Here is a 115,343-nt window from a genome sequence, read left to right as displayed (position 1 = left end):
GCCGGAAGTCGGCCAGCATCGGCTCCATCAACGGCGAGTGGAAAGCGTGCGAGACCGTCAGCCGCTTGGTCTTACGACCCTGCTCAGCGAACCCGGCCGCGATCTCGTTGACCGTGTCGTCGTCGCCCGACATCACCACGGACGAGGGCCCATTGACGGCGGCGATCGACACCCGGTCCGTACGTCCCTCAAGCGCGGACGCCACCTCGGCCTCGGTCGCCTGTACGGCCACCATCGCGCCACCGGCAGGCAGCGCCTGCATCAACCGGCCTCGCGCCGTCACCAGAACACACGCGTCCGCAAGTGACCACACACCGGCCACATAAGCGGCGGCCAGCTCACCAATGGAGTGACCCGCCAGATAGTCCGGCGCCAATCCCCAAGAGTCCACCAGCCGGAACAACGCCACCTCAAGCGCGAACAACCCCGCCTGAGCGAACACCGTCCGGTCGATCAACTCCGCGTCGCCGAACACCACCTCACGCAGCGGCCTGTCCAACTCAGCGTCGAACCGCGCACACACCTCGTCAAAGGCGCCAGCGAACACCGGGAACGTCTCATAGAGCTCACGCCCCATCCCGGCCCGCTGCGCGCCCTGCCCCGTGAACAGGAACCCGGTGCGGCCCTCGCCCGTGCCCACCGAGCCCTGGAAGAGGCCCGGCGCGCTGCCGTCCCCGATCAGCGAGGCCAGCCCGGCCAGAAGTTCGTCCCGGTCCGCGCCGACCACCGCGGCCCGGTGCTCCAGGGCCGCCCGGGACGTCGCCAGGGACATCCCCACATCGACCGGCTTCAGTTCCGGCGCGTCCAGCACATGGGCGCGCAGCCGCTGGGCCTGGGCCCGGAGGGCCGGGCCGGTCTTTCCGGAGAGAATCCACGGCACGACCGGCGACACCACCGTCACCGGCTGCGGCTCATCGGCGGGTTCGTCCTGCGGCGCCTGCTCAAGCACCGTGTGCGCGTTGGTGCCGCTGATGCCGAACGAGGACACCGCGGCCCGGCGCGGACGGCCGCTCTCCGGCCACTCCCGCGTCTCGGTCAGCAGCTCCACCGCACCCGCGGACCAGTCGACCTGGGAGGACGGCTCATCCACGTGCAAGGTGCGCGGCAGTACGCCGTGCCGCATCGCCATCACCATCTTGATCACGCCGGCCACACCCGCTGCCGCCTGCGCGTGCCCGATGTTGGACTTCACCGAGCCCAGCCACAGCGGCTGCTCGGCGTCCCGCTCCTGGCCGTAGGTGGCCAGCAGCGCCTGTGCCTCGATCGGGTCACCCAGCTTCGTGCCGGTGCCGTGCGCCTCCACCGCGTCGACGTCCGCCATGGACAGCCGCGCGTTCGCCAGCGCCTGCCGGATCACCCGCTGCTGCGACGGGCCGTTCGGCGCCGTCAGACCATTGGACGCGCCGTCCTGGTTGACCGCCGAGCCGCGTACCACCGCCAGCACCCGGTGACCGTTGCGCTGGGCGTCGGACAGGCGCTCCACCAGCAGTACGCCGACGCCCTCGCCCCAGCCGGTGCCGTCGGCCGCGTCGGCGAACGACTTGCACCGGCCGTCCGTGGCGAGGCCGCGCTGCCGGGAGAACTGTACGAAGGTGGCCGCGCTCGGCATCACCGTGACGCCGCCCGCCAGCGCGAGCGTGCATTCGCCCGAGCGCAGGGCCTGCACCGCCAGGTGCAGCGCCACCAGCGAGGACGAGCAGGCGGTGTCCACCGTGACAGCCTGGCCTTCGAGCCCGAAGGTGTAGGCCACCCGGCCGGACACCACACTGGACGAGGTGCCGGTCATGGCGTAGCCCTCGACGCTTTCGGCGGCGGAGTCGAAGCCGGAACCGTAACCCTGATACCCCGATCCGGCGAACACTCCGGTCGGGCTGCCCTTCAGGACGGCCGGGTTGATGCCGGCGTTCTCGATGGCCTCCCAGGAAGCCTCAAGCAGCAGCCGCTGGTGCGGGTCCATCGCCAGCGCCTCACGCGGCGAGATGCCGAACATCGCGGGGTCGAAGTTCCCCGCGTCGTAGAGGAAGCCACCCTCGCGGACATAGGCGGTGCCGGGGCGGTCGGGGTCCGGGTCGTACAGCTTCTCCAGGTCCCAGCCGCGGTCGGCGGGGAATTCCCCGATGCCGTCCGTGCCGGTGGCCACCAGCCGCCACAGGTCCTCGGGTGAGCTCACCCCGCCCGGGTAGCGGCAGGCCATGCCCACGATGGCGATCGGTTCTTCGGACTGTGCGGCGACGACCGGCGTGGGGGCGACGGGCGGCGCGTCGGCGCCCCGCAGTTCCCTCCCCAGGTGCTCGGCCAGGACGGCCGCGGTGGGGAAGTCGTAGACGAGGGTCGAGGGAAGACGCAGGCCTGTGACGGCGTTCATCCGGTTGCGGAGTTCGACCGCGGTCAGCGAGTCGAAGCCGAGTTCCTTGAACGAGCGCTCGGCGGCCACCTCGTCCAGCGACGTGTAGCCCAGCACGCCCACCACCTCGGCGCGTACCAGTTCGGACAGCGCCCGGCCGCGTTCGGCCTCCGGCATCCCGCGCAGGCGGCGTGCCAGTGCCGATTCGTCGGTGGGCTCGCTGTGCTTGTCCGCCTCTTCGGCGTCCAGCGCCTGCCGGACGTCCGGCAGGTCGCCGATGAGCGGACGCGGGCGCGCGACGGCGAAGCCCGGCAGGAACTGCTCCCACACCACGTCGGCGACGGCCAGCACGGAGTCGTCGTGGTCCATGGCCTGTTGCAGTGCCGCGATGGCGAGTCGAGGCTGCAGGGGCAGCAGTCCACCCCGGCGCAGTTGTGCCTCGCCTGCCTCGTCGGCCGCCGCCATGCCCACCTCTCCCCACGGTCCCCAGGCGAGGGCGGTCGCGGCCTGGCCGCGGTCGCGGCGCCGTTGGGCGAGGGCGTCCAGATAGGCGTTGGCCGCGGCGTAGGCGGCCTGGCCGCCACTGCCCCAGATGCCGGAGATGGAGGAGAACAGGACGAACGCGTCCAGCGGCAGGTCGCCCAGCAGTTCGTCCAGGTTCCGGGCGCCGGCGACCTTGCCGGTCACCACGTTCGCGAATTCCTCGCCGCTCATGTCGGCGAGGGGCACGAACTGGCCGATACCGGCGGCGTGGACGACCGCCCGCACCGGCTGATCGGCCGGCAGCTCGTCCAGGAGGCGCGCCAGCGCGTCCCGGTCCGCGACATCGCAGGCCGCCACCGTCACCTCGGCGCCGAGCCCGGTCAGTTCGTCCCGCAGCTCCGCGGCGCCTTCGGCGGCGATGCCACGGCGGCTGGTGAGCACGAGGTGTCCGACGCCGTTACGGGCCAGCCAGCGGGCGACCTCGGCGCCCAGCGCACCGGTGCCGCCGGTCACCAGTACGGTGCCACGCGGGCACCACGGGGTCTCGGCCGCTTCCGGCCGGGGTGCGTGGCCGAGGCGCCGGACGAACACGCCTGAGGCGCGTACCGCCAGCTGGTCCTCGTCACCGATCCCGGCCAGCGCACCGGCCAGCCGCCGGATCGCGGGCTCGTCCACCGTCTCGGGAACGTCGACGAGACCGCCCCAACGGTCGGCGTGCTCCAGCCCGACCACGCGGCCGAGGCCCCAGATCTGTGCCTGCGTCTCACTCGTCAGCCGGTCGGACCGGCCCACCGACACCGCGCCGCGGGTCAGGCACCACAGCGGCGCCATGACCTCCGCGTCACCCAGGGCACGTACCAGTTCCGCTGTGGACCACAGGCCCGCGGAGACCCCGGGGTGGTGCGGGTGGGCGGTCTCGTCCCATGCGAGGAACGACAGCACTCCGGTGAGGGGCCCGTCGACCTCCGACAGTCGCTGCGCGAGGCCGGCGCGATCGGCCCCGGCGGCGCTCACGGTGAGCACCACGGTCTGTGCCCCGCGCGCGTCCACGGCGGGAACGCAACGCTCGACCCACTCATGGTCCCCATGCCCCTCGGGCACCACGACGAGCCAGGTCCCCGACAGCGCGGGCGCGGGAGTCTCCGGCACCGGCTTCCAGGTGATCCGGTAGCGCCACGAGTCGACAACCGACTGGGTACGGTGCCGCTTGCGCCATGCGGACAGCACCGGCAGCACCACACTCAGCGAATCCTGCTCGGCCTCGCCGACCTGCAGGGTCCCGGCGACGGCCGCCACATCGGCACGCTCCACGGCGTCCCAGAAGGCTGTGTCCACCGGGTCCACCGCGTTCGCACGGTCACCGGCTCCGGTCGCCGTGGTCGCCGTCCAGTACCGCTGCCGCTGGAAGGCGTACGTCGGCAACTCCACCGGCCCGGCGCCTCGGCCCGCGAAGACCTGTGCCCAGTCGACCGGGACTCCCCGGACGTGGGCACGGGAGACCGCTGTGGTCAGGGTCTGCGCCTCGGGGCGGTCGGCCCGCAGCACGGGCACGAATTCCGTCCCGGAGTCGGCCACGCTGTCCTGCCCCATCGCGGACAGCACCCCGTCGGGGCCCAACTCCACGAAGGTGGCCACACCCTGGTCGGTGAGCGTACGGATGCCGTCCGCGAACCGGACCGCCTCCCGGACATGCCGCACCCAGTACTCCGGGGCACACAGGTCCTCAGAAGTGGCCAGCTCACCGGTCACATTCGATACGACGGGGATGCGCGGCGCGCTGTACGACAGCCCCTCGGCCACCCGCCGGAACTCCGCCAGCATCGGCTCCATACGCGGCGAGTGGAAAGCGTGCGACACCGTCAGCCGCTTGGTCTTACGACCCTCGGCCCGGAAACCCTCCGCGATCTCGGTGACCGCGTCCTCATCGCCCGAAAGCACCACGGAAGACGGGCCGTTGACGGCGGCGATCGACACCCGGTCCGTACGCCCCTCAAGCGCCGAGGCCACGTCGGCCTCGGTCGCCTGCACCGCGACCATCGCACCACCGGCGGGCAGCGCCTGCATCAACCGGCCACGCGCCGCCACCAGCACACACGCGTCGGCCAACGACCACACACCCGCCACGTACGCCGCCGACAACTCACCGATGGAATGACCCGCCAGATAATCCGGCACCACACCCCACGACTCGACCAGCCGGAACAACGCCACCTCAAGCGCGAACAACCCCGCCTGGGCGTAGACGGTGCGGTCGATCAGACCGCGACCGTCCTCGGACCACATCACCTCACGCAACGGCACGTCCAGCTCGGCGTCGAACCGCGCGCACACCGCGTCGAACGCCTCCGCGAACACCGGGAACGCCTCGTACAGTTCACGGCCCATCCCGGCCCGCTGCGCACCCTGCCCCGTGAAGAGGAACCCGACCCGGCCGCCGTCGAGCACCGAACCCCGCACCAGCCCCGGCGCGTCCCGGTCCTCCGCCAGCGCGGCCAGTCCGGCGACGAACTCGTCCCGGCTGGTCGCGACCAGAGCGGCCCGGTGCGCCAACGCCGCCCGGGTGGTGGCCAGCGCGTGGCCCACGTCGAGGAGTCCGTCCTCGGTGTGGGTTTCCAGCCGCTCCTTCAGGCGCAGCGCCTGGGCCCGCAGTGCGGCCTTCGTCCTGCCTGCCAGCACCCAGGGCACCACCGGCGACGTCACCACGGGCGCGGTCGGCGCGGTGGTGCTCTCCGTGTCCGGTGCCTGCTCGATGATGGTGTGCGCGTTGGTGCCGCTGATGCCGAACGAGGACACCGCGGCCCGGCGCGGGCGGCCCGGGTCCGACCACTCCCGCTCCTCGGTCAGCAGCTCCACCGCGCCCGCCGACCAGTCGACCTGGGTCGAGGGGGCGTCCACGTGGAGGGTCCGCGGCAGTACGCCATGCCGCATCGCCATCACCATCTTGATCACACCGGCCACACCCGCTGCCGACTGCGTGTGCCCGATGTTGGACTTCACCGAGCCCAGCCACAACGGCCGCTCGGCGTCTCGTCCCTGACCGTAGGTGGCCAGCAGCGCCTGCGCCTCGATCGGGTCACCCAGCCTGGTGCCGGTGCCGTGCGCCTCCACCACGTCGACGTCCGCCGTGGACAGTCCACCGCTGGCGAGCGCCTGCCGGATCACCCGCTGCTGGGCGGGGCCGTTCGGTGCGGTGAGCCCGTTGGAGGCACCGTCCTGGTTGACCGCCGAGCCGCGCACCACCGCGAGCACCCGGTGGCCGTCGCGGCGGGCGTCGGACAGCCGCTCCACCAGGAGGACGCCGACGCCCTCGCCCCAGCCGGTGCCGTCCGCCGCGTCGGCGAACGACTTGCACCGGCCGTCGGCCGCGAGACCGCGCTGCCGGGAGAACTCCACGAAACTGTCCGCGGTGGGCATGACCGCGACACCGCCGACGAGCGCCAGCGAGCACTCCCCCGACCGCAGCGCCTGCGCGGCCAGATGCAGAGCCACCAAGGACGAGGAGCATGCCGTGTCCACCGTCACCGCGGGGCCTTCGAGCCCGAGGGCGTAGGCGATGCGGCCGGAGGCGACGCTGGTCGAGATGCCGGTGAGCGAGTGCTCGGTCCCGTCGTCACCGTGGCCGCCGATGCCGTATCCCTGGTAGCTGGCGCCGACGAACACGCCGCCCTGGCTGCCCTTGAGCGAGGTCGGGTCGATGCCCGCCCGCTCCACGGCCTCCCAGGAGGTCTCCAGGAGCAGCCGCTGCTGCGGGTCGGTCGCCGCTGCCTCGCGCGGCGAGATGCCGAACATTCCGGGGTCGAAGTCCCCGGCGTCGTAGAGGAAGCCGCCTTCGCGGGCGTAGGACGTCCCGGGGTGGTCGGGGTCGGGGTGGTAGACCGCGTCGATGTCCCAGCCGCGGTCGGTGGGGAAGTCGCCGATGCCGTCGCCGCCGGTGGCCACCAGGCGCCACAGGTCCTCGGGCGAGCCGACGCCGCCCGGGTAGCGGCAGGCCATGCCGACGATCGCGACCGGCTCGTCGGTGTGGGCGGCGGTCGCGGGGAGCGGGGCGTGCGCCTGGTTCTCGCCGCCCAGCAGTTCGTCACGGATGTGCTCGGCCAGGGCGGCGGGCGTCGGGTGGTCGAAGACGAGGGTGGCGGGGAGGCGCAGCCCGGTGCGGGTGCCCAGCCGGTTGCGCAGTTCCACGGCGGTCAGCGAGTCGAAGCCGAGGTCCCGGAAGGCGCGTCCGGACTCCACGGTGTCCGAGGCGGCATGGCCCAGGATTCCGGCGGTCTCGGTGCGTACCAGGTCCAGCAGGAGGCGGAGCCGCTCGGCCTCGGGAAGCGCGGTCAGGTGGCGCAGCAAGGTCGGGGCGCCGTCGTCCGGGGCGACATCCGTGACCAGGGCGCTGCGGACCTCCGGCAGATCGCCGAGCAGCGGGCTCTGGCGTACGGCGGTGAAGCCGGTGAGGAAGCGGTCCCAGCGCACATCGGCGACGGCCACGGCCGGGTCGTCGTTCTCGACGGCCTGGCGCAGCGCGGCGATGCCGAGTTCGGGGGCGAGCGCGAGTAGGCCGCGGCGGCGCAGATGGTCCTCGGCCCCGCCTTCCGCCATGCCGCCGCCGCTCCACGGGCCCCAGGCCACCGAGGTGGCGGGGAGGCCGCGGTCGCGGCGCTGTTCGGCGAGGGCGTCCAGGTAGGCGTTGGCCGCGGCGTAGGCGCCTTGGCCGCCGCTGCCCCAGACGGCGGAGATGGAGGAGTACAGGACGAAGGCGTCGAGGGGCGTGTCGCCGAGCAGTTCGTCGAGGTTGCGGGCGCCGGCCACCTTGGCGCGCAGTACGTCGGCGAGTTCGGTCAGGTCGGTGTCGGCGATCGGGGTGAACTGGCCGGCGCCCGCGGCGTGCACCACCGCGCTGAGGGGTGCCTGGGCGGGCACGGCGGCGAGCACGTTCGCCAGCGCGTCCCGGTCGGCGACGTCACAGGCCGCCACGGTCACGTCCGCGCCGAGCGCCGCGAGTTCCTCCCGCAGTTCCTCCGCACCCGGTGCCGCGAGTCCCCTGCGGCTGGTCAGGATGAGGTGTTCGGCGCCGTTACGGGCGAGCCAGCGGGCGAACTCGGCGCCCAGCGCGCCGGTACCGCCGGTCACCAGTACGGTGCCGCGCGGGCGCCAGGGGGTGACCACCGATTCGGCGCGGGGGGCGCGGGCGAGCCGCCGGACGAACACGCCGGAGGCGCGCACCGCCACCTGGTCCTCGTTGCCTTCCCCGGCCAGGACCCGCAGCACCCGGGTCAGCGACCGCTCGTCCAGCGCTTCGGGCAGATCGAGCAGTCCGCCCCAGCGGTCGGGGTGTTCCAGGGCCACGACGCGGCCCAGGCCCCAGGTCTGGGCCTGTGCCGGGGCGGCCGGGTGGTCGGAGCGGCCGACCGAGACCGCGCCGCGGGTGAGGCACCACAGCGGCGCCGCCACCTCGGCTTCCCCGAGGGCCCGTATCAGCTCCAGCGTGGCGGCCAGGCCGAAGGTGACCTCGGGGTGCTCCGGGTGGGGGGATACGTCCAGGGCCAGGAAGGACAGCACACCGGCGGGTGCCGGGGATTCGGCGATCGCCGCGCGCAGTCGTGGCAGCAGCGACGCGGCGGTGCGGGTGGCCGTGTCGATCTCGACCAGTGTGGGCTCGGCGCCGGAGGCGCGCAGTCCGTCGAGCAGCGCCGTGGCCGCGTCGGAGTGGCCTTCCGGCACCAGCGCGATCCAGTTGCCCGTGAGCGCCACCGGGTCGGTGGAGTGCGCCACGGGCTTCCAGGTGATCCGGTAGCGCCAGGAGTCCACCACGGACTGCGTACGGTGCCGCTGCCGCCAGGAGGACAGCACCGGCAGCACCGTGCTCAGCGAGGACCGCTCTTCCTCGCCCACCTCCAGGGTGTCGGCGAACGCCGCCACGTCGGCGCGCTCCACGGCGTCCCAGAACGCGGCGTCCGCGGGGTCGGCCGAGCGGGCCTCCGCGGTGGCTTCCGGCCAGTACCTCTCGCGCTGGAAGGCGTAGGTCGGAAGATCGGTGGGTACTGCTCCGCGCCCGGCGAAGAAGCGCGCCCAGTCGACGCGTGCGCCCTGGATGTGGGCGTGCGCGACGGCGGTGGTCAGGGTCTGTGCTTCGGGGCGCCCGGCGCGCAGCACGGGCACCGACAGGGCGCCGGGCTCGGCCGCATTGTCGTGCACCAGGGCCGACAGCACGCCGTCAGGGCCCAGCTCGATCAGGGTCCGCACGCCGTGCTCGTTCAATGTGCGCACGCCGTCGGCGAACCGGACCGCCGCACGCACATGCCGCACCCAGTACTCCGGGTCGCAGATGTCCTGTGCGGTGGCGAGCGCACCGGTCACGTTCGACACGACCGGGATACGCGGCGCCTCGTACGACAGGCTCTCGGCGACCTCGCGGAACTGGGCCAGCATCGGCTCCATCCGGGGGGAGTGGAACGCGTGCGAGACCGACAGCCGCTTCGTCTTACGGCCCTGCTCGGCGAATGTGGCCGCGATCTCGGCGACGGCGTCCGCGTCCCCTGAGATCACCACCGACGCCGGGCCGTTGACCGCGGCGACCGACACCCGGTCCCGGTATCCCTCCAGCGCCCGGTCCATCTCGTCCTCGGCCGCCCGCACCGCCACCATCGCCCCGCCGGACGGCAGTGCCTGCATCAGCCGGCCGCGCGCGGCGACCAGCGCGCACGCGTCCGTGAGCGACCACACACCCGCCACGTACGCGGCCGACAGCTCACCGATCGAGTGGCCGAGCAGCAGTCGCGGGCGAACGCCCCAGGACTCCAGGAGCCGGAAGAGCGCGACCTCAAGCGCGAACAGCCCCGCCTGCGCGAACACCGTTCGGTCCAGCGACTCCCCGCCGCCGAACACCACCTCGCGCAGCGAACGGTCCAGCACACCCTCGAACCCGGCACACACCGCGTCGAACGCCTCGGCGAACACCGGGAAGGTCTCGTGGAGTTCCCGGCCCATCCCGCCGCGCTGCGAGCCCTGGCCGGTGAACAGGAACCCGGTCCCGCTCTCCTCGGCGGCCACGCCCTGGGTGAGTCCCGGCGCGCTCCGGCCCTCGGCCAGCGCCTCCAGTCCGGCGAGGAGTTCATCCCGCGTACCGGCGACCACGGCGGCCCGGTGCTCCAGGGCCGCTCGCGACGTCGCCAGGGACAGCCCCACATCGGCGGGCCTCAGGTCCGGCGCGTCCAGCACATGGGCGCGCAGCCGCCGTGCCTGAGCGCGCAGCGCGTCCGCCGTCCTGCCGGACAGCGCCCACGGCACCACGGGCGACTCCACCGTCACCGGCTCGGCCTCGGGGGTGGGCCCGTCGAGCGGTGCCTGCTCCAGCACGGCGTGCGCGTTGGTGCCGCTGATGCCGAAGGAGGACACCGCGGCCCGGCGCGGACGGCCCGACTCCGGCCACTGCCGCGCCTCGGCCAGCAGCTCCACCGCGCCCGAGGACCAGTCCACCTGCGTCGTGGGCTCGTCGACGTGCAGGGTGCGCGGCAGTACGCCGTGCCGCATCGCCATCACCATCTTGATCACACCGGCCACGCCCGCGGCGCCTTGGGTGTGCCCGATGTTCGACTTCACCGAGCCCAGCCACAGCCCGCGGTCGGCGTCGCGGCCCTGCCCGTAGGTGGCGAGCAGCGCCTGCGCCTCGATGGGGTCGCCCAGCTTCGTGCCGGTGCCGTGCGCCTCCACCGCGTCGATGTCGGCCGTGGACAGCCGCGCGTTCGCCAGCGCCTGCCGGATGACCCGCTGCTGGGCGGGCCCGTTCGGCGCGGTCAGGCCGTTGGACGCGCCGTCCTGGTTGACCGCCGAGCCGCGCACCAGCGCCAGCACCTGGTGGCCGTTGCGCTGGGCGTCGGAAAGCCGTTCGAGCAGCAGGACGCCGGCGCCCTCGGCCATGCCCATGCCGTCCGCGGACGCGGCGAACGCCTTCGACCGGCCGTCCTGCGCGACACCGCGCTGCCGGGAGAACTCGACCAGCGCGCCGGGGGTCGCCATGACCGTCACGCCACCGGCCAGCGCGAGCGAGCACTCGCCCTTCCGCAGCGCGTGCGCGGCCAGGTGGAGTGCCACCAGCGACGAGGAACACGCCGTGTCCACCGTCACCGCCGGGCCTTCGAGGCCGAGTGTGTAGGCCACCCGGCCGGAGAGCACACTGCCCGAGGTGCCGGTGCCCACATAGCCTTCGGCTTCTCCGGGTGCCGTGCCGAAAAGGGCCGCGTAGTCCTGGCTGCTTATTCCGGCGAATACGGCGGTCTGGCTGCCCTTGAGCGAGACCGGGTCGATTCCCGCCCTTTCGAAGACCTCCCAGGAGGTTTCCAGCAGCAGCCGCTGGTGCGGGTCCATGGCCAGCGCCTCGCGCGGGCTGATTCCGAAGAATCCGGCGTCGAATTCCCCCGCGTCGTGCAGGAATCCGCCGGTGCGGACATAGGACTTCCCCGAGGCGTCGGGGTCCGGGTCGTACAGCCCGTCCAGGTCCCAGCCGCGGTCGGCGGGAAGGCCGGTGATCGCGTCGGAACCGGATTCCACGAGCTGCCACAACTCCTCGGGGGAGCTGACGCCCCCGGGGTAGCGGCAGCTCATCGCCACGATCGCGATCGGCTCCTGCTCCTTGTCGGTGACCTCGCGCAGCCGGTCGTGGGCCTCGCCGAGTTCGGCGGTCATGCGCTTGAGGTACGCGCGAAGCTTGTCTTCATTCGCCATGGGAGCAGCATCCATTCACGCTTGCGGGGAAAATGCGGGTCACGTTGTCGGGAGAGAAGGCACCTGACACGTGGTCAGCCTTTTCCGAATTTCTTGTCGATGTAGTCGAATATCTCGTCGTCCGTCGCCGCGTCGAGCTCGGGCGGGGCGGCTTCGCCCAGTGCCTCGGCACGTGCGTCGCTCCACGTCGTCAGCAGCGTTCGCAGCCGTTCCGTGATGCTGTCCAGGGCGGCGTCGTCCATGGCTGTCCCGGCGAGTGTCTCCGGGGTCACCGCGGAGAGCGCGGATTCGAGTTTGGCGATGTCGTCCAGGAGCGGGGTGGCCGGTTCCGACGGTGCGGGGGCCATTTCGGCGAGCAGGTGACGGGCCAGCGCGACCGGGGTGGGGAAGTCGAAGACCAAGGTGGCCGACAGCCGCTGTCCGGTGGCCGCGTTCAGGCGGTTCCGCAGGTCGACCGCGGTGAGCGAGTCGAAGCCGGATTCCTTGAACGTCTGCCCGCGCCCGACCGCCTCGGGCCCGGCATAGCCGAGCACGGTGGCGACATGGGCCCGTACGACGTCAAGGACCAGGCGTTCCCGTTCCTCCTGGGGCAGCCCTTCGAGGCGTTCCCGCAGGGTGCCGGAGGTGCCCGGTGCCTGTTCGTCGGGCCGCTGCCGGGCGGCGCCCGTGACCAGGTCCCTCAGGACGACGGGCACCGGCACCCCCGCGGTCCTGGCCCGGGTGCGCAGGGCGCCCAGTTCCAGCCGTGCGGGTACCAGCACTGCCTCGGTCCGCTGGAAGGCGGCGTCGAAGAGGGCGAGCCCGAGGGACGGCGGCATGGGGCTCACTCCGCCGCGCGCCATGCGGCTGCGGTCCACGTCCCCGAGCCGGTCGCCCATTCCCTCGCTCTCCGACCACAGGCCCCAGGCCAGCGACATCGCGGGCAGCCCGTGCGCCCGGCGGTGCCGGGCGAAGGCGTCCAGGAAGGCGTTGGCCGCGGCGTAGTTGCCGACTCCCGGGCTGCCGAAGAGCCCGGAGAAGGAGGAGTAGAGCACGAACGCCGCGAGGTTCATGGGCTCGGTCAGCTCGTGCAGGTTGAGCACCGCGTCGACCTTGGGGCGCAGCACCCGGTCGAACCCTTCCGGTGTGAGCGACCCGATGACGCCGTCCTCGGTGGCTCCCGCCGTGTGGATCACGGCGGTGAGCGGGTGGGCGGTGGGAATCCCGGCCAGCAGGCCCCTCAGCGCGTCCCGGTCGGCCACATCACAGGCTGCCACGGTCACCCGGGCACCGAGCGCGCCGAGTTCCTCGCGGAGTTCGGGCAGGCCGGCACCGGCCGGACCGCGTCGGCTCGCCAGTACCAGATGCCGTATCCCGTGGTCGGTCACCAGGTGGCGCGCCAGCAGTCTGGCGAGGCCCCCGGTGGCGCCGGTGATCAGTACGGTGCCGTGCGGGTCGAGCGGTACGGGCGCCGCTGACTCGGTGGGCGCGCCGGGCTCCGCGGAGCCCGCCCGGGTCAGGCGTGGCACCCGGGCCCGCCCCGCGCGCAGGGCGAGTTGCACCTCGTCGGCGGCCGGATCGAGGGCTGAGCCGATGGCACGCGGCAGTTCCCGGTAGGAGTCCTGGTGGCCGTCGAGATCCACCAGCACGAACCGGTCGGGGTTCTCCGACTGCGCCGAGCGCACCAGGCCCCACACCGGGGCGCTCGCCAGGTCAGGCACATCCTCCGCCGGGTGGGTGGACACCGCCCCGTGGGTGAGCACCACCAGGCGGGACGCCGCGAAGCGCTCGTCGGCCAGCCAGTCCTGGAGCAGTTCGAGTGCCTGCCGCGCGGTGGTACGGGCCGCCTCGGCGGTGTCCACGGAGGCGGGCCGGGGCAGGTACGGCGCGATGACGACCGGTGGTACCGGCGTGCCGCGTTCGCTGGCCGCGACCAGGGCGGCGAGGTCGGGGTACGACTCGATACCGGCTCCGGCCGGGCCGAGGGCGCCGGTCAGCTCCGGTTCCACCGCGCCGAGCAGTGCCCAGCCGGCGGTGGCCGCCGCGGGTTCCGCGACCGGCGGCAGCGCCTTCCAGTCGAGCCGGAACATCGACTCGCCGGTTCCGGCGGCCGGAAGCTGCGCGAGGGAGACCGGCCGCGAGACCACCGCGTCGACCTCGGCCACCGGGGACCCGGTGGCGTCGGCCACGGTCACGGACAGGGCGTCCGGGCCCGCGGGGCCGAGCGTGACGCGCAGCGAGGTGGCCGCCGTCGGCGCGTACACCCGGATGCCGCGCCAGGAGAACGGACGGGTCGCCTGGTTCTCGCCTTCCGGGCCGCCCATCAGCGCGTCGGCGGCGGCTGCCTGCAACGCCCCGTCGAGCAGCGCGGGGTGCAGGGTGAAACCGTCGGCCGGCATGGCGTCGGGCAGCCGCACCTCGGCGTAGATCTCGGTGCCGTCCACCGCGTCGGGGGTGGCCGCCGTCGTGGTCCGCCGCCATACGGCACGCAGCCCCTGGAAGGCGGGCCCGTACACCACACCGGCCTCGGCCAGCCGCTCATGGAAGCCGTCGAGCGTCACCGGCTCGGCCCCTGCGGGCGGCCAGGCGGTCGTCGTGCCCTCAGGTCGCGCCGCGGCGGCCACGGTCAGGGAGCCGCTGGCGTGCCGGTTCCAGGGTGCGTCGGGCTCACCGGCGTCGGGCCGGGAGTGCAGGCTCAGTGCGCGGTGCCCGGACTCGTCCGGCCCGGTCACCGTGAGCCGCAGGACCACCGCGCCGTGCTCCGGCACCACCAGCGGTGCCTCCAGGGTGAGTTCCTCCACCTGCTCGCAGCCGACCTGCTGTCCGGCGCGCAGCGCCAGCTCCACGAACGCCGCTCCGGGCAGCAGCGCCGATCCCATCACCACATGGTCCGCCAGCCAGGGGTGCGTGGTGAGCGACAGCCGCCCGGTGAGGACGAGGCCGTCGGAATCGGGGAGTTCGAGCGCGGCGCCCAGCAGCGGGTGGCCGGTGGCGCCGAGTCCGAGACCGGCCGCGCCGCCCACCGGAGCGGTGGCGGCCTGCGGCCAGTACCGCTGGCGCTGGAACGGGTAGGTCGGCAGCTCGACACGCCGGGCACGCCAACCGGCGAACACCGCGCTCCAGTCCGGCGCCGCTCCCCGCACCTGGGCCTCGGCCAGTGACAGCAGGAAGCGGCCGATACCGCCCTGGTCACGCCGCAGCGAACCCACCGCCCCGGCATCGCTGCCGAGCTCATCGAAGGCTTCCTGGAGTCCGACCGTCAGCACGGGATGCGGGCTGGCCTCGACGAAGAGACGGAAGCCCTGCTCCACGAGCAGCCGGGTCGCCCGGTCGAGGCGGACCGGCTGGCGGAGGTTGGTGTACCAGTACTCGGCGTCGAGCTGTTCGGTGTCCAGCCAGTCGCCCGTCACCGTCGACATGAACGGTATGTCCCCGGAGCGCGGGGTGATCGGCCGCAACTCGCTGAGCAGTTCCGCGCGGATGGTTTCCACCTGGGCGGAGTGGGAGGCGTAGTCCACCGGAATCCTGCGGCTGCGGATGTCCTCGGCCGCGCACTCGGCCATCAGCTCGTCCAGGTCCTCGGGCTCGCCGGAGACCACCACGGAGCCGGGGCCGTTCACGGCGGCGACAGAGAGCCGCCCGCCGAACCGCTCCAGGCGTCCGGTCAGCTCGTCCACCGGAAGCGCCACGGACACCATGCCGCCGCGGCCTGACAGCGCGGCCAGCGCCTTGCTGCGCAGGGTGACCACGCGTGCCGCGTCCTCCAGCGACAGGGCTCCCGCCACGCAGGCGGCGGCTATCTCGCCCTGCGAATGTCCCACCACCGCCGAGGGACGCACACCGTACGAACGCCACAACTCGGCGAGCGAGACCATGACGGCGAACAGCAGCGGCTGGACGACGTCCACCCGCTCCAGCGGCGGCGCGCCGTCCGCGCCGCGCAGCACCTCGTCCGGTGACCAGTCGACGTGAGGCTCGATGGCGCGGGAGCACTCGGCGAACCGCTTCGCGAACACCTCGGACGTGTCGATCAGTTCGATCGCCATGCCGGTCCACTGCGAGCCCTGGCCGGGGAACACGAAGACGGTCCGGCCGTCGGATTCGGCGGTGCCCTCGACCACGCTGGGACCGCTGTGGCCCTGGGCCAGCGCGGACAGGGCGCGGCGGAAGCCGTCCCGGTCGGCGGCGAGCAGCACGGCCCGGTGCGCGAGCGCGGAGCGGGAGGTGGCCAGTGTGTATCCGATGTCGGCGGGTTCGGCCTCCGGGTGGGCGTCCAGGTAGGCGCCCAGCCGGGTGGCCTGCTCGCGCAGCGCGTCGCCGGTCTTCGCCGACACCGGCCACGGCACCACCGCACCGGCGGGCGGGCCCGCGGGCCCGGGTGGGTGCACGGCCTCGGGTTCGGTGGCCGCCGGGGCCTGTTCCACGATCACATGGGCGTTGGTGCCGCTCATTCCGAAGCTGGACACCCCGGCCCGGCGCGGTCGGCCGGTGTCCGGCCAGGCCGTCTCCTCGGTCAGCAGCCGTACCGTGCCGGAGGACCAGTCGACGTGTGGCGTGGGTTCGTCCACGTGCAGCGTCCAGGGCAGCGTGCCGTGGCGCAGCGCCTGCACCATCTTGATGACACCGGCGACGCCCGCGGCGGCCTGGGTGTGACCGATGTTCGACTTGACCGAGCCGATCCACAACGGCCGCTCGGGGTCGCGGCCTCGCCCGTAGGTGGCCAGCAGCGCCTGCGCCTCGATGGGGTCGCCCAGCGTGGTGCCGGTGCCGTGCGCCTCCACCGCGTCCACGTCGGTGGCGGTCAGCCGGGCGTTCGCCAGTGCCTGCCGGATCACCCGCTGCTGGGCGGGTCCGTTCGGCGCGGTCAGGCCGTTGGACGCGCCGTCCTGGTTGACGGCGCTGCCGCGCAGCACCGCGAGCACGGGGTGCCCGTTGCGCCGGGCGTCGGACAGCCGCTCCAGCACCAGCATGCCCACACCCTCTCCCCATCCGGTGCCGTCCGCCGCCGCGGCGAACGGCTTGCAGCGCCCGTCCGCGGCCAGGCCGCGTTGCCGGGAGAACTCCGTGAAGGCCCCGGGGGTGGACATCACCGTGACGCCGCCCGCCAGGGCGAGCGAGCACTCGCCCGCCCGCAGCGCCTGGGCCGCCAGGTGCACGGACACCAGGGAGGAGGAGCACGCGGTGTCGACGGTGACCGTGGGGCCCTCAAGGCCGAAGGTGTACGCGAGGCGTCCGGACACCACGCTGGCCGCGTTGCCGGTGGCCAGATAGCCCTGGACGTCGTCCGAGGAGTTCAGCAACAGGGCGCTGTAGTCCTGGCCGTTGGAGCCGATGTAGACGCCGGTCCGGCTGCCCTGGAGTGCGTCCGGGTCGATTCCGGCCCGTTCGAACGCCTCCCAGGAGGTCTCCAGCAGCAGCCGCTGCTGGGGGTCCATGGCCAGTGCTTCGCGGGGGCTGATCCCGAAGAACGCGGCGTCGAAGTGGCCCGCGTCGTCGAGGAATCCGCCCTCGCGCACATAGCTGGTCCCCGGCTGCTCGGGGTCGGGGTCGTACAGCTTCTCCAGATCCCAGCCGCGGTCCGTGGGGAACTCCCCCATCGCGTCGGCTCCGTCGCACACCTGCCGCCACAGCTGCTCGGGGGAGCTGACACCGCCGGGGAACCGGCAGCTCATCGCCACGATCGCGAGCGGCTCCCCGTACGCCACCACGGCGGACGGCTCGCCCTCGGGCACACGGATCGCGGCAGCGTCGAGCAGTTCCGCGGCCAGCTGCCGGGCCAGCGCGCGGGGGTTGGGGTAGTCGAAGATCAGGGTCGCCGGGAGGGGCAGGCCGGTGGCGGCGGTCAGCGCGTTGCGCAGCTCCAGCGCGGTCAGCGAGTCGAAGCCCAGCTCACGGAAGGCAGTCCGGGCCGGCACCGCCTCCGGGGCTCCCCGCCCGAGTACGGTCGCCACCTGCTCAAGCACCAGGTCCTGGACCAGGCGCAGCCGCTCGTCGGCGGGCAGCCCGGTCAGGCGCCGTACCAGCTCGGCCGCGCCGCCGTTCCCGGCACCGCCGACCGCTCCGGCCTGTGGCTGTCCGAGGCTTCGCAGCTCGGGGAGGCCGGCCAGCAGCATCCGCTGCCGGGCGCTCGCGGAGTGGGCGGCGAACCGTACCCAGTCCACGTCGGCGACGACCACATGGGCAGCGTCCTGCTGCCAGGACCGCTCCAGCGCGATGAGCGCCGCTTCCGGGTCCATGGCGGACACGCCGCCGCGCGCCAAGCGCCGCGTGGTCTCCTCGGCGTCCGCCATTCCGGCGGACCCCCACGCGCCCCAGGCGATGGAGACGGCCGGCAGGCCATCGGCCCGCCGCTGCTCCGCCAGGGCGTCCAGATACGCGTTGGCCGCCGCGTAGTTGGCCTGACCGGCGCTGCCGATCACCCCGGCGATCGAGGAGAACAGCACGAACGCCGACAGGTCCAGGCCCCGGGTCTGCTCGTGCAGTTGCCACGCTCCGTCGGCCTTGGCGCGCAGCACGGCCGCGAACCGGTCGGGCGTCAGCCCGTCAAGCACCCCGTCGTCCAGCACACCCGCCGCGTGCACCACGGCGGTCAGCGGCCGCTCGGCCGGAATCGCCGCCAGCACCGCCGACAGCGCCTCCGGGTCGGCCACATCGCACGCCGCCACCGTGACCTCGGCACCGAGCCCGGACAGCTCGTCCCTGAGCCCGGCCGCGCCGTCGGCCGCCAGGCCACGGCGGCTGGTCAGCACCAGGTGCTCCGCCCCGTGGTGGGCGAGCCACCGCGCGACCTGGGCACCCAGCGCGCCGGTGCCGCCGGTCACCAGCACCGAGCCGGACAGCCGCAGCGGCGTCTTCGGCCGCGCCGACCGGGGTTCCCGGGTCAGGCGCCGTACGAGCACGCCCGACGGCCGCACCGCCAGTTCGCTCTCCTCGCCCACGCCCGCGAGCACACCCACCAGGCGCGCCGTGGCCCGCTCGTCCACGGTGTCCGGGAGGTCGACAAGACCGCCCCAGCGGTCCGGGTGCTCCAGGGCCACGACACGGCCGAGGCCCCAGATCTGGGCCTGCCACGGGGCGGTGGGCCGGTCCGACCGGCCCGCCGACACCGCGCCGCGCGTCACGCACCACAGCGGTGCCGCGACACCGGCGTCGCCCAGTGCCTGCACCAGCTCGACCGACCTCGGTGCCCCCTGCCGGGGGTCGGCGGCGAGCAGCGACAGCACACCGGCGACCGGTCCGTCGATCCCGGCGAGCAGTTCGGCCAGCCCGGCCCGACCGCCCTGTCCCGCGTCGACCGGCACCACCTGGGCGCCGTGCGCGGCGAGCGCGTCCACCGACGCGGTCACCCACTCCGGCGCGGCCTGGCCCTCCGGGACCACCACGAGCCACCGGCCGGACAGCGCCGGGACGGCGAGTTCCGCCGACGGCTGCCAACTGACCCGGTAGCGCCAGGAGTCCACGACGGACCGCGTACGGTGCCGCTGCCGCCAGGAGGTCAGGGCGGGCAGCACGGCGCTCAGCGAGGGCCGCTGCTCCTCGCCGACCTCCAGGGCACCGGCCACCGCCGCCTCGTCGGCGCGCTCGACGGCGTCCCAGAACGCGGCGTCCTCGGGGTCCACGGCGGGCGCCTGGCCGGAGTCCACCGGGGCCTGCGGCCAGTACCGCTGGTGCTGGAAGGCGTAGGTGGGCAGCTCCACCAATGACGCGCCCCGGTCCGCGAAGAACCGCGCCCAGTCCACCGGCACACCACGGGTGTGCGCGCCGGACAGCGCGGTGATCAGCGTCCGCGCCTCCGGGCGGCCGTCCCGCAGGACCGGTACGCACAGCACCTCGGCGCCCTCGACCGGCGTGTCCTGGCCGGACGCCTGCTGGGCCAGCGTCTCCTGGGCCATGGCGGACAGCACCCCGTCCGGACCCAGCTCGATCAGCGTGGTCACACCCTGCTCGGTCAGCGCCCGCACCCCGTCGGCGAACCGGACGGTCTGCCGCACCTGGCGCACCCAGTACTCGGGCGAGCACAGGTCCTCCGGCGTGCCCGGCTGCCCCGTGACGTTCGACATCAGTGCGATCCGTGGCGGGTGGAACGCCAACCCGGCGGCCACCTCACGGAATTCGGCCAGCATCGGCTCCATGCGCGGTGAGTGGAAGGCGTGCGAGACCGTCAGCCGCTTGGTCTTGCGGCCCCGCTGCTCGAAGCCCGCCGCGATGTCGGCGACCGCGTCCTCGTCGCCGGAGATCACCACCGAGGAAAGGCCGTTGACCGCGGCGAGCGACACCCGGTCGGTACGTCCCTCAAGCGCCGTCTCCGCCTCGGCCTCGGTCGCCTGTACGGCCACCATCGCGCCACCGGCGGGCAGCGCCTGCATCAACCGGCCGCGCGCCGCCACGAGCGCGCAGGCGTCATCCAGCGACAGCACGCCCGCCACATGGGCCGCCGACAGCTCGCCGATCGAATGACCGGCCAGCCAGTCCGGAGTCACCCCCCAGGACTCGACCAGCCGGAACAGCGCCACCTCCAGCGCGAACAGCGCCGCCTGCGTGTACACCGTCTGATCGAGTGCGGCCGCGTCCTCCGACACGACCTCCCGCAGCGAGCGGTCCAGCCGCCCCTCGAAACGCTCGTACACCTCGTCGGCAGCCCGCGCGAACACCGGGAACGCCGCGTACAGTTCCCGGCCCATGCCGACCCGCTGCGCGCCCTGCCCGGTGAACAGGAAGCCCACCCGGCCCCGGCCCGCGGCCACGCCCCGTACCAGCCCCGCCGCTCCCCGCCCGGCGGCCAGCGCGGCCAGCCCGGCGAGCAGTTCCTCGCGGTCTGCGGCGACGATCGCCGCCCGGTGCTCAAGCGCCGACCGGGACACCGCCAGGGACAGGCCGACGTCGGCCGGATCGGTCTCCGGCACCGCTCGCAGATGCGCGTGCAGCCGCTGTGCCTGCGCGCCGAGCGCCGCCTCGGTCCTGCCCGAGAGCAGCCATGGCAGCACCGTGCTGTCCGTGCTGGAGCCAGCCGGTGCGGCGGCCACCAGCTCCGGGGCCTGTTCCAGGATCGTATGGGCGTTGGTGCCGCTGATACCGAAGGAGGACACCGCCGCCCGGCGCGGCCGGTCAAGATCCGGCCACTGCCGCGCCTCGGCCAGCAACTCCACCGCGCCCGCGGACCAGTCCACCCGCGAAGAGGGCGCGTCGGCGTGGAGCGTGCGGGGCAGCACGCCGTGCCGCATCGCCATCACCATCTTGATCACACCGGCCATACCGGCGGCCGCCTGCGCGTGGCCGATGTTGGACTTCACCGACCCCAGCCACAACGGCCGGCCGGCGTCCCGCCCCTGGCCGTACGTGGCCAGCAGCGCCTGCGCCTCGATCGGGTCGCCCAGTGTCGTACCGGTGCCGTGCGCCTCCACCACGTCGACGTCCGCCGTGGACAGCCCGGCACCGTCAAGCGCCTGCCGGATCACCCGCTGCTGCGACGGGCCGTTCGGCGCCGTCAGACCGTTGGACGCGCCGTCCTGGTTGATGGCGCTGCCGCGCACCAGCGCCAGCACGCGGTGGCCGTTGCGCCGGGCGTCCGACAGCCGCTCAAGGAGCAGCAGGCCCACGCCTTCCCCGAGCGCGGTGCCGTCGGCCGCCTCCGCGAACGCCCTGACCCGTCCGTCCGGGGCCAGGCCACGCTGCCGGGAGAACTCCACGAAGGTGCCGGGCGTGGCCATCACCGTCGCGCCACCGGCCAGGGCCAGCTCGCATTCGCCCTGCCGCAGCGACTGGGCGGCCAGGTGCAGGGCCACCAGCGATGACGAGCACGCCGTGTCCACGGTCACCGCCGGGCCTTCGAGCCCGAAGGTGTAGGCCACCCGGCCGGAGGCCACGCTGGACGAGTTGCCGGTGCCCAGATAGCCCTCGTCGCCGTCGATGACGGAGGCGAGGCGGGTGTCGTAGCCCTGGTACATCACTCCGGCGAACACGCCGGTCCGGCTGCCCTTGAGCGAGGCGGCGTCGATACCCGCCCGCTCGAACACCTCCCACGAACTCTCCAGCAGCAGCCGCTGCTGCGGGTCCATGATGCCCGCCTCGCGCGGCGAGATGCCGAACAGGCCCGGATCGAAGTGACCGGCGTCGTAGAGGAAGCCCCCTTCCGCGGCGTACGAAGTGCCCGGCTTGTCGGGGTCGGCGTCGTGCAGCACCCGCTCCAGGTCCCAGCCGCGGTCGGCGGGAAACGCGCCGATGCCCTCTCCGCCGGTCGCGACCAGCTCCCACAGGTCCTCTGGGGACCGCACGCCTCCGGGGAAGCGGCAGGCCATGCCCACGATGGCGATCGGCTCTTCGGTACGCGCGGCGGTGACCGGTGCCGTGGCCGCCGCCTCCACACCGTGTATTCCGGCGCTCAGATATCTGGCCAGCTCCCCGGGGGTGGGGTAGTCGAAGGCCAGGGTGGGCGGCAGCCGCAGGCCGGTGGCGGCGCTCAGGCGGTTGCGGAGTTCCACCGCCGTCAGCGAGTCGAACCCGAGATCCTTGAACGCCTGGTCCGCCGCGATCGTCCGCGGTGACGCGTGGCCGAGGACCGCCGCGACGTGGGCGCGGACCAGGTCCTCCACCGCGCGCTCACGCTCGGGCGCGGCGAGTCCGGCCAGCCGCCGGGCCGCTTCGGGCCGCGCGGCGTCGCCGCGCGCGGTCCCTGCCACCGAGGGCCGGACCGGGCGGCGGAGCAGACCGCGCAGCAGGTGCGGCTGCCTCTCCTCGTCCGCCGCGGTCCGCGACAGGGCGGGGCCGAGGTCCACGGGGACCAGGACGGTCTCGTCCGTCCCTCCAGCCACGTCGAACAGTGCCATGCCCTCCGCGGCGGACAGGGCGGCCATTCCCGAGCGGCGCAGCCGCGCCAGTCCTGCCTCGGCCAGGCCGTCCACCATTCCGCCCGCCTCGGCCCACAGGCCCCAGGCCAGCGACTGGGCGGGCAGTCCGGCCGCCGTGCGGTACTGGGCCAGTGCGTCGAGGTACGCGTTCGCCGCCGCGTAGCCTCCCTGACCGGCGCTGCCCATGACGCCCGCGGCCGAGGAGAACAGCACGAACGCCGACAGGTCCGCTCCCGCCGTCAGCTCGTGCAGGTTCCACGCCCCGTCCGCCTTGGGGCGCAGGACCCGGTCCACCCGCTCCGGGGTGAGCGAGCCGACCACACCGTCGTCCAGGACGCCCGCGGCGTGCACGACGGCCGTCAGCGGGTGCTCCTCGGGGATGTCCGCCAGCACCCGCGCCAGAGCGTCCCGGTCCGCCACGTCCACCGCGGCCACCCGCACCGACGCGCCCGCCGCCGTCAGCTCGGCCAGCAACTCCGCCGCGCCTGGCGCGGTCTCGCCCCTGCGGCTGGTCAGCAGCAGCCGCCGCGCTCCGCGCTCGGCGACCAAGTGCCGCGCCAGCACCTTGCCCAGCGCGCCGGTGCCGCCGGTGACGAGTACGGTGCCACCGGCCCCGAACGGCTCGGCTGACCGTGCGTCAGGCTCCAGCGGCGCGGGCGCCGCGAACCGGGTCAGCCTGGGCACGAGGAGCGCTCCCCCGCGCGCCGCGAGCTGCGGCTCACCGCTGCCGACCGCCGCGGATACCACGGCGGCGGATGGTGCGTGCTCGTCCAGGTCCAGCAGCACGAACCGGTCCGGGTTCTCCGACTGCGCCGAACGCACAAGGCCCCACACCGCCGCGGCCGCGGGGTCCGGCACCCCGTCACCGGCCGCCGCGGACACCGCGCCCCGCGTCACGATCACCAGCCGGGAGGCCGCTGTCAACTCCTCCGCCAGCCACGACCGCAGCAGGGCCAGTGCTTCGGCCACGGCCCGGTGCACGGCCCCGGCGCCCGGCCCTGAGCCCGCCACCGGCGCCAGCACCACGTCGGGCACCGGCTGTCCGGACGCGGCGAGTCCGGTCAGCTCCGCCAGGCTCGGGTACGCCGCGACCGGGACGGCTCCCCCACCCAGCCCGGCCGCGAGACCGAAGCGGTCACCCACCACCGCGTACGACACGGCCGCCTCCGGCGCGGCCTCCTCCGGCGCGGAGGACGGCGCCGTCCAGGCCACGTTGAACAGCGAAGGGTGCGTGGTCCCGCGCGCCGCGCCCAGCTGCCCCGGGGTCAACGGGCGCAGGGTCAGCGACTCCACCGCTGCCACCGGGGCGCCGGAGACATCGGCCACCGCCAGGGACACCGCGTCCTCACCCACCCGGGCCAGCCGCACCCGCAGCGCCGAAGCACCCTCGGCGTACAGGCTCACGCCCGACCACGAGAACGGCAGCCGGGGCCCGGTGGCCTCCTCCGGGTCCCGCACCAGCTCCCCGGCGCCGATCGCGTGCAGCGCCGCGTCCAGCAGCGCGGGGTGGACGCCGTACCGCTGCGCGTCGGCCTCGGCGCCCTGCGGCAGCTCCACCTCGGCGGCCAGCTCGTCGCCGCACCGCCACACGGCGCGCAGCCCCTGGAACAGCGGGCCGTATTCCAGACCGGCGCCCGCCAGTCGCTCGTACAGGTCCTCGATCGCCACCGGCACCGCGCCCGCCGGGGGCCAGGCCGCCGAGTCGGGCTGGACCGGCCGGCCACCCTCGGTCAGAGCGCCCTCCGCGTTCAGCGTCCAGGGCTCGTCGGACGTGGCGCCCGCCGGGCGGGAATGCACGCTCAGTCTGCGGTGTCCGGACGCGTCGGGCGCGCCGACCAGCAACTGGATGTCGACGGGGCCGGATGCGGACAGCACCAGCGGGGCGTACAGCGTCAGCTCCGCCACCCGCCCGCATCCGACATGGTCACCCGCGTTGACGGCCAGCTCCACGAACGCCGCCCCCGGCAGCAGCACGGTGCCCATGACCGCGTGGTCGGCCAGCCAGGGATGGGTGTCGAGGGACAACCGCCCGGTGAGCAGGAAGCCGTTGCCGTCGGCGAGGGTCACCGCGGCGCCCAGCAGCGGGTGTTCGGCCCGTCGCAGGCCGAGACCGGCCGTGTCGCCCTGCGGCGTGCCGGAGCCCTCCAGCCAGTAGTGCTCGTGCTGGAAGGCGTACGTCGGCAGCTGCACCCGACGGGCGCCGCGACCGGCGAACACGGCCTGCCAGTCGACGCGGACACCCTGGGTGTGGGCCTCGGCGACCGAGGTGAGGAAGCGCTCGATGCCGCCTTCGTCACGGCGCAGGGTGCCAAGCGCGGTGGCCGCGCCGTCGATGCCGGACAGGACTTCCTGCATGCCCATGGTCAGTACGGGGTGCGGGCTGACCTCGATGAAGACGGGGCGGGCCCCCTGGGACAGGGCGCGTACGGCGTGTTCGAAGCGGACTGTCTGGCGCAGGTTGCGGTACCAGTACGCGGCGTCGAGCCCGGTGGTGTCGATGGCCTCGCCGGTCACCGTCGAGCAGAATGTCACCTCGGCGGTCCGGGGTGCGATCGGCGCGAGCGCGTCCAGCAGCCGTCCCTCGATGGCCTCCACATGGGTGGAGTGGGAGGCGTAGTCCACCGGGACGCGGCGCGCCCGGATCTCCCGCTCCTCGCAGTCGGCCAGCAGCTCGTCCAGGGCCCGTGGGTCGCCGGAGACGACGACGGAGACGGGACCGTTGATCGCCGCGACGGCGAGCCGGTCGTCCCACCGGGCGAGGCGCTGTTCCAGCTCGGCGACCGGCAGTGCCACCGAGACCATGCCGCCCCGGCCGGACAGCTCGGTCAGGGCCTGGCTGCGCAGGGTGACGACGCGGGCCGCGTCGTCCAGGCTGAGCGCCCCCGCGACAGCGGCGGCGGCTATCTCGCCCTGGGAGTGCCCGAGCACGGCGGTCGGCCGGACCCCGCAGGACTCCCAGAGCGCGGCCAGCGACACCATGACCGCGAACAGCACCGGCTGGACCACGTCCACCCGGTCCAGGGTCGGCGCACCGGGTGTGCCGCGTACGACATCGAGCAACGACCAGTCGGTGAAGGGCCCCAGGGCCGCCGCGCAGTCCCGCATGCGGGCCGCGAACACCTCGGAGGTGTCCAGCAGATCCACCGCCATGCCGGCCCACTGGGAGCCCTGCCCGGGGAAGACGAACACAATCTCCTCGGTGGGCCCGGCCGCCGCGCCGCGTAGCACCCCGGCCAGGGCCCCGCCGTCGGCGAGGCTGTCCAGGCCGTGGAGCAGCTCGTCCCGGTCGGTGCCGACGACCGCCGCACGGTGCTGGAACAGCGAACGGGTGGTGGCGAGCGAGTAGCCCACGTCGGCCGGGCTCAGCTCGGGGTGGGCGCGCAGATGCGCCGCCAGCCGGGCGGCCTGGTCCTTCAGGGCGGGTTCGGTGCGGCCGGACAGGGTCCAGGGCAGCGGGGTGGCGCCGGTGCCCGGCGCGCTGTCCCCACCGGTCTCCTGTCCTTCCGGTGCGGGCTGTTCGAGGATCACATGGGCGTTGGTGCCGCTGATCCCGAACGAGGACACTCCGGCGCGGCGCGGTTCGCCGGTCTCCGGCCAGGGGGTGTTCTCGGTGAGCAGTTCCACGGCGCCCGCGGTCCAGTCCACCTCGGGGGTCGGCTGGTCGACGTGCAGGGTCCGCGGCAGCACGCCGTGCCGCATCGCCAGCACCATCTTGATGACACCGGCGACTCCGGCCGCGGCCTGGGTGTGACCGAGGTTGGACTTCACCGAGCCCAGCCGCAGCGGCCGGCCGTCGGTGCGGTGCCGCCCGTAGGTGGCCAGCAGGGCCTGGGCCTCGATCGGGTCGCCGAGGCTGGTGCCGGTGCCGTGTGCCTCCACCACCTCGACCTGCTCCGGCGTCAGGTTGCCCGCGACGAGGGCCTGCTGGATGACCCGCTGCTGGGCGGGGCCGTTGGGGGCGGTGAGACGGCTGCTGGCGCCGTCCTGGTTCACCGCGGAACCGCGCACTACGGCGAGCACCGGGTGGCCGTTGCGCCGGGCGTCGGAAAGCCGCTCCACCAGGAGCATGCCGACGCCCTCGGACCAGCCGGTGCCGTCCGCGGCGGCGGCGAACGGCTTGCACCGCCCGTCCGGGGCCAGCCCGCGCTGCCGGGAGAACTCCAGGAACGTGCTCGGCGAGGACATCACGGTGACGCCACCGGCCAGGGCGAGCGAGCACTCGCCCTGCCGCAGCGCCTGCGCGGCCAGGTGCAGGGTCACCAGGGACGACGAGCAGGCGGTGTCCACCGTCACGGCCGGTCCTTCGAGACCGAGCGTGTACGCCACCCGGCCGGAGGCGATGCTGCCCGCGCTGCCCTGGCTGAGGTATCCCTCGAACTCCTCGGGGATGTCATGCAGACGTGCCAGATAGTCGTGGTACATCACGCCCGCGAACACGCCGGTCCGGCTGCCGCGCACCGACCGCGGGTCGATCCCGGCGTGCTCGAACGCCTCCCAGGAGCTTTCCAGCAGCAACCGCTGCTGCGGGTCCATCGCCACCGCCTCGCGCGGCGAGATCCCGAAGAAGGCGGCGTCGAAGCGGGCGGCGCCCTGGAGGAACCCGCCCTCCCGTACGTAGGAGGTGCCGGGCTTGTCGGGATCGGGGTCGAACAGCCCGTCCAGGTCCCAGCCACGGTCGGTGGGGAACTCCGCGATGGCGTCCTGCCCCTCGGCTACCAGCCGCCACAGGTCGTCCGGGGAGCTGACGCCCCCGGGGAACCGGCAGCTCATCCCCACGATCGCGATGAGCTCCTGCTCGGTGGACTCGGCCTCACGCAGCCGCTGACGCGTCTGGTGCAGGTCGGCGATGACCCGCTTGAGGTAGTCCCGAAGCTTCTGCTCATTCTCCACTTGACGTGCGCTCCTCATGGCGTGCGGAAGGTGTGGGGGTTCGTTCACCTGGCGACTCATGAGAGGCCGAGGTCTTTGTCGACCAGATCGAACAGTTCGTCGTCGGTCGCCGATTCAAGCCGGTCGGTGACGCTGACGCTGTCGCCAGGACCGTGGTCGCCGTGGTCGCCGTACGCGCCGCCCTGTCCGGAGCCGAGCTGGGCCAGCAGGGCCTCCAGGCGCCTCGCGACCCGCGTCCGCTCGACCTGGTCGTCGGCGAGCCCCGCGAGCCCGGCTTCGAGCCGGTCCAGTTCGTCGTTGACCGACGGGGCTTCGGCCGGGGCGGGCGCCAGCTCCGACCGCAGATACCGGGCGAGTCCGACCGGCGCCGGGTAGTCGAAGAGCAGCGTGGCGGGCAGCCGGAGACCGGTGAGCGAGGCGAGCCGGGTACGCAGCTCCACCGCCGTGAGCGAGTCGAAACCGGACTCCATGAATCCGCGCTCGGGGTCGATCACCTCGGGGGTGAGGTGGCCGAGCACCGCCGCGGCCTCCTTGCGCACCGTGTGCAGCACCGTGCGTTCCTGCTCGCTCTCCGACTGCCCGGCCAGCTGCCGGGCCAGGCTGTCCGGTGTGGACGGGCCGCCCTGCGCCGTCGGCCGGACGGCGGCGGGCACCAGGCCCCGGAGCACCGCCGGTACGGCGGCACCCCGGGCGGCCTGGGCGCGCAGCCCCGCCAGGTCCAGGCGTACCGGAACCGGCACGGGCTCGTCCCCGGCGTGCGCGAGGTCGAACAGGGCCAGGCCCTCCGCCGGGGTCAGCGGGGACATGCCCAGCCGCCGGATGCGGGCCAGATCGGCCTCGTCCAGGGTTCCGGCCATGCCCTCGTCGCCCTGGTCCCACAGTCCCCAGGCCAGCGAGGTGGCGGGCAGCCCCTGCCCGCGCCGGTGCCGGGCCAGGGCGTCCAGGAAGGAGTTCGCGGCGGCGTACCCGGCCTGCCCCGCGCCGCCGAAGACCCCGGCGACGGAGGAGAACAGCACGAACGCCGAGAGACCGAGGTGCCGGGTGAGTTCGTGCAGGTTCCAGGCGGCGTCCACCTTGGGACGCAGGACCCGCGCCAGCCGGTCCTGGGTGAAGGCGGACAGCACTCCGTCGTCCAGCACTCCCGCGGTGTGCACCACGGCGGTCAGCGGGTGCCCGGCGGGCACGGTGGCGAGCAGCTCGCTCAGCGCCGCCCGGTCCGCGCCGTCGCACGCGGCGATACGTACCCGGGCACCCAGCGCGGCCAGTTCGGCTTCCAGCTCCGCGGCGCCTTCGGCCGCCGGGCCGCGACGGCTGACCAGCAGCAGCTGCCGTACGCCGTGCTCGGTCACCAACCGGCGGGCGAGCGCCCGGCCCAGCGCCCCGGTGCCGCCGGTGATCAGTACGGTGCCCTCGGGGCCCCAGCCGGACAGGCCACCGGCGGGGGCCTGTCCGCCTGCCGTGCTCGCCGGGTCCGTACGCGTGCCCGTGCCCGCCATGCGCTCCAAGCGCGGCAGGTACGCGGTTCCGGCGCGCAGCGCCAGCTGCGGTTCACCGGAGTCGGCCCCGGCCGCCAACCGGCGCCAGGACGCGGCCTGTTCGTCCATATCGAGCAGTACGAACCGGTCCGGGTGCTCCGACTGGGCGGACCGGATCAGGCCCCAGACCGCCGCCTGCGCCAGGTCCGGCGACGGCTCGCCCGGGGCTCCGGTGGTCACCGCGTTCCGGGTCGTCAGCACCAGCCGGGCACCCGGCAGGCGGTCGTCGGCCAGCCACTGCTGGGCGAGGGCCAGGACGGCGCCGGTGGCCGAGGCGACAGCGCCGGGCGTGGCCGCGCCGGAGTCGGCCGACGCGGCGGGAACGCCGACGAACACCAGCTCCGGCTCGGCCGTGCCCGCGGCGATGGCGGTCCCCAAGGATTCCAGGTCCGGGTACGCCGAGGCGTGGACTCCGCTCGTCCGCAGTCCGTCGGCCAGCCCCAGGGTGTCGGGGCCGACGACGGCACAGCTCTCCGGGCGCGGGGTGGCCGCCCCGGCGAGGGGCACCGTCGCCCAGCCGAGCCGGAACAGCGAGTCCCGGTGGCTGCCCCGAGCGGCCCCGAGCTGTTCCTCGGTCACCGGACGCATCATCAGAGCGTCCACCGTGGCCACCGGACGGCCCGTCTGGTCGGCGATGTCCAGCGCCACCACATCGGTCACGGAAGGCGACAGCCTGACCCGCAGCGCGGTGGCTCCGGCGGTGTGCAGCCGTACTCCGGACCAGGAGTACGGCAGCCGCCCCGTCGGCGCGTCAGCGGTGCTGTCCGCCCGCAGCCCGAGGGCGTGCAGAGCGGCGTCCAGCAGCGCCGGGTGCAGCGTGAACAGGCCCGCGTCGGCCAGGGTGTCCCCCGTGGTCGCGACCTCGGCGAACAGCTGGTCGCCGAGCCGCCAGGCGGCCCGCAGCCCCTGGAACTCCGGTCCGTACGCGAATCCGGCCTGGGCGGCCCGGTCGTAGAACGTGTCGACCGGCAGCGGCGTCGCCCCCTCCGGGGGCCACACGGACAGTTCGGCGGGCGCGGTCGGCACCCCGCCGGAGGTCAGCACACCCGTCGCATGCCGGGTCCACGCCTGGTCGTCCGCCGCGCGGTCGGGGCGGGAGTGCACGCTGACGTCGCGCCGCCCGTCCTCGTCCGGCCCGCTCACCAGCAGCTGGAACCGTACGCCGCCCTGTTCCGGCAGGAACAACGGGGCCTCGACGGTGAGTTCGGCCACCTGGTCGCATCCGCAGCGGTCCGCGGCCCGGACGGCCAGCTCGACGAAGGCCGTACCCGGCAGCAGGACCGAGCCCATGACGGCGTGGTCGGCGAGCCACGGGTGCGTGTCCAGCGACAGCCGCCCGGTGAGCAGCAGCCCACCGGTGTCCGGCAGCTGCACCGCGGCACCGAGCAGCGGATGGTCCGCCGTTCCGAGCCCGGCGAACTCCACGTCGCCCCCGGAACGTCCACCGCCCAGCCAGTACCGCTCGCGCTGGAAGGCGTACGTGGGCAAGTCCACCGGACGCGCGCCCCGGCCCGCGAAGAACCGCGCCCAGTCCACCGGCACACCCCGCACATGGGCGGCCGAGACGGCCGTGGTGAGGGACTGCACCTCGGCGCGGTCGCCCCGCAGTACGGGCACGAGTACGGCCGAGGAGTCTTCGGGCAGGCACTCCTGCCCCATGGCGGACAGCACCCCGTCCGGGCCCAGCTCGACGAACGTGGTCACGCCCTGATCGGCGAGCGTACGCACCCCGTCGGCGAACCTGACCGCCTCCCGGACATGCCGCACCCAGTACTCCGGCGAACACAAGTCCCCGGCGGTGGCGAGCTCACCGGTCACATTCGACACGACGGGGATACGCGGCGCGTCGTACGACAGCTCTTCGGCCACCTTCCGGAAGTCCGCCAGCATCGGCTCCATGCGCGGCGAATGGAACGCGTGCGAGACCGTCAGCCGCTTGGTCTTACGACCGTTGGTCCGGAACCTCTCCGCGATCTCGCCGACCGCGTCCTCATCGCCCGAAAGCACGACGGACGACGGCCCGTTGGCGGCGGCGATCGACACCCGGTCCGTACGGTCGGCGAGCACCGTGGACACGTCGGCCTCGGTCGCCTGAATGGCCACCATCGCACCACCGGCGGGCAGCGCCTGCATCAACCGGCCCCGCGCCGCCACCAGCACACACGCGTCGGCCAACGACCACACACCCGCCACATGCGCGGCGGCCAGCTCACCAATGGAATGACCCGCCAGATAATCCGGCACCACACCCCACGACTCCACCAGCCGGAACAACGCCACCTCAAGCGCGAACAACCCGGACTGCGCGTACACCGTTTGGTCGATCAGCTCCGCATCACCGAAGACCACCTCACGCAGCGGCCTGTCCAACTCGGCGACGAACCCCGCACACACCGCGTCAAACGCCTCGGCGAAGACCGGGAACGCCTCGTACAGCTCACGTCCCATCCCGGCCCGCTGCGCGCCCTGCCCCGTGAACAGGAACCCGACCCGGCCACCGTCGGAGACCGAACCTCGCACCAGCCCCGGTGCGTGGTCTCCACCGGCCAGCGCGGCCAGGTTGTCCAGGAATCCGCTCCGGTCGGCCGCGACCACGGCGGCGCGGTGGTCCAGCGTCGCGCGCGAGGTGGCCAGTGACAGACCGACGTCGGCCAACGCCTCCTCAGGGCGGGCCTGAAGGTGCCCGATCAGGCGCTGCGCCTGCTCACGCAGCGCGGCCTCAGTCCTGCCGGACAGCACCCACGGCACCACCGACGACCGCACACCGACCGGCTCATCCACGGCAACCGAGGAAGCCCCCTCGGGCGCCTGCTCCACGATCGTGTGCGCGTTGGTGCCACTGATACCGAACGAGGACACCGCAGCCCGGCGCGGACGGCCGGTCTCCGGCCACTCCCGCTCCTCGGTCAGCAGCTCCACCGCACCCGCCGACCAGTCCACCTGCGGCGACGGCTCGTCCACATGCAGGGTTCGCGGCAGCACACCATGGCGCATCGCCATGACCATCTTGATCACGCCGGCGACACCGGCGGCGGCCTGGGTGTGGCCGATGTTCGACTTGATCGAGCCCAGCCACAGCGGCCGGTCGCCGTCCCGCTCCTGGCCGTACGTGGCCAGCAGCGCCTGCGCCTCGATCGGATCGCCCAGCTTCGTGCCGGTGCCGTGTGCCTCGGCGACGTCCACATCGGCCGGTGTCAGACGCGCGCTGCTCAGCGCCTGCTGGATCACTCGCTGCTGCGAGGGGCCGTTGGGCGCGCTGAGTCCATTGCTCGCGCCGTCCTGGTTGACCGCCGAGCCACGGATCACCGCCAGCACCCGGTGCCCGTTGCGCTGCGCGTCGGACAGCCGTTCCAGCAGCAGCATCCCGGCGCCCTCGGCCAGCCCGGTGCCGTCGGCGGCGGCCGCGAACGCCTTGACCCGTCCGTCGGCTGCGAGGCCACGCTGTCGCGAGAACTCCACGAAGGTGTTCGGCGTGGACATCACGGAGACGCCGCCCGCGAGAGCCAGTGAGCATTCGCCCTGCCGGAGGGCCTGCGCGGCGAGATGCATGGCCACCAGGGACGAGGAACAGGCCGTGTCCACGGTCACGGCAGGGCCTTCAAGACCGAAGGTGTAGGCGACCCGGCCGGAGGCGATGCTGTTGGAGGAGCCCGACCCCAGATAGCCGTCGACGCCCTCGGGGACGACCCCCACCTGGGAGGCGTAGTCCTGGTACATGAGTCCGGCGAAGACCCCGGTGCGGCTGCCCTTCAGCGAGTCGGGATCGATGCCCGCACGCTCGAACGCCTCCCAGGAGGTTTCCAGCAGCAACCGCTGCTGCGGGTCCATCGCCAGCGCCTCGCGGGGTACGACACCGAAGGACCCGGGGTCGAACTGCGCCGCGTCGTAGAGGAATCCACCGTCCCGCGCGTAGGACGTACCGGTGCTGTCCGGATCGGGGTTGTACAGCCTTTCCAGTTCCCAGCCACGGTCGGTCGGGAATCCGCCGATGCCGTCGCCGCCGCTGACGACCAGTCGCCAGAGGTCCTCGGGAGAGGCCACCCCGCCGGGGTAACGGCAGGCCATGCCGACAATGGCCACCAGCTCATCGGCCGCGAGGACCGCGCTCGCCCCGGCGTCCACCGCGCCCTCGGCGCCGTCGCCCAACAGCTCGGCCAATACGTGGTCGGCCAGCGCGACCGGGTTCGGGTAGTCGAAGATCACGGTGGCGGGCAGTCGCAGATCCGTCACCGCGGTGAGGCGGTTACGGAGTTCCACCGCGGTCAGCGAGTCGAAGCCCAGCTCGGTGAAGGCTCGCCCGGCGTCGATCCGGTCCCCGGAAGCGTGGCCCAGAACGGTCGCGACCTCACGGCGGACCAGTTCCAGCAGCGTACGGGTCCGGTCGGCCTCCGGCAGCGCGAGCAGCCGCCCCTTCAGGGAAAGCGCGCCACCGGCCGTCCCGGCGCCCAGCCGCCGCCTTGCGGGAGCGCGGACCAGGCCGCGCAGGAGAGCCGGGACCGCACCGGCCGAAGCCACCGACAGCGAGGCGGTGTCGAGACGCATCGGCACCAGTACAGGCTCATCGACCGCCCCCGCGCTGTCGAACAGCGCCATGCCCTCGCTGGCGGACAGCGCCGCCATCCCGGCACGACGCAACCGGTCCAGGTCGCCGTCGCCCAGCGCGCCCGTCATGCCACCGGTCTGCTCCCACAGGCCCCACGCCAACGACTGGGCCTGAAGTCCGGCCGCGCGTCGCCGCGCCGCCAGCGCGTCCAGGAAGGCGTTGGCCGCCGCGTAGTTCCCCTGTCCGGCGCCGCCCAGGACACCCGCCACCGAAGAGAACAGCACGAACGCCGACAGATCCAGCTCCCGCGTCAGCACGTGCAGGTTCCACGCGCCATCCGCCTTCGGCCGCAGCACGCCCGAGACCCGCTCCGGCGTCAGCGCCCCGAGCACACCGTCGTCCAGCACACCGGCCGTGTGCACCACGCCCCGCAGCGGGTGCGCCGCCGGGATGCCGTCCAGCGCCTTCGCCAGCGAGTCGCGGTCGGCGACATCACACGCGGCCACGGTGACGCGCGCGCCCAGCGCGGTCAGCTCGTCCCGCAACTCCACCGCGCCAGGCGCCTCAAGTCCCCGGCGGCTGGTCAGCAGCAGGTGCCGCACCCCGTGTCCGGTCACCAGATGGCGGGCCACCACCGCGCCGAGCGCGCCCGTACCGCCGGTGACGAGCACCGTGCCGTGGGCGTCCCATGCGGCGGCAGCGGACACCGGTGCGGTCGCCCGTACCAGCCGTGGCACCCGTACGGCACCCGCCCGTACCGCCGCCTGCGGCTCGCCGGACGCCAGCACCGACAGCAGCGCGAGCCCCGCACCCTGGTCCGCATCGAGGTCGATCAGGACGAACCGGTCCGGATTCTCCGACTGCGCCGAACGCACCAGACCCCACACGGCGGCCGACGCCGGATCGGGTACGTCCTCGCCCGGGCCCGCCGCCACGGCGCCACGTGTGACGAGCACCAGCCGCGACTGCGCGAACCGCTCATCGGCCAGCCAGGACTGGACCAGCTCCAGCGCCCACCGGGTGGACGCGTGCACACCCGCGAGCATCCCGTCGTCGCCAGCGTCCTCGGGCAGCGGTCCGGAGCGGCCGGGCGTACCCGCCAGCACCACATCCGGCACCGGCCCGCTCGCGGCCACCAGTTCGGCCAGATCCCGGTAGACCGGCACCGCGACCTCAGCGCCGCCGAGCAGTCGCGCCAGGTCCGGGGTGCCGTCGCCCAGTACCGCCCACGATTCCACGGCCTCGCCCGCCGGAGCGGCCGGCGGCGCCGTCCACTCCAGCCGGAACAGCGACCCGTGGTGACCGGCGCGTGCCGTGTCGAACTGCTCGCCGCTCACCGGCCGTACCGTCAACGCGTCGATGGTGGCGACGGGTACACCCGTCGTGTCGGTGAGCGTCAGCGACAGCGCGTCGGTGCCGGTACGAGCCAGCCGCACCCGCAGCGCGGCGGCGCCCGCCGCGTGCAGACTCACCCCGGACCAGGAGAACGGCAACCGCGCCTGGCCGGTGTCCTCGACCAGCGACCCCAGTCCGACCGCGTGCAGCGCCGCGTCCAGCAGCGCCGGGTGCAGGCCGAACCGGCCTGCCTCATCGGCCATGTCCTCCGGCAGGGCGACCTCGGCGAATACCTCCGAGCCGCGCCGCCAGGCGGCCCGCAGCCCCTGGAAGACCGGTCCGTAGACCAGGCCCCGGTCCGCCAGGCCCTCGTAGAGGCCCTCGACCGGCACCGGTTCGGCATCCACGGGCGGCCAGGGCAGCGTGTCACTCCCCGCCGCCACGCTGCCGGGAGCCAGCAGGCCATCGGCGTGCCGCGTCCACGCCTGGCCGTCGGTGGTGTCAGCCGGGCGGGAGTACACGGTCAGTGACCGCCGGCCCGCCTCATCGGCGTCGCCGACGGCCAATTGGAGCTGGACAGCCCCCTGTTCCGGCAGGAGCAGCGGAGTCCCCAACGTCAGCTCCGCGACCTGACCGCAGCCGACCTGGTCCCCCGCCCAGATGGCCAGGTCCACCAGGGCCGTACCGGGCAGCGGGACCGTACCCATGACGGTGTGATCGGCGAGCCACCGGTGCGTCTGTACCGACAGCCTGCCCGTGAACAACACCCCCCCGGTGTCCGGCAGTTCCACGGTGGCGCCCAGCAACGGGTGGTCGGCCACCGCCAGGCCCACGGACCGGGTGCCGTCCCCGTGCGCACCGGCGTCGAGCCAGTACCGCTCGTGCTGGAAGGCGTACGTCGGCAACTCCACCGGCCGCGCGCCCCGGCCCGCGAAGAACCGGGCCCAGTCCACCGGCACGCCCCGCACATGGGCGGCCGAGACGGCGGTGGTGAGCGTCAGCACCTCGGAGCGGTCGGCACGCAGTACGGGCACGAACACCGCCCCGGAATCGGCCACGCTGTCCTGCCCCATCGTGGACAGCACACCGTCAGGGCCCAACTCCACGAAAGTGGCCACACCCTGATCGGCCAGCGTACGGACGCCATCCGCGAACCGCACCGCCTCCCGGACGTGCCGCACCCAGTACTCCGGGGCGCACACGTCCTCAGCGGTGGCCAGTCCACCGGTCACATTCGACACCAGCGCGATACGCGGCGCGCTGTACGAAAGCCCCTCGGCGACCTGCCGGAACTCCGCCAGCATCGGCTCCATACGCGGCGAATGGAACGCGTGCGAGACCGTCAGCCGCTTGGTCTTACGACCCTCAGCCCGGAAACCCTCCGCGATCCCGGCAACCGCGTCCTCGTGGCCGGAAATCACCACCGAAGAGGGGCCGTTGACGGCGGCGATCGACACCTGTCCGGTGTGTCCGTCCAGCGCCTCGGCCACCTCGGCCTCGGTCGCCTGCACCGCGACCATCGCACCACCCTCGGGCAGCGCCTGCATCAACCGGCCACGCGCCGCCACCAGCACACACGCGTCGGCCAACGTCCACACACCCGCCACATGCGCGGCAGCCAGCTCACCAATGGAATGACCCGCCAGATAATCCGGCACCACACCCCACGACTCCACCAGCCGGAACAACGCCACCTCAAGCGCGAACAGCCCGGACTGCGCGTACACCGTCTGGTCGATCAGCTCCGCGTCACCGAACACCACCTCACGCAGCGGCCTGTCCAACTCGGCGTCGAACCCCGCACACACCGCGTCAAACGCCTCGGCGAAGACCGGGAACGCCTCGTACAGCTCACGCCCCATCCCCGCCCGCTGCGCACCCTGCCCCGTGAACAGGAACCCGACCCGCCCGTCGCCTGTGGCGGTGCCCTGGACGAGGTCCGGCGTGCTTCCGCCCTCGGCGAGTGCCGCCAAGCCCGCGACGAAGGCGGGCCGGTCGGCGGCGATCAGTGCGGCGCGGCGCTCCAGCGCCACCCGTGAGGTGGCCAGCGAGAGGCCGATGTCGCCGAGTCCGGACTGCGGGTGACGCTCCAGGTGGGCGATCAGGCGCGCCGCCTGGGCCCGTAGCGCCGCCTCGGTGGAACCGGACAGCACCCACGGCACCACCGGGGTGATCACGGCCTGCGCCAACTCGACCGGGAGGACGTCCGGTGTCGTGTTCGGTGTCCTGTCCGGTGCCTGCTCCAGGACAGTGTGGACGTTGGTGCCGCTGATGCCGAAGGAGGAGACAGCGGCCCGGCGCGGACGGCCGGTCTCCGGCCAGTCCCTGGCCTCGGTCAGCAGCTCCACCGCGCCCACCGACCAGTCCACCTGCTGCGACGGCCCGTCCACGTGGAGGGTCGGGGGCAGCGTGCCCTGCCGCATGGCCATCACCATCTTGATGATCCCGGCGACACCGGCGGCGGCCTGGGTGTGGCCGATGTTCGACTTGATCGAGCCGAGCCACAGCGGCCGGTCGCCGTCCCGCTCCTGGCCGTAGGTGGCCAGCAGGGCCTGCGCCTCGATCGGGTCGCCCAGCTTGGTGCCGGTGCCGTGCGCCTCCACGGTGTCCACGTCGGACGCGGAGAGTCCGGCGGCGGCCAGGGCCTGCCGGATGACCCGCTGCTGCGAGGGACCGTTCGGCGCGGTCAGGCCGTTGGACGCGCCGTCCTGGTTGACGGCGCTGCCGCGTACGACCGCCAGCACCTGGTGGCCGTTGCGCTCAGCGTCGGAAAGGCGCTCCACCAGGAGCATGCCGACGCCCTCGGACCAGCCGGTGCCGTCCGCCGCCGAGGCGAAGGACTTGCAGCGCCCGTCCGGCGCCAGCCCGCGCTGCCGGGAGAACTCCACGAAGGTGCCCGGGGTGAACATCACCGTCACACCGCCGGCCAGCGCCAGCGAGCACTCTCCCGAACGCAGCGCCTGCACCGCCATGTGCAGCGCCACCAGGGACGACGAGCATGCGGTGTCCACCGTGACCGCCGGGCCCTCAAGACCGAAGGTGTAGGCGACCCGGCCGGAGACCACGCTGCTGGACGTGCCGGTGCCGATGAAGCCCTCGACCTCGTCCGGTACGGTCCTCAGCCGCGCGCCGTAGTCGTGGTACATGACTCCGGCGAAGACGCCGGTGGGGCTGCCCTTCAGCGAACCGGCGTCGATACCGGCCCGCTCGAAGACCTCCCAGGAGGTTTCCAGCAGCAGCCGCTGCTGGGGGTCCATCGCCAGCGCCTCACGCGGCGAGATGCCGAAGAGTTCGGCGTCGAAGTGGTGCGCGTCGTACAGGAACCCGCCCTCGCGTGCGTAGGAGGTGCCGATGCGGTCGGGGTCCGGGTCGTACAGGTTCTCCAGGTCCCAGCCACGGTCGGCCGGGAACTCCCCGATGCCGTCGGCACCGGTGGCGACCAGCCGCCACAGGTCCTCGGGGGAGGTGACGCCGCCGGGGTAACGGCAGGCCATGCCCACGATGGCGATCGGCTCTTCTGTGGCGTGGTGCCGTGAAGGGGCACCCACGGCCGCCACCGAGGCGGTCATGCCCGGTTGGCTGCCGAGGAGTTCGGCGCCGATGAAGTCCGCGAGCGTGGTGGGCGTGGGGTAGTCGAACGCCAGGGTGGCGGGCAGCCGAAGACCGGTGGACGCGTTGAGCCGGTTGCGGAGTTCGATCGCGGTCAGCGAGTCGAAGCCGAGCTCCTTGAACGCCTTTCCTGACGGCACGGCGTCGAGGCCCGCGAAGCCCAGGGCGGCGGCGGCCTCGGTACGCACCAGGTCAAGCAGCATCCGGTCCCGGTCGGCTGCGGGCAGTCCGGCCAGGCGGTGGGCGAGGGTTCCGGCGGCCGGTTCCGTACCGGTGGCGTCCACCGCGCGCCGGGCCGGGCCGGGGACCAGGCCGCGCAGCAGCGGGGACGGCGCGCCGGTCCGGCGGATGGCCGCCAGGTCCAGTCGCACCGGCACGACGGCGGCGTCGGCCCCCACACACGCCGCGTCGAAGAAAGCCAGCCCCTCGGCCGCGGCCAGCCCGAGCATTCCGGCGCGGCTCATCCGGGCGAGGTCGCTCTCGCCGAGGCCGCCGGTCATGCCCTCGTCGCCTTCCCACAGCCCCCAGGCCATCGAGGTCGCGGCGAGTCCCCGCGCTCGGCGGTGCCCGGCCAGGGCGTCCAGGAAGGCGTTGGCAGCGGCGTAGTTGCCCTGGCCGGAGCTGCCCACGACGCCCGAGACGGAAGAGAACAGCACGAACGCCGACAGGTCCAGGTGCCGGGTCAGCTCATGCAGGTTGAGCGCGCCATGCACCTTGGGCCGGAACACCCGGTCCAGCCGCTCCGGGGTCAGCGCGTCGACCAGGCCGTCGTCAAGCACCCCCGCGGCGTGTACGACAGCGGTCAGCGGGTGCTCGTCGGGGATGCGTGCCAGCAGTCCGGCCAGCGCTTCGCGGTCCGCCACGTCGCAGGCCGCCAGGGTCACCGTGGCGCCCAGTGCCGTCAGTTCGGACTCCAGCTCGGCCGCGCCCGCGGCCTGGGTCCCACTCCTGCTGGTGAGCACCAGCTGCCGGGCGCCGTGCTCGGTGACCAGATGCCGGGCCAGCAGACCGCCCAGCGCTCCGGTGGCGCCGGTGATCAATACCGTGCCGGACGGGTTCAGGGCGAGGCCGGTCGCGGCTTCGGTCCGTGGCACCCTGGCCAGTCGGGGCAGCAGCAGATCGCCTCCGCATACGGCGAGTTGGGGCTCGCCGGAGCGCAGGGCGGCGGCCACCAGGTATGCGGGGGCCGGGCTTGTCCCCGGGGCGACGTCCAGCAGCACGAAGCGGCCGGGGTTCTCCGACTGCGCCGAACGCACAAGGCCCCACACCGCCGCCGAGGCGGGGTCAGGGACGTCCGTCTCGGTGGCCGCGACCGCGCCAGCGGTCACCAGCACCAGCCGCGCCGCCGCGAACCGGCTGTCGGCCAGCCACGCCTGCGTCAGTTCCAGAGCGGCGCACGCGGTGCCGTACGCGGTGTCGTAAGCAGTGTCGTACGCGCCGTCGGCATCGAGGACAGCGTCGGCGTCGGCGTCGGGGACGGTGCCGGGAGTCAGCCGGTGGACGACGACCTCGGGGGACGGCCGTCCGGCGTCAACCGCCGCAGCGAGCGCGGCCAGGTCGGGGTACCGCTCCACGCCGTCGCCCGTCACGCCGGGTCCGGCGTCCTCGGCGGCCAGCTCGGCCCAGTCCTCGCCGCCGCCCGGCGGCGGCTCGTCCGCCACCGACAGCACGTTCCACTCCACCCGGAACAGCGCTCCCCCAGCTACCTCCCCCACGCCGGAGCGAGCCTGCGCCAGTTGCTCAGCGGTGACCGGTCGCAGCACCAGGTGGTCCACGGTCAGCACCGGTCGGCCCAGGGTGTCGGCGATGTCCAGCGCGATGGAGTCGGTGCCCGCCGAGGACAAGCGGACCCGCAGGGCCGGTGCCCCGGCGGCGTGCAGGGAGACACCACGCCACTCGAACGGCAGCTGGACCCGGCCCGGCTCCTTGACGAAGTCGGCCAGTCCGAGCGCGTGCAGGGCGGCGTCAAGTAGTGCTGGATGCACACCGAAGCGCGCGGCATCGCCGGCCGCCTGCTCAGGCAGCGCGACCTCGGCGAACACCTCCGCGTCGCGCCGCCAGGCCGCCCTCAGCCCCTGGAACACCGGTCCGTACGCGAGGCCCATGTCCGCCAGGCGCTCGTAGAAACCCGCCAACCCGACCGGCTCGGCGCCGACCGGCGGCCACGCCTGGCCGACGGCCCCGGCGACCTCGACGGGGCCGTCGGCCCGCGCGGCGGCGGACAGGACGCCGCTGGCGTGCCTGGTCCAGGGACGGTCGTCCGGCGACGAGGCGGAGGGGCGGGAGTGCAGCGTCACCGACCTGCGGCCGGACTCGTCGGCGGCGCCCACCTCAAGCTGGAGTTCCACCGTGCCCTGCTCCGGCACGATCAGCGGGGCTTCGAGGGTGAGTTCGTCCAGCCGGTCGCAGCCCACCTGGTCACCAGCCTGGATGGCCAGCTCCACGAACGCGGTGCCGGGCAGCAGTACCGGCCCCAGCACCGCGTGGTCGGCAAGCCACGGCTCGACGTCGACGGCCAACCGGCCCAGGAGCAGCAGCCGATCCTCACTGGCCAGGCTGACGGCGGCCCCCAGCAGCGGATGGTCCAGCAGGGCCACGCCCCCGGGCAGCTCGCCCTGCCCCTGCCGGGTGGGTGTCCGCAGCCAGTACCGCTCGTGCTGGAAGGCGTACGTCGGCAACTCCACCGGGCGTGCACCCCGGCCCGCGAAGAACCGGGCCCAGTCCACCGGCACACCCCGCACATGGGCGACCGAGACGGCCGTGGTGAGCGTCAGCGCCTCGGAGCGCTCAGCGCGCAGCGCGGGCACCAGTACGGCAGAGGAGTCCTCGGGCAGACACTCCTGCCCCATGGCGGACAGCACACCGTCAGGACCCAGCTCCACGAACGTGGCCACACCCTGGTCGGCCAGGGCACGCACCCCGTCGGCGAACCGGACCGCTTCCCGGACATGCCGCACCCAGTACTCCGGCGCGCACACGTCCTCGACCGTGGCGAGTCCACCGGTCACGTTCGACACCAGCGCGATACGCGGCGCGCTGTACGAGAGACCCTCGGCAACCCGCCGGAACTCCGCCAGCATCGGCTCCATCAACGGCGAGTGGAACGCGTGCGAGACCGTCAGCCGCTTGGTCTTACGACCGTTGGTCCGGAACCTCTCCGCGATCTCGCCGACCGCGTCCTCATCGCCCGAAATCACGACGGACGACGGCCCGTTGACGGCGGCGATCGACACCCGGTCCGTACGACCCTCAAGCGCCGTGGACACGTCGGCCTCGGTCGCCTGAATGGCCACCATCGCACCACCGGCGGGCAGCGCCTGCATCAACCGGCCACGCGCCGCCACCAGCACACACGCGTCGGCCAACGACCACACACCCGCCACATGCGCGGCGGCCAGCTCACCAATGGAATGACCCGCCAGATAATCCGGCACCACACCCCACGACTCCACCAGCCGGAACAACGCCACCTCAAGCGCGAACAACCCCGCCTGGGCGTAGACAGTGCGGTCGATCAAGCCGCGACCGTCCTCGGACCACACCACCTCACGCAACGGCCTGTCCAACTCAGCGTCGAACCCCGCACACACCGCGTCAAACGCCTCGGCGAACACCGGGAACGCCTCGTACAGCTCACGTCCCATCCCCGCCCGCTGCGCACCCTGCCCCGTGAACAGGAAGCCGACCAGGCTCTCCCCGGTGGTCACGCCTCGCCGCAGGGCGGGCGCGTCGCGGTCCTCGGCCAGTGCCGCCAAGCCCGCCAGCAGTGCTTCCCGGTCCGTGCCGACGAGTGCGGCACGGTGCTCCAGCGTCGCGCGCGAGGTGGCCAGTGACAGACCGACGTCGGCCAACGCCTCCTCAGGGCGGGCGTCCAGGTGCTCGATCAGACGCTGCGCCTGGGCCCGCAACGCGGACTCGGTCCTGCCGGACAGCACCCACGGCACCACCGAGGACCGCACACTGACCGGCTCCCCCACCGGCTCATCCACGACAGCCGGGGGAGCCCCCTCGGGCGCCTGCTCCACGATCGTGTGCGCGTTGGTGCCACTGATACCGAACGAGGACACCGCAGCCCGGCGCGGACGGCCGGTCTCCGGCCACTCCCGCTCCTCGGTCAGCAGCTCCACCGCACCCGCCGACCAGTCCACCTGCGGCGACGGCTCGTCCACATGCAGGGTTCGCGGCAGCACACCATGGCGCATCGCCATGACCATCTTGATCACACCGGCCACACCCGCTGCCGCCTGCGAATGGCCGATGTTCGACTTCACCGAGCCCAGCCACAACGGCCGGTCGCCGTCCCGCCCCTGGCCGTACGTGGCCAGCAGCGCCTGCGCCTCGATCGGATCGCCCAGCCTGGTGCCGGTGCCGTGTGCCTCCACCGCGTCCACGTCGGCGGCGGTCAGCCGTGCGTTCGCCAGAGCCTGACGGATGACCCGCTGCTGGGAGGGGCCGTTGGGCGCGGTCAGGCCGTTGGACGCGCCGTCCTGGTTGACCGCCGAGCCACGGATCACGGCCAGCACCCGGTGCCCGTTGCGCTGGGCGTCGGACAGCCGTTCCAGCAGCAGCATGCCGACACCCTCGGCCATGCCCATGCCGTCGGCGGTGGCCGCGAACGCCTTGCAGCGGCCGTCCATGGCCAGGCCGCGCTGGCGGCTGAACTCGACCAGCGGTCCTGGCGTCGCCATGACGGCGACACCACCGGCCAGGGCGAGGGTGCATTCGCCGGACCGCAGCGCCTGGGCGGCGAGGTGCAGGGTCACCAGCGAGGAGGAGCACGCGGTGTCGACCGTCACGGCCGGGCCTTCGAGGCCGAGCGCGTAGGCCACACGTCCGGACAGCACGCTCGTCGCGCTGCCGGTCAGCAGGTGTCCCTCGACGCCCTCCGAGGGCTCGTGGAGCCTCGGGCCGTAGTACTGGTGGCTGGCTCCGGCGAAGACTCCGGTGTGGCTGCCCGCCAGCGAGGACGGGTCGATCCCGGCCCGCTCCAGCGCTTCCCACGAGGTCTCCAGCACCAGTCGCTGCTGGGGGTCCATCGCCAGCGCCTCGCGCGGCGAGATGCCGAAGAGCCCGGGGTCGAAGTCCCCGGCGTCCCGCAGGAAGCCGCCTTCCCTGACGTAGGTGGTGCCCGGGGTCTCGGGGTCGGGGTCGTACAGCCCCTCGATGTCCCAGCCCCGGTCGGTGGGCAGCCCGGAGATCCCGTCGCCGCCTGAGGTCACCAGCTGCCAGAGCTGTTCGGGCGAGCTCACGCCGCCGGGGTAGCGGCAGGCCATGCCGACGATGGCGATCGGCTCTCCTGCCGCCGCCGTCAGCTCGCGGTTCTGCTGCCGTAGACGCTCGGTCTCCTTGAGGGACGCTCGCAGCGCCTCAACGACCTTGTCGGTGGATGCAGTCATGTTCCTTGCCTCACACTTCGAGCGTCATCAAGAGTCGGGGTTGTCGAGCGCCAGATGGATAAGACTGTCGAGGTCCATCAGGTCGATCGCACCGGCCGCGTCTTCCGCCGCCGGTCGCGGTGCTTCACCGGGGTCGTCGTCGGCCAGCTTCAGCAGGGCGTCCAGCAGTCCCGCCTCCTGGAGCCGGGCGAGCGGGATGGAGGTGAGCGCCCGCCGGGTCTCCGCCTCGTCGTCCGCCGGGACTGGGGTACCGGGTTCGGCTTCGGCTTCGGTGCCGAGGATCTGTTCGCGCAGGAACTCCGCGAGCACGGCCGGGGTCGGGTAGTCGAAGACGGCGGTGGCCGGGAGCCTGAGTCCGGTGGCCTCGTTCAGCCGGTTACGGAGTTCCACGGCGGTCAGCGAGTCGAAGCCGACGTCCTTGAACGGCCGGTTGGTCTCCACCGATTCCGCGTCGCCACGTCCCAGTACGGTCGCCACCTGGCCGCGTACGAGCTCCACCAGGGCGCGCTTGCGCTCGGACGCGGTGAGCCCGGTCAGGCGCCGCCGCCACCGCGCGGTGCTGTCCTCGTCGGTGTCCCGCGTCGCGGGGGCTGCGAGGAGTTCACGTACCTCGGGCACCCCGCTGAGCAGCGGGCTGGGGCGGGCGGCGGTGAAGGCGGCGGCGAACCGTGCCCAGTCCACGTTCGCCACGACCGGGTAGGTCTCGTCCCGGTCCAGGAGCTGCTGCAACGCCTCGATCGCCAGCTTGGGCGGCAGCAGCGGCAGTCCACGCCGGTCCAGGGAGTCCCCGGCGACGTGGTCGGCGACCATGCCGCGCTCGGCCCACGGGCCCCAGGCCACCGAGGTGGCCGCCAGCCCGCGTGCCCGGCGCTGCTGAGCCAGTCCGTCCAGGTACGCGTTGGCCGCCGAGTACGCCGCGTGCTCCCCGCTGCCCCAGACACCGGCGATGGACGAGAACAGGACGAACGCGTCGAGCGGGTGGTCGTGGAGCAGTTCGTCGAGGTGGGCCGCGCCACGGACCTTGGCCCCGACGACCTCGGCCAGCTCGGCGTGGCCGAGCTCGTCCAGGGTGGACAGCCGGTTCACCCCGGCGGTGTGGAACACGGCGGTCAGCGGGTGGTCCCGCTGGATCCGTGCCAGCAGTTCGGCCAGCGCCGAGCGGTCGCTGACGTCGCAGGCCGCCAGCGTGACCTGGGCGCCGAGTCCGGTCAGCTCGGTTTCGAGCGCGGTGGCGTCGGGGGCGGCGCGGCCTGCCCGGCTGACCAGGACCACGTGTTCGGCGCCGGTGCGCGCCAGCCAGCGGGCGACCTGCGTGCCGAGGGCGCCGGTGCCGCCGGTGATGAGCACCGTGCCGCTGGGCTGCCAGGTCCGGCCGGTGAGGGGGGCGGTGTCGGAGGAGTCGGGTACCAGGCGGCAGGCGAGGACTCCGGAGGCGCGGATCGCCAGCTGGTCCTCGTCCCCCGGGTTGGCCAGCGTGCCGCGCAGCCGGGTGCGTACCCGCTCGTCGATCAGCTCGGGCAGGTCCACAAGCCCGCCCCAGCGCTTGGGGTGTTCGAGGCCCATGACCCGTCCCATGCCCCAGGTCAGTGCCTGGAGGGGGCTGTTCACCCGGTCGGTCCGGTCCGCGTGGACGGCGCCTCGGGTGGCGCACCACAGCGTGGCACCTGCGTCCAGGTCGCCGAGCGCCTGGATCAGGGACAGGTTGAGTATCTGACCGAGCGGCAGTGCCGGGTGCTCCGGGTGCGCGGACTCGTCCAGGGCGAGCAGGGACAGCACCCCGTCGACCACGCCGCACGTCGCCAGTACGCCGCGCAGCCGCTCGGCGAGCACCGCGCGGTCGCTGTCGTCCACGGTCACCGGCACCCGGACCGTCTGGGGCGCGAGGTCGGCCAGTGCGTCCGCGGTCGGCTGTGCCGCCGGGCCCGGCGGGACCAGCAGCAGCCAGGTGCCGGAGGGGGTGTGGGGAACAGGCTCGGGCAGGGCGTCCCAGTCCACCCGGTATCGCCAGCCGTCGACGGTGGTGAGCTCGTGGCTCTGCCGCCGCCAGGACGACAGTGCGGGCAGCACCGCGCCCAGCGCGGAACGGTCGTCGGCTTCCCCGATGCGCAGCGCGGCGGCCAGCGCCGCGAGGTCTTCTCGTTCGACGGCCTCCCAGAAGCGCGCCTCCATCGGGTCCGTGGTGCGTGCCGCCGGGGCGGTGGCGGGTGTCGGCCAGAAGCGTTCCCGCTGGAAGGCGTAGGTCGGCAGTTCCACCCGGGTGGGGCGCGGGTCGCCGAACACGGTCGGCCAGTCGACGGCGGTGCCGCGTACGTACGCCTCGCTGAGCGAGGTGAGGAAGCGCTCCAGTCCGCCCTGGTCGCGTCGGAGGGAGCCCACCACGGCGCCGTCGAGCACGGGCTCCTCGCCCTCGTCGAACGTCTCCTGGATGCCCACGGCCAGTACGGGGTGCGGGCTGATCTCGATGAAGACCCGGTGTCCGGAGTCGAGCAGGGCGCGGGTGGTGGGCGCGAACTGGACGGTCTGCCGGAGGTTGGTGTACCAGTACGTCGCGTCCAGGGCCGTGGTGTCGATGCGCTCGCCGGTCACGGTGGAGTGGAACGGGAGCTGGGAGGCGACGGGCGCGATCGGGGCCAGCAGCTCCAGCAGTTCCTCGCGGATGGATTCCACCTGCGGGGAGTGGGAGGCGTAGTCCACCGGTATCCGGCGGGCCCGGATGCCGACGGCGGTCAGCTCGGCGTGCAGCCCGTCCAGCGCCTCGGGGGCACCGGCGAGGGTCAGCGATCCTGGCCCGTTGAGCGCGGCGACGGCGAGCCGGTCGCCCCACGGCGCCAGCCATGGGCCGAGTTCCGCCTCGGGCAGCGCCACGGACATCATGCCGCCCCGCCCGGCCAGTGCGACCAGGGCCTGGCTGCGCAGCGCCACCACACGGGCGGCGTCCGGCAGGGTCAGTGCTCCGGCCACATGGGCGGCGGCGATCTCCCCCTGGGAGTGTCCGACGACGACATCGGGGTGCACACCGCAGGAGCGCCACAGCGCGGCGAGCGAGACCATGACCGCGAACAGCACCGGCTGGACCACATCGACCCGGTCCAGCGAGGGGGCGCCCTCCGCTTCGCCGAGCACGTCAAGCAGTGACCAGTCGACGAACGGGGCCAGGGCTTCTTCGCAGTCTCGCAGCCGGTCCCTGAAGATGTCGGAGGCCGCCATGAGTTCGCGGGCCATTCCGGCCCACTGGGCGCCTTGGCCGGGGAAGACGAAGACGACCTTGCCGCCGGGTCCCGCGGTGCCCTGGACGAGGCCGGGGGCGCTGTCGCCCTCGGCGAGCGTCTGAAGGCCGTTCAGGAAGTCGTCCCGGTGCCGCGCCACCACCGCCGCCCGGTGCTCCAGCGCGGTCCTGGCGGTGACCAGGGCGTGCGCCACATCCGGGATGGCCGGAGCGGGCTCGGTGCGCATCCGCGCCAGCAGGCGCGCGGCCTGGTCGCGCAGGGCGGCCTCGTTCGTGGCGGAGAGCAGCCAGGCGGTCGGCCGGTCCTCCTGCGCCAGGTCCGGTGCCGGAGCCGGGTGCGGCTCGGCGGCCGTACGGGACGTGTCCGTGGCCTGCTCGACGATCACGTGGGCGTTGGTGCCGCTGACGCCGAAGGACGAGACACCGGCCCGGCGTGGCCGCTGGGTCTCCGGCCACGGCACGGTCTCGGTGAGCAACGACACCGCACCGGCGGACCAGTCGACATGGGGTGACGGCTCGTCCACGTGCAGGGTCCGCGGCAGTTCGCCATGGCGCATGGCCATCACCATCTTGATCAGGCCCGCCATCCCGGCGGCGGCCTGGGTGTGGCCGATGTTGGACTTGACCGAACCGAGCCACAGCGGCCGGTCCTCGGGCCTGTCCTGCCCGTAGGTGGCCAGCAGGGCCTGCGCCTCGATCGGGTCGCCGAGGCTGGTGCCGGTGCCGTGCGCCTCCACCGCGTCGACGTCGGCGGCGGAGAGCCGGGCGTTGGCCAGCGCCTGCCGGATGACCCGTTGCTGGGAGGGGCCGTTGGGCGCGGTCAGACCGTTGGACGCGCCGTCCTGGTTGATGGCACTGCCGCGCAGCACCGCCAGCACCTGGTGGCCGTTGCGTTCGGCGTCGGAGAGCCGTTCGACCAGCAGCATGCCGATGCCTTCGCCCCAGCCGGTGCCGTCGGCGTCCGCGGCGAACGCCCTGCACCGCCCGTCGGGTGACAGCCCACGCTGGCGGCTGAACTCGATGAAGAGCCCGGGAGTGGACAGTACGGTCACGCCACCGGCCAGTGCCATGGAGCACTCGCCCTGGCGCAGGGCCTGGGCCGCCAGGTGCAGGGCCACCAGCGAGGAGGAACACGCGGTGTCGACGGTGACGGCGGGACCCTCGAATCCGAAGGTGTAGGCGACACGGCCGGAGAGCACGCTGCCCGCGCTCCCGATGCCGATGTAGCCCTCGACGGCGTCCTCGGAGGCGCCGGACAGGGCCCCGTAATCCTGGTTGCTGATACCGGCGAAGACGCCGGTCTGGCTGCCCTTGAGCCCGGCCGGATCGATACCCGCCCGCTCGAAGACCTCCCAGGAGGTCTCCAGCAGCAGCCGCTGCTGGGGGTCCATCGCCAGCGCCTCACGCGGGCTGATGCCGAAGAACTCGGCGTCGAAGTGCGCCACGTCGTAGAGGAAACCGCCGTCGCGGACGTACGAGGTGCCCCGGTGGTCGGGGTCGGGGTGATACAGCCGCTCCAGGTCCCAGCCACGGTCGGTGGGGAAGCCGGAGATCGCGTCGCCGCCCGTGGTGACCAGCTGCCACAGCTCTTCCGGGGAGGCCACACCGCCCGGGAACCGGCACGCCATGCCCACGATGGCGATCGGCTCCGCCTCGGTGGCCGCCAGCTGCGGGGCGAGCTCGGCCGCCGCCGCCGATCCCGCCGGCTCCGCCAGCAGGAACCGGGCCAGGGCGGCCGGGGTCGGGTAGTCGAACACCAGGGTCGCGGGGAGCGCGAGACCGGTACCGGCGATGAGCCGGTTGCGCAGTTGTACGGCGGTCAGCGAGTCGAACCCGATGTCCTTGAACGCCTTACCGGCCGGGATCGCCGCCGCCGAGGTGTGTCCGAGGACCCGGGCGACCTGTTCACGGACCAACTCCAGGAGAGCGGGTTCCCGTTCGTCTTCGGGCAGCGCCGCGATACGCAACCGCCACTGATCGGACGTGCCGGTTCCCGGGTCCTTCCCGGCGGTGTGCTGCCGTGCCTCGGGAAGGCTCGCGAGCAGGGCGCTCGGGCGCTCGGCGGTGAACATCCCGGCGAACCGGGTCCAGTCGATATCGGCGACGACGGTCAGCGCCGCACCGCTCTCCACGGCCTGGCGCAACGCGTCGATGGCCGGTTCCTTGCCCATCGCCGACAGGCCGACGCGCCGCAGGCGGTCGCCGGTGGAGTCCTCCGCGGCGGCCATACCGGCATCGGCCCAAGCGCCCCAGGCGATCGAGGTCGCGGGCAGGCCGTCGGCCCTCCGCTGCTCGGCAAGCGCGTCCAGATACGCGTTCGCCGCCGCGTAGTTGGCCTGCCCGGCGTTGCCGACCGTCCCGGCGATCGAAGAGAACAGCACGAACGCCGACAGCTCCGCGCCCGCGGTCAACTCGTGCAGATTCCGCGCCGCGTCCGCCTTGGAGCGCAACACCTCGGCGAACCGCTCCGCCGACATCCCGTCCAGCACACCGTCGTCCAGCACACCGGCCGCATGGATCACCGCGGTCAGCGGCTGATCGGCGGGTACCGTGGCCAGCAGGCGGGCCAGCGCCTCCCGATCGGCCGCGTCACAGGCGGCGATCGTCACCTCGGCGCCGAGCCCGGCCAGTTCGTCCCTCAGCCGGTCGGCGCCCTCGGCCGCCGGGCCCCGACGGCTCGTCAGCAGCAGATGACCGGCACCCTGTCGCGCCAGCCACCGCGCGACCTCGCCGCCCAGCACGCCCGTACCACCGGTCACCAGCACCGTGCCCCGTGGCTGCCACTGCGCCGCCCCGGCCGCCCCGTGGGGTGCGCGGGTCAGCCGCCGTACGAACATGCCGGAGCTCCGCACCGCCAGCTGGTCCTCGTCCGCGAGGCCCGCCAGCGCGGCCACCAGCCGGGTCACGGCCCGCTCGTCCGGGGTTTCGGGCAGGTCGACCAGACCGCCCCACCGGTCGGGGTGTTCCAGCGCCGCCACGCGCCCCAGGCCCCAGACCTGAGCCTGCACCGGGTGCGCCGGACGATCGGACCGGGCCGCCGAGACCGCGCCGGTCGTCAGGCACCACAGCGGCGCCATCACTCCGGCGTCGCCCAGCGCCTGCACCAGCGCCACCGTCCCCGCCAGGCCGAGCGGCACGGACGGCATCCGGGGGTGCGGCTCCTCGGCCAGTGCCAGCAGCGACACCACGCCGCTCACCGGGCCGTCCGCCTCGGCGACCAGCGCGGCGACGCGCTCGGCGAGCACCGTACGTTCACTCTCGGCAGCACCGATCACGATCGGCAGGACGCGGGCGCCGTGGGCGGTGAGTGCCGGAACGCACCCGGCCGACCACACGTGGTCCTCCCGGCCCTCCGGAAGTACTACCACCCAGGTGCCGGTCAGCGCCGGGCCAGGGACATCCGCCACCGTCTGCCAGGTGATCCGGTAGCGCCAGGAATCCGCCACGGACCGGGCGCGGTGCCGCTTGCGCCACGAGGACAGCACCGGCAGCGCCGCGGTCAACGACGCCTGCTCGGCCTCCCCCGCGTCCAACGCCTCGGCCACCGCCCCCACATCGGCACGCTCCACCGCGTCCCAGAACGCCGCGTCCGCCGCGTTCAGGGCGTCCACGGGCGCGACCCGCCGGGCCGCGTCCGGCCAGTACCGCTCACGCTGGAAGGCATACGTCGGCAGCTCCACCGGGCGCGCGCCCCGGTCGGCGAAGAACCGCCGCCAGTCCACGGCCGCGCCCCGCACCTGGGCCTCGGCCACGGCCGAGATCAGCGTGAACGCCTCGGCGTGGTCGGTCCGCAGCACCGGGAGGAACCCGGTGCCGTCGGCGGGCGTCGTGATCTCCTGGCCCATGGCGGAGAGCACCCCGTCAGGGCCCAGCTCCACGAACGTGGTCACGCCCTGGTCGGTGAGCGTACGGATGCCGTCGGCGAACCGGACCGCCTCCCGGACATGCCGCACCCAGTACTCCGGGGCGCACAGCTCCTCGGAAGTGGCGAGCCCACCGGTCACATTCGATACGACGGGGATGCGCGGCGCGCCGTACGACAGCCCCTCGGCCACCCGCCGGAACTCCGCCAGCATCGGCTCCATACGCGGCGAGTGGAAAGCGTGCGACACCGTCAGCCGCTTGGTCTTACGACCCTCGGCCCGGAAACCCTCCGCGATCTCGGTGACCGCGTCCTCATCGCCCGAAAGCACCACGGAAGACGGGCCGTTGACGGCGGCGATCGACACCCGGTCCGTACGCCCCTCAAGCGCCGAGGCCACGTCGGCCTCGGTCGCCTGCACCGCCACCATCGCACCACCGGCGGGCAGCGCCTGCATCAACCGGCCCCGCGCCGCCACCAGCACACACGCGTCGGCCAACGACCACACACCCGCCACGTACGCCGCCGACAACTCACCGATGGAATGACCCGCCAGATAATCCGGCACCACACCCCACGACTCCACCAGCCGGAACAACGCCACCTCAAGCGCGAACAACCCCGCCTGGGCGTAGACGGTGCGGTCGATCAGACCCCGACCGTCCTCGGACCACACCACCTCACGCAACGGCACACCCAGCTCGGCGTCGAACCGCGCGCACACCTCATCGAACGCCTCGGCGAACACCGGGAACGCCTCGTACAGCTCACGGCCCATCCCCGACCGCTGCGCACCCTGCCCCGTGAACAGGAACCCGACCCGGCCCTCGCCCGTGCCCACCAAGCCCTGGAAGAGGCCCGCCGCCTCGCGGCCCTCGGCCAACGCCGCGAGTGCGGCGAGGAACGCGTCCCGGTCGGCGGCGACCACGGCGGCGCGGTGGTCCAGCGCCGCGCGAGTGGTGGCCAATGAGAGAGCGACACCGACCGGTTCCCCGGCGTCCACGGCCCGCGTGTGGGCGAGCAGTCGCCTCGCCTGGTCCCGTAGTCCCGGCGCGGTCCGTGCCGACAGCAGCCAGGGCACCACCGGGGAGGTCACCGAGTCCTGGACGGGGGCGGGCTGGACGCCGGGCGGTGCCTGCTCGATGACGACATGGGCGTTGGTGCCGCCGATGCCGAAGGAGGACACGGCTGCCCGGCGCGGCCGGTCGAGCTCCGGCCACGGCCGCGCTTCGGTCAGCAGCTCCACCGCTCCCGCCGACCAGTCCACTTGGGCCGAGGGAGCGTCCACGTGCAGGGTCCGTGGCAGCACACCATGCCGCATCGCCAGCACCATCTTGATCACACCAGCCACACCGGCGGCGGCCTGCGTGTGACCGATGTTCGACTTCACCGAACCCAGCCACAACGGCCGGTAGCCGTCCCGCCCCTGACCGTACGTGGCCAGCAGCGCCTGCGCCTCGATCGGGTCGCCCAGCTTCGTACCCGTGCCGTGCGCCTCCACCACGTCGACATCCGCCGTGGACAGCCCGGCACCGTCAAGCGCCTGCCGGATCACCCGCTGCTGCGACGGGCCGTTCGGCGCCGTCAGACCATTGGACGCACCGTCCTGGTTGACCGCCGAGCCGCGGAGCACCGCGAGCACGTGGTGGCCGTTTCGCTGGGCGTCCGACAGCCGCTCGACCAGCAGCAGTCCGACGCCCTCGGACCAGCCGGTGCCGTCCGCGTCGGCGGCGAAGGACTTGCAGCGCCCGTCGGGCGACAGTCCGCGCTGCCGGGAGAACTCCACGAAGGTGCTTGGCGTTGCCATGACGGTGACACCACCGGCCAGTGCCAGCTCGCATTCGCCCTGCCGGAGCGCCTGGGCGGCGAGGTGCAGGGCCACCAGCGAGGAGGAGCAGGCGGTGTCGACGGTGACGGCCGGGCCCTCCAGGCCGAAGGCGTAGGCGACGCGGCCGGAGACCACGCTGCCCGCGGTGCCGGTGATCGAGTAGCCCTCGGCGTCGTCGGACAGTCCTGCCGAGTGGGCCGCGTAGTCGTGGTACATCAGTCCGGCGAACACGCCGGTCCGGCTGCCCTTGACCGACGCCGGGTCGATCCCCGCCCGCTCGAAGACCTCCCAGGAGGTTTCCAGCAGCAGTCGCTGCTGGGGGTCCATCGCCAGTGCCTCACGCGGCGAGATGCCGAACAGGGCGGCGTCGAAGTGACCTGCGTCGTAGAGGAATCCACCGGTGCGGGCGTAGGAGGTGCCTGCGTGTTCGGGGTCCGGGTGGTACAGGTTGTCCAGGTCCCAGCCACGGTCGGCGGGGAACTCGCCGATGCCCTCCAGTTCCGCGGCGACCAGTCGCCACAGGTCCTCGGGGGAGTTGACGCCCCCCGGGTAGCGGCAGGCCATGCCGACGATGGCGATCGGCTCTCCCTCGTCGCGACCTCGTACGGCCGCCGTCGGCCGCGCGTCAGGTGCGGCGGACGGCACCTGGCCGAGGTGCAGTTCGCCGTGCAGATGGCGGGCGACCGCGCGCGGTGTGGGGTGGTCGAAGGCCAGGGTCGGCGGCAGTCGCAGGCCGACCGTGGTGCCCAGCTGGTTACGCAGTTCGATCGCGGTCAGCGAGTCGTAGCCGAGGTCCTTGAAGTTCTGGTCGGCTCCCACGGCCTCGGCCGAGTGGTGGCCGAGGACGGCCGCCACCTGGTCGCGTACCAGGGTGAGAAGGGCCTTGTGCTGTTCGGCCTCGGGCAGTGCGGCGAGCCGTCCGGCGAAAGACGGTGCGCCGTCGGTGGCAGGCACGGTGCGGGGTGCGGTGGCGGTCCTGACGAGGCGCCGAAGCAGGTGCGGTACGGGCCGGGTCGCCGCCTGGGCCCGCAGTCCGGGGAGGTCCAGCCGGGCCGGGACCAGCAGCGCTTGGTCCCGGCGGATGGCGGCGTCGAGGAGTTCCAGCCCCTGGCCGGTGGGGAGGGGCAGGACGCCCGAGCGTGCCATCCGGGTCAGGTCGGTGTCGGCCAGGTCACCGGTCAGCCCGGAGCCCTGCTCCCACAGTCCCCAGGCCAGCGCCGTCGCGGGGAGACCCTGGGCGCGGCGGGTGTGGGCGAGAGCGTCGGTGAAGGTGTTCGCGGCGGCGTAGTTGGCCTGCCCCGCGCCGCCGAGGACGCCGTTGACGGAGGAGAACAGCACGAAGGCGGCGAGGTCCGCGTGCTGGGTGAGCTGGTGGAGGTTCCAGGCACCATCTGTCTTGGGGCGCATCACCTGGTCGACGCGGTCCGGGCTGAGCGCCTCGATGACTCCGTCGTCGGTCAGACCCGCGGCGTGGATCACGGCGGTCAGCGGGTGTGCGGCCGGTATCCCGGCGAGCAGTCCGGCCAGCGCGTCCCGGTCCGCCACGTCGCAGGCGGCCACGGTGACCTCGGCGCCCAGCGTGCGCAGTTCGTCGCGGAGACCGGCCATGCCGGGGGCGTCGAGCCCACGGCGGCCGGTGAGTACCAGGTGCCGGGCGCCGTGCTCGGTGACCAGGTGACGGGCGACCAGCCCGCCCAGAGTGCCGGTGGCTCCGGTCACCAGCACCGTGCCCGCCGGGTCGATCGGCGTGGTGGTGTCGGCCTGGGCGGCCGGGGCCGCGATCAGCCGGGGGGTGGTCATGGCGCCGCCGCGCAGGGCGAGTTGGGGCTCGCCGGAGGCCACCGCCGCGGGGAGCGCGGCCGCCGAGCGGCCGTCCTCGTCAAGGTCGACGAGGACGAAGCGGCCGGGGTGCTCGGTCTGCGCGGAGCGGATCAGCCCCCACAGGGGCGCGTGCACCAGGTCGGTGACGGGCTCCTCGGCGCGGGTGCCGATCGCGCCTGCGGTGGCGACCACGAGGACGGTCCGCGCCAGCCGCGCGTCGGACAGCAGGTCCTGGACCAGCGTCAGCAGTTCGGAGGTGGCGGCCCGTGCTTCGGCGGCGGGTCCGTCGCCGGTGCCCGGGTACGCGGCGGCGCCCGGCCGCTCGTCGGTGCCCGCGTGGAAGGTCAGCAGTACGTCGGGGGCCTCGGCGCCCGCGTCGAGGGCCTGCCGCAGGGCGGCGATGCCGGGGTGGTGCGCCACGGTCGTCCCGGCCTCGGACAGCGCGCCGCTCAGGCCCTCCGTGGCGGTGCCGAGGACGGCCCAGGTCACCGGAGGCTGCCCCAGGGCCGTGGTGGGCGGCGGTGCCCACTCCACCTGGTACAGCGAGCGGGGGGCGGCGGAGCGCAGCTGTTCCGCGGAGACCGGGCGCATCACCAGCGAGTCGATGGCGGCAACCGGTCGGCCCGTCAGGTCGGTGGCGGTGATCGCCAGCCCGGCGCTGCCGGTGCTCTCGGTGTTGTCGGTGCTCTCGGTGCGGTCGCTGGGAGCTATCCGTATCCGCAGGGTGTCGGCGCCGGTGGCGTGGAGGGTGACGCCGCTCCAGGCGAACGGCAGCCGCAGGGTGCCGCTGTCCTCCCCCACGCCGTCCAGCAGTCCGGCGTGCAGGGCGGCGTCCAGCAGCGCCGGGTGGATGCCGAAGCGGTCGGCCTCGTCCCGCTGTGCCCCTTCCAGGGCGACCTCGGCGAACACCTCGGTGCGGCGGGTGGTTCCGGTGCCGATGTCCCGGCGCCATGCGGTACGCAGGCCGCGGAACTCGGGTCCGTAGGCGTACCCCAGGTCGGCGAGCGCGGCGTAGAAGCCGTCCAGCGGGACGGGGGTGGCGTCCTGCGGCGGCCAGGGAGCGGGCAGATCCGGGACAGCACCGGCGCCCGCACCGGTGGTCAGCAGGCCCGTGGCGTGCCGGGTCCAGGGCGCGTCGGCGTCCTGCTCCTCGCGGCGCGAGTGCACGCTGACCGGTCGGTGGCCGGTCTCGTCGGGTGCGCCCACCGCGAGCCGGAGCCGTACACCGCCGTGCTCGGGGAGTGCCAGCGGGGCCTCGATGGTCAGCTCGGCGACGCGGTCGCAGCCCGCTTCGGTCGCGGCGCGCAGCGCCATGTCGACGAAGGCCGTTCCCGGTACCAGGATCTGGCCGAGCACCCCATGGTCGGCGAGCCAGGGGTGGGTGTCCAGGGACAGCCTGCCGGTGAACAGCAGCCCCCCGGAGTCGGGGAGTTCGGCGGCCGCCATCAGCAGCGGGTGATCGAGGACCAGCAGACCCGCCGCGGTGACGTCCCGGTCCGCCGCGCCGGGCAGCAGCCAGTAGCGCTCGCGCTGGAAGGGGTAGCCGGGCAGCGGGATATGGCGGACGTCGTGTCCGGTGAACGCCTCCGCCCAGTGCGTCGGTACCCCGGCGACGTGGGCCTCGGCCAGCGAGGTCAGCAGCCGGGCGATGCCGCCGTCATCGCGGCGGAGAGTGCCGATGACCAGCGCGTCGTCGGCCTCGGCGGCGGCCAGGGTCTCCTGGAGCCCGACGCTGAGGACCGGATGGGGGCTGGTCTCGATGAAGACCCGGTGGCCGTCGGCGAGCAGACGGCGGGTGGCGCGTTCGAACTCCACCGGCTGGCGCAGGTTGCGGTACCAGTACTCCGCGTCCAGTGCGGCGGTGTCGATCGGTTCGCCGGTCACCGTGGAGTAGAACGGCACCTCGCAGCCGCGGGGGGCGACCGGCGCCAGATCGGCCAGCAACCGGTCGCGGATCGCTTCGACACCGGTGGTGTGCGACGCGTAGTCGACCGGCACCCGGCGCGCCCTCGGCCCCTGCTCGGCGCAGGCGGCGAGGAGTTCGTCGAGCGCTGCCGGGTCACCGGCGACCACGGTGGAGGACGCCCCGTTGACGGCCGCGATCGTCAGCCGCCCGGACCAGGGGGCGATCAGCTCGTGTGCCTGTGCGGCGGGCAGTGCGACCGAGACCATGCCGCCGGTTCCGGCGAGCTCCAGCAGTGCCTGGCTGCGCAGCGCCGCGATCCTGGCGGCGTCGGGGAGGGACAGGGCCCCGGCCACGCAGGCGGCGGCGATCTCGCCCTGTGAGTGCCCCACCACGGCCGAGGGACGCACTCCGTACGAGCGCCAGACCTCGGCCAGTGCCACCATGACCGCGAACAACGCGGGCTGTACGACATCGACCCGGTCCAGCTTCGGCGCCTCGGGGGCGCCGCGCAGCACGTCCGTCAGTGACCAGTCCACGTAGGGCGCCAGGGCGTCGGCGCACTCCCGTATCCGGTCCGCGAAGACTGGCGAGGAGTCGAGCAGTCCAGCGGCCATGCCGGGCCACTGCGAGCCCTGGCCGGGGAAGGCGAACACGGCCTCGCGGGCCGCGCCGGGGGTGGCGGTGCCGCGTACAAGACCGGGGGCGTCCCGCCCTTCGGCCAGCGCGGTCAGGGCCAGGACGGCCTGCGGGTGGTCGCCGACCGCGAGCACCGCGCGGTGCGGCAGCGCCGCCCGGCCGGTGGCCAGGGTGTGTCCGACGTCGGCGATACGGACGCCGGGGTGCGCCTGAAGGTGCGCGATCAGCCGGGTCGCCTGGGCGCGCAGCGCCGCCTCGGAGCGGGCGGACAGCAGCCATGGCAGCAAGCCGCCGTCTGCCGCGGCTGCCCCGTCGCCGTCGGCCGCGAGCCCGGCGCCTGTGTCGTGGAAGGCGCCGGTGGCGGTGGCGGTATCGGTGGGCGCCGGTGCGGGCTCGGCCTCGATGACGACATGGGCGTTGGTGCCGCTGATGCCGAAAGAGGAGACCGCGCCGCGCCGGACGGGGCCACGGTCCGGCCAGGCGACGGCCTCGGTCGGGAGTTCGATCTGCCCCGCCGACCAGTCGACGTGAGTCGTGGGCCGGTCCACATGCAGCGTCCCGGGCAGCATCCCGTGGCGCATCGCGAGGACCATCTTGATGACGCCTGCCACTCCGGCGGCGGCCTGCGTGTGGCCGATGTTGGACTTCAGCGAGCCCAGCAGCACCGGCCGGCCGGCGTCGCGGCTCCGCCCGTAAGTGGCCAGCAAAGCCTCGGCCTCGATGGGGTCGCCGAGCCGGGTGCCGGTGCCGTGCGCCTCCACCGCGTCCACGTCCGCGGTGGTCAGCCCGGCGTTCGCCAGGGCCTGCCGGATGACGCGCGCCTGAGCGGGCCCGTTGGGCGCGGAGAGTCCGTTGCTGGCGCCGTCCTGGTTGATGGCGCTGCCCCGCACCACCGCCAGCACCTGGTGCCCGTTGCGCCGGGCGTCGGAAAGCCGCTCCACGATCAGCAGCCCGACGCCCTCGGCCCAGCTGGTGCCGTCCGCGGCCTCGGCGAACGGCTTGCAGCGGCCATCCGGAGCCAGCCCGCGCTGGCGGCTGAACTCGGCGAACATGCCGGGGTTGGGCATGATCGTGACACCACCGGCCAGGGCCAGTGTGCAGTCGCCCTGACGCAGCGCCTGCCCGGCCAGGTGCAGGGCCACCAGTGAGGAGGAGCACGCGGTGTCCACGGTGACGGCGGGGCCTTCGAGACCGTAGCTGTAGGCGATGCGCCCGGAGGCGACGCTCGCGGTGTTGCCGGTCAACAGGAAGCCCTCGACGCCGTCCGGAGCCTGGTGCATGCGCGGGCCGTAGTCCTGCGTCATGGCGCCGACGAACACCCCGGTCCTGCTGCCCTTGAGCCGGGTGGGATCGATCCCGGCGGCTTCGAACGCTTCCCAGGACGTCTCCAGCAGCAACCGCTGCTGCGGGTCCATCGCCTGGGCCTCGCGGGGCGGGATGCCGAAGAACGCCGCGTCGAACTCGTCCGCGTCGTGCAGGAATCCGCCTTCGCGGGTGTACGAGGTGCCGGGGTGGTCGGGGTCAGGGTGGTAGAGCTTGTCCAGGTCCCAGCCGCGGTTGACGGGGAATCCGGTGATGGCGTCGCCACCCGCGAGCAGCAGTTCCCACAGCTGCTCGGGGCTGTGCGCGCCACCGGGGAAGCGGCAGGCCATGCCGACGATGGCGATCGGCTCGTCGTCGGCGACGTCCGGGGCCACGGGGGCATCCGGTTCCTCTGCCGTGGTGCCACGGACCTCGGAGTGCAGCCGCTGGACCAGCGCGTCCACGGTCGGATGGTCGAAGACGACCGCGGCGGGCAACCGCACACCGAGGGCTCCGACCAGCCGGTTGCGCAGCACCATGGCGGCCGAGGAGTCGACGCCCACGTCGCGGAAGACGCGGCCGGAGTCGGCGGCTTCGACGGCCTGGTCGCCCAGGACCGCCGCGAGTTCGGTGCGCACCAGCGCGGTGAGGGCGCGCGGCAGCTCGGTGTCGGGCAGCCCGGCGAAGCGGGACGCGGCGGACGCGGACGTTTCGTCCGGTCCCTGCCGCGGGTCGTCGTGGACGGCGTGGTCGTACGCGGGGAGCTCGACGGGGCGCGGGTCGGCCCCGGCGAAGGCCGTGGACCAGTCCACGGTGACGCCACTTACATGGAGTTCGGCCATGCTGGTCAGAAATTGCGCGCGTCCGCCCTGGTGCCGGCGGAGGGTGCCGACGACGGCGGCGTCGCTGTCCGCGTCGTCCAGGGTCTGCTGAACGCCCAGGGTGAGCACCGGATGCGGGCTCACCTCGACGAAGGCGTCCGGCTGCTGCGGCAGCGCCGCCCGGATGGCGCTGTCGAACAGGACCGGGCCGCGGATCATCCGGTACCAGTACTCGGCGCCGAGCTGCCCGGTGTCGCACCGCCCGCCGGTCAGTCCCGAGTAGAACGGGATGTCCGAGGGGCCCGCGGTGATCGGGGCCAGATCGCGGATCAGCTGGTCGCGTACGCCCTCAAGTTGCGGGGAGTGGGCCGCGTAGTCGATGGCGACGAGCTGCGCTCGGATGTCCTCGGCGACCAGGTCGGCGCGGAGCGTGCCGATCGCCTCGGTGTCACCGGAGACGACGGTCCAAGACGGGCTGTTGACACCGGCGATCGTGAGCCGGTCACCCCACGGCTCCAGCCGCGCAAGGACACGGTCGGCGGGGAGCGGGACGGAGAGCAGCGCGCCGTGGCCCATCAGCGACGCCTGGGCCCGGCTGAAGACGGCGATCGCGCGCATGGCGTCGGGAAGTGACAGCGCTCCCGCGACCTGGGCGGCGGCGAACTCGCCGATGCTGTGACCTACCACCGCGGCGGGCTCGACTCCACTGGAGCGCCACAGCGCGGCGAGGGAGATCATCACGGCGACGAGTACCGGCTGGGTGATATCCGTCCGCGCCCATACCGAAGGGTCCTGTTCGGACGTCAGGACTTCTTCGAGGGACCAGTCGGCATACGGCTCCAGCGCCTCGGCACACTCCCGCAGGGAGCGCCGGAACACGGGTGAGGAGTGCTGGAGTTCCCGCGCCATTTCAGGCCACTGCGAACCCTGCCCGGGGAATACGAACACCGCTTCGGCGCTCTCGCGGGCCACTCCCAGAACAAGGTTCGGCGCGGCCTTACCATCCGCCAGGGCGCGCAGCGCCAGGCTCTGTTCCTCGCGGTCAGGCGAGACGGCCACGGCCCGGTGCCGTTCCCCGGCGCCACCGGACGCGCCGAGCAGCGCATGGCCGACATCGGCGACGGCCCACTCGGGCGTGAGGCCCAGGTGCTCCCGCAGCAGCCGCGCCCGCGCGCGCAGGGCGTCCTCGGTCGGCGCGGACATCACCCAGGGCAGCGCCGGGGAATCGTCTTCCAACCGTCGCCAAGAACGCGATTCGTCCATGCCCTTGCCCCCGCAGCCGATGGATATCTCAACAGATATGAATCCGGGCCGGGATTGCCGCACATCACGGAGGATCAATACTCTGAGAATTCATCGCACGAGACAGCACACGCGCAAAGAAACACTCGTCCGCCGCAGTCGCGGACGCGCCACATTTCTCTTCCCCGTTTTTGCACGCGCGCGTCATGAATGCCGCGCGGCGTCCCCAGTTGCCGGAGTGGCGACCATCAGGACCGGCTCCACGTATCCCCTGATCAACTCCTTGGCCAGCTAATACTGTGCCTCGTCGGACTGTCAAGCGAGATCCGTCGGGCCTCACGGGCGAAACGGAACAGGCCCTTCAGCCGCGGGCGCCTCCCGGTTCGCGTGCCCGCGCCCAGCGGCCCCCGCCCGCGGCCGGCACGGCGCGAAGACGGCCGCCGGACCGCTGGACAGCACGAACACGTGAGGCGTCCCCGCATCCGGGGTACGGCGTACACCGCCCGCCCCGTCGAGCGGCGTCCGCTTCGTCACCCCGGGCCGCCGCTCCCACGCCGGTTGCGGAGTGCCGGTCGAGACATTGACCACAGCGCGTCCGGCCAGGGCGCCGGCGGTCTCGTCGAGAACGGCGCGTGCGGCGGGGACACACGGCCCGGTCCGGGCACCGGGCCGGGCCGTGTGTCCCCGCACACCCCCGCCTTCGCCCAGCAGGCTTTGGCGGGGTCCGCTCGTCAGGAGGTCGGGCCCACGGCCTTCAGGAACGTCGCGATGTCGACGCTCTCGGCCGCCGAAGGCTTGGGGACCGCGGGGGTCTTGTCGTAGGCGGAGTAGAGAATCGTCGTCGGGTCGTCGCCCTTCTCCTCGGCCTTCAGGAGATACGGCTTGCCCTCGGTGGCGACGAAGAGCGTGATGGGGGCGCCCTCATCCGTCTTGCCCTTGATCGAGATGGCCGGCTTACCGTCGACGTCGGACGTGTCGCCCTTGGTCCACTTCGCGTTCTTCCGCCCGGAGTCGCCCTTCTGGACGGTCTTCAGTGCGCAGCCCTCGGCCATGCTCTTCAACGTCCGGTCGGACGTGGTGCCGTGCACGTACTTGCCGCCGAGCTTCTGCACAGCGTCACCCGCACGCGGGCCGTAGAGGGCCTTGGCCATCGGCTCGTCCATCTTCAGCCAGACCTCCTTGTCGTGCCGCACCACCTTGTAGGTGCCCGAGGAGCCCAGCGTCATGGAGTTACGGCAGTTGTCCTGGCTGTCGATCGCGTAGTCCCCGGTGGCCTCTTCGCCCTTGAGCTTTCCGCCGAGCTTGATCGTGACCGACTTCACCGCCTTCAGTTCCTTCTCGGCCTTGTCGGCGATCTCCTTGCCCGAGAGCTTCTCGACGCCGTTGCCGCTGGCCTCGTCGTCCCCGCCGCAGCCGGTGGCCCCGAACGCCAGCGCCGCACAGGCCACCGCGGCCCAGATGCCGTGCTTCCTCTTCATGAGGAGGGTCCCCCTTGTCGTTGATCGTTCGATGTGCGCCATCACCCTACGGAGTACGCCGTGGCCCGATGTGAGCACCCATGCCCTGCGGCGGTCCGCACCTCGGCCCTCACGCGCGGCGAACGGCTCACCCCAGGCTGTGACCAGCGGTTTCCCTCTTCGGCGAGGTCAGATGGGGGGCGTACCGCACGGTAGTCCCGGAGAGTGGGGAGTGGAGCCCGGCACAGTTCTCCGGAAATTTCTCCGCGCGGTGTCGAGACTGTGTGGTCGGCTCCGACGTCCCCTGTGAGAGTCGCTCACGCGGGGCGACGGCACAGCTGAGGGAGCGAGTCATGAAGTACCTGGTGATGGTGCAGGGCACGCAGGCGGACTACGAGGCCATGCGCGGCAAGGGATCGGAGCACAGCCCGGCGTGGAGCGAAGAGGAACTTCAGGCGATGTACGCCTTCATGGCGTCGGTCAACAACGATCTCGCCGAGTCCGGTGAGCTCGTCGACGGGCAGGGCCTCGCCGAGCCCGCGCAGACCCGGCTGGTCACCGCGGGCCCCGACGGACGGCCGGTGATCAGCGACGGTCCGTACAGCGCGACCAAGGAAGTGCTGGCCGGTTACTGGGTCCTCGACTGCGAGAGCCTGGAGCGGGTCACCGAGATCGCGGCGCGCGTCACGCAGTGCCCCGAGCCCGAGGGCGCCGTCCACCGGGCGGTGGTCATCCGGCCCATCATGGACGGCGGAGGGTGTGCGTGAGAGAGACGAACAGCGTCGAGGACCTGCTGCGTCTGCACGCGCCGCAGGTCCTCGGCGCGCTGGTACGCCGCTACGGGCACTTCGACCTGGCCGAGGACGCGGTGCAGGAGGCACTGCTCGCGGCCGCGCAGCAGTGGCCGCAGGCGGGGGTCCCCGACAACGCGCGCGGCTGGCTGATCAGGGTGGCCTCTCGTCGGCTGACGGACCAGCTGCGCAGTGAGGAGGCGCGTCGCAGGCGCGAGGAGACGGCGGCGGCGCTCACACCGAGGGACGCGTTCACCGCGCCACCGCTCGGTGAGAGCCGAGCGCCCTCGGAGGACGACACACTGACTCTCCTGTTCCTGTGCTGCCGCCCCGAGTTGACCCCCGCCGCGCAGATCGCGCTCACCCTGCGCGCCGTGGGCGGTCTGACCACGGCCGAGATCGCCCGCGCGCACCTGGTCCCCGAGGCGACGATGGCGCAGCGCATCAGCCGGGCCAAGCACCGCGTCAGGGGCGTGCCGTTCCGGCAGCCGGGACCTGAGGAGCGTGACGCACGGCTCGCCGTCGTACTCCAGGTGCTCTACCTGATCTTCAACGAGGGCTATACGGCGACATCGGGCAGGGCGCTGCACCGCGCGGACCTGGCCCGCGAGGCGATCCGGCTGACGCGCTCTGTGCGCCGACTGCTGCCCCAGGACGGCGCGGTGACCGGGCTGCTGGCGCTGATGCTGCTCACCGACGCCCGTAGCGCGGCGCGCACGGGTGCGCACGGCGAACTCATCCCGCTCGACAAGCAGGACCGCACCCGCTGGGACCAGCGGGCCATCGCCGAGGGCGGCGCCCTGGTGGCCGAGGCCCTGTCGCAGGGCCCGGCCGGTGCCTACCAGCTTCAGGCGGCCATCGCCGCGCTGCATGACGAGGCGCCGCGCGCCGAGGACACCGACTGGCGGGAGATCCTGGCGCTGTACGACATCCTCGTACGCCGCGTACCCGAGCCCATGGCCGAACTCGGCAGGGCCGTGGCCGTCGCCATGGTGCACGGCCCACGGGCGGGCCTCGCGGAGGTCGCCAAGCTGGAGGACGGTCTTGCGGGCCATCACCGGCTCGACGCCGTACGCGGCCATCTGCTGGAACGGGCGGGAGACACCGAAGGCGCCCGCGCCGCCTACCAGTTGGCGGCGGGCCGTACGCTCAGCCTTCCCGAGCGGCACTACCTCCAGACGCGCGCCGCCCGGCTGACGGGCTGAGCCCCACACGGCAGACGAGCACACTCCGCCGACCACGAGACGGCGCGACGGCGAACGCGCGGCCTTGAGACATCCGGACCAGGTGTCGTTGCGCCAGACCGTTCACCGGGAGGCGCCGGGCCCCACCGACGGCACGTAGCGCGGCGCTCGCCAGGCGTCCAGTCGGCGCTCCACCGCGGCCCCCAGCGACAGCAGCTTGGCGTCCTGATGGTCACCGGCCATCAGCAGCAGGCCGACGGGGAGTTCGCCCACGGACCCGGCGGGCACCGACAACGACGGGTACCCGGACACGGCCGCGGGAGTGGAGGACGGGATCACGTCGTTGTCGCCCCGCGCGCAGTCGGTCGTCCAGGCGGGCGGGTTCGTCGGCGCGGCGATGGCGTCCAGCCGGTGAGCGGCCATGGTCTCGTCCAGGGAACGCCGGGAGAGATCCTTCAACTCGGCGCGCATGGCCCGGTATGCGGGGTCGGTGGTGGGAGGTGCGGCGAGGGCCTGCTCGAACAGCTCCTGACCGGCGAAACAGGTGCGCTCCGCCGGGTGGGTGCGGTTGAACTCGATCAGCTCCGCGAGGTTCTGCGGCCCGTCGCGGGTGGCGAGGTAGGCGTTGATATCCCGGTAAAACTCGCTCAGCAGCGCCGGGAATTCGAGCTCGGCTAGCCGCTCCTGGTACGGGGGTGTCACCTCGACGACCTCGGCTCCCGCGCGACGCAGTCTCTCCGCCGTACGGGTCATCACGGCGTCCGCCTCAGGACCGAGCGAGGGCAGTCGCCACAGGCCGATCCGTTGACCGCGCAGACCGCCGGGGCGCGTCAGCGCGTCCGTGAGGCCGCCGGAACCGATGGGGCGCACGGTGTCGCGGCCGCCGTTGAGCACCGCGAGGGTGAGCGCGGTATCGATCACGTTGCGCGCCATGGGCCCCGCGGTGTCCTGCTCGGCGGAGATCGGCACCACGCCCGCTTGGCTGACCAGCCCGAGGCTGGGTTTGTGGCCGACCACCCCGTTCATGCCTGCCGGGCACACGATGGAACCGTCCGTCTCGGTACCGATCGCGACCTGCGACAACGACGCGGCGAGCGCGGCGGCCGAACCGGAGGACGACCCGCACGGATTCCGGTCCAGTACGTACGGATTGCTGGTCTGCCCGCCCACCGCCGACCACCCTGACGTCGGTCTCGCCGCGCGGAAGTTCGCCCACTCGGACAGGTTGGTCTTGCCGAGGATCACCGCTCCGGCGTCCCGCAGCCGGGTCACCAGGGCGGCGTCGGTGTCCGGCGGACTCCCGCCCAGCGCCAGCGACCCGGCCGTCGTCGGCATGTCGCGGGTGTTCACGTTGTCCTTGAGCAGGACGGGTATGCCGTCCAGTGGGCCCCGGACGGTGCCGTTCCGATGCCGAGCGTCACTGGCGGCCGCCTGGCGCCGGGCCGTCGGGTCGGTGCGCAGCACCGCGTTGATCTTGGGGTCGATGGCCTTGATCCGCCGCAGGTAGGCACTGGTCAGTGCCGACGAGGTCAGCGAACCGTCCGCCATACGGGCCTGCAACTCCGGGATCGTCACCGTGTCGAGGTCGACTCCCAGCCTGGGGGCCGCACCGGCCGTCGGCGGCGAACCACCGACGCCGGTCTCAGCGGCTTCCGCGCGCGGGTTCGGTACGCCTGTCAAAAGGGACCCCGCAACCAGGGCGGCGGTCAGCGTGGCAACGCTCCTCTTGCTCATGCGGCTCAGCGGACTACATGTCGACGGTCCGGCGCAAGAGCACCGGACGGTCACAGGACGCACCTGAGCGTGAACGCCCGTACAGCCACCACGGCCCTCACGTCCGTCGCGTCTGCCACGGCACCGGCAGCCGAAGCCCACCGCATCGGTACCGGGCCGACGCAACGTCCCCTGGTCCTTCCGGGCGTACCGGCCGGTCCACACGATCGAGGCCGCCTGGCGCCGGGGGCGAGAGCTCTCAGCTATACGCCATCGCGCGGTTCGATGCGGAAGTTGAACGCGGCGCCGCCCGGGTCGACTGCCATCAGCCCGCCATCGACGGTGAGCACCGCGCCGTTGACGAAGGACGCCGCAGGTGAGAGCAGCCAGCTGACCGCCTCGGCGACCTCACGCGGCTCGCCAGGCCGCCGCGCGGGCATGAGCCGCGTCGCCTCCTCATACGCCTCGTCGGCGTCGCCCAGCCCGGCTTCCTCCGCGAAGCGCTCCATCCGCCGGTCGGCCATGTCGGTGCGCACCCAGCTCGGACACACGGTATTGGCACGCAGCCCGAGATGTCCGTAGTCGACGGTCAGCGAACGGCACAACTGGAGCAACGCCGCCTTGGACGTCGCGTACGCCACGTTGCTGGCCCCGTTGCGCAGCGCGGAGACCGAAGCGACCGCGACGACCGCCCCACGCGTCTCCAGCAGATGCGGCAGCGCGGCGCGCAGCAGCAGGAAGGGCCCGGTGAGGTTGGTCCGCATGACCATCTCCCAGTCCTCGACGGCCACATCCCCGACCGATCCACTACGCCCGACCCCGGCGTTGAGCACCAGGCCGTCCAGCCGCCCGTACGTCTCCACGGCCGTCTCAACCAGCCCGCGGATCGCATCCGGATCACCGGCGTCGGAGGGGTGGGCCAGCGCCCCGGTCTCCTCGGCGAGGCGCAACAGGGGCTCAGGCCGGCGCCCGGACACCACCACATCGTGCCCGGCCGCCCGCAGCAGCCGGGCAGTGGCGGCACCGATCCCCGTGCCTCCGCCGGTGACGATGACAACGTGCCGTTCAGTCATGCTCGTTCATCCTCCGAAGCGGTCGCGACCAGACCATGCGATCTTACGTAACCCACCGCCCGGTGCCGGCGCCGGGGGAAGAGCCGTCCTCGAAGGGCGGCGCTCTTACGAGTTCGGTCTCCAGGCCGGTGTCCTCGACGCCTACCCGCACCTGCGGCACCTGGTGTTCTCCCGCACCCTGACCGACAGCCCTGACCCCGCCGTGGAACTGGTCGCAGGAGATCCGGTCGCGAATGTGCGGGAGCTGAAGCAGGAAGACGGTAAGGACATCTGGCTGGTCGGTGGCGGAGAGCTGGCCGGTGCGCTCTACTCGGAGATCGACGAGCTGATCGTCAAACTGAGCCCGCTGACCCTGGGCTCCGGGATACCGCTCTTCTCCCACAAGGCCGGATTCGACCCGCGCACCTGGGAACTCATCGACCAGACCACCCTGAAGCGCGGGGTACTTTTCCCCACCTACGCGCGGAACACCTCCGCGTAAGGGCTGCCTGCGTGACGCCTTCGAGGTCGGGGGCCCTCGGTGAAGCGAGGATGAGGCCGCCCGGATCGTCGGGACGGGCAGGGCGGAAGCAGTGGCGGACGCCGACGGCGCGGCTGGCTGGCTGGCTGGCTGGCTGGCTGGCTCACGATGGGGCGAGGCGGTGGCGGAGGCCAGTCGTGAGCGTGGACTGCCAGCGGCTCACCGCGGCGGCTTCCTCATCGGCCTCAGTTCCTCTTGGCATGTTCTTACCGGCTTCTTACCGGCTTCTTACCGGCTTGTTACCGGCGAGGACGTGACAGTAATCGTCAGCAGCCGCCCGCAATGACCGTGAACCGCTCATGGCCCGTGGGCAGGGACGGGTCCGGAACCTCAACGGTGGCTCTGGCTCGCGGGAGTCACAGTCCAGCGGGTTCGGACGCGTCAGCTTGGTGCCCGGCGGCCAGCACGGGATAGTCGGTATATCCGTTCTCACCACCCGTGTACATCAGACCCTGGTCTCGCACCGGGTTGAGTGGTGCGCCGAGCCGCAGGCGTTCGACCAGGTCGGGGTTGGCCAGGAAGGAACGGCCGAGCGAGATCAGGTCGGCGCCTGCGGCGAGCAGCCGCTCGGCCTGGTGCCTACCGCCGTCCGCGGGCAGCGGCCCTCCCCACCCCAGCACCGGGTTGGCGATCAGCGTGCCTGGCCAGCTCTTGCGGATATTCTGGAAGACGGGCTGGTCCGGATCGGCGAACACGACGTGCAGGTAGGCCAGTCCGGCATCGGCCAGTGCGTCGATGAGCGCGGGATAGATGCTCTCGGTGTCGCCCTCGTGGATGCCGTTGACGGTGAGTCCGGGCGCGACCCGCACGCCTACCCGCTCGGGGCCTATCGAGTCGGCGACGGCTTGGACCACCTCGATCGTGAACCGGATGCGGCCGGCCACCGAACCTCCGTAGGCGTCGGTGCGGTGGTTGGTGCCCTGCGCCAGGAACTGGTGCAGGAGGTAGCCGTTGGCGGCGTGCACCTCCACTCCGGCGAAGCCCGCATCGATGGCTCTCCGGGCGGCAGCGGCAAAGTCCGCGACGGTGGAGCCAATCTCATCAACGGTCATCTCACGGGGCACGACAGCGTCCTGGTGACCCCCCGGCGTGAAGATCGTCTCCGGGAGCGCAACCGGCGAGGGCGCCACCGGGGTCATCCCGCTGTTGTCGGGGTGGCCGACCCGCCCACCGTGCTGCAACTGCGAAAACATCCTGCCGCCCGCGGCGCGCACGGCGTCGGTGACCCGTCTCCATCCGGCCACGTGTGCCTCGTTGTAGATCGCGGTGATGTTGGGGTAGGTCTGCCCCACGGCGTTTGGTGTGGAGGCCTCAGCGATGATCAGCCCCGCGGAGGCGCGCTGGGCGTAGTAGGTGGCCATGATGGCTTGCGGAATGCCGTTGGCTGTGGCGCGGTTGCGGGTCATCGGCGCCATCACCAGGCGGTTCGGCAGGTCCAGGGGGCCGAGGCGGGTGGGCTTGAAGAGGCGGGAGTCAACTGGTGTGTTCGTCATATCGGTACGGTAGAACTTGACACCAGTGTCAGGTTCAAGTCTCTTACGCGAGGTGGGCATGCGGATCGGCGAACTGGCTCGGCTCAGTGGGGTCAGCGAGCGCTCGCTGCGCTACTACGAGAAGCAGGGGCTGCTGAGGGCCGAACGTACTCCGGGCGGCCAGCGCCACTATGGCGATTGGGCGGTCGACCGGGTCGTCCGCATCCAGACCCTCTACGCCGCCGGGCTGAACAGCAGAAAGATCGCGCAGTTGCTCCCCTGCATGCGTGACGCGGACGGTGCCCCGAGCGAGATCGCCACACCACGGCTGGTCAACGAACTCACCACGGAACGGGACCGCATCAATCAAATGATCACCGACCTGATCCGCTCCCGCGACGTCCTGGACGAAGTCATCGGCACGGCCTCGACCGGAATGCCCACCTCCGACCTCTACCGCGCCGACTCGGTCGAGACCGACCACGAAGAGTCGTCTGATCGGCGAAGGTCGAGCGCGATCCCCCAGCCCGCCGCGTAGTCAGCACCGAACCAGCGAACGCCCGACTCCCCCCGCGTGTCGGCGTCACGTGCCTCGCCCGGACCATCATCGCCTGCGCCGCCCCGGCGGGGCGTGGGGTCCCCAGAGCGTTGAAACGTCGGCAGTCCCAGAGGACTCGCTCCTTCCTGCGAGAGCCCGGTAGGCACCCTGTGGGTGTGCGGCTTGCCACGCTTGTTAGTTTCAGCAGTCATCTTTGGCGAATGAAGGCGAGACATGCACAACGTTGCCCGACCTACCAGAAAGCTGTGGGCAGCTGTGTCGCTCGGAGTGGCTGGGCTGCTCATCGCGGGCTGGGTGACGCTCAACGACACGTGGTCGGGGAACGGCGCCCTGCCTGACCGGGCGTGCTGGGATGCGGTCGACCGGTCACTGCTGACAGATGCCGCGCCGTCCAGTGACACGCCCTGGCGCGTCACGGAGCGCGAAGACCGGTGGGGCGACCCCGAGTGCGCGGTGGAGAAGGGTGACTGGAAGCTCTCCGCCACCGTGGTGAAGACGCCTCTCAGGACTCGCTTGTGGTGGCAGCTCGGCACCGTCGCCCTGGGGCACGACCTGCCGGGGGTGATCAAACCCAATGGCGACCGAGTCGACGGGTGGCTCCACCTGCCCCAGTGCCCCGGCAAACTGGTGAACGTCAACGTCCCCGGCGCGAAGTCGGACCCGCGCGCGACCGCGGACCTCGCCGCCCGGACGCTGCTCGCCGTCGGGAACGACCAGATCGCCGAATGTGAATGTGGTGGAAAGCCGTTCGACATACCCGGAGCTTTCGACTGGCCCGGTATGAAGTCCGCCCGCGTCGCGCAGGGGGAGTCACCGTGTGGCGTGCGACTCCCCAAGAGTGTGCTGAAGAAGGCGGGGACGGGCCTGTCCCAGCTCGGACGGTTCAGCGATGCCCCGGTCAGCAGGTGCTCAGCCCTCCGCAAGGACGAGGACGAACTCGACCTCGGGCTGTTCTCGGCTGTCGTACTGAGCGACAAGGGGGCCTTGGACGCTCTGTCGCCGACCGGCGTCCGGGCCACCGTGCACGTCACGCCCGGCAAGCCCCTCAACCCGGCACACGACGAACTTCGCTACGACCGCGACGGCGCCACGCAACTGACATGCGGCAACGGAAACGATCGACTCGTCCATGTCTTCGCCTCAGGTTCCGACGCCCAATACGCGGCGATCAAGCAGGCTGTTCTGACCAAGGTGGCCGCCGGGATGGTGTGCCGCCACTGACGCATCACCCGAGCAAGCCTCTCCGTCCCCACCCATCGTTCCGGGAGAACCAACGGCGAAGGTACGGCCAAGTCGTTCACCAGGTCCTGGGTTCAGACGAGAGCTTGGTCGGCGGGCGCTGTTACGCCGCCGTGCTGTCGTTTCGCGCTTCCTCAAGGGCCGCGTCCGAGTGGTGGATGTCGTTGCTCTCGATGAGCATGAGCATGGCCCCGCCCCTCACCATGTCACCCGCATGCGCTCGTAGTTCGTCGGCCAATCGGTCCAGGAACGCGCCGGGTTCACGGCCGTCGAGCGCGAGGACCTGGCCAGCCAGCGGGAACGGCTTGCCTCGCGGGTTGAGTTCGCTGGTCAGACCGTCGGTGAAGACAAGCAGTCGTTTGCCGACGGACAGGGTCAGTTGGGTGGCGTAGATCGGCAGGTTGGCAGCAATGCGTCCAGCAACCGCCATCGGTCGGCATCGGCGTTCGTGAACAGCAAGCCGAAGGCCGGTACGACAGCCAGGCCGACCATGGTGCCGCGAGGCGAGCCCCGGTTGGTCAGATCCAACGTGCCAAGAGCGAAGACGGCGGCGGCTACCGCTGCTGCGGCGACGTAGTTCTTCGGGACGCCTCTCGGGCCCAGGGGAAGGAGTGACATCTGCCCGCACCGCCTTCCAGTCCAGCACTCGGTTCGAGTCCAGCCCTCCGTATGTGCACACGTATGGAGAACGCTCCGCTGCGTAGAGCAGGTTGAAGGGAAGCTACGCGTCGGCATGGGCAGAGGGCGCGGGGCGTAGGCGTGGGCCGGTCGCAGCCCGATCGGCCTCCTCCACGGCAGCCAGGACGTGATGCCTCACCTGACCGCGCACAGGTCCGCAGGGGTGGAAAACAGCGGCCACCGGACGCGGCGCCGGATCGGAACGGCACCGCACGGCGCGGCGCGCGACCGAATCCGCGGCAGGGCCTGGCACCGCGACATGGGCACGCCGTGACGGCCGGTCCCGACGTGCCGCGACCGGCGCGACACGACGGCGGTCACAGCAGATCGGTACGGCCGAGCCAAGCCGGCTTCACCGGCACCCCGTCCGAGTACCGCTCTTCCGGCGTTGACGGGGGCGGCAGCGCGTCCGCGGGCTCCGCCCCGGTCCCGCATGTGGCCGTCGCCTCCTCGGCGGTGTCCTCCAGCAGCTCCGCGATCGTGAACCGGGTGCTGAAGGACTGCCAGCTGCCATCGATCACCAGCAGGAAACCGTCGCCGTTCCGGAAGAGCCATCGCCACCCCTTTCCGTCGGGATCAAGGAACAGCCTGTAGAGGCGCGGCGGGAGGCGGACGGCGCCGGGAGGCGGCCTGCGAAGCCCGGCGGGAGCCCACGGTCGGCGACCCGCGGGGAGCACGCGGGTCCTTTTGGGGGCGCGGATGACGCGGTGTGCGGGCGAGACGATGCGGCGCGAGGTCGTCACGACGTGTCGATGGGTGCACCCGCTCGCCCAGGAGGCCGGTCACGCTTCGCTCATGTCGCCGGGCCGGCACCGCGCTGCCGTGCCGGCCGAAGCCAGGGGCCTTACCGCTGGACGCTGTGCTGAGCCCGATGGCACACCGGACAGGTGATCCGTCGAGCTGGTGTCTCATGGGTGGCTTTTCCCGTGCCGGCCAAGTCGAACACTTCTTCCTGCCGGACTCGCGCATGGTCCCGGCACAGTGCGACCCCGCACTGGTCGCAGATGGCCACGGCGGCTTCCAGTTCACGGCACTCATAGCAGTTCATGGACTTCTGTTCCTTCCGCCGAAACACCCACTGGCGGCTGCGCCGCTGAGGTGAGATGTGTTGATTCGCGCCTTCTGGGTACCCACCACCCGTACGCGCACGCAGTCACTGGAGCGACCCGGCCGGGAGCAGCCGTGAGCAACGCCGTATCCCCCGAGGACAGGCCCATCATCGTCGGCGTAGACGAGGGGCCGGCCCAGGACTACCTGGTCTGTTTCGCAGCACGGGAGGCGGCCCTTCACCGAAGTCCGCTGCACATCGCCCACGCGATCGCGCCGCCCCATCTGCACCGGGCGCCCGCGGATGACCAGGAAGGCGGCTCCGCCGCGAAGGCGGGGGCGGGCCTCGTGCGGCGGTACGAGGACGTCGTGAGGTCCGATTTTCCGACGATCACCGTCGTGGGAGAGCTGCCGACAGGGCATGCGGCGGCGGCACTGGTGAAACGCTCCCGGGACGCCAAGATGATCGTGATCGGCCATCGCGGCGGTGGGGGCTTCCCCCGGCTGCCTCTGGGCTCGGTCAGCTGGCAGGTCGCCACACACGCCGAGTGTCCGGTGATCGTGGTGCGACCCGGGGTGACTGTTGAGCGCCGGGAGAATCGCGTCGTGGCGGGTGTGGACACGAACGATGTTTCGCTGCACGCGCTGGATCTCGCCTATGTCGAGGCTGACCTGCGCGGCGCTCGTCTGGAGTTGGTCCATGGTGCCTTCAGCCCCGGCATGGTCCCCGCCGGCCCGGTCGGTATGGTGCCACCGGATTTCGAAGCCATGGACCAAGGGGCTCGGGCCTTTCTTGAGCAGGAGATCGACCAGCGGCGTGACCGCTACCCCGCGGTACAGACCGATCTGCGGATCGAGCGCACCCGCCCCGCGACGCTCCTCATCGAAGCATCACGCGGCGCCACCCTGCTGTTCGTCGGCTCCCGGGGCCTCCACGGCTTGCGCAGGCTGCTTCTCGGGTCGGTGAGCGCGGAAGTCCTGCACACGGCTGAGTGCCCTGTTGCCGTGATCCCGGCCCTGGACCACGGCTGAGCCGACGCCCCCTTCCCGCCCCACACCGCAGCTCCACCACAGCGTGACGGCCCACCCAGCGATGCGCTCAAGACCCTCTACGGCTATGTCGGTGCTTCCGAGGGTGGGGCCCGGCGTACGGGGGAGTACCGGTCAGCGCCCAGGCGTGCCGCGGGCGGCGCCGTCTCACCGCGTGCCGCGCGCGGTCGCCGCTGCTCATGGCCGCCGTGTCGTCGGCGCTGCCCGGAGCGGTGCGGTCCTGGTCCTCAGCCCGCCCATCTCCCTGAGAAGAAGGTGAGGGCGAAGACGGTGGTCAGGGGCACGACGAGGCACAGGTAGGCGGTCTTGATCCGGGGTGAGCGCAGGCTCCAGGCGGCCAGGCAGATCCACAGGGGCCACCACAGGAGGGTGGCGCGGGGGATGGACATGTACCAGTAGGAGGCGCCGAGGGCCCACAGGTTGAGGGCCACGAACAAGGCCTCGGACCAGCGGCGTCGCCATGTCAGCAGGCCGAGCAGGAGCAGCCCGATGACCATGGCGACCAGTTCGGCCTGGAACATGAAGCTGTATCCGGTGGTGTGGGCCCCGGAGAAGGCCGCGTCCCAGGTGTTGGACCAGGCTTCCCAGGGGGTGTGGAAGGTGCGGTACCAGCCGCGTTCCTGGGCGTGTTTCCAGGCCATCCAGTCGCCGGTGTGCGCGTGCAGGTACCAGGTGTAGAGGGCGGCGGGCAGGGCGGGCAGCACCAGCCAGGGCAGCGGGCGCCAGTCGCGGCGGCCGCGTGCGGACAGGACGAAGTGCAGGGCGATGGCGGCGGCGAGGAACAGTCCGCTGACACGTACGGTCGTGGCCAGGGCGGTCAGGGCGGCGGCGAGCGGCCAGTGGCGCTGCTGGGCGGCGAGCCAGGCCGGCAGGGCGAGTGCGAGAAAGAGGGCCTCGCTGTAGCCGGCGGACAGGAAGACCGCGCAGGGGGAGAGCAGCAGGAACAGGACGGCGCGCCGACCGGAGTCGGCGTGGCGCAGGTGCAGGCGGGCGATCCGGGCCAGCGCCAGGACGGCGACGGCCCCCGCGACGAAGGAGATCAGCAGCCCGGCCGCGGTCCAGTCCGGGACAACGGTGTGCACGGCGCGCAACAGGAGCGGGAAGCCGGGAAAGAACGCTTCCCGGTCGTCCCAGTCGCTCTGCGAGGGTCCCGCTTGTCCAGGGAAGTAGCCGTCGCGCGCTATGTGGAGGAAATGGTTCGCGTCCCATTGGTGGAAGGGGGCGAGGAGGGGCCCGGCGGCGCGGGTACCGGGGTCCGCCGGGAACAGCCACCGGGCACAGTAGGCGGTGATCCAGATGCCTGTCCGGGTCAGCAGGTACAGCCACAGCACCTCGCGGTCGGCCGCGTCCAGCCGGAACGGCTGCGAGCCACGCGCAGAGGCTTCCGGACCGAGCGGGCCCCTTCCGGCCGTTGTGCGGCGGCGGGACCGTTCGGGCGGCGCGGAGGACGGTGCGGAGGACGGTGCGGAGGACAGCAGGGGGGACGGCGGGCATGCGGACGCCGCTGCACGTGAGCCGGTAGATAAAAACGACATAGAGGACTCTCTTGGGTGTGTGCGGGCATGCGAAATCGCCCTCTGGCGCCAACTGGCTGATGAGGTGCAAGAGACGAGCGTGGCCGGCGCGGCAGGCCGCCGCCCCCGTCAGGCGGCGGCCGCGGTGGGCCGTCGGCCGCGTCGGACCGGTACCCGCGGCGGCACCTCGCGGAGCCGCGCTGGACGAGGGTCCGGCTGCGCTCCGGTCCCTACGGCGTGCCGGTCGACGTCGGGGGGGCCGTCGTCGGGCTACCGGTGGAGCTGGTGCTGACCGCGCTGTCCGGGGGGTGCGTGGCATTCCCTTGCGACGGTGCGCCGCTCGGTGGCGACGTGGTCGTGGACACCGGCTCCGGTTTGGGGGAAGAGGGGCTGGTGGCCGGGACGGCCGGGGGCGGGTTCCCCGGAAGAAGCGTTGCGGCGGCGATGCCGCCGCTGCCCAGCACCAGGCACGTTCCTGCCGTCAGAGCGGCGATCCGCAGCCGGTGCGCCCGCCTGCCACGTGCGGCGATGTGCGCCACCGGTGCGGCACGTGCCCGGGACTGCGCGGAAGCGGCTGCTTGCCGGAACGCGTGCCGTAGCGGGTCATGAGGCTCAGACACCAGGGGCCTCCTTGAGACGCGGGTCCTGCAGGTGATGAGCGAGCGCGGCCCGGCCGCGGACCAGGTGGGTCTTGACGGTGCTGGCGGACAGGCCGGTCTCACCGGCGATCTGCACGACGGTGAGGTCGCACAGATAGTGCAACGTCATGGTCCGGCGCTGCTGAGCCGGCAGCTGACGCAACGCGTCGACGAGCACCACCTGCTCCGGGCTGGGGCCCTCGACGTGGGGCGGCGGGGCGCCCCCGCGCTTCCAGGCGTCGGCCGTACGCCGCCGGAAACGCCACCGGCTCACCGCCAGACGCCAGGCGACCGTACGAATCCACGCCTCGGGCTGCCCCTCGCGGTCGAGCTGCTGTCGCCGGCCCCAGCCCTTGACGAACGCTTCCTGTACGACATCCTCCGCCTCGTGCAGGTCGCCGAGCATCACATACAGCTGCCCCGTGAGACGTGTGACCGTATGGGCATAGAACTTCTCAAACTCCTCGACGGTCAACAGCCACTCCTGGATCTCTCGCTTCACCGGGCATACGCCCGTCACGGGACATCCGGTTGACATGAGGCGCCAAACAACGAAGTGACGCTCGTCACTTGCTACGGGTGCGGGGCCTGGTCCCCCCTGCCAGCTGCCCGCTTGCCGGGGCTCCGACGTCACCAGGCACCCGGCCGACCAGTTTGTCACCCGCGCCTTCGCCGAACAGCCGGGGCCGCCCGCACCGCCCGCGAGCGCGAGGTGACGGCCCTGATCGCGGAGGGCAGCTCCGACCCCGAGATCGGCCTTGTCGCGCCGAACGGCTCGGGCAAGAGCACCCTGCTCAAGCTGATCACCGGTGGGACACGGCCCCCGGTGGGCCGTGTCCGTGGACGGCACGCTCGGCTACCTCGCGCAGGACCTTCCCCTGACCGGCGACCTCACGGTGGCCGAGGTTCCGGGCCTCGCGGTGCTGTCCGGCGGCGAACGGCTGCGAGCGGCACTGGCCTGCGTCCTGTGCGCCGAACCGGCCCCGCGGCTGATGCTGCTCGACGAGCCGACGAACAATCTCGACTCGTCAGCGCCGACCAGGTGGCGAACGCCCTTGGCTCCTACCGGGGTGCATCGTCGTGGTCAGCCACGACGAGCGAATTCCGACCCGGATCGGCGTTGAACGGTGGCTGCGGCTGGCTGGCGGAAAGGTGATGGAGACGAGGGCACCGCAGGTGAGAACCCTCGGGCATGCGATCCGCGTCAGTCGGACACGGCCTCGATGAGGGAGAACGGTGCGGCCTCCTTGATCGGGGTGACCGAGGTGAGGGTCAGGCCCGCGCGGTGGCACACGTCCTCAAAGTCCTCGCGGGTGCGCTCTCTGCCGCCCACGTTCACCAGCATGTTGAGATCGCTCAGATAGGTGACCGCACCGTCGGCGGCTTCGGCTTCGGCTTCGGCTTCGGCTTCGGCGTGAGTGCCGACGACTTCGGGAAGCACGGGCTCCACGATCAGAACGCGGCCGCCGGGCGACAGCGCCTCGCGGCAGTGGCGCAGGATCGTGACCGCCTGTTCGTCCGTCCAGTCGTGCAGGATGCTCTTGATCAGGTAGAGGTCCGAGCCCTCGGGGACCGAACGGAAGAAGTCCCCGGCGAGCAGCGAGCAGCGCTCCGTAAGTCCATGCCGCCGCAGTGTCTCCGGCGCCTGGGCCAGGCCCTCCGCTGTGTCGTAAAGGACACCGGTGAGACCCGGATGCGCACCGAGTACGCCGGCCAGGAGCGTTCCGTCGCCGCCACCGACGTCCGTGACGGTGGTGAAACGGCCGAAGTCGAAGGCGTACGGAAGCGCCGCGGCGGTTTCCTCAGTGGCCTGGCTCATGGCCGCGTTGAACTCAGCGGAAAGCTCGGGATGCTGGGCGAGATGGCTGAAGAAATCCGTGCCGAAGACGGCGTCGAACGCGATGTCGCCGGTGCGGACGCTGTCGTCCAGGTGCTCCCAGGCGCGTACTATCGCCGGCTCGGTGAACATCCGCACCAAAGAGGTGAGCGAGTCGGGTCGTGCGGGGTCAAGGAGGGCGCCCGCAGGGGTCACGGAGAAGGAGCCGGGAGTGTGTTCCCTCAGCAGGCCGAGGCCGGCCAGGGCGCGCAGCAACCGCGTCATGGGCTGGACTTCGGCTCGCGCGTCGGCGGCCACGTCGGCAGCCAGGCGTTGTTCATCGCCGATCAGCTCAACAACGCGCAACCGTACCGCCGTGCGCAGAGTCTGCGCGGCCATGCTTCCGAAAACGAGCCGGACTATCAGGCCGCGGTCGGCCGTGCATGCTGCTCGGACATCGGTGTTCGTCACAGGCGTCTTCCTTCCATCTTGCGTTGGGTAGGTGCGGGTGTTGGGCACGTACGGGTACGTGCGTGCACCGGCGTACGTGGTCATGCGAGTGGCCGGTCGCCACGGTCTTTCCATGGGCTAGCTAGCCGACGGACGTCGCCCTGCCGGCAAGGGCGCCCGGGGTGCATCCGGCGAAGGCCAGTACGTCGCGGTGGAGGTGGGGCTGATCGACGTATCCGCACGCCAGGGCGACGTCGGCGGCGCTGCCGCCCGCGCGGAGCGCCCGGGCGGCGTGGTCGAAGCGCACCAGCATGGCGGCGCGCTTGGGGGTGAGGCCGATCTGGGCACTGAACCTGGTCCACAGCCGCTTGCGGCTCCACCCGCACGAAGCGGCGAGGTCACCGACCCGTATCCGGCCTCGATGGGCCACGATGTGGTCCCAGGCAGCGGCGACCTCCGGGGTCATCGACGGCGCCCGCGCGGCCCGCCTCGCGAGGAAGCGGTCCAGCAGCATGAGGCGTTCCTGCCACGTCGAGGCATCGGTCAGCTGCTCGCGGAGGCGTTCTTCATCCCGTCCCCACAGGGTTTCAAGACCGGTGACGGAGCCGTCCAGTTCGCGTGGTGAGACACCCAGCAGCGCATAGGCGGCCCGGGGTGACAAGCGCATCTCGACGCACTCGACGCGCTCGCCGCGGATACGGGCCGGACCGGGTGACAACGCGGCAACGAGGGTTCGCTGGGACTGGTGCCCCGTGCTTGTCTCGACCGTGAACGGGTCATCCCCGAGTCCGATGACGACGATCACGGCGGGCTGAGGGAGCACCCGCAGGTCCAGCCCGGCAGCGACACGGTCGCGGTATCCAGCCATCCGGACGCCGTCCAGGGAAGTCCCACCGAGTGGATCGGCGACCTCCCAGCCGTCCTCGGCATCGCGATCGACGGGGGCAGGCCCCGCTTCGTAGCTGCTCATGCCTCTACCGTCGCCGACTTCGGTGACATTGTCTTGGACAAAAGTTCCCCGGACCCATGCCGGCAGAGCGGGCCGACCGGACTGGGCGACGCGCCCCCGGGCGCTCAGCGGGCGACGCCACTGCGGCCCAGGCACAGGTCTGACACCGTGTCCTGATGCTGGGTGCTCGTCAGCGGTGGATGATCCCCGCCCCCCACCCCACCTCCGCGGCCGACTCCGCGAGTTCACCGAAGCCGTACCGGATCTCTGCTGTGCCCCGTTCCCGCGGCCCGCACAGCACTAGCATCGGGTTCCATGATCGTATGGCTTAACGGCACCCACGGCGCAGGCAAGACGACGACCAGCGCACTCGTGCAGCAGCTGCTCCCGGATTCACGGGTGTTCGACGCCGAGAAGGTCGGCGAGACACTCATGGACATCACGCCGGGGCTGCCCGGGACGGACAACTTCCAGCACTGGCCGCCGTGGCGGCCGCTCGTCGTCGAGACCGCCCGCCACGTACTCGACTACACCGGCGGCACTCTGGTGATGCCCATGACCGTCCTGGTCGAGCAGTACTGGCGCGAGATCAGCACGGGCCTCGCCCACCACGCCATCCCGGTACGGCACTTCGTCCTCCACGCTGACCAGGACACCCTCCGCGGGCGCATCGAGGGGGACACTGTTCTCGGCCCCTCCGCATTCCGTCTCACATACCTTGAGCCCTACGCCGAGGCGGCCCGCACGTGGCTACACGAGGAGGCCGAGGTCATCGACACCACGCACCTCACGCCCGCCCAGGCCGCCCAGCGGATCGCAGAGGCCGTCAAGAGTTGAGGTCCGCCCGCCACCCGAGAACAGGCGCAGGTGGCAACAGAGAAACGGTCGCGCGGTGGGACGGCGTCCTCGGCGTCAACATCGAGGAGCTGGACCTGGCCGCCGGGGCTCCGGTGAAGGCCAAGGATGCCCCGCCGCGCACCCGCCGCCGCAGCGCGGTGCGCGAGGACTTCGTGCTGGAGACCGTGTACTGGGATGGATGCGGGCACCGCCCGGCTGCTGCCCCGCCTGCGGCCGCCGTACGGGCAGACCCGCATGCTGCTGGACGAGCGACACCGCCCTCGGCGGCGAGAGCGGCACGGGCTGGGACCTGCACGAGTGGCGGCACTCCGGCCTCGCGCATCTGGCGAGGCCGGGGCGAGGCCTGCTGGTGCTCATGGCGAAGTCCCGGCAAAGGAAGCCCGAGAACGTACGAAAGTACTTCCACCCCACGGCGGAGGCGATCGCTGAGATCACCACTCTGCTCGCGCCGGTGGCATCAGGCATCGAGGCCATCGAATAAGTGAGACTGAAGCTTTCGGCAACAAATGCTAACTGGCACTTTCCCCAACGTGCGGGGACGCTCGATACATGTCCCCGCGCATCGTCTCTCCCCGCACCCTTGCTCTGACCGGCACCGTCGTGCTGTGGGCCTCGGCCTTCCCTGCCATCCGGGTCGGAATCGACGGCCTGGGGGTGGCGGCGCTGTCGTTTCTGCGGATCGTGATCGCGGCTGTGGCGCTGCTGCTGGTGGCGCCGCTGGTGAAGGTGCGTCTGCCCCGGCGTCGTGACCTGCCCATGATCGCCTTGTGCGGGGCCACCGGCATCACCGCCTACCAGGCCCTGCTCAACTGGGGCGAAGTAGAGGTGGAGGCCGGGACGGCGAGCCTGCTGATCGCGGTCGCCCCCGTCTTCAGCGTGCTGCTGGGAAGTCTGTTCCTCGGCGAGCGGCTGACCCGCAACATCATCCTCGGCAGCATTGTCGCGATCGCCGGCGCGGCCATCGTCAGTCTGGCCGCGGGCACCAACGGTTTTACCTTCTCCTCCCTCATCGTCCTGGCCGCCGCCGTGGTCCAGGGGGTGTACCACTTCGCCACCAAGCCCCTGCTGCGCTACTACACCGGCCTGGAGGTCGCCACCTACGCGATGGTCGCAGGCGCCGTCTTCGCCCTGCCGCTGGTCCCCGCCACCTGGCACGCGACCCTGCACGCACCTGCCGGCGCGCTGGCCTCCGCGGTCTACCTGGGCCTGCTGCCTTCCGCACTCGGCTTCGTCATCTGGGCCTACGCCGTCGCCCGTCTGCCGCTCGCGGCCTCCACGGCGGCCCTGTACCTGGTGCCGCCGGTGGCGCTGGTCATCTCCTTCGCCTGGCTGGGCGAAGTACCCCACCCCATGGAGCTGGTCGGCGGAGCGGTCAGCGTCGCGGGGGTGATCCTGATCAACCGGCGTAAGCAGGCTCGGCGCCCCTCAGCTCCCGGAGGCGGGGCGCCACCGGGCAACCGACCGCCCCGTATCGACACGGTGAAGGCGCCTGCCGCACCGAGGCAGCCCGAGCATTCTTAAATCCTTACCAGCCCCGATCCGAGCAGGGAGCCGCCCGTGCTTGACGTACGCCGTCTGCGTATCCTCCAGCACCTCGCCGCCTACGGGACCATCGCGGCCACCGCCGAGGCCCTGCATCTGACTCCACCGGCCGTCTCGCAGCACCTCGCCACCCTGCAGAGGGAGGCAGGCACACCCGTAGTCGAGAAGCAGGGACGCACACTGCGACTGACCGCGGCCGGGGAACTGCTGGTGGCGCACGCCGAGATCATCCTGGCCGAACTCGCGGCAGCCGAGTCCGGCCTGGCCGCCCTGCAAAGCGGCCGGTACGGCGTCGTGCGGATCACCGCCTTCGCCTCCGCCGCCCGCACCCTGGTCGCACCCATGTGGCAACGTCTCGCCGACACCGACACCGACGCTGACACCGGCACCGGCACCGGCGCCGCCCCGGCCCTGTCGCTGCGGCTGTCCGTCCAGGAACCCGACGAAGCCCTCGACGAGTTGCGCAAGCGCTCGACCGACCTCGCCCTGGTACACAGCTACACCGTGCTGCCGCGCAGTTTCCCCGCCGCATGTGAGCAAGCCGTCCTCATGGAGGAACCGGTGCTGCTCGCCCTGCACCCCCGCCAGGCCGATGCGCTGGGGCTGGCGGCCGGGCAGTCGGCGGACCTGTCCGGGATGGCGCATCTGCCGTGGCTGACCCCGGGGCCGGAGACCTCCTGCTACGAGATGATCCAGCGTGCCTGCGGCGCGGCCGGTTTCGTCCCGGACATCCGGGCCCGCAGCAGCGACTTCTCCGTGCTGACGGCCCTGGTCGCCGCAGGAGCGGGTGCCGCCCTGGTCCCCCGAATGGCACTGCCGGACCTCACCGCGCCCCTCAGCCTCCACCCACTGGTCCGTCCCGTCTCTCGGACCATCTTCACCGTCAGCCGTGCGGGGACCGGCAAACACCCCGATCTGCGGCGCGTGCTGGAACTGCTCCATGACCCGGCCACGGCCCCCGACACCAGCGACAGCGCGCGACGTGACTGATTGGCGGTGATCGCGAGGACCACGATCACTCCTCGTCGCTGGCGGCCGGATCGCGCGGGGTCCGCGGGCCGCCGGGCAGATCGGGGAACTGGACGGGAAATCGGCCCAGCAGACCGGCGCCGGGTGCGCGTCGCCGCCGTCCCGGCCGCCTCAACACGCTGCTGGACGCGGCCCGCCCGTACGAGACCGCCCCGGTCGTGGACGTACGCAGCAGGGCGAGGGAACTCGCCGCCGCCCGCCCGACCGCGATGGACGCCTGAGACCATCGAGCGCATAGGCGAGCACCGCCGCCCCAAACCCCCGGACCAGCCGTCGCGCGCCGTCCCGGCCGCCCCGAACCTCGCGGCGGCCTGGGAGTGGGTGAACGAACTCCAGATCGGCGACAACCGGCCGCGTGACGGCCCTGGTGAGGCCGCACCAGCAGAAACAAGCGGAGGGGCGGGTGAGGGCTGTCTGCGAGCCGGGCGTAGGCAGTCCTGGCCCTCAGTGTCGGGCCGGTAGCCTGCCGAGATGAGCGAGCAGGTGCGGGTTGCACACCCGGTAGCACGGAGGACGGCAATGGCCCGGCGTTACGACTGCTTCACCGTGTCGGGCCGTGCCGACGGGCTGCGCGAGGCAGCCTTGGCGGTGCGCCGGGGTGAGCTGGTGGTGCTGCCCACGGACACCGTGTACGGCATCGGAGCCGACGCCTTCAACCGCGAGGCGGTGGAGGGCCTGCTGCGGGCCAAGGGCCGTGGACGGGCCATGCCCTCGCCGGTGCTCGTCGCCTCCCCGGACGCCCTGCACGACCTGGTCACCGACTTCCCCGAGCAAGGCCGGGCCCTGGTGGCGGCATTCTGGCCGGGCGGGCTGACCCTGGTCGCCCGCCACCAGCCGTCGCTGACCTGGGACCTCGGGGAGACCCACGGCACGGTCGCGGTCCGGATGCCGTCGCACCCGATGGCTCTCGACCTGCTCGCCGCGACCGGACCGATGGCGGTCTCCAGCGCCAACCTGACCGGCCAGCCGTCTCCGCAGGACTGCGATGCCGCTCAGGGCATGCTCGGCGACTCGGTCGCCGTCTACCTGGACGGCGGGCCCACCGAGGCCGCCGTCGCCTCCTCGATCGTGGACCTCACCGGCCCGGTCCCCCTCCTCAAGCGCGCTGGCGCCATCAGCGCCGAGCGCCTGCGCGAGGTGGTATCCGATCTGCGAGAGGCGCCGTGACCCGGCCCGTCGGCGACGGCAGGGGCTGCTGACGCCCGGCCCCGGTGAGCCACGCCCGCACCTCTTCTGGCGGACCCCCGCGCGGTGGTGAGCAGGGTCTGACCGTAATCTGCGGCCATGACTGATACCCCGGCCCTGACCCCGTCCGAAGCCTTCGAGCTGCTGCTGGCCGGCAACCAGCGATTCGTCGCCGGAACGCCGGAGCACCCCAACCAGGACGCCGTGCGCCGCGCCGAGACCGCTCCCGGCCAGCGCCCGTTCGCCGCGCTCTTCGGCTGCTCCGACTCACGGCTCGCCGCTGAAATCATCTTCGACCGGGGCCTGGGCGATCTGTTCGTGGTCCGCACCGCCGGCCACGTGGCGGGGCCGGAGGTGCTGGGCAGCATCGAGTACGGCGTGAGCGTGCTCAACTGCCCGCTGGTCGTGGTGCTGGGCCATGACTCGTGCGGCGCGGTCGCCGCCGCCCGTGCCGCCCTGGCCGACGGCGTTGGCACCACCGGGTACGTGCGCGACGTCATCGAGCGCGTCACGCCCAGCATCCTCGCCGCCCGCGCCGCCGGAGTCACCGCGGACGACGACATCATCGCCGAGCACATCCGGCACACCGTCGACCTCCTCCTGGACCGCTCCCGGATACTCGCCGACCAGGTCACCGCCGGCCGCACAGCCGTAGTGGGCATGTCCTACCGGCTGGCCGACGGCAGCGCCCGACTCGTCACGACCCGCGGGCTGCCGACAGAAACGGCAGCCTAGGCACTGGCGCCGACCGCCCGCCAAGAGCTGGCGAGAGAGCGACACCCGCGACGACCCGTACGAGTCCGTCGGCGGTAGCGCCGCCCCTACAGCCCGTAGGTCTTGCCGATGATGTCGCGCTGGATCTCGCTCGTGCCTCCGTACACCGTGGGCACGACGGTCGAGCGACGCGGGGCTTTCATGCCGTACTCGGTGGCGTATCCGTAGCCGCCCATCATCTGCATGCCCTCCAGGGTGGACGTGCTTGGCGAGTTCGGTGCACTTGAGCTTGGCCATGGAGACTTCGCTACGAGTACCGCCATCCCCCGCGAGGCACGCGCCGTGTACTACTCCAAGGGCGGCGCCGCCATGAAGGACCGCATCTCCAAGACGGCAAAGCTGGGGTATGACGTCGGGGACCTGGACGCGTACCAGCCCCAGGGCGAGATGATCGTGACCGCGGTCAAGACCCGCCTGATCCACGCGGCCGTACGCAACCTGCTGCCCAAGCTCCCGGGCTGGTCCGGGGACCAGTGGCGGCCAGAAGATCCCCATCAGCCAGGCGGACGTGCTGGTCACCTGGCACAGCCTGCCCACGTTCGTCATGCGCAAGATGCTCGACTGGAAGGCCGCCTGGACGATCGAAGAGGTCATCCGGAAGTTCGTCCTGCTCTTCCTGTCCGAAGGGGCCCCCATCCACCTCCCCATCCACCTTGAGATCCCCGACGCCAACCGCCCACAGTCAACTTGACCCGGCCGTAGACGACCAGGCTTGGAGGTAGGGCACCAGTGGCTGTGGTGTGGCCTCCTCCGTCCAGACCACCTATGGGGTGGCTGGGACGCGTGACTCACGCCCCGCGATCCACACAGCTTCACCACGGGCGGCGATGTTGCGGGAAGCATTCCGGTCCGCGTGGGCAACGACCCCGCACGACCGGCAGATGAACAGGGCCTGGTCGACCCGGTTCTTCTTCTCGATGTGGCCGCAGTCGGCGCATTCCTGGCTGGTGTACGCCGGATCGACGTACACCAGCGGGACGCCCGCCCGGCGTGCCTTGTACGCAACGAACTGCCCGAGCTGGTGGAAGGCCCAGGAGTGGAGCGTGACCCGTTGGGGCTTGCGGAGCCGTACCCTCTGCCGGATGCCGCCCAGGTCTTCCAGGGCGATACCGGACGAGGTGCGTTCAGCCTCGGTCACGATCTTCTTCGCGATGATGTGGTTGACGTTCGCGGCATGCCGCGCCTCTTTGCGGCGCCGGTTCTTCAGCCGTCGCCTGGCGGACTCGGTGCCCTTGGCCTGCAACGTGCGGCGCAGGTCGAGCTGCCGCTTACGGTCGCGGTTCAGGCCGCGACCGGCCGCCCGGTACCCCGTGGACGTGGTGGCGATGGTGACGATGCCCAGGTCCACACCAATGAACCGGTCCGGCTCGTACAGCTTGGACTCGGGCACCTCGCCAACGGCGATCAGGTAGAAGACGCCGTCACGTTCGATCAGGTCCGCTTCGCCCTTGCGGTACTCCCGCAACGTCTTGAGCGCATCGGCGGAGCAGGCGGGCGTGAACACCCGCGGTCCCTCGCTACATACTGCTGAACAACGCCAACCGCCGAGACTGATGGGACAATGATGACCGACGCCGTGTGGGAGCGACTGTGGCGATGACGAGACCTGATGGTTCGCCTGAGTCGAAGTCCAAGTCCGAGACCACCGAGCCCGCGTCTGGCAGAGCCAGCTTCGGGCGGCGTCGCTTCCTCGGCTACGTGCTCGCTGCTCCGACCCTGGTGACCGCTGCCGAAATCGGTCGGGCGCCCGAAGCCGCGGCCGAGGCGCCGGCAGCGCCGGGCGCCGGTCTTCCCTCCCTGGAGGTCACCGAGCTCGTCGACCTCAACGACGTGATGACCCTGGCGGCAACGCCGACCTCGAACCTGATCACCGTGAAAGTCCACCACGACGGCACCGTGTCGTTCGCACTGCCGCGGGCCGAGGTCGGCCAGGGCATCACCACGTCCACGGCCATGCTGATCGCCGAGGAGATGGACGTGCCGCTCGACCGAGTGCGGGTCACACTGGCCGACGCCCGGCCGGAGCTGGTGTTCAACCAACTCACCGGCGCGTCCAACACCACCATCTCCACCTACGTTCCCGTCCGCGTCGCCGCGGCCATCGCCCGAGGCCGGCTGTTGCACGCGGCATCGGTCGCGCTCGGCGCGGCGGTCACCGACCTCACCCTGAAGTCCGGAGTCATCACCGACCTCGCGGGCGGGCACATCGGTATCGGCGAACTCGCCGAGAAGGCCGCAAGTGGCAAGCCGCGGCAGGTCTCCGTGAGCCTCAAGGAGCGTGAGCAGTTCACCGTCATCGGCCGACCGCACAACCGTATCGACGCGCTCGCCGCGGTCACCGGGCGCAAGAAGTTCGCCATGGACCTCGACGTCCCGGACGCCAAGCCGACCATGGTGTGCCGACCGCCGACCATCAACGGCGAGGTCGGCTCCGTGGCCAACCTCGCCGAGATACGCGCCATGCCCGGCATCACCGACATCGCCGTGGTTTCCACCGGCGTCGCCGTGCGTGGGGGCACCTTCGGCCAGTGCATCGACGCCGTGCGCGCCCTGCGAGTGTCATGGAAACCCGGCAGCGCGGCAGGCAAGTCCGACGAGTCCGTGCGTAAGCGGCTGCGCGCCGCCGAACTACCGCTCGGTCTCCCGCCCTTGACCCCGTCGGTGGAGGGCACGTTCACCTTCGCCTTCCGCAGCAACAGCGCGCTCGAACCCAACTGCGCGATCGCCGACGTGCGTTCTGACCGTGCGGAGATATGGTCGGGTCTCAAGGCGCCGATCGTCGCCAAGCAGGCCATCGCCGCCAAGCTCGGGCTGCCGCAGAGCGCGGTCACCGTGCACGTCACCGAAGGCGGCGGCTCCTTCGGCCGTAAACTCTTCTTCGACGCGGCTCTGGAAGCCGCCGAGATCTCCCAGAAGATCGGCAAACCCGTCCGGCTGATGTGGCACCGGGCCGACGACTCCCGCCAGGGGCGCGTCCACCCCATGGCCACCTCCCGCGTACGCGCCGCGTACCTCGGCAATAAGGTGCTGAGCTACAAGCAGCGGCACACCAGCGTCTCAACCGACCTCAGCCACGGCCTCGGCGAGGTGTTCACCGCCCTCGCCGCGAAGCTGCCGGTGGGCGACATCGGCTTCTCGGAGACGTTCTTCCAGCTCTCCCAGTCAATGCCCTACAACTTCGGTGCCCACAGTCGGCTGCTCAGCGAAACCGACAAGACCTTCAACACCGGCAGCATGCGCGGCGTCTACTCCCCCGACGTCACCTGCGCCCGGGAACTCATCGTCGACCAACTCGCGGCGAAGACGGGCAAGGACCCCTTCCGGTTCCGGCTGGATGTTCTCCGCGACGACCGCTCCCGTGCCGTCCTGGAGAAGGTCGCCGAGATCGGGGACTGGGGCCGGTCCATGCCGGCCGACACCGCGCAGGGCATCGCCTTCCACTCCGAGTACCACGCGGTCAGCGCGGTGCTCGTCGAGATCGACTGCCGGCCCCAGACCGTCAACCGTCCCATCCGTGACGGCGTGACCGGGCCCCGCGTCACCAAAGCCGTCTTCGCCGTGGACGTCGGTCTGGCCGTCAATCCCCGTGGTCTTGAGGCGCAGATGATGGGCTGTGTCATGGACGGGATCGCCCTGACCCTCACCTCCAGCCTGCATCTGCGCGACGGCTACTTCCTCGAAGCCAGCTGGGACAACTACTTCTACACCCGGCAGTGGAACACACCGCCCGACCTGAAGATCATCGTCATGCCGACCACTACGGGGGAACCCGGTGGTGCCGGGGAACTCGGTGTGGCCGCGACAATGGCCGCGGTCGCCTGTGCGTACGGCCGGGCCACAGGCACCATGCCGACCCACTTCCCGATCAACCACGGCACCCTCTCCTTCGACCCGAAGCCGACGGTGCCGCCCATCCCCGCCTCCCCCACCGACGGCTTGGACCATGTCCACTGAAGCAGCTTGGAGTTCCCGTGCCTGAGCACACGTTCCGCCTCAACGGCGAGCAGGTCACCGTCGACGCCGCGGACGACGAGCGGTTGCTGTGGGTCCTCCGCGACATCCTCGGCATCACCGGACCGAAGTACGGCTGTGGCATCAACGTCTGCAAAGCATGCACGAGCCACCTCAACGGCAAGGCGGCCAACCCGTGTTCCATCCCCCTGAGGGACCTGCGGCCGTCCGACGAAGTCACCACCATCGAGGGACTCCCGGCCACCGTGGGCGCGGACCTGCATCCGATGCAAGAGGCATGGCTCGATCAGGACGTGGCCCAGTGCGGCTACTGCCAGCCCGGGCAGATCATGACGGCCGTCGCCCTGGTCCGCCGCGTCAAGGAGGAAGGCCGCGCGATCACCGAGGCAGACCTGGACGGCATCCGCAACATCTGCCGCTGCGGCACCTACCCCCGTATCCGTGAGGCGATAAGGGCCGGCGCCGAAAACATGTGACTACTCCATGCGAGGGGAGGAGATCGTGTCCGCTCGTCGTTCATCGATCGCGCTCATCGCCGTGGCCGTCGTTCTGGTGGCTCTCGCGGCAGTCGTACGGGCCTGGTTCCGGTCGGCCTGGCGCGTGCGAGCGTCGTCAGCGGCTCGGCCACTCCCGCCGCCGGTTCCGTCCCGGCCGGTCTCAGCCCACCGCCTTCTTGACGAGCGCGCGGATGCGCTGTTCGTCGGCTGCGGTCATCTCCTTCAGGGCGTAGGCGATCGGCCACATGGTGCCGTCGTCGAGTGCTGCCTGGTCGCTGAATCCGAGCGTGGCATACCTCGACTTGAACTTCCGCGCGCTCTGGAAGTGGCAGATGACCTTGCCGTCTCTGGCGTAGGCGGGCATTCCGTACCAGAGCCTGGGCGTGAGGTCCGGAGCGGCGGCCTTGATGATGGCGTGGATGCGCTCCGCGAGGACCCGGTCCGCCTCCGGCATCTCAGCGATCTTCGCCAGCACATCGCGCTCCGCTGCCGCCTCCTTCTCCACCCGCGAACCGCGCCGTGCCGCCGTCTGCTTCTGCTCCTGCGCGTGTTCCTTCATCGCCGCCCGCTCTTCGGCGGTGAATCCGTTGTACTCCTCGGCGGTGGTGCCGGAGTTCTCAGCGGACGACTTCGTATCCTGCATGGCGGTTTCCTCTCGTACAGGGATGAGGCAGGTCGGAGCGGGAGTTCAGGGCCTGGAGTCAGGACAGTACGGACGCCGTGGACGGCGCGGGGGTGCGCGACGTGGCGCCCTCCCAAGCAAACCCGTCCGGGTCGGTGAAGGAGCCGGCGGTGCCGCCGAGGACGATGCGGTGCGAGCCGGTGCCGTCGGCGGGGACGCCGAGGTCCTTGGCCAGGCCGCGGCGCTTGTACAGCGCCAGCTTGACGGGGCTGGACTCCCCGGAGGCGAACTCCGCGTACTTGCCGCCGAAGCTCCTGGCCACGGTCAGGCCCCGGCCGACGTAGAACTGCTTGCTGGCCTTCACGTCCTCGACGCCGAGCAGAAGGACGATCTCGTCGATCACCCGGGTGGCCGGGCCGGTGTCCTTCTTCGCCGAGGTCGCGACCTTCCAGATCGTCCCGTCCGGCGCCTGGACGACGCCGCCGTAGCCCCACAGCGACTTCGCGGCGGGCTTCTCAGCGCCTACCGCGGAATCCGTCATGTAGGAGAGTGACTCTCCACGCGTGGGTCGCTCCACGGACCGTAGAAGACGAAGTTGCCCGGAGCGCTGTGCGTCCCGGGCGGCATGCGCGGTCGGCAGCCGGGGAGCCCTGCGGAAGTCGCGGGCCCCGGCCGTCTCAGGCAGCCGTCGTCGGGTTCGCGGATCGGGCGGCGCGGCGGTAGCCGGCGTTGACGCGCTGGGCTTCTTCGAGCTGGTCTTCGAGGATGACGATGCGGCAGGCGGCCTCGCTCGGGGTCCCGCCGAGCATCTCGGCGGCCCGACCCGTGGTGTAGGCGGGGTAGTCGTCGTCATCGAGGCGGCCGAACGAGTCGTCTGCTGTCATCGCACCTCTCTGCGCGACACGCTGGAGGGGCCCTGGTGCCATATGGCACCAGGACCCCGAAGGAACTGTTACACCATCTGCCGACCCTGGTACTGCGTCGGCCTCGTGTGTCCGCAGACCCGACCGGAACGCTGTCGGGGGTGCGGGGATCGCGGTTGCTTGACCGGAGACCACCTCACTATCGATGTCCTGCGGTACCCGGACTCAAGACTCCCGCCCGGGCGATCCTGATGGCGCTTGGCTCCTCCGTTCTTCCCTCGTGATCAACTGCGTACTGCTCAGTGGCCTGTGACAGCACCACCCTTCGGCAGCCAGCCCCGTCGTCCATCCTGCGTCTGCTCTGGCTTGGAACCCCACTGCCGGACTTCCCGGTGCGCGCGTCCGCAGCCGACGCCTTCACCGAGGTGCTGCTCGCTGACTTCACTGCTGGGTGCCGCGTCCTGCGCTTACGGAGTCCTGCGCTTACGGACACCGCGTCAACTGCGGTACCGCTCACGGCGGCCCCTGATCCCTGCGGGCCACCCGGCCCGGTCGCCAGTCCCGTCGCCGTCCTGCAACAACCCTGGCTTCGAAACTCCGCCACCGCACCGTCCTGCCAACTGCGACTGCGGGTACTGCTGCCTGGCAGTTCGTCTCTGCCAAGCCCTGCTGTCTTCCTGGGTTACGAGAGAAACCATAACCAGACCACCGCCCAATGTCTACTCCGGTCACCATAGATTTGCGCGTGTCCGGCGATGAGGTAATCGACCTCGGACAGCGACGTCAGGGCTGACGGGCCGCAGGTCGGCGCAAGCACCGCGCACACAGGACCGGACATGACGAGGCAGGGACCAAGGGTCCCGGCACTGGGTGTGCTGACGTAACCCGCCCCTCTCGGCGTACCGGTGTGCCGTGTGCTGGTTGTCGTCCAGAATCGCCACTCGGCGGATATCGGGCATGAGCGGTCTCCTTGACGTGTGCGTGTGCGTGTGCGTGTGCGTGTGCGTGGGCGCGGTCCGCGCTCGCGGTAGAGGTGCGGGCCGCTCGGACGTCGCCGTCCGCCGACGGGTCGGCAAGCGGCGCCACGGGGCTCGGGCGGTGAAGTCCCAGGGCCCGGATCGCGAGACCGATCAGCGCGATCACCGCGCCGAGCGCGGAGACTCCCGCCCAGCCCACGAGCGGATACAGCGCGGCCGTCAGGGCGGATGAGACGGCACTGCCGGACAGCGGAGCTCGGACAGGCGCCCGCCAGCCCACGATGAGCCCTCGGCCCGGCCCTCGAAGCAGCGTCGGCATGCCGGTCGTGGCGACTGTCGTAGTGACCGCGCACACCCCCACCCCCAGAACTGTGGTGTCCCGTCACATACGCCTCTGACCTGCCCCTTCCTACGGTATGGCCACACGCATACGTCCCCGCCAACTGTCCGGAAGTGGTGTCCATGACCGCCCCCGAGTCCGCTCCGCCAACGCCCAACTCCCTCAAGCGCATCGTCGCCGCGAGCCTCGTCGGGACCACCATCGAGTGGTACGACTTCTTCCTCTACGGCTCCGCCGCCGCGCTGGTGTTCAACGATCTGTTCTTTCCCACCAGCGACCCGCTGATGGGGACCCTGCTGGCCTTCGTGACGTACGCGGTCGGGTTCGCCGCCCGGCCACTGGGCGGGATCGTCTTCGGGCACTACGGCGACAAGATCGGCCGCAAGAAACTGCTCGTTCTGAGTCTGCTCATGATGGGTGGGGCGACGTTCGCGATGGGCCTGCTGCCCACGCATGCCAGCATCGGTGTCGGTGCACCGATCCTGCTGACCCTGTTGCGCCTGATCCAGGGTTTCGCGCTCGGCGGTGAGTGGGGCGGCGCCGTCCTCCTGGTCTCCGAGCACGGGGGTGACGCCAAGCGCGGCTTCTGGGCTTCCTGGCCGCAGGCCGGGGCGCCCGCCGGCAACCTGATCGCCACCGGGGTGCTGGCGCTGCTGACCGCCGTGCAGTCCGAGTCGGCCTTCCTCGCGTGGGGGTGGCGTATCCCGTTCCTGCTCTCGGGCGTCCTGGTCATGATCGGCCTGTGGATTCGCATCTCGGTCAGCGAGTCCCCGGTCTTCCTCGAAGCCAAGGCCAAGGCCGAGGAGCGGGCGGCGGCGGGCGCCGAGGAAGAGGCTCCCATCGTCGAGGTGTTCCGTAAGAGCTGGCGTGAGGTGCTCACGGCGATCGGTACGCGGTTCGGCGAGAACATCTCGTACTACATCCTCACCGCCTTCCTGCTCGTCTACGTCACCGTCCATCTGGACCAGCCCAAGAGTGAGGCGCTCAACGCGGTCCTCATCGGCTCCGCGATCCACTTCGTCACCATCCCGTTGTGGGGCGCGCTCTCCGACCGCCTCGGGCGACGGCCCGTCATCATGTTCGGCGCGGCCGGGATGGCAGGCTGGGCCTTCGCCTTCTTCACCCTGCTGGACTCCGAGTCCTTCCCCGTCATCACCCTCGCGGTCACCGTCGGCCTGTTGTTCCACGGGGCGATGTACGGCCCGCAGGCCGCGTTCATCTCCGAGCTGTTCGATACCAGGGTCCGCTACTCCGGCGCCTCGGTCGGCTCCCAGCTCGCCTCCATCATCGGAGGCGCCCTCGCCCCGATCATCGCCGTAGAGCTGCTCAAGGAATACGATTCTTCCGGGCCGGTAGCGGTCTACCTGTGTCTCGCGGCGGTTGTCACCGTCTTGACCGTTTGGGCGGCCAAGGAGACCAGCGGCCGCGACCTGACGCGGGACAACCGGACCACCCCGCCCAAGGACCCTGAGCCGGACCATGACCGGCACGACTCTCTCCCCCTCGGCTGACCGTTTTCCTGCTGCTGCCCCTCGTGCCGCTTCGGGCGGGCCCGCACGGGGGGCCGCCTGAACCCGCTTGCGAGGTGAACGCCGCATGCCCCCCACCGGGACCACCCCGGGCAATCGGCATGCCAGGACCGCCGTACGCCAGTTGCTCGACCTGCTGGCCGAGGGCGCCCCGGCAGAGGACTTCGCCCGCCCCGCCGCGGCGGCCCGGGAGCTCGGGGCCCCGGCGGCGGAGGTGGCCGCCATCACCGAGGCCACCGATGTGGCCCTGCGTATCCGGCGGGCCCTCAGCCAGCACCGGCGGCGCGAGGAAGAGCTGACCGCCCTGTTCGACACCGCCAGCGACCTGGCGGCGCTGCGCGATCTCGACGCGGTGCTGCGGGCCATCGTCCACCGGGCGAAGCTGCTGCTCGGCACCGACGTCACGTATCTGTCCCTCAACGACGCGGTCGCCGGGGACACGTATATGAGGGTCACGGACGGTTCGGTGGCCGCCGCGTTCCAGCAGGTGCGGCTCGGCATGGGCGAGGGGCTCGGCGGTCTTGTCGCACAGACCGCCCGCCCCTACGTCACCGGCGACTACCAGGCCGACACCCGTTTCCGCCACACCGAGGCGATCGACAGCGCGGTCCGGGAGGAGGGACTGCGGGCGATCCTCGGCGTGCCGTTGCGCGTGGGCGCCCAGATCATCGGGGTCCTGTACGCCGCCGACCGTGCCCCCCGCGCCTTCACCGCGGAGGAGGTGGCGCTGCTCTCCTCGCTGGCCGACCACGCGGCCATCGCGATCGACAGCGCACGGCTGCTGGAGGAGACGCGGGCCACGCTGGCCGACCTCAACGCCGCCTCGGAGGCGATCCGGGCGCACAGCGAAGCCATGCGCCGCGCCGAGCAGGCGCACGACCAGCTCACCGACCTCGTCCTGCGCGGCGGCGGCGCCGATGACGTCGCCGCCGCGATCGCCGTCATCCTCGACGGCGGAATCATCATCCACGACGCGGACGGCGCCGAACTGGCCCGCGCCAGGACCGAGCCGTTGCCCCCGCCCTCGGTGTCCGCCTCCCGGGCCAGCGGACGGGCCGTCCCGCTGAACGGCACCTGGGTATGCGCGGTGCTGGCAGGACCCGAACTGCTAGGCAGCATCGCCCTGACCGAACGAGGCGACCTGTCCGACGCGGACCGGCTCCTCTTCGAGCGCGCCAGCATCGTCACGGCGCTGCTCTTGCTGCTGCGCCGCTCCGTCGCCGAGACCGAGGACCGGGTACGCGGTGAGCTCCTCACCGATCTGCTCTCCCGCACCGGCGACCCGGGCACGCTGACGATCAGGGCCCGCCGACTCGGAGTGAATCTGAACCAGCGGCAAACCGTCTTCGTGCTGCACAGCGATACGGCACCACGGCACCGGCTTCTCGCCGTCGCCGCCCGGAGCGGCCAGGCCCGCAGCGGGCTGGCAGGACCGCACTACGACCATGTCGTGCTTGTCGCGCCCAGCGACACTCCCGGCCCCAGTGCCCAGAGGCTCGCCACCGAGCTGGGCCAGGCGCTGGGCTCCCCCGTCACCGTCGGTGCCGCGGGCCCGGCCACGGGCCCCTCCGGGCTGGCCACCGCGCATACCGAGGCGCAGCGCTGCCTGTCCGCGCTGCGCGCCCTGGGCCGCACCGGGCACGGCGGCGCCCTCTCCGGCCTTGGCTTCGTCGGCATGCTCCTCGGCGGTGACCAGGCCGACCTGACCGGATACGTACGGGACACGCTCGGGCCCGTCCTGGACTACGACGCCCAGCGCGGCACTGACCTGGTCCACACGCTCGACGCGTACTTCACCGAGGGCGCCAGCCTCACCCGGACCAAGGCGGCACTGCACGTCCACGTCAACACCGTGGTGCAGCGCCTTGAGCGGATCGCCCGTCTCCTCGGCGAGGACTGGAACAGCCCGGCACGCGCCCTGGAAATCCAGCTGGCGCTCAGGCTCCACCGCCTCACCCACGGACAGTGAGGCCCCTGCCCTGGTCACTCGCCGCCGACGACCGGGTCCCCCAGCGTGAGCGTGCCCTTCCCGCCCGGGGACGCGCCCCGGGCGGGAAGGCCCTGTCGGAACCACCGGTGCTGGGTCAGATCGGCGAGCAGTCGGGCTTGTCGGTCCACCCCGCTTCGCACTCGTAGAGGGTGAAGGAGGTGGTGTAGCCATGGCTGGCGCCCAGGCTGGTGTACTCGTTCACATTGATGCGCTGAGCCACGTAGTGATCGGTGGCTGTACCGACGACGCTGTCGGAGTAGGGGGGAGGCGTAGTGGTGGGGGTGCTCGTGCTTGTGCTGGTCGGGGTCGGCGTGGGTGAGGTGTCGTCCTTGTCGATGTCCCAGAAACGCACCAGGTGGTGCGCGGAGCAGATGTTCACGTCCAGGACGTAGGCGCCCGCGGTGCCGCACTGCTTCGGACCCGTTCCGGGGTCGACGGGGTGGCCGTGGCCCATCCCGGTGATGTCGTAGGTCTCCACGGTGCCCCCGTAGACCCGGTGCGGGTAACCGTCGACCGTGTCCTTGGTGTCAGGCGTCTGGTCGGTGCCGTTCACGTTGGTCCACTGGTCAACGAGTTCGGTGGCGTTCATGGGCTTCACGGTCGCGTCCGCGGTGCCGTGCCAGATCGAGACCTTCGGGCGTGGCCCGGAGTACGCGAAGGCCGCGCGGACCTTGTCCCCCCACTGCGTGGGGGTCTTGCTGACACCCGGACTCATGCAGGAGAACGCGGAGGCCACCGAGTTGGCGCAGGCGTAGGGCAGCCCGGCGATGACTCCCCCGCCCGAGAACACGTCGGGGTAGGTCGCCAGCATGACGGACGTCATGCCGCCGCCCGCCGAGAGGCCGCTGACGTAAGCGGCTTTCGAGCCGTTGTCCTTTTTGGTCCGGTCCACCATCTGCTTGACCGACAGCGGTTCTCCCGCGCCCCGCCGGGTGTCGCCGGGCTCGAACCAGTTGAAGCAGGAGTTCGCGTTGTTGGCCGACTGCTGCTGCGGGAAGACCACCGCGAACTTGTGCTCGTCGGCCAGCCGCATCCAGCCGGTCTTGGCCGCGTAGTCAGGAGCGTTCTGGGTGCAGCCGTGCATCGCCACGACGACGGGGCGCCCCGTGGGCAGTCCCGTGGGCACGTAGCGGAACATCCGCAGGTTGCCCGGGTTGGAGCCGAACCCCGTCACTTCTTGCGGGGCGGCCGCCGCGCGGGCCGGGTTGGGCATGGCCACGATGGACAGCACAGCGAGCAGGGCAACGGCCAGCCCCGCGGCGAGTATCGCGGGCAACCGGTGGTGGGGGGTAGGAGTGCGTTGAGGCAGGGGCATGGTGCGACCTCCACATTGAGGGTCTGCGACGGCCGTGTTGCGCTTGCGGCTCTGGCAGGTGATGGCCGTCACACGAACTGCGTGGATGGTAGAAGCGTCAAAGATGTCCTCGCCGTGGTGTGGGCCTCCACAATGCCGACCGCCAGGGTGGCGATGGGCCATACGTGCGCCACGCCCGCACCACATCCAAGGCGCGTCAACCGCCGTGGCGTGCGCCCCGCCGCCGGTAGCCGCAACGAATGCCTCCGTCCGCGCCCGCCACCGCCGACGCCCGCTCTTGATGGTACGGCGGTACCGTAAACAGGTCGCGTACCGGATCACCTATCGAAGGGCAAGCCGTGCCGAAGCTGGTCGACCACACCGAGCGCCGGGCGCAGATCACCGACGCGCTGGTCCAAGCGGCCGCGCGCGACGGTCTGCACGCGGTGACGATGCGGTCGGTCGCGGCCGAGGCCGGTGTCTCGCTACGGCTCGTCCAGTACTACTTCGACACCAAGGCCCAGCTGATGCACGCCGCTCTGCGACGCCTGGAAGAGCGCAGCCACGAGCGGTGGTCGACCCGGCTGGCCGAGCTGCCGAGCCCGGTGACCTCACGCGCCTTCATCGAGGCGTTCCTCGCCGAGGCGCTGCCGAGCGACGAGGCCAGCCGCGCCTTCCACCAGGTGTGGACCTCGTACGCGGTACTGGCGATGACCGATCCCGAGCTCGCCGAACAGCCCTTCGTCGCGGGCCCCGACCGACTGGAGCGCCAGCTCGCCGCTGTCCTCCAGCAGGCCCAGCGCGACAAGGCTCTGGACCCGGGGCTGGACACCTCGGCCGAAGCCACGCGCCTGCTCTCCCTGGGCCATGGCCTGGGCACCAGCGTCCTGGTCGGTCAGCGCACCGCCGACGCCGCCACGGCCGTGCTGCGCTATCACCTTGACCAGTTGTTCCGGCCCTGTCGGCCGTCTCGGCCGTAGGCCGTGTCCGGCGGGTCGTACGGGTCGTACTAGGCGACGGGTGTACGGGCGAGACGCTCGCGCAGCGTGGCGGCGAACTCCTCGGCTCGCGCCAGCTGGGTCCGCAGATCAGCCACCCGCCGCTGTGCGGCCTCCTCGAATCCGCGCACCCGTTCCATGAGCTCCTCCCGCGCGGCGGCGGGCAGCTCCTCACCGGAGTCGAGGCGGTCGGTGGCCGCAAGCAGGTCGCGCATCTGGTCGAGGGTGAAGCCGAGCGGCTTCATCCGCCGGATGACCATGAGGCGGGCGACGTCGGCTTCCGTGTAGAGGCGGAAGCCTCCCTGGGAGCGGGCGGAGGGGATGACCAGGCCCGTCTCCTCGTAGTGCCTGATGGTGCGCAGCGACAGCTCGGTCCGCGCGGCGACCTCACCGATCTGCATGTGCTCGCTGCTCACTCGGGGCGCCTTCCGCTGTCTGCCGCCAGGGCCACGGGCGGCCGGCGTCGATCTCTACCGTAACGTTAGGGTAGAGTGAAGCGAAGCCAGGGGTCGCTTACGGCGCCCCTTTTCGCGTGGTGCGGAATACGTTCTCCCGTGACCGCCAGCCGTGTCGGGGCCGATGGCGCCCCCGGCGGCGACCGATTCCCGCAGGAGCGAGCGTGCGCATGCCCATGACGCCCAGCGCCGCCGCCTGCCCGCCGTGACACGTCGCCCCTGAGCAGAGCAGCAGCTCCCCGAGCCGCCCGCGGCCGTGCCGCTGCCCCCAGAGACTTCAGCCCGCCGCTCGCGGGCTCCGCGGTTCGCCGTCCCGGCCTCCCGCGCAGGTACGCACGCCCCTCCCTGACGCCGGGTGTGCCCGAGCACGACAGGTTTCCGCACTCTTGTCTTCCTCCGCACCGTCCCCGGCCGCCCGGCTGCGCGGCCTCCGCCCGGCCCGCCCGTCCTGGCTGTCCCCGAAGGTCTTCCGCACCGAGGCCCTCGCCGGTCTCGTGGTGGCCCTCGCGCTGATCCCCGAGGCGATCTCCTTCTCGATCATCGCCGACGTCGATCCCGCGATCGGCCTGTTCGCCTCCTTCACCATGGCCGTGGTGATCTCCGTTGTGGGCGGCCGCCCGGCAATGATCTCCGCGGCGACCGGTGCCGTCGCCCTGGTCATCGCCCCGCTCAACCGCGAACACGGCCTGGGCTACCTGATCGCCGCCGTCATCCTGGCCGGTGTCTTCCAGATCGTGCTGGGCGCTCTCGGTGTCGCCAAGCTGATGCGTTTCGTACCGCGTTCGGTGATGGTCGGCTTCGTCAACTCCCTGGCGATCCTGATCTTCATAGCGCAGGTCCCGGAGATGCACGACGTGCCGTGGGCCGTCTACCCGCTGCTGATCGGCGGCCTGGCCCTGATGGTGTTCTTCCCGAAGGTCACGAAGGTGATCCCGGCGCCGCTGGTGTCCATCGCGATCCTCACCGTGATCACGGTGGCGGCCGGTATCGCGGTCCCGACCGTGGGCGACAAGGGAGACCTGCCCTCGTCGCTGCCCGTGCCGGGCCTGCCCGACGTGCCCTTCACCGTGGAAACCCTGACCACCATCGCCCCTTACGCCTTCGCCATGGCGCTGGTGGGCCTGATGGAGTCGCTGATGACCGCCAAGCTGGTCGACGACATCACCGACACCCACTCCTCCAAGACCCGCGAGTCCATCGGCCAGGGCATCGCCAACATCGTCACGGGCTTCTTCGGCGGCATGGGCGGCTGCGCCATGATCGGCCAGACGATGATCAACGTACGTGTGTCGGGCGCCCGCACCCGCCTGTCGACGTTCCTCGCGGGCGCGTTCCTGATGGTCCTGTGCATCGTCTTCGGGCCGGTCGTCTCCGACATCCCGATGGCCGCGCTGGTGGCGGTCATGGTGATGGTGTCCTTCGCGACCTTCGACTGGCACTCCATCGCACCGAAGACCCTGAAGCGGATGCCCGCCGGGGAGATCACGGTCATGGTCGTCACCGTCGCCTGCGTGGTCGCCACCCACAACCTGGCCATCGGTGTCGTCGCCGGAACGATCACCGCCATGGTCATCTTCGCCAAGCGCGTCGCCCACCTCGCGAACGTCACCTCGGTCACCGACCCCGACGGCACCCAGGTCGTCTACTCCGTCACCGGCGAGCTGTTCTTCGCCTCTTCCAACGACCTGGTGACCCAGTTCGCCTACGCCACCGACCCCGACAAGGTCGTCATCGATCTGACGGCCGCACACATCTGGGATGCCTCGTCGGTCGCCGCACTGGACGCCATCACCACCAAGTACGGACAGCGCGGCAAGACCGTCGAGATCGTCGGCCTGAACAAGCCGAGCGCTCACATGCACGAGAAGCTCAGCGGCGAACTCACCGGCAGCCACTGACGAGGCAGACCGCGCGGTCGCTGATCAGGCGGTCACTGATCAGGCAGTCGCTGATCAACACGCGCAGGGCAGAGGGCCGCGGGAGGCAGGTCGCCCCCGCGGCCCTCTGTCGTGTCACGCCCGACGTCCGGGTGCGGCATCTCGTCATGTCCGGTAGCCGGTAGCCGGGCCACCTGTCCTTGGGGACTGGCCCTTCGGCGCGCTGTCAGCGGATCTTGGCGCCGTACACGTGGTCGACCGTCATCGTCATCAGCACCCTGCGCTCGGCCACCATCGCCGACCGGTACTCGTCCCAGTCCGGGTGCTCCCCGGCGGCGACGCGGTAGTAGTCCACCAGTGCCTCGACCTCGGGGCCGTGGGGGTCGGTGCCCGGCCCTGTGAGGGTCGCTGTGCCCTCAGCGGTGGCCCACGAGAAGCCGTCGGGGCTGGTGACCTCCAGCGCGGCTCGTGGGTCCCTGCGCAGGTTCACCGTCTTGGCTCGTCCCTCGGTCATCGAAACGTAGAGGACACCGGCCTCCTGGTCGTAGAACGGCATGACGGGGGACAGCTGGGGGCGGCCGTCCGACTTGATCGTTGCCAGGACGCCGAGCCGGCTCCCGGCGAGCAGCGTGCGCGGATTGAATGGTGTGGTGGTCATGTCCGGAGTCAAGACCGACCGGGTGCCTGCTATTCCCCGCGGCGCTGGGCCGACGGCCGATCGTGGTCGCATCCCTCAGGGCTTGTCCCTCAGGGCTTGCGGGACTGCTCGATCACCGCCGCGTAGCCGCTGCCGCCGTGTCCATCAGCCAGGGCCGTCCACCAGCCTTGGGGCCGCCAGCCGTACGGCCTTGCGAGTCACTGCTCGTCGGGTGCGCCCTGTGCCCGCTCGCGGGTCGCCGTCTGGTAGATGTCGGGGATGCCGTCGGCGTCATCGTCCCGGTTCTCCTCCTCGTACAGGCGCCGGTAGATCCCGTTGCGGCGTTTGACCAGGAGGGCCGCCAGCCCGGCGGCGACCAGCGAACCGAGGAGGACGGCGGCCTTGATGTGCTCGGCGTCGGCCGGGTCGGGGAAGGCCAGCTCACCGATCAGGAGCGCGACGGTGAACCCGATGCCGGCCAGGACTGCGAGGGCGAAGACGTCCGCCCAGGCGAGGTCCGGGTTGAGCCGGGCCCGGGTGAAGCGGGCCGCCAGATAGGTGCCGGCGAAGATGCCCAGGGTCTTGCCGATCACCAGGCCCAGCACCACTCCGAGCGGCTCGGGCCGGGTGAAGACCTCGCCGAGCACCGGCGCCGATATCCCGACACCGGCGGCGAACAGGGCGAACAGCGGTACCACCACACCGGCCGAGACCGGGTGCAGCAGATGGGAGGTGCGGGCGCCCGGTGAGGACGTCTCCCCCCGGTCCTTGTCGTGGGTCGAGCGCAGGATCAGGCCCATCGCCACACCGGCCACGGTGGCGTGGACGCCGCCGTTGTACATCAGGACCCAGATGGTGACGCCGAGCGGTACGTACCACCACCAGCCCGTCACGCGATAGCGCTGCAGCAGGTAGAAGACGAACAGCCCGGCGAAGGCCCCGATGAGGGCCGGGATGTTCAGGTCGCTGGTGAAGAAGACCGCGATGATGAGGATCGCACCCAGGTCGTCGACGACGGCGAGGGTGAGCAGGAAGGCGCGCAGCGCGGCGGGCAAGTGGGAGCTCAGCACCGCCAGGACCGCCAGGGCGAAGGCGATGTCGGTGGCCATCGGCACCGCCCAGCCCTCGGTGCTGCCCCCGCCCGCCGAGACGGTGGCGAAGTAGAGCGCGGCGGGCACGACCATGCCGCACAGTGCCGCGACGACCGGCAGGGCCGCCGTGGCCGGGGTGCGCAGTTCACCGACGACGAGTTCGCGTTTCAGCTCGATGCCTGCGACGAGGAAGAAGATGGCGAGCAGTCCGTCGGCCGTCCAGTGCTCCACCGAGAGGTCGAGGCCCAGTGCCGGTATCCCGAAGTGGAAGTCGCGTATCTGCTCGTACGCACCGCTCCACGGGGTGTTCGCCCATATCAGCGCCACCACGGCCGCGGCGAGCAGGATCAGCCCGCCGACGGTCTCCGTGCGCAGCGCCTGGACCACGGCGTTGCGCTCGGGCAGGGGCAGCAGTCCGAGGAAGGGGGAACGCTCGCGGGGCGCGGCAGCCATCAGGGAAACCTCCGGGGCATCTGGATGTGGGCATAGAGCCCCAAGGACGCCGACCAGACTTCCCGGCACACCGCGCGCCGTACACCGCCGCGAGGGCGGGCGTTGACGCGTTCTTTACACCCTAACCGCCCGGCCGCGATCCCACCAGCACCCACCAGCGCCCGTTTCACCTGCTGAAACGCAAGGTGAGCCGGCCCGTACACACCAAGGCGCGAGGTGTGTACGGGCCGGCTCAGGAGCCGGGCCGCAGGGGCGGTCAGACGGTGGTCTTCACCGACTCCTGGTCGTCGTCGGCGTCGTCGTCCGGTTCGCCGGCGTCGCGGGCGCGGACGAACTCCAGGAAGGAGTTCAGCTCACGCTTGACGACGGGGGCGAGCAGGTACAGGCCGATGATGTTGATGACGGCGAGCATGAACAGCACGGCGTCGGCCATGTCGATGAGGGTCTGGAGTGTCAGCAGCGACCCGGCGACGGCGACCACGGTGTAGATGACCTTGTACGTCAGCTCGCTGGTCCTGCTGCGGCCGAAGAGGTGCGTCCACGCCTTGAGTCCGTAGTAGCCCCACGTGAGCACGGTGGAGATGGCGAAGAGCATCACCGCGACGGTGAGGATGTACGGGAACCAGGGCAGCACCGTCTCGAACGCGTCGGAGGTGATCGTCACGCCGCCGATCGTCTTCCCCTCGCGGGCCTCACCCCAGCTGGCCGGGTCGGCGATGACGATGGTGAGCGCGGTCATCGTGCAGATGACGACGGTGTCGATGAACGGCTCCAGCAGGGCGACCAAGCCCTCGCTGGCCGGGTGCTTGGTCTTCACCGCGGAGTGGGCGATCGGGGCGGAGCCGAGCCCGGCCTCGTTGGAGAACGCGGCCCGCTTGAAACCGATGATGAGCGCACCGAGCACACCACCCGCGACGCCCTCGGGGTTGAACGCGCCCTCGACGATCGTGCCGATCGCGGCGGGCACAGCCGTGGCGTGCACGAGGATGACGACCAGGCACGCCGCGATGTAGATCCCGGCCATGGCCGGGACGAGCCTGCTGGTGACGGAGGCGATGGAGCGGATGCCGCCGAGGAGCACGATGCCGACGAGCGCGGCGATGAGGATGCCGAAGAACAGGGCACCGGCGGAGGAGCCGATCGCGCCGTCCTCGCCGCCGGTGACGGAGACGAGCTGCGCGTAGGACTGGTTGACCTGGAAGAGGTTGCCGCCGAAGAGGCCGAAGAACAGGATCATGAAGGAGGCGAGGACCCCCAGGACCTTGCCGAGGATCTTGCCGCGGGCGCCGAAGCGCTCGGCCAGTCCCTTGGGCAGGTAGTGCATCGGGCCGCCGGAGACGGTCCCGTCCTCGTGCACCTCGCGGTACTTCACGCCGAGGGTGACCTCGACGAATTTGGTGGCCATGCCGAGCAGGCCGCACAGGATCATCCAGAAGGTCGCGCCGGGGCCTCCGATGGAGACGGCGACGGCGACACCCGCGATGTTGCCGAGGCCGACCGTTCCGGAGACAGCGGCGGTCAGCGCCTGGAAGTGGTTGACCTCGCCTGCCGAGCCCTTCTCGTCGTACTTCCCGCGCACCACGTCGATAGCGAGGCGGAACTTGCGGACCTGGATGAATCCGAACCAGCCGGTGAAGACGAGTCCGGCGACGACGAGCCAGGCCACGATCAGTGGCAGGTCCGCCCCGCCGACGGGGACGGTGTAGAAGACGACTTCGACGAGCCACTTGGCTATGGGCTCGAAGAAGCCGCTGACGGCTTCGTCGACGGACTGGGTGATGGAGTCGAGTGACACGGTGGCTACCTCGATGGCGCAGGGACCGGCGCGCGGGGAAGCCGCGCCGGTTGATGTGCGGTCTGTGAGCGAACGCCGTTGTCCGATCGGCGATCCCGGGGTGCCGTATCCGCGGACTCGGAACGTGATCACCCTGGGCCGTGCTGCCGGTGCGTGCCGGCCACTCCGCTATGTGGAAAGGGATGGCCACCTGCGGAGTTGCGTAGTTGTACCACGCGCTTTGCGATTCTTTTAGTGATCGAGATCACATAACGGTCAGTAACTATTGAAAAGGCCAGCGAGCGAAACCAGACCGTTATCCGGGACGGGAGATCCTTTCATCGGACACCTATATCTGGACATGCCGCTTCAAACTCCCGTCGGCACCCACCGGCCTGCCCGTCAGGTGGCCAGGGGAAGCCCTTACACGGCGTGGCCGGGCCAGTCCAGGAGGCGCGCGCCGATCACCGCGGTCTGGAGCGTGTAGCGATGGACGGGGTCGCCGGGGTCGGCGCCCGTCAGCTGGTGTATCCGGTCCAGCCGGTAGGTCATCGCCCGGACACTCAGGGACAGCCGCCGGGCGGCTTCGGCGGCCACACATCCCGCGTCGAAATACGCGGTGAGCGTCTCGACGAGCGGCCGCGCCCCACCGCGGGCCTGCTGGAGTGGGCCGAGCACGCTGCGGACGAGATCGGCCATCGCCTGCCGGTCGCGGGTCAGGACCGGATAGACCAGGAGATCCGCGGCGTGCAGCACCGGCTCCTCCAGTTGCGTGCGCGCGGCCAGATCGAGGGCGTTGAGGGCCTCCTCGTAGGAGTGGACGACTCCGCCGACACCGGGGTGGGAGCGGCCGATGGCCACCTGCCCGCCGTCCGTCGCCGCGTACGCCTGCTTCGCGAAGAAGCTCAGCACGTCGGACTCGTCCCCCGGCGCGATGCAGATCAGCCGGTCGTTCTTCGTGGTCAACAGGATGCGCCGGTCCCCGAAGCGGGCCGAGAGCGACGCTTCGATCCGGCGGGTGACCGGGTAGCCGTCGTCGTACGGCTCGGCTCCCTGCGCCACAGCGACCGCGTGCGCGTGGGACAGCAGCAGCCCGAAACGCTCGGCCCGCTCGGCGAGACGGCCGAGATCGCTGCCCCCGTGCAGCAGGTCGTCGATGAATTCCCGGCGAGCCGCCTCCCGCTGACGTACCGCCAGCCGCTGCGCACGGTCATGGCCCTCGGCGAAGGCGTCCACCGCCTGCTCCAGGGCGACCAGAAGGTGGTCGGCGGCGGAACGCGGCAGCTCGCGCCGCACCTCCTGCGCGGCGCGCAGGTGGGCGCGGACCAGGACCCGCAGGCTCAGACCGGCTTCCGCTGCCAGCTCCCCGCTGGACCGCAGCGTCTCCAGCTCCTCGCGGTCCAGCCTCCTGCCGGTCGCGCAGGCCGCCGCCAGGATCTCGGCGTACCCCGCCAGATACTGCTCCGGTATCCCCCGGTCCACCATGGCCTCTCCCCTTCTTTGGCGCACCGATGACGTCTCCCTGACGCGTGGGGACCAAGAGTGGCACGCGGCCCACCGAGCGGCGGCCACCGGCATTAAGGGCGCGTAAAGATTGCCGGTGACCGGCAATGCGAACGGCCGTTCCAGGCTGCCAGCATGGTCCTGCCCGGGCAGGCGGACATGACCGATGCCGGAGACCGGAAACAAGCAGGCCGCCCAGCGAACCCGCCGGGACGGGCCGGGCGAGCGTCAAGGGGGAAGAACATGGCCGAGTTCCTGAACGCCGCGGTCACCTTCCCCGCCGTCTTCTTCACCACGGGCCTCGTGGTCGTCGTCGCCTTCTGGCTGCTGGTGCTGTTCGGCGTCGCCGAACACGGCAGCTTCGACGCCGACGTGGACACCGGGGCGCTCAGCCTCGGCGGGGTCCCCGTCGCGGTGTCGGCCTCGCTGGTGATCGCCCTCTCCTGGTTCCTCAGCCTCGCCGGGTCTGTCCTCCTCGCCCGTACGGGAACGCCCGAGGCCCTGCTCCCGCTGCTCAGAGCCGCACTGCTCGCCGCCTCCCTCATCGCCGCATGGCTCCTGGCGCGATGGCTCGTACGGCCGCTGGCCACCCTCTTCCCCGATGAACCCGGGCCGTCCCGGCAGGACTTCATCGGCCTGACCTGCACCATCCGTACCGGGCGGGTGGACGCGGACTTCGGCCAGGCGGAAGTCGCGGCGCGGGACGGCTCCACAGCCGTCGTCCAGGTCCGCCAGCACGACGGCGCCCGGCTGGTGCTCGGCGGCACCGGACTGCTGTACGCGTACGACGACACCGGCGAGTTCTTCTGGGTCGCGCCCTACGACAAGGCGCTCGACCCCCGCGGCTGACCCCGCCCCCTTCTCCTCATGCCACCTCTCACCTCGGGGGATCTCTTCATGGATGCCATCACTATGGGCGTCGGCGTGCTCGTCGCCGTCGCCCTCCTCATCACCGTCGCCATGCTGTTCGTGGTCAGCCGGCTGTTCCGCAAGGTGGAGCAGGGCAAGGCGCTGATCGTCTCCCGGATGCGGAAGGTCGATGTGACCTTCACCGGGCAGGTCGTCCTGCCCGTGCTGCACAAGTCCGAGGTCATGGACATCTCGGTGAAGACCATCGACATCAGCAGGACCGGCCGGGACGGCCTGATCTGCCGCGACAACATCCGCGCCGACATCCGTATCTCGTTCTTCGTACGGGTCAACAAGACCGTCGAGGACGTCATCAAGGTCGCCCAGGCCATCGGCAGAGCCCGCGCCAGCCATCAGGGCACGCTGCAGGAGCTGTTCAGCGCCAAGTTCTCCGAGGCGCTCAAGACGGTCGGCAAGCAGCTGGACTTCACCGACCTCTACACCAAGCGCGACGAGTTCAGGGACCGGATCATCCAGGTCATCGGCACCGATCTGAACGGCTACAGCCTGGAGGACGCGGCGATCGACTACCTGGAGCAGACCCCGCTGGCGCAGCTGGACTCCTCCAACATCCTCGACGCCCAGGGCATCCGGAAGATCACCGAGCTGACGGCCGTCGAACATGCGCGCACCAACGAGTTCCAGCGCCACGAGGAGAAGGAGATCACCCGGCAGAACGTCGACGCCCGTGAGGCGATCCTGGAGCTGGAGCGCCGCCAGGCCGACGCCGAGACCAAGCAGAGGCGTGAGATCGACACCGTTCGGTCCAAGGAGGAAGCCGAGACCGCCCGGGTTGTCGAGGAGGAGCGGCTGCGTGCGCAGAGCGCCTTCCTGAAGACCGAGGAGCAGCTGGGCATCCAGCGCGAGAACCAGGCCCGTGAGGTCGCCGTCGCGCAGAAGAACCGCGAGCGCGTGATCGCCATCGAGAACGAGCGCGTGGAGAAGGACCGCCTCCTCGAAGTCATCGCACGGGACCGGGAGACCGAGCTCACCCGCATCTCGGCCGAGAAAGAGGTCGAGGCCGAGCGGCGCGACATCGCCGAGGTCGTCCGCGAGCGGATCGCCGTGGACCGTACGGTCGCCGAGCAGGAGGAGTCCATCAAGAAGCTCCGCACGGTCGAGGAGGCCGAGCGCCACCGCCAGGCGGTGATCATCGCCGCCGAGGCCGGGGCCCAGGAGCGGCTGGTCAAGGACATCAAGGCGGCCGAGGCCGCCGAGCAGGCCGCCGTCCACCGGGCAGCGGAGGAGCTCACCCTCGCCGAGGCCCGCCCCAAGGCCGCCGACATGGACGCCCGCGCCAAGGTCAGGCTCGCTGAGGGCATCCAGGCCGAGGCGGCGGCCGAGGGCCTGGCAGCCGTGCAGGTACGGGAGAAGGAGGCCGACGCGATCGAGAAGACCGGCCGCGCGGAGGCCGGGGCGACCGAGGCCCGGCTGCGCGCCGAGGCCGCGGGCACCCGCGAGAAGGCGCTCGCCGAGGCCGCGGGACTGACCGAGAAGGCCACCGCGATGGCCGCGCTGGATGGCCCTCACCTCTCATCCGGTCCTCGGCCCGATCGCCGGGCGCGGCCGGTCCGAACTGGAACTCCTGGTGCGCCTGGCCGCCGCCGGGGGCACCACCCAGGACAGTGCCGATGCCCCTGGGGCCCGCCCGCCCACCGCGACAGGCTCGCCCACCGCTACGCCCCGGCCGAGCTCGACCGCGTCCTCGCGGTCCTGCGCCACCTGCTCACGGCCCGCGAGACCGTCATCGCCGTCAACGAGGCGTACATCGCCTCAGCGGCCCAGGCCGACGCCACCCGCACCGAGCCGCCCTTCCGGCTCCAGGGCTCCTACCGGGACATGAACAAGATCGCCGCCCGGGTCTCCCCCGTCATGGACGAGAGCGAGCTCGCCGCCGTCATCGACGACCACTACACGGCCGAGGCCCAGACCCTCGCCTCAGGGGCCGAGGCCAACCTGCTCAAGCTGGGCGCGCTGCGCGGCACCCACACCGGGAGCAGGCCGAGCGCTGGGCCGGGCTCTGCTCCGCGTACGTACGCGCCCAGGCACTCGGCGGCTCCGGCGACGGCGCCCTCGGCCGGGCGGTGGCCGCCCTCGGACTGCTCGCGGACCGGGTCGCCGCCGTCGAGACGGCCATCGTCCGCGCGACCGATCCACGCCACCTGCTCAGCCGACCGCACGGCCGCCACGCCTCCGCTTGGGCGGCCGGTGACCGGTGACCGGTGACCGCCGATGAGGCCCGTGAAGTCCGGTCGACGCCAGTGAAAGCCGGTGAGAAAGGGAGTCCTACAGGGAGGGGGCAGCGAGGACGGATTCGGCGACGGAGGTGCGGGCGTAGAGCACTGAGCGACCGGCTCGGTGGGCGCTGACCAGGCCCGCGTCGCGCAGCGCCGTGAGGTGCTGGGACACGCCCGCCGCGGAGATCCCGGTACGGCGGGCCAGCTCGGTGGTGGAGGCGGGAGTCTCCAGTTCGGTCAGCAGCAGGGTCCGCGAGCGGCCGAGCACGGCGGCGATGGCGCCGGTCCTGGTGACGGGCCGGGGTTCCCACAGTGAGCCGACGCCACGCGCGGGATAGGCCAGCTGCGGCGGCTCCGGCAGCGTCACCCGGGTGAGCAGGCCGGGTCCGGTGAAAGCCGAGGGGATCAGCAGCAGCCCCGCGCCCGCCGTCTTCCGGGACAGGGTCCTTCGGCGGGCCAGCCGCAGCGCGTTGTCGTCCCAGCTCACCGAGGGATGCAGGTCGTTGAAGAGGTGGCCCGTCCCCTGCTCGGCGACCTGCCGGGCCCGGTAGAAGACGTCGGCGTCGAGCACCGCCCGGATACGCGCCCAGTAGGGGGCGAGCGCAAGCTCCCAGTAGGTCTCGATCTCTTCCACGACCCGGGCCAGCGGGGTCCTCCCTGCCGAAGGCCGGGCGAGGCCCTGCGGCTCGGCGTACAACGCCCGCGACCGGGGACCGAGCCGCCCCTGATCACGCCCCAGGTAGTCGAGTTCCTGGCGTACCCGGGCGACGGGGGTGGCCAGTATCCCGGCCACCTCCTCCGCCAGTGTGGGGGACGGCCCGGCGGGGGCCGGGTTGAGGAAGTCGGGGACATAACCCGAGGGCGGGATCAGCTCGGCGAGCCAGCCCCGGTCGAGGCCGGCGGCCACCACCCGCGGCCGTACCTGGTCGGCCCAGGTCCGGTGCACGGGGTGTCCGGAACCGGAGGTCAGCAGCCGGAAGCTCGTGCCCACCTCCCACATCGGCGAGATGGCGAACCTCATCTGTGCCAGATCGCTCGCGGAAAACGCTAGCTCCGCCAGGACAACCACCCCCAGGATTCAGCTATTTCTTAATCAATGGCCGCCAGCCTACGTCTTGGGGATCATTACCGGCATGACCTCAGAGACGATCACCGCAGCGGCGGCAGGCACCTGGAAGCTCGGCGACCTGGAGATCAACCGGATCGGTTTCGGCACGATGCGCCTGCCGCAGACGGGCGAGGCGTTCAAGGCCGACGCCGCTTCGCGCGATCGCGGGCAGGCGATCAGCGTGCTGCGCCGCGCGGTGGAGCTCGGTGTGAACCACATCGACACCGCCGCGTTCTACTTCTCACCCCTGCGCTCCGCCAACGAGCTGATCAACCAGGCACTGGCCCCCTACCCCGACGGCCTCGTCATCGCCACCAAGGTCGGCCCTGGCCGCGACCCGTCGGGTGAGTGGACCGCCCACGCGAGGACCCCGGAGCAGCTGCGCGGCCAGGTCGAGGAGAACCTGCGCCAGCTCGGCCGTGACCACCTCGACGTGGTGAATCTGCGCGTCGTCGGGACCGATTCGATCGCCGAGCGTTTCGGCGCCCTGGCCCGGCTGCGCGACGCCGGGCTCATCCGCCACCTGGGCGTCTCCAACGTCCACCCGGAACAGCTCGCCGAGGCCCAGGCCATCGCGCCAGTGGTCTGCGTACAGAACCAGTACGGCATCGGCGCTTCGCCCGAGCAGGACGAGTTCCTGCGGAGCTGCGGTGAGCAGGGCGTCGCGTTCGTTCCGTTCTACGCGATCGCCGGCGCCGGGCGCGAGGCGGGCACACAGGGCGCCGACAGCGACGAGGTACTCGCCGTCGCGCGCGCACACGGGGCGAGCGCGGCGCAGATCCGGCTGGCGTGGACGCTGCACCGCGGCCCACATGTCCTGGCCATCCCCGGCACCGGCGACCCGGATCACCTGGTCGCGAACGTGGCCGCCGGGGGGCTGCGCCTGTCCGAGGAGGAACAGGCGGTCCTGGACTCCCTCCACCAGGCCTGAGCGCGAGCGGGCACCGCGTGAGCGCGCCACTGCGGCCCACAGCGGTCAGCCCACCGAGCCCACCCGGTCCAGTTCGCTGCCGATCGCGGCCCGCAGCACGTCATGCCGCGGTCCGAGCCTGAACTGCTCGTCGCTCCACCGCTGTCGCGGATAGAGCCACACCGGCGCGCCCACCAGATCGGCCGGCTCCCACTCGTACCGCGGCCAGACATGCGCGTGCAGGAACGGGTCCGTGTTCCCCAGGATCTCCAGATTGACCCGCCGGAAAGCCGGGTCCAGCCGCCGGCAGGCCCGTTCCACCGCCTCGCCGAGCTGGTCCATGCCGGACAGGAACGACAGCCGCTTCGCCTTCGGCAGGTCCGACAGCCGCTGCACCCGCGGTTCGTCCACGAGGAGAACCGAGTACCCCGGCAGGAACTGAACGTCGCCGATCACCGCGAACCCCGACTCAAGTCGCCGCAACACGGTCGGGTTCTCCCCTCGGAGAGCAGCCCCGATCCGGTCCCTCCGCCAATCACCAGTCATGGCAAGAACCTACCCGCAAGTGATCAAGGTCTGCTGCGCGCTCTCCTCTGGGAGGAGGAGTGGTGCGGGGAGCACGAGCGGGCGGTCAGGTGTCGCATCCGGTGCCGTCGCCGTCGCGGTCCAGATGCGGGCCGTAGCCGGGCTCGCCACGATGGACCGGCGCGGCCCCGGCGGCTCGCGCTTCGCCGCAGTCGGAGTAGGAGACGGCGCCTTGACTGCTGGTGTCGTCGTCCTCCGCTGGAGAGTCGGCGGCGGGCGGTGGAGCGGAGGCGGTCACCCGCACCGTCTTCGTCGCCGTCACCGTGACAGTGGCCGCCGGCTCGGGCTTCGGCTTCGGGGCCGCGGTGGCGGTCTTCGTCGCGGTCACGGTGACTGTCGGCCCAGGTGCGGGCGCCGCCTTGGTGTCCCTGCTGGCTGACCCGCCGTCCGCGGCGCCGGCCCCGATGCCGAGGAAGAAAACGAGGGCGAAGGCAGGAAGCACGTATCGCTTGCGTGCCCATCTGGGTGCTGCGGGGGTGGGCGGTGGTGGTCCGGTGTACGGATTGCTCATGGTCCCCCCAGAGGTCATTGGGTGGGACGACGGTAATGCACCGTTCAATGAAGTAAGCCGCCTCTGTCAGGAAGTCACCGATCTGTGACCAGTCGGGCGGCGGCGACCTGTTGGCCAAGTCGGGGTCACCCGCAGGACGTTCCCGCTCAGCCCAGGAAGCTCAGCCGCACCCGGCGGTCCGGGTTGTCGGCGTTCGTGTCGACGAGGCAGACCGACTGCCAGGTGCCCAGGGCCAGTTCGCCGCCGATGACGGGGAGTGTCGCGTGGGGTGCGACGAGGGCCGGGAGGACGTGGTCGCGGCCGTGGCCGGGGCTGCCGTGCCGGTGTTGCCAGCGGTCGTCGGCGGGCAGGAGATCGCGGAGCGCGGCGAGCAGGTCGTCATCGCTTCCGGCGCCCGTCTCCAGGATGGCCACTCCGGCCGTGGCGTGGGGGACGAAGATGTTCAGCAGTCCGTCGCGGCCGCCCGCCTCGTCCCGTAGGAACGCCGCGCACTGGGCGCTGAGATCGGTGATGGACTCCCGGGAGCCCGTGGTGATGTCGAGGACCCTGGTCGAAAACGTCTCGCTCATGGCTCCATCCTCGCTCCTCGCGGCACCGTTCGAGGTGGTACGCGCCCATGCGCCGCGGCGGCGCCGGGCGGGCTCTGCCGTGGCGAGGCCGCCGGGGGCCCGGCCCCCGGCGGCCTCGCGCGTCGGCCGGGTCAGAGTTTGCGGGTGTCCCGCGGTTCGACGTAGGGCTCCTTGGTCGGTGGGTGGCCGCTCTGGATGGCGCGGCTGCGTTCGAGTTCGGCGTTGAACTCCAGGCCCAGCAGAATGGCGATGTTGGAGATCCACAGCCAGATCAGGAAGATGATGACCGCGGCGAAGCTGCCGTAGGTCTTGTTGTAGCTGCTGAAGTTCGCCACGTACACCGCGAAGGCGGCCGAGGCGACGACCCAGATGAGCACCGCGAGCACGCTGCCGGGGCTGACCCAGCGGAAGCTGCGTTTGACGTTGGGCGCCGCCCAGTACAGCAGCGCGACGATCAGGCTGAACAGCACGAGCATGACGGGCCACTTGGCGATGTTCCACACGGTGATGGCCGTGTCGCCCATCCCGATGACTTCTCCGGTCTTCTTCGCCAGGCCGCCGGTGAAGACCACGCCGACCGCGAGAGCCGCCAGCAGTACGACGACCACGAGCGTGATGCCGAACCGGGTGGGCAGCGTCTTCCACGCCGGGCGTCCCTCGCCGATGTCGTAGACGGCGTTGGAGGCCCGCATGAAGGCGGCGATGTAGCCCGAGGCCGACCACAGGGCGACCACGAGGCCGACGATCAGAGCGATGCCCGCCTTGCCCTGATTGCTCTTCAGCTGCTCCAGTGCGCTGACCAGGGTGTCCTGGACGGCGCCCGGGGCAAGGTCACCCACGTTGTCGATCATGGAATCGATGCTCGACGAGCCCATCAGGCCGAGGACCGACGTCAGGGCCAGCAGGGCGGGGAAGATCGCCAGTACGCCGTAGTACGTCAGGGCCGCCGCCCAGTCCGTGAGGGTGTCGGCCTTGAACTCCTTCGCCGTCCGCTTGAGCACCGCTCCCCATGAGCGCTTGGGCAGATCGGTCGGCCCGTGGGCGGGCTGACCACGGTCCGCCCCGGCCCGGGTCTCGTCCCCGGCGCGGGAATCCGTCGCGGCTGTCTCACCCCGGCCGTCCGGCGGGGCGCCAGCGGCAGCCGGGGACGCGCCCTTACCCCTCGCGTGGGCGCCTGGCTGGGCATGGGACGCGCCCTTGCCCTTGGGTCGTGATTTGTGCAGCACCATGACTCACCAGCTCCGATCCGTGCCGCCGCACGGGCGCGGGTGGCTTCGCCCGTGCCGTACGGCGGCAGCTTCGGCTGTTAGGACCGCTTGGTTCCCTCGCGTGCCTGGCCTGCGACGCTCGCGCCGGACTGCCTGGCCTGCTCGGTGACCTCCCCCGCGTGACCGCGGGCCTGTTCCTGGGTGGTGCGGGCGGCCTCTGTGGCCGTTCCCTTGACTTCCTCAGCGGCGTGCTTCGCGGTCTGCGTGGCGTCCTCCTTCAGATGGTGGGCGGACTCGGTCGCTGCCTGCTTGACCGGCTCGATCACATCGCTCGCCCGGTCCGAGAGCTGGGCCGCGGCCTGCTGCTCGGCCTCAGAGGCGGGTGCGAGAGAGGCGGCGAGCAGCCCGGCGCCGAAGGCGATCAGACCTGCTGCCAGCGGGTTGCCCTGGGTCTGCCGCACGGCCTGCTCGGGCGCCCTCTTGACCGCTGCGCCCGCCTGTCCTGCCGCGTTCTTCGCGGTGCCCACCGCCTGTCCCGCGCCCTCTTGCGCCGACTCGGCGGCGTGCTCCGCGCGCCCCTGGGCATGGCTTGTGGTCTGCGAGGCGACGCCCATGACGCGCTCTCGCATCCCGGACACAGAACCCCGTACGCGTTTGCTGCGGCGGTGCACCATCCGGCGGGGACTGGCACGGTCGGCGAGCCTGTCGAGATCCTGGGACAGCTTCTCCCGGGTCGCCTCGATGTCGGCCCTTATCCGGTCGGGTGACGGTGACGTGCCCATTGCGCGTCCTCCTTCAGCGTCTCCATGGTTCGTTCCGGCTTCGGCGACACGCTGCGCATCTTGGCGCGGCCCATCACGAACAGAACCGCACCGATCACCGCCCACACACCGGTGACGATCAGAGCGGCCCAGCCCAGGTCCATCACGTTGCCCAGGGCGAACATGGCCGTCAGCGACAGGAACAGCGCCACCAGGTAGCCGGCGAATCCGGCTCCGCCGAACATTCCCGCGGCCTTGCCCGCCTTGGTGGCTTCCTCCCGGAGCTCGGCCTTGGCCAGCTCCATCTCCTGCTGGAGCAGCTGCTGCATGTCGGAGGTGACCTCGGACACCAGCTCGCCCACCGACCCGTCCTGTTCACGTGGGCGTGTGGTCTCGCGCAAGCGTGTGGTGTGCAGCGTTGTTGTCGTCATGTCATCCCTCCGGATAGCCCGTCAGTTCAGGGCGTACCGCATCCGCGGACAGGGACGCTTCGCCGGGGGCCGAGGCCGTCCGGCGCGGGGCACCGTCGTGGTCCTGGCTCGCCTTGCCCGCCTTGGCCAGCCTGCCGACGACCACCCCCGCTGCCAGCGCCCCGCCGAGGAAGGCGGCCGGCCGTCGGCGGGCGAACCCCTGAAGGTCGTCCACCAGACCGCTGACGCCGTGTTTGTCGAGGTAGTCGGCCGCACGGTGGCCGCCGTCAGCCGCGTGCGCCACGACGCTGCGGGCCGGGGACTCGCCGGGCGCGTTCCGCGCGAGCCCGGCCAGGTCGTCCGCCCACTCCCGCAGGGTTCCGGCCGCGCGTGCGGCCTGCCCCTCCGCCTCGTTCGCCACGCGCTGCCTGAGGTCCCGCGCCGCCGCACCGGCCTGCTCGCGTGCCTCATCCGTTACGGCCCTGGCTTGCTGTGCGGCGGTACCCGCCACCTCACCGGCGGCTTGCCTGGCCTGGTCAGCCGTCGCTGACGCCTCCTGTTTGGCTGCCTGCCCGGTCTGCTGCACGCGCTCGGCACCGGCATTCGCGGACTCACCACTCATCGGTCCTCCTTCTTCCGGGGCGCTGCCGGGGCCGCACCGCGCCGACTCGCGTACCACCGCACGCTCGCCGCGCCGCGCGCCTCGCCGCTCCGACGAGGCCCCGCGCCACCCGCCCCGAGTGATTGACGTGGTCAGATCGTCCGGGTTACCGCACCCAGCGCGGCCGAAACAGGGCAGAACGCGAGGATGCCGGGACGGGTCCCGCCACAGCGCGCCAGAGCTCCGCGACGCCCTGCCGCAATAATGTGTCCGCCCAGGCAGGACGTGTGCGCGCGGCTCGGCGCCCCTCCTGGCGCGCCGTCCGGCTGACTGCCTCGGCCCCGGCCCTTGCTGTACGCGAGCCGCACGCAACCGCACGCGAGGGGTACGCGCCGACCCGAGGCCGGTTCGTACGCCCGTAAGGCCGCCGCAACAAAGGTCCGGCGGGCGAGACGCCCGTTGACCTCGTACGGAGAGCGTCGCTACGTTCTTGCCCATGTCCAGGTCAGCTCTGCTCACCACGCGCGGTCACATCGACCTGCTGCGGGTGGCTTCCGCCGCGTGTCCTCACCGCCGCTGAGCTGTTTCCCGCCTTTCCCGCTCTTTCGCGCTCTTTCCTGTCTTTCCCGGCTGTTGCCTCGTGTCCCGCCTGTTTCCGCCTGTTTCTGAATCCCCGCGTTTCCGTATCCCGCGTGTTCCCGCATTTCTGTCTCTCTGCCAGTCCCGTGTCTTCCGCGGGTCGCGGGCGCGATGTACCGCGGCGATTCGCTTGGGCGGGCGCCGAGGTCTACCCGTATCCGTGGAGCCCCC

Annotated in this window: 56 protein-coding genes and 4 pseudogenes (1 of these 60 running past the window's edge); 24 read left to right on the top strand and 36 right to left on the bottom strand. The window is 71.9% G+C overall.

Annotation, left to right across the window (positions count from 1 at the left end):
* The 5 genes from AC5P1B_RS00555 to AC5P1B_RS00535 form a co-directional block, all read right to left on the bottom strand.
* On the bottom strand, positions 1-11,554 hold the 5' portion of the coding sequence (locus tag AC5P1B_RS00555; RefSeq protein ID WP_493884108.1) for a type I polyketide synthase. 8,747 nt of this gene lie to the left of the window's left edge; only the first 11,554 of its 20,301 coding nucleotides appear in the window; it begins with the start codon at positions 11,552-11,554; its stop codon lies off the left edge, out of view.
* Between the two features lie 59 nt (positions 11,555-11,613).
* A complete protein-coding gene (locus AC5P1B_RS00550) occupies positions 11,614-27,312 on the bottom strand; it encodes a type I polyketide synthase (protein ID WP_493884107.1) in 15,699 nt (5,232 codons plus the stop codon).
* Positions 27,309-43,637 carry a type I polyketide synthase gene (locus AC5P1B_RS00545; RefSeq protein ID WP_493884476.1) on the bottom strand — a complete coding sequence of 5,443 codons (16,329 nt, stop codon included), beginning with the start codon at positions 43,635-43,637 and terminating at the stop codon, positions 27,309-27,311. The genes AC5P1B_RS00550 and AC5P1B_RS00545 overlap by 4 nt, the downstream gene beginning before the upstream one ends.
* A gap of 60 nt (positions 43,638-43,697) precedes the next feature.
* A complete protein-coding gene (locus tag AC5P1B_RS00540; RefSeq protein ID WP_493884106.1) occupies positions 43,698-60,335 on the bottom strand; it encodes a type I polyketide synthase in 16,638 nt (5,545 codons plus the stop codon).
* 710 nt (positions 60,336-61,045) lie between these two features.
* Positions 61,046-61,792, bottom strand: coding sequence for a hypothetical protein (locus AC5P1B_RS00535; protein ID WP_493884105.1), 747 nt, complete (start codon positions 61,790-61,792; stop codon positions 61,046-61,048).
* A gap of 332 nt (positions 61,793-62,124) precedes the next feature.
* Here AC5P1B_RS00535 and AC5P1B_RS00530 point away from each other — a divergent pair, with 332 nt between their 5' ends.
* Together AC5P1B_RS00530 and AC5P1B_RS00525 are read left to right on the top strand one after the other, a co-directional pair.
* Entirely contained in the window at positions 62,125-62,538 is a 414-nt protein-coding gene (locus AC5P1B_RS00530; protein ID WP_493884104.1) for a YciI family protein, read from the top strand.
* Positions 62,535-63,767, top strand: a complete 1,233-nt coding sequence (locus tag AC5P1B_RS00525; RefSeq protein ID WP_493884103.1) for an RNA polymerase sigma factor — start codon at positions 62,535-62,537, stop codon at positions 63,765-63,767. The genes AC5P1B_RS00530 and AC5P1B_RS00525 overlap by 4 nt, the downstream gene beginning before the upstream one ends.
* 102 nt (positions 63,768-63,869) lie before the next feature.
* On the opposite strand, the gene AC5P1B_RS00520 is transcribed toward AC5P1B_RS00525, so the two are convergent.
* Both AC5P1B_RS00520 and AC5P1B_RS00515 read right to left on the bottom strand, forming a co-directional pair.
* Positions 63,870-65,480 carry an amidase gene (locus AC5P1B_RS00520; protein WP_493884102.1) on the bottom strand — a complete coding sequence of 537 codons (1,611 nt, stop codon included), beginning with the start codon at positions 65,478-65,480 and terminating at the stop codon, positions 63,870-63,872.
* A gap of 242 nt (positions 65,481-65,722) precedes the next feature.
* A complete protein-coding gene (locus tag AC5P1B_RS00515) occupies positions 65,723-66,532 on the bottom strand; it encodes an SDR family NAD(P)-dependent oxidoreductase (RefSeq protein ID WP_493884101.1) in 810 nt (269 codons plus the stop codon).
* Here AC5P1B_RS00515 and AC5P1B_RS00510 point away from each other — a divergent pair.
* On the top strand, positions 66,531-67,013 hold the full coding sequence (locus tag AC5P1B_RS00510; RefSeq protein ID WP_493884100.1) for a dihydrofolate reductase family protein: 483 nt from the start codon (positions 66,531-66,533) through the stop codon (positions 67,011-67,013). The two genes, AC5P1B_RS00515 and AC5P1B_RS00510, sit on opposite strands and share 2 nt — an antisense overlap.
* Positions 67,014-67,408: 395 nt before the next feature.
* Here the strand turns inward: AC5P1B_RS00510 and AC5P1B_RS00505 are convergent, their stop codons facing one another.
* Positions 67,409-68,545 carry an alkene reductase gene (locus AC5P1B_RS00505; RefSeq protein WP_493884099.1) on the bottom strand — a complete coding sequence of 379 codons (1,137 nt, stop codon included), beginning with the start codon at positions 68,543-68,545 and terminating at the stop codon, positions 67,409-67,411.
* Between the two features lie 58 nt (positions 68,546-68,603).
* On the opposite strand from AC5P1B_RS00505, the gene AC5P1B_RS00500 reads away from it, so the two are divergent.
* Positions 68,604-69,062: a MerR family transcriptional regulator gene (locus AC5P1B_RS00500; protein WP_493884098.1), complete on the top strand. Its 459-nt coding sequence runs from the start codon at positions 68,604-68,606 to the stop codon at positions 69,060-69,062.
* A 234-nt stretch (positions 69,063-69,296) separates the two neighbouring features.
* Complete coding sequence (locus tag AC5P1B_RS00495) at positions 69,297-70,304, top strand: hypothetical protein (protein WP_493884097.1); 1,008 nt, start codon at positions 69,297-69,299, stop codon at positions 70,302-70,304.
* Positions 70,305-70,425: 121 nt separating this feature from the next.
* Here AC5P1B_RS00495 and AC5P1B_RS00490 read toward each other — a convergent pair whose 3' ends face one another.
* The 4 genes from AC5P1B_RS00490 to AC5P1B_RS00475 form a co-directional block, all read right to left on the bottom strand.
* The gene (locus AC5P1B_RS00490; RefSeq protein ID WP_493884096.1) at positions 70,426-70,752 is read right to left on the bottom strand and encodes a SpoIIE family protein phosphatase; all 327 of its coding nucleotides are present in this window, start codon (positions 70,750-70,752) and stop codon (positions 70,426-70,428) included.
* Positions 70,698-70,940 carry a hypothetical protein gene (locus tag AC5P1B_RS00485; RefSeq protein ID WP_493884095.1) on the bottom strand — a complete coding sequence of 81 codons (243 nt, stop codon included), beginning with the start codon at positions 70,938-70,940 and terminating at the stop codon, positions 70,698-70,700. The genes AC5P1B_RS00490 and AC5P1B_RS00485 overlap by 55 nt, the downstream gene beginning before the upstream one ends.
* A 377-nt stretch (positions 70,941-71,317) precedes the next feature.
* The gene (locus AC5P1B_RS00480) at positions 71,318-71,743 is read right to left on the bottom strand and encodes a hypothetical protein (protein ID WP_493884094.1); all 426 of its coding nucleotides are present in this window, start codon (positions 71,741-71,743) and stop codon (positions 71,318-71,320) included.
* A 101-nt stretch (positions 71,744-71,844) separates the two neighbouring features.
* Positions 71,845-72,048, bottom strand: a complete 204-nt coding sequence (locus tag AC5P1B_RS00475; protein ID WP_493884093.1) for a DUF2180 family protein — start codon at positions 72,046-72,048, stop codon at positions 71,845-71,847.
* A 134-nt stretch (positions 72,049-72,182) separates the two neighbouring features.
* Here AC5P1B_RS00475 and AC5P1B_RS00470 point away from each other — a divergent pair, with 134 nt between their 5' ends.
* Complete coding sequence (locus AC5P1B_RS00470) at positions 72,183-73,079, top strand: universal stress protein (protein ID WP_493884092.1); 897 nt, start codon at positions 72,183-72,185, stop codon at positions 73,077-73,079.
* Between the two features lie 245 nt (positions 73,080-73,324).
* Here the strand turns inward: AC5P1B_RS00470 and AC5P1B_RS00465 are convergent, their stop codons facing one another.
* The 3 genes from AC5P1B_RS00465 to AC5P1B_RS00455 all read right to left on the bottom strand — a co-directional run bounded on the left by AC5P1B_RS00465 (position 73,325) and on the right by AC5P1B_RS00455 (position 75,724).
* Positions 73,325-74,632, bottom strand: a complete 1,308-nt coding sequence (locus AC5P1B_RS00465; protein ID WP_493884091.1) for a mannosyltransferase family protein — start codon at positions 74,630-74,632, stop codon at positions 73,325-73,327.
* Positions 74,633-74,841: 209 nt separating this feature from the next.
* Positions 74,842-75,231 (bottom strand): hypothetical protein, encoded by a 390-nt coding sequence (locus AC5P1B_RS00460; protein ID WP_493884090.1) that lies wholly within the window; start codon positions 75,229-75,231, stop codon positions 74,842-74,844.
* A complete protein-coding gene (locus tag AC5P1B_RS00455) occupies positions 75,224-75,724 on the bottom strand; it encodes a SigE family RNA polymerase sigma factor (RefSeq protein WP_493884475.1) in 501 nt (166 codons plus the stop codon). Before AC5P1B_RS00455 ends, AC5P1B_RS00460 begins: the two co-directional genes overlap by 8 nt.
* A 276-nt stretch (positions 75,725-76,000) precedes the next feature.
* Between AC5P1B_RS00455 and AC5P1B_RS00450 the strand changes: the two are divergent.
* A pseudogene (locus tag AC5P1B_RS00450) lies at positions 76,001-76,476 on the top strand (ATP-binding cassette domain-containing protein); the annotation flags it as partial.
* On the opposite strand, the gene AC5P1B_RS00445 reads toward AC5P1B_RS00450, so the two are convergent.
* On the bottom strand, positions 76,454-77,536 hold the full coding sequence (locus tag AC5P1B_RS00445) for a methyltransferase (protein ID WP_493884089.1): 1,083 nt from the start codon (positions 77,534-77,536) through the stop codon (positions 76,454-76,456). The pseudogene AC5P1B_RS00450 and the gene AC5P1B_RS00445 sit on opposite strands and share 23 nt — an antisense overlap.
* A gap of 121 nt (positions 77,537-77,657) precedes the next feature.
* Positions 77,658-78,485 carry a helix-turn-helix domain-containing protein gene (locus AC5P1B_RS00440; protein WP_493884088.1) on the bottom strand — a complete coding sequence of 276 codons (828 nt, stop codon included), beginning with the start codon at positions 78,483-78,485 and terminating at the stop codon, positions 77,658-77,660.
* 294 nt (positions 78,486-78,779) lie between these two features.
* On the opposite strand from AC5P1B_RS00440, the gene AC5P1B_RS00435 reads away from it, so the two are divergent.
* From AC5P1B_RS00435 to AC5P1B_RS00410, 6 genes and pseudogenes are all read left to right on the top strand, one after another.
* Positions 78,780-79,301, top strand: a complete 522-nt coding sequence (locus tag AC5P1B_RS00435) for an ATP-binding protein (protein WP_493884087.1) — start codon at positions 78,780-78,782, stop codon at positions 79,299-79,301.
* A 41-nt stretch (positions 79,302-79,342) separates the two neighbouring features.
* A pseudogene (locus AC5P1B_RS00430) lies at positions 79,343-79,803 on the top strand (site-specific integrase); the annotation flags it as partial.
* 68 nt (positions 79,804-79,871) lie between these two features.
* Positions 79,872-80,843, top strand: a complete 972-nt coding sequence (locus AC5P1B_RS00425) for a DMT family transporter (RefSeq protein ID WP_493884086.1) — start codon at positions 79,872-79,874, stop codon at positions 80,841-80,843.
* Positions 80,844-80,879: 36 nt separating this feature from the next.
* Positions 80,880-81,854, top strand: coding sequence for a LysR family transcriptional regulator (locus AC5P1B_RS00420; protein ID WP_493884085.1), 975 nt, complete (start codon positions 80,880-80,882; stop codon positions 81,852-81,854).
* A 558-nt stretch (positions 81,855-82,412) separates the two neighbouring features.
* The gene (locus AC5P1B_RS00415; protein ID WP_493884084.1) at positions 82,413-83,060 is read left to right on the top strand and encodes an L-threonylcarbamoyladenylate synthase; all 648 of its coding nucleotides are present in this window, start codon (positions 82,413-82,415) and stop codon (positions 83,058-83,060) included.
* 117 nt (positions 83,061-83,177) lie between these two features.
* Complete coding sequence (locus AC5P1B_RS00410) at positions 83,178-83,813, top strand: carbonic anhydrase (protein ID WP_493884083.1); 636 nt, start codon at positions 83,178-83,180, stop codon at positions 83,811-83,813.
* Between the two features lie 86 nt (positions 83,814-83,899).
* Here the strand turns inward: AC5P1B_RS00410 and AC5P1B_RS00405 are convergent.
* Positions 83,900-84,098 (bottom strand): annotated as a pseudogene (locus tag AC5P1B_RS00405) (acyl-CoA dehydrogenase family protein); the annotation flags it as partial.
* A 262-nt stretch (positions 84,099-84,360) separates the two neighbouring features.
* Between AC5P1B_RS00405 and AC5P1B_RS00400 the strand changes: the two are divergent.
* Positions 84,361-84,543, top strand: a complete 183-nt coding sequence (locus AC5P1B_RS00400) for a hypothetical protein (protein ID WP_493884082.1) — start codon at positions 84,361-84,363, stop codon at positions 84,541-84,543.
* 72 nt (positions 84,544-84,615) lie between these two features.
* Here the strand turns inward: AC5P1B_RS00400 and AC5P1B_RS00395 are convergent.
* A pseudogene (locus tag AC5P1B_RS00395) lies at positions 84,616-85,341 on the bottom strand (RNA-guided endonuclease InsQ/TnpB family protein); the annotation flags it as partial.
* 107 nt (positions 85,342-85,448) lie between these two features.
* On the opposite strand from AC5P1B_RS00395, the gene AC5P1B_RS00390 reads away from it, so the two are divergent.
* Both AC5P1B_RS00390 and AC5P1B_RS00385 read left to right on the top strand, forming a co-directional pair.
* Positions 85,449-87,806 carry a molybdopterin cofactor-binding domain-containing protein gene (locus AC5P1B_RS00390; protein ID WP_493884081.1) on the top strand — a complete coding sequence of 786 codons (2,358 nt, stop codon included), beginning with the start codon at positions 85,449-85,451 and terminating at the stop codon, positions 87,804-87,806.
* Positions 87,807-87,823: 17 nt separating this feature from the next.
* Positions 87,824-88,300: a (2Fe-2S)-binding protein gene (locus AC5P1B_RS00385; RefSeq protein WP_493884080.1), complete on the top strand. Its 477-nt coding sequence runs from the start codon at positions 87,824-87,826 to the stop codon at positions 88,298-88,300.
* Positions 88,301-88,481: 181 nt separating this feature from the next.
* Here the strand turns inward: AC5P1B_RS00385 and AC5P1B_RS00380 are convergent, their stop codons facing one another.
* The 3 genes from AC5P1B_RS00380 to AC5P1B_RS00370 are packed head-to-tail and all read right to left on the bottom strand — an operon-like array spanning position 88,482 to position 89,827.
* Complete coding sequence (locus AC5P1B_RS00380) at positions 88,482-88,964, bottom strand: iron chaperone (RefSeq protein WP_493884079.1); 483 nt, start codon at positions 88,962-88,964, stop codon at positions 88,482-88,484.
* Between the two features lie 58 nt (positions 88,965-89,022).
* Positions 89,023-89,583, bottom strand: coding sequence for a glyoxalase (locus AC5P1B_RS00375; protein WP_493884474.1), 561 nt, complete (start codon positions 89,581-89,583; stop codon positions 89,023-89,025).
* A gap of 37 nt (positions 89,584-89,620) precedes the next feature.
* Positions 89,621-89,827, bottom strand: a complete 207-nt coding sequence (locus tag AC5P1B_RS00370) for a hypothetical protein (protein ID WP_493884078.1) — start codon at positions 89,825-89,827, stop codon at positions 89,621-89,623.
* Positions 89,828-91,245: 1,418 nt separating this feature from the next.
* Here AC5P1B_RS00370 and AC5P1B_RS00365 point away from each other — a divergent pair.
* Both AC5P1B_RS00365 and AC5P1B_RS00360 read left to right on the top strand, forming a co-directional pair.
* A complete protein-coding gene (locus tag AC5P1B_RS00365; protein ID WP_493884077.1) occupies positions 91,246-92,634 on the top strand; it encodes an MFS transporter in 1,389 nt (462 codons plus the stop codon).
* A gap of 85 nt (positions 92,635-92,719) precedes the next feature.
* Positions 92,720-94,621 carry a helix-turn-helix domain-containing protein gene (locus tag AC5P1B_RS00360; protein WP_493884076.1) on the top strand — a complete coding sequence of 634 codons (1,902 nt, stop codon included), beginning with the start codon at positions 92,720-92,722 and terminating at the stop codon, positions 94,619-94,621.
* A gap of 115 nt (positions 94,622-94,736) precedes the next feature.
* Here the strand turns inward: AC5P1B_RS00360 and AC5P1B_RS00355 are convergent, their stop codons facing one another.
* Positions 94,737-95,957 (bottom strand): extracellular catalytic domain type 1 short-chain-length polyhydroxyalkanoate depolymerase, encoded by a 1,221-nt coding sequence (locus AC5P1B_RS00355; protein ID WP_493884075.1) that lies wholly within the window; start codon positions 95,955-95,957, stop codon positions 94,737-94,739.
* 338 nt (positions 95,958-96,295) lie between these two features.
* On the opposite strand from AC5P1B_RS00355, the gene AC5P1B_RS00350 reads away from it, so the two are divergent.
* The gene (locus AC5P1B_RS00350) at positions 96,296-96,916 is read left to right on the top strand and encodes a TetR/AcrR family transcriptional regulator (RefSeq protein WP_493884074.1); all 621 of its coding nucleotides are present in this window, start codon (positions 96,296-96,298) and stop codon (positions 96,914-96,916) included.
* Between the two features lie 29 nt (positions 96,917-96,945).
* Here AC5P1B_RS00350 and AC5P1B_RS00345 read toward each other — a convergent pair whose 3' ends face one another.
* Entirely contained in the window at positions 96,946-97,350 is a 405-nt protein-coding gene (locus AC5P1B_RS00345; RefSeq protein WP_493884073.1) for a MerR family transcriptional regulator, read from the bottom strand.
* 425 nt (positions 97,351-97,775) lie between these two features.
* Here AC5P1B_RS00345 and AC5P1B_RS00340 point away from each other — a divergent pair, with 425 nt between their 5' ends.
* Positions 97,776-99,287: a SulP family inorganic anion transporter gene (locus AC5P1B_RS00340; RefSeq protein ID WP_493884072.1), complete on the top strand. Its 1,512-nt coding sequence runs from the start codon at positions 97,776-97,778 to the stop codon at positions 99,285-99,287.
* Positions 99,288-99,492: 205 nt separating this feature from the next.
* On the opposite strand, the gene AC5P1B_RS00335 is transcribed toward AC5P1B_RS00340, so the two are convergent.
* The 4 genes from AC5P1B_RS00335 to AC5P1B_RS00320 all read right to left on the bottom strand — a co-directional run bounded on the left by AC5P1B_RS00335 (position 99,493) and on the right by AC5P1B_RS00320 (position 104,706).
* A complete protein-coding gene (locus AC5P1B_RS00335; protein ID WP_493884071.1) occupies positions 99,493-99,924 on the bottom strand; it encodes a PPOX class F420-dependent oxidoreductase in 432 nt (143 codons plus the stop codon).
* 197 nt (positions 99,925-100,121) lie between these two features.
* Positions 100,122-101,447, bottom strand: a complete 1,326-nt coding sequence (gene nhaA / locus AC5P1B_RS00330; RefSeq protein ID WP_493884070.1) for a Na+/H+ antiporter NhaA — start codon at positions 101,445-101,447, stop codon at positions 100,122-100,124.
* Positions 101,448-101,703: 256 nt separating this feature from the next.
* Positions 101,704-103,242, bottom strand: a complete 1,539-nt coding sequence (locus AC5P1B_RS00325; RefSeq protein ID WP_493884069.1) for an alanine/glycine:cation symporter family protein — start codon at positions 103,240-103,242, stop codon at positions 101,704-101,706.
* Between the two features lie 402 nt (positions 103,243-103,644).
* Positions 103,645-104,706, bottom strand: coding sequence for a PucR family transcriptional regulator (locus AC5P1B_RS00320; RefSeq protein ID WP_493884068.1), 1,062 nt, complete (start codon positions 104,704-104,706; stop codon positions 103,645-103,647).
* A 261-nt stretch (positions 104,707-104,967) separates the two neighbouring features.
* On the opposite strand from AC5P1B_RS00320, the gene AC5P1B_RS00315 reads away from it, so the two are divergent.
* Both AC5P1B_RS00315 and AC5P1B_RS00310 read left to right on the top strand, forming a co-directional pair.
* Entirely contained in the window at positions 104,968-105,573 is a 606-nt protein-coding gene (locus AC5P1B_RS00315; RefSeq protein WP_493884067.1) for a hypothetical protein, read from the top strand.
* Positions 105,574-105,621: 48 nt separating this feature from the next.
* Positions 105,622-107,859, top strand: a complete 2,238-nt coding sequence (locus AC5P1B_RS00310) for a flotillin family protein (protein WP_493884066.1) — start codon at positions 105,622-105,624, stop codon at positions 107,857-107,859.
* 60 nt (positions 107,860-107,919) lie between these two features.
* Here the strand turns inward: AC5P1B_RS00310 and AC5P1B_RS00305 are convergent, their stop codons facing one another.
* Positions 107,920-108,891, bottom strand: coding sequence for an ArsR/SmtB family transcription factor (locus AC5P1B_RS00305; RefSeq protein WP_493884065.1), 972 nt, complete (start codon positions 108,889-108,891; stop codon positions 107,920-107,922).
* Positions 108,892-109,003: 112 nt separating this feature from the next.
* Between AC5P1B_RS00305 and AC5P1B_RS00300 the strand changes: the two genes are divergently transcribed.
* Positions 109,004-109,909, top strand: a complete 906-nt coding sequence (locus AC5P1B_RS00300; protein WP_493884064.1) for an aldo/keto reductase — start codon at positions 109,004-109,006, stop codon at positions 109,907-109,909.
* Positions 109,910-109,954: 45 nt separating this feature from the next.
* Here AC5P1B_RS00300 and AC5P1B_RS00295 read toward each other — a convergent pair whose 3' ends face one another.
* From AC5P1B_RS00295 to AC5P1B_RS00265, 7 genes are all read right to left on the bottom strand, one after another.
* Complete coding sequence (locus tag AC5P1B_RS00295; protein WP_493884063.1) at positions 109,955-110,434, bottom strand: HIT family protein; 480 nt, start codon at positions 110,432-110,434, stop codon at positions 109,955-109,957.
* 85 nt (positions 110,435-110,519) lie between these two features.
* The gene (locus tag AC5P1B_RS00290) at positions 110,520-110,984 is read right to left on the bottom strand and encodes an excalibur calcium-binding domain-containing protein (RefSeq protein ID WP_493884062.1); all 465 of its coding nucleotides are present in this window, start codon (positions 110,982-110,984) and stop codon (positions 110,520-110,522) included.
* Between the two features lie 146 nt (positions 110,985-111,130).
* Positions 111,131-111,553, bottom strand: a complete 423-nt coding sequence (locus AC5P1B_RS00285) for a secondary thiamine-phosphate synthase enzyme YjbQ (protein ID WP_493884061.1) — start codon at positions 111,551-111,553, stop codon at positions 111,131-111,133.
* A 131-nt stretch (positions 111,554-111,684) separates the two neighbouring features.
* Complete coding sequence (locus tag AC5P1B_RS00280; protein WP_493884060.1) at positions 111,685-112,782, bottom strand: YihY/virulence factor BrkB family protein; 1,098 nt, start codon at positions 112,780-112,782, stop codon at positions 111,685-111,687.
* 77 nt (positions 112,783-112,859) lie between these two features.
* A complete protein-coding gene (locus AC5P1B_RS00275; RefSeq protein WP_493884059.1) occupies positions 112,860-113,543 on the bottom strand; it encodes a DUF3618 domain-containing protein in 684 nt (227 codons plus the stop codon).
* Positions 113,513-113,884 carry a phage holin family protein gene (locus AC5P1B_RS00270; RefSeq protein WP_493884058.1) on the bottom strand — a complete coding sequence of 124 codons (372 nt, stop codon included), beginning with the start codon at positions 113,882-113,884 and terminating at the stop codon, positions 113,513-113,515. Before AC5P1B_RS00270 ends, AC5P1B_RS00275 begins: the two co-directional genes overlap by 31 nt.
* 70 nt (positions 113,885-113,954) lie before the next feature.
* Complete coding sequence (locus tag AC5P1B_RS00265; RefSeq protein WP_493884057.1) at positions 113,955-114,554, bottom strand: F0F1 ATP synthase subunit B family protein; 600 nt, start codon at positions 114,552-114,554, stop codon at positions 113,955-113,957.
* Between the two features lie 475 nt (positions 114,555-115,029).
* Between AC5P1B_RS00265 and AC5P1B_RS00260 the strand changes: the two genes are divergently transcribed.
* Positions 115,030-115,113 (top strand): putative leader peptide, encoded by an 84-nt coding sequence (locus AC5P1B_RS00260; RefSeq protein WP_493884473.1) that lies wholly within the window; start codon positions 115,030-115,032, stop codon positions 115,111-115,113.
* Positions 115,114-115,343: the final 230 nt, after the last annotated feature.

The sequence above is a fragment of the Streptomyces sp. A01 genome, from assembly GCF_059026195.1.
The sequence above is the reverse complement of the archived record's forward strand: the minus strand, read 5'-3'. Positions and strand labels throughout refer to the sequence as shown.

Excerpts from the sequence above, each read along its gene's own strand:
- AC5P1B_RS00285 (WP_493884061.1), bottom strand. The coding sequence starts at position 111,553 with ATGAGCGAGACGTTTTCGACCAGGGTCCTCGACATCACCACGGGCTCC.
- AC5P1B_RS00365 (WP_493884077.1), top strand. The coding sequence starts at position 91,246 with ATGACCGCCCCCGAGTCCGCTCCGCCAACGCCCAACTCCCTCAAGCGC.
- AC5P1B_RS00335 (WP_493884071.1), bottom strand. The coding sequence starts at position 99,924 with ATGACCACCACACCATTCAATCCGCGCACGCTGCTCGCCGGGAGCCGG.
- AC5P1B_RS00355 (WP_493884075.1), bottom strand. The coding sequence starts at position 95,957 with ATGCCCCTGCCTCAACGCACTCCTACCCCCCACCACCGGTTGCCCGCG.
- AC5P1B_RS00305 (WP_493884065.1), bottom strand. The coding sequence starts at position 108,891 with ATGAGGTTCGCCATCTCGCCGATGTGGGAGGTGGGCACGAGCTTCCGG.
- AC5P1B_RS00475 (WP_493884093.1), bottom strand. The coding sequence starts at position 72,048 with ATGAACTGCTATGAGTGCCGTGAACTGGAAGCCGCCGTGGCCATCTGC.
- AC5P1B_RS00320 (WP_493884068.1), bottom strand. The coding sequence starts at position 104,706 with ATGGTGGACCGGGGGATACCGGAGCAGTATCTGGCGGGGTACGCCGAG.
- AC5P1B_RS00300 (WP_493884064.1), top strand. The coding sequence starts at position 109,004 with ATGACCTCAGAGACGATCACCGCAGCGGCGGCAGGCACCTGGAAGCTC.
- AC5P1B_RS00535 (WP_493884105.1), bottom strand. The coding sequence starts at position 61,792 with ATGAAGAGGAAGCACGGCATCTGGGCCGCGGTGGCCTGTGCGGCGCTG.
- AC5P1B_RS00315 (WP_493884067.1), top strand. The coding sequence starts at position 104,968 with ATGGCCGAGTTCCTGAACGCCGCGGTCACCTTCCCCGCCGTCTTCTTC.
- AC5P1B_RS00505 (WP_493884099.1), bottom strand. The coding sequence starts at position 68,545 with ATGACGAACACACCAGTTGACTCCCGCCTCTTCAAGCCCACCCGCCTC.
- AC5P1B_RS00360 (WP_493884076.1), top strand. The coding sequence starts at position 92,720 with ATGCCCCCCACCGGGACCACCCCGGGCAATCGGCATGCCAGGACCGCC.
- AC5P1B_RS00410 (WP_493884083.1), top strand. The coding sequence starts at position 83,178 with ATGACTGATACCCCGGCCCTGACCCCGTCCGAAGCCTTCGAGCTGCTG.
- AC5P1B_RS00310 (WP_493884066.1), top strand. The coding sequence starts at position 105,622 with ATGGATGCCATCACTATGGGCGTCGGCGTGCTCGTCGCCGTCGCCCTC.
- AC5P1B_RS00500 (WP_493884098.1), top strand. The coding sequence starts at position 68,604 with ATGCGGATCGGCGAACTGGCTCGGCTCAGTGGGGTCAGCGAGCGCTCG.
- AC5P1B_RS00520 (WP_493884102.1), bottom strand. The coding sequence starts at position 65,480 with ATGAGCAAGAGGAGCGTTGCCACGCTGACCGCCGCCCTGGTTGCGGGG.
- AC5P1B_RS00530 (WP_493884104.1), top strand. The coding sequence starts at position 62,125 with ATGAAGTACCTGGTGATGGTGCAGGGCACGCAGGCGGACTACGAGGCC.
- nhaA (WP_493884070.1), bottom strand. The coding sequence starts at position 101,447 with ATGGCTGCCGCGCCCCGCGAGCGTTCCCCCTTCCTCGGACTGCTGCCC.
- AC5P1B_RS00540 (WP_493884106.1), bottom strand. The coding sequence starts at position 60,335 with ATGGACGAATCGCGTTCTTGGCGACGGTTGGAAGACGATTCCCCGGCG.
- AC5P1B_RS00290 (WP_493884062.1), bottom strand. The coding sequence starts at position 110,984 with ATGAGCAATCCGTACACCGGACCACCACCGCCCACCCCCGCAGCACCC.
- AC5P1B_RS00495 (WP_493884097.1), top strand. The coding sequence starts at position 69,297 with ATGCACAACGTTGCCCGACCTACCAGAAAGCTGTGGGCAGCTGTGTCG.
- AC5P1B_RS00440 (WP_493884088.1), bottom strand. The coding sequence starts at position 78,485 with ATGAGCAGCTACGAAGCGGGGCCTGCCCCCGTCGATCGCGATGCCGAG.
- AC5P1B_RS00550 (WP_493884107.1), bottom strand. The coding sequence starts at position 27,312 with ATGAGTCGCCAGGTGAACGAACCCCCACACCTTCCGCACGCCATGAGG.
- AC5P1B_RS00510 (WP_493884100.1), top strand. The coding sequence starts at position 66,531 with ATGCTCGTTCATCCTCCGAAGCGGTCGCGACCAGACCATGCGATCTTA.
- AC5P1B_RS00515 (WP_493884101.1), bottom strand. The coding sequence starts at position 66,532 with ATGACTGAACGGCACGTTGTCATCGTCACCGGCGGAGGCACGGGGATC.
- AC5P1B_RS00295 (WP_493884063.1), bottom strand. The coding sequence starts at position 110,434 with ATGACTGGTGATTGGCGGAGGGACCGGATCGGGGCTGCTCTCCGAGGG.
- AC5P1B_RS00370 (WP_493884078.1), bottom strand. The coding sequence starts at position 89,827 with ATGACAGCAGACGACTCGTTCGGCCGCCTCGATGACGACGACTACCCC.
- AC5P1B_RS00390 (WP_493884081.1), top strand. The coding sequence starts at position 85,449 with ATGACGAGACCTGATGGTTCGCCTGAGTCGAAGTCCAAGTCCGAGACC.
- AC5P1B_RS00435 (WP_493884087.1), top strand. The coding sequence starts at position 78,780 with ATGATCGTATGGCTTAACGGCACCCACGGCGCAGGCAAGACGACGACC.
- AC5P1B_RS00260 (WP_493884473.1), top strand. The coding sequence starts at position 115,030 with ATGTCCAGGTCAGCTCTGCTCACCACGCGCGGTCACATCGACCTGCTG.
- AC5P1B_RS00415 (WP_493884084.1), top strand. The coding sequence starts at position 82,413 with ATGGCCCGGCGTTACGACTGCTTCACCGTGTCGGGCCGTGCCGACGGG.
- AC5P1B_RS00425 (WP_493884086.1), top strand. The coding sequence starts at position 79,872 with ATGTCCCCGCGCATCGTCTCTCCCCGCACCCTTGCTCTGACCGGCACC.
- AC5P1B_RS00490 (WP_493884096.1), bottom strand. The coding sequence starts at position 70,752 with ATGGCGGTTGCTGGACGCATTGCTGCCAACCTGCCGATCTACGCCACC.
- AC5P1B_RS00380 (WP_493884079.1), bottom strand. The coding sequence starts at position 88,964 with ATGCAGGATACGAAGTCGTCCGCTGAGAACTCCGGCACCACCGCCGAG.
- AC5P1B_RS00265 (WP_493884057.1), bottom strand. The coding sequence starts at position 114,554 with ATGAGTGGTGAGTCCGCGAATGCCGGTGCCGAGCGCGTGCAGCAGACC.
- AC5P1B_RS00275 (WP_493884059.1), bottom strand. The coding sequence starts at position 113,543 with ATGGGCACGTCACCGTCACCCGACCGGATAAGGGCCGACATCGAGGCG.
- AC5P1B_RS00485 (WP_493884095.1), bottom strand. The coding sequence starts at position 70,940 with ATGTCACTCCTTCCCCTGGGCCCGAGAGGCGTCCCGAAGAACTACGTC.
- AC5P1B_RS00280 (WP_493884060.1), bottom strand. The coding sequence starts at position 112,782 with ATGGTGCTGCACAAATCACGACCCAAGGGCAAGGGCGCGTCCCATGCC.
- AC5P1B_RS00465 (WP_493884091.1), bottom strand. The coding sequence starts at position 74,632 with ATGTCGTTTTTATCTACCGGCTCACGTGCAGCGGCGTCCGCATGCCCG.